At 65.4% G+C, this 96,912-nt stretch carries 90 protein-coding genes, 1 tRNA gene and 1 pseudogene; 54 read left to right on the forward strand and 38 right to left on the reverse strand.

From position 1 onward, the window contains the following. The 5 genes from F464_RS31175 to F464_RS0124265 form a co-directional block, all read left to right on the forward strand. Positions 1 to 320: hypothetical protein (locus tag F464_RS31175; protein ID WP_198292337.1), on the forward strand; the 320-nt coding region annotated here is incomplete at its 5' end. After that, positions 321 to 1,142, forward strand: coding sequence for an aspartate/glutamate racemase family protein (locus F464_RS0124255; protein ID WP_018992452.1), 822 nt, complete (start codon positions 321 to 323; stop codon positions 1,140 to 1,142). Between the two features lie 136 nt (positions 1,143 to 1,278). Then, complete coding sequence (locus F464_RS31180; RefSeq protein WP_198292338.1) at positions 1,279 to 1,974, forward strand: hypothetical protein; 696 nt, start codon at positions 1,279 to 1,281, stop codon at positions 1,972 to 1,974. A gap of 123 nt (positions 1,975 to 2,097) precedes the next feature. After that, positions 2,098 to 2,454: a gamma-glutamylcyclotransferase family protein gene (locus tag F464_RS0124260; protein ID WP_018992453.1), complete on the forward strand. Its 357-nt coding sequence runs from the start codon at positions 2,098 to 2,100 to the stop codon at positions 2,452 to 2,454. A gap of 152 nt (positions 2,455 to 2,606) precedes the next feature. Further along, a complete protein-coding gene (locus tag F464_RS0124265; protein ID WP_018992454.1) occupies positions 2,607 to 3,035 on the forward strand; it encodes a MarR family winged helix-turn-helix transcriptional regulator in 429 nt (142 codons plus the stop codon). Positions 3,036 to 3,051: 16 nt separating this feature from the next. On the opposite strand, the gene F464_RS0124270 is transcribed toward F464_RS0124265, so the two are convergent. From F464_RS0124270 to F464_RS0124285, 4 genes are all read right to left on the reverse strand, one after another. Further along, positions 3,052 to 4,419, reverse strand: a complete 1,368-nt coding sequence (locus tag F464_RS0124270) for a sigma-54-dependent transcriptional regulator (RefSeq protein ID WP_018992455.1) — start codon at positions 4,417 to 4,419, stop codon at positions 3,052 to 3,054. Next, the gene (locus F464_RS0124275; RefSeq protein ID WP_018992456.1) at positions 4,416 to 6,569 is read right to left on the reverse strand and encodes a PAS domain S-box protein; all 2,154 of its coding nucleotides are present in this window, start codon (positions 6,567 to 6,569) and stop codon (positions 4,416 to 4,418) included. The genes F464_RS0124270 and F464_RS0124275 overlap by 4 nt, the downstream gene beginning before the upstream one ends. 112 nt (positions 6,570 to 6,681) lie before the next feature. Continuing rightward, positions 6,682 to 8,073 (reverse strand): MFS transporter, encoded by a 1,392-nt coding sequence (locus F464_RS0124280; RefSeq protein ID WP_018992457.1) that lies wholly within the window; start codon positions 8,071 to 8,073, stop codon positions 6,682 to 6,684. A gap of 112 nt (positions 8,074 to 8,185) precedes the next feature. Next, positions 8,186 to 9,676 carry an AMP-binding protein gene (locus F464_RS0124285; RefSeq protein ID WP_018992458.1) on the reverse strand — a complete coding sequence of 497 codons (1,491 nt, stop codon included), beginning with the start codon at positions 9,674 to 9,676 and terminating at the stop codon, positions 8,186 to 8,188. Between the two features lie 398 nt (positions 9,677 to 10,074). Between F464_RS0124285 and F464_RS0124290 the strand changes: the two genes are divergently transcribed. After that, the gene (locus F464_RS0124290; protein ID WP_018992459.1) at positions 10,075 to 12,399 is read left to right on the forward strand and encodes an aldehyde ferredoxin oxidoreductase C-terminal domain-containing protein; all 2,325 of its coding nucleotides are present in this window, start codon (positions 10,075 to 10,077) and stop codon (positions 12,397 to 12,399) included. A gap of 115 nt (positions 12,400 to 12,514) precedes the next feature. Here the strand turns inward: F464_RS0124290 and adeC are convergent, their stop codons facing one another. Genes adeC through F464_RS0124305 form a run of 3 tightly spaced genes read right to left on the reverse strand, consistent with a single transcriptional unit; the run spans position 12,515 to position 18,299 of the window. Continuing rightward, entirely contained in the window at positions 12,515 to 13,909 is a 1,395-nt protein-coding gene (gene adeC, locus F464_RS0124295) for an AdeC/AdeK/OprM family multidrug efflux complex outer membrane factor (protein ID WP_018992460.1), read from the reverse strand. Then, positions 13,909 to 17,076, reverse strand: a complete 3,168-nt coding sequence (locus F464_RS0124300; protein ID WP_018992461.1) for an efflux RND transporter permease subunit — start codon at positions 17,074 to 17,076, stop codon at positions 13,909 to 13,911. Before F464_RS0124300 ends, adeC begins: the two co-directional genes overlap by 1 nt. A gap of 11 nt (positions 17,077 to 17,087) precedes the next feature. Beyond that, positions 17,088 to 18,299 (reverse strand): efflux RND transporter periplasmic adaptor subunit, encoded by a 1,212-nt coding sequence (locus F464_RS0124305; protein ID WP_018992462.1) that lies wholly within the window; start codon positions 18,297 to 18,299, stop codon positions 17,088 to 17,090. Between the two features lie 123 nt (positions 18,300 to 18,422). Between F464_RS0124305 and F464_RS0124310 the strand changes: the two genes are divergently transcribed. From F464_RS0124310 to F464_RS0124325, 4 genes are all read left to right on the forward strand, one after another. Then, entirely contained in the window at positions 18,423 to 19,070 is a 648-nt protein-coding gene (locus F464_RS0124310) for a TetR/AcrR family transcriptional regulator (protein WP_018992463.1), read from the forward strand. A gap of 206 nt (positions 19,071 to 19,276) precedes the next feature. After that, on the forward strand, positions 19,277 to 19,993 hold the full coding sequence (locus tag F464_RS29480) for an RNA polymerase sigma factor (protein ID WP_018992464.1): 717 nt from the start codon (positions 19,277 to 19,279) through the stop codon (positions 19,991 to 19,993). Between the two features lie 11 nt (positions 19,994 to 20,004). Continuing rightward, positions 20,005 to 20,595 (forward strand): ferritin-like domain-containing protein, encoded by a 591-nt coding sequence (locus F464_RS0124320; RefSeq protein WP_018992465.1) that lies wholly within the window; start codon positions 20,005 to 20,007, stop codon positions 20,593 to 20,595. Beyond that, the gene (locus F464_RS0124325) at positions 20,592 to 20,987 is read left to right on the forward strand and encodes a c-type cytochrome (protein ID WP_018992466.1); all 396 of its coding nucleotides are present in this window, start codon (positions 20,592 to 20,594) and stop codon (positions 20,985 to 20,987) included. Before F464_RS0124320 ends, F464_RS0124325 begins: the two co-directional genes overlap by 4 nt. Positions 20,988 to 21,123: 136 nt before the next feature. Here the strand turns inward: F464_RS0124325 and def are convergent, their stop codons facing one another. Continuing rightward, the gene (gene def, locus F464_RS0124330; RefSeq protein ID WP_026296288.1) at positions 21,124 to 21,663 is read right to left on the reverse strand and encodes a peptide deformylase; all 540 of its coding nucleotides are present in this window, start codon (positions 21,661 to 21,663) and stop codon (positions 21,124 to 21,126) included. Positions 21,664 to 21,943: 280 nt separating this feature from the next. Here def and F464_RS31185 point away from each other — a divergent pair, with 280 nt between their 5' ends. Continuing rightward, complete coding sequence (locus F464_RS31185) at positions 21,944 to 22,111, forward strand: hypothetical protein (RefSeq protein WP_018992468.1); 168 nt, start codon at positions 21,944 to 21,946, stop codon at positions 22,109 to 22,111. Positions 22,112 to 22,188: 77 nt separating this feature from the next. Then, positions 22,189 to 22,842 carry a DNA oxidative demethylase AlkB gene (gene alkB, locus F464_RS0124340; RefSeq protein ID WP_026296289.1) on the forward strand — a complete coding sequence of 218 codons (654 nt, stop codon included), beginning with the start codon at positions 22,189 to 22,191 and terminating at the stop codon, positions 22,840 to 22,842. Between the two features lie 85 nt (positions 22,843 to 22,927). Here alkB and F464_RS0124345 read toward each other — a convergent pair. The 6 genes from F464_RS0124345 to tig all read right to left on the reverse strand — a co-directional run bounded on the left by F464_RS0124345 (position 22,928) and on the right by tig (position 29,279). Beyond that, positions 22,928 to 23,003 (reverse strand) — tRNA-Val (locus tag F464_RS0124345). 38 nt (positions 23,004 to 23,041) lie between these two features. Next, positions 23,042 to 23,314 carry an HU family DNA-binding protein gene (locus F464_RS0124350; RefSeq protein WP_018992470.1) on the reverse strand — a complete coding sequence of 91 codons (273 nt, stop codon included), beginning with the start codon at positions 23,312 to 23,314 and terminating at the stop codon, positions 23,042 to 23,044. Positions 23,315 to 23,515: 201 nt separating this feature from the next. Then, entirely contained in the window at positions 23,516 to 25,936 is a 2,421-nt protein-coding gene (gene lon, locus F464_RS0124355) for an endopeptidase La (RefSeq protein ID WP_026296290.1), read from the reverse strand. Positions 25,937 to 26,027: 91 nt separating this feature from the next. Further along, positions 26,028 to 27,296, reverse strand: coding sequence for an ATP-dependent Clp protease ATP-binding subunit ClpX (gene clpX / locus F464_RS0124360; RefSeq protein WP_018992472.1), 1,269 nt, complete (start codon positions 27,294 to 27,296; stop codon positions 26,028 to 26,030). Between the two features lie 17 nt (positions 27,297 to 27,313). Beyond that, positions 27,314 to 27,952, reverse strand: coding sequence for an ATP-dependent Clp endopeptidase proteolytic subunit ClpP (gene clpP / locus F464_RS0124365; protein WP_026296291.1), 639 nt, complete (start codon positions 27,950 to 27,952; stop codon positions 27,314 to 27,316). A 19-nt stretch (positions 27,953 to 27,971) separates the two neighbouring features. After that, positions 27,972 to 29,279 (reverse strand): trigger factor, encoded by a 1,308-nt coding sequence (tig, locus tag F464_RS0124370; RefSeq protein WP_018992474.1) that lies wholly within the window; start codon positions 29,277 to 29,279, stop codon positions 27,972 to 27,974. Positions 29,280 to 29,550: 271 nt separating this feature from the next. On the opposite strand from tig, the gene F464_RS0124375 reads away from it, so the two are divergent. The 4 genes from F464_RS0124375 to F464_RS0124390 all read left to right on the forward strand — a co-directional run bounded on the left by F464_RS0124375 (position 29,551) and on the right by F464_RS0124390 (position 36,064). Continuing rightward, positions 29,551 to 31,473, forward strand: coding sequence for a PrkA family serine protein kinase (locus tag F464_RS0124375; protein WP_018992475.1), 1,923 nt, complete (start codon positions 29,551 to 29,553; stop codon positions 31,471 to 31,473). A gap of 60 nt (positions 31,474 to 31,533) precedes the next feature. Further along, positions 31,534 to 32,802, forward strand: coding sequence for a YeaH/YhbH family protein (locus tag F464_RS0124380; protein ID WP_018992476.1), 1,269 nt, complete (start codon positions 31,534 to 31,536; stop codon positions 32,800 to 32,802). After that, on the forward strand, positions 32,799 to 34,337 hold the full coding sequence (locus tag F464_RS0124385) for a SpoVR family protein (protein WP_018992477.1): 1,539 nt from the start codon (positions 32,799 to 32,801) through the stop codon (positions 34,335 to 34,337). The genes F464_RS0124380 and F464_RS0124385 overlap by 4 nt, the downstream gene beginning before the upstream one ends. Positions 34,338 to 34,558: 221 nt before the next feature. Next, entirely contained in the window at positions 34,559 to 36,064 is a 1,506-nt protein-coding gene (locus F464_RS0124390) for a bifunctional ADP-dependent NAD(P)H-hydrate dehydratase/NAD(P)H-hydrate epimerase (RefSeq protein ID WP_018992478.1), read from the forward strand. A gap of 151 nt (positions 36,065 to 36,215) precedes the next feature. Here F464_RS0124390 and F464_RS0124395 read toward each other — a convergent pair whose 3' ends face one another. Further along, positions 36,216 to 37,139 (reverse strand): DMT family transporter, encoded by a 924-nt coding sequence (locus tag F464_RS0124395; protein ID WP_051092356.1) that lies wholly within the window; start codon positions 37,137 to 37,139, stop codon positions 36,216 to 36,218. 101 nt (positions 37,140 to 37,240) lie between these two features. Here F464_RS0124395 and nadC point away from each other — a divergent pair, with 101 nt between their 5' ends. Continuing rightward, positions 37,241 to 38,089 carry a carboxylating nicotinate-nucleotide diphosphorylase gene (nadC, locus tag F464_RS0124400; protein ID WP_018992480.1) on the forward strand — a complete coding sequence of 283 codons (849 nt, stop codon included), beginning with the start codon at positions 37,241 to 37,243 and terminating at the stop codon, positions 38,087 to 38,089. Positions 38,090 to 38,145: 56 nt separating this feature from the next. Here the strand turns inward: nadC and thrC are convergent, their stop codons facing one another. From thrC to F464_RS0124415, 3 genes are all read right to left on the reverse strand, one after another. Further along, the gene (gene thrC / locus F464_RS0124405) at positions 38,146 to 39,591 is read right to left on the reverse strand and encodes a threonine synthase (protein WP_018992481.1); all 1,446 of its coding nucleotides are present in this window, start codon (positions 39,589 to 39,591) and stop codon (positions 38,146 to 38,148) included. Between the two features lie 129 nt (positions 39,592 to 39,720). After that, a complete protein-coding gene (locus F464_RS0124410) occupies positions 39,721 to 41,031 on the reverse strand; it encodes a homoserine dehydrogenase (protein ID WP_018992482.1) in 1,311 nt (436 codons plus the stop codon). 45 nt (positions 41,032 to 41,076) lie between these two features. Further along, a complete protein-coding gene (locus tag F464_RS0124415) occupies positions 41,077 to 42,375 on the reverse strand; it encodes a pyridoxal phosphate-dependent aminotransferase (RefSeq protein WP_018992483.1) in 1,299 nt (432 codons plus the stop codon). Positions 42,376 to 42,540: 165 nt separating this feature from the next. On the opposite strand from F464_RS0124415, the gene F464_RS0124420 reads away from it, so the two are divergent. The 7 genes from F464_RS0124420 to F464_RS31190 all read left to right on the forward strand — a co-directional run bounded on the left by F464_RS0124420 (position 42,541) and on the right by F464_RS31190 (position 48,397). Further along, on the forward strand, positions 42,541 to 42,918 hold the full coding sequence (locus tag F464_RS0124420) for an Mth938-like domain-containing protein (protein WP_018992484.1): 378 nt from the start codon (positions 42,541 to 42,543) through the stop codon (positions 42,916 to 42,918). 113 nt (positions 42,919 to 43,031) lie between these two features. Continuing rightward, on the forward strand, positions 43,032 to 43,496 hold the full coding sequence (locus tag F464_RS0124425; RefSeq protein WP_018992485.1) for a peroxiredoxin: 465 nt from the start codon (positions 43,032 to 43,034) through the stop codon (positions 43,494 to 43,496). Positions 43,497 to 43,533: 37 nt separating this feature from the next. After that, on the forward strand, positions 43,534 to 44,940 hold the full coding sequence (locus tag F464_RS0124430; protein ID WP_018992486.1) for a PhoH family protein: 1,407 nt from the start codon (positions 43,534 to 43,536) through the stop codon (positions 44,938 to 44,940). 132 nt (positions 44,941 to 45,072) lie between these two features. Further along, positions 45,073 to 46,971: a DUF294 nucleotidyltransferase-like domain-containing protein gene (locus tag F464_RS0124435; RefSeq protein WP_018992487.1), complete on the forward strand. Its 1,899-nt coding sequence runs from the start codon at positions 45,073 to 45,075 to the stop codon at positions 46,969 to 46,971. Then, the gene (locus tag F464_RS0124440; protein ID WP_018992488.1) at positions 46,968 to 47,612 is read left to right on the forward strand and encodes a 3'-5' exonuclease; all 645 of its coding nucleotides are present in this window, start codon (positions 46,968 to 46,970) and stop codon (positions 47,610 to 47,612) included. The genes F464_RS0124435 and F464_RS0124440 overlap by 4 nt, the downstream gene beginning before the upstream one ends. Then, the gene (locus F464_RS0124445) at positions 47,609 to 48,184 is read left to right on the forward strand and encodes a C40 family peptidase (RefSeq protein ID WP_232429026.1); all 576 of its coding nucleotides are present in this window, start codon (positions 47,609 to 47,611) and stop codon (positions 48,182 to 48,184) included. Before F464_RS0124440 ends, F464_RS0124445 begins: the two co-directional genes overlap by 4 nt. Positions 48,185 to 48,250: 66 nt before the next feature. Further along, positions 48,251 to 48,397: a hypothetical protein gene (locus F464_RS31190; protein ID WP_018992490.1), complete on the forward strand. Its 147-nt coding sequence runs from the start codon at positions 48,251 to 48,253 to the stop codon at positions 48,395 to 48,397. A gap of 41 nt (positions 48,398 to 48,438) precedes the next feature. Here F464_RS31190 and F464_RS0124455 read toward each other — a convergent pair whose 3' ends face one another. The 3 genes from F464_RS0124455 to F464_RS0124465 form a co-directional block, all read right to left on the reverse strand. Then, positions 48,439 to 49,074 carry a Crp/Fnr family transcriptional regulator gene (locus tag F464_RS0124455; RefSeq protein WP_018992491.1) on the reverse strand — a complete coding sequence of 212 codons (636 nt, stop codon included), beginning with the start codon at positions 49,072 to 49,074 and terminating at the stop codon, positions 48,439 to 48,441. A 286-nt stretch (positions 49,075 to 49,360) separates the two neighbouring features. Further along, complete coding sequence (locus tag F464_RS0124460) at positions 49,361 to 50,104, reverse strand: Crp/Fnr family transcriptional regulator (RefSeq protein ID WP_018992492.1); 744 nt, start codon at positions 50,102 to 50,104, stop codon at positions 49,361 to 49,363. Positions 50,105 to 50,242: 138 nt separating this feature from the next. Further along, complete coding sequence (locus F464_RS0124465) at positions 50,243 to 52,459, reverse strand: DUF6600 domain-containing protein (protein ID WP_018992493.1); 2,217 nt, start codon at positions 52,457 to 52,459, stop codon at positions 50,243 to 50,245. Between the two features lie 330 nt (positions 52,460 to 52,789). On the opposite strand from F464_RS0124465, the gene F464_RS0124470 reads away from it, so the two are divergent. The 8 genes from F464_RS0124470 (at position 52,790) to F464_RS30640 (ending at position 57,890) form a co-directional block, all read left to right on the forward strand. Next, positions 52,790 to 53,926: an ABC transporter permease gene (locus F464_RS0124470; protein ID WP_018992494.1), complete on the forward strand. Its 1,137-nt coding sequence runs from the start codon at positions 52,790 to 52,792 to the stop codon at positions 53,924 to 53,926. Between the two features lies 1 nt (position 53,927). After that, positions 53,928 to 54,782, forward strand: a complete 855-nt coding sequence (locus F464_RS29485; RefSeq protein WP_018992495.1) for an ABC transporter ATP-binding protein — start codon at positions 53,928 to 53,930, stop codon at positions 54,780 to 54,782. Further along, positions 54,767 to 55,726 (forward strand): MlaD family protein, encoded by a 960-nt coding sequence (locus tag F464_RS0124480; protein WP_018992496.1) that lies wholly within the window; start codon positions 54,767 to 54,769, stop codon positions 55,724 to 55,726. The genes F464_RS29485 and F464_RS0124480 overlap by 16 nt, the downstream gene beginning before the upstream one ends. Continuing rightward, positions 55,726 to 56,424, forward strand: coding sequence for an ABC-type transport auxiliary lipoprotein family protein (locus F464_RS29490; protein ID WP_232429027.1), 699 nt, complete (start codon positions 55,726 to 55,728; stop codon positions 56,422 to 56,424). Before F464_RS0124480 ends, F464_RS29490 begins: the two co-directional genes overlap by 1 nt. A gap of 255 nt (positions 56,425 to 56,679) precedes the next feature. Then, a complete protein-coding gene (locus tag F464_RS0124495) occupies positions 56,680 to 56,904 on the forward strand; it encodes a hypothetical protein (protein ID WP_018992498.1) in 225 nt (74 codons plus the stop codon). Between the two features lie 47 nt (positions 56,905 to 56,951). Continuing rightward, entirely contained in the window at positions 56,952 to 57,080 is a 129-nt protein-coding gene (locus F464_RS30630; RefSeq protein WP_232429028.1) for a DUF3096 domain-containing protein, read from the forward strand. A 363-nt stretch (positions 57,081 to 57,443) separates the two neighbouring features. After that, complete coding sequence (locus F464_RS30635; protein ID WP_018992500.1) at positions 57,444 to 57,602, forward strand: DUF3309 family protein; 159 nt, start codon at positions 57,444 to 57,446, stop codon at positions 57,600 to 57,602. Positions 57,603 to 57,725: 123 nt separating this feature from the next. Further along, on the forward strand, positions 57,726 to 57,890 hold the full coding sequence (locus F464_RS30640) for a DUF1328 domain-containing protein (RefSeq protein WP_018992501.1): 165 nt from the start codon (positions 57,726 to 57,728) through the stop codon (positions 57,888 to 57,890). A 58-nt stretch (positions 57,891 to 57,948) separates the two neighbouring features. Here F464_RS30640 and F464_RS0124515 read toward each other — a convergent pair whose 3' ends face one another. Beyond that, positions 57,949 to 59,367, reverse strand: coding sequence for a dihydrolipoyl dehydrogenase (locus F464_RS0124515; RefSeq protein ID WP_018992502.1), 1,419 nt, complete (start codon positions 59,365 to 59,367; stop codon positions 57,949 to 57,951). Between the two features lie 247 nt (positions 59,368 to 59,614). On the opposite strand from F464_RS0124515, the gene cls reads away from it, so the two are divergent. Continuing rightward, entirely contained in the window at positions 59,615 to 61,162 is a 1,548-nt protein-coding gene (cls, locus tag F464_RS0124520) for a cardiolipin synthase (protein WP_232429029.1), read from the forward strand. 223 nt (positions 61,163 to 61,385) lie between these two features. Here the strand turns inward: cls and F464_RS0124525 are convergent, their stop codons facing one another. Continuing rightward, positions 61,386 to 63,983, reverse strand: coding sequence for a bifunctional aconitate hydratase 2/2-methylisocitrate dehydratase (locus F464_RS0124525; RefSeq protein WP_018992504.1), 2,598 nt, complete (start codon positions 63,981 to 63,983; stop codon positions 61,386 to 61,388). Positions 63,984 to 64,318: 335 nt separating this feature from the next. On the opposite strand from F464_RS0124525, the gene acnA reads away from it, so the two are divergent. The 4 genes from acnA (at position 64,319) to F464_RS0124545 (ending at position 69,671) form a co-directional block, all read left to right on the forward strand. Next, positions 64,319 to 67,036, forward strand: coding sequence for an aconitate hydratase AcnA (gene acnA, locus F464_RS0124530; protein ID WP_018992505.1), 2,718 nt, complete (start codon positions 64,319 to 64,321; stop codon positions 67,034 to 67,036). A 17-nt stretch (positions 67,037 to 67,053) separates the two neighbouring features. Then, complete coding sequence (locus F464_RS0124535) at positions 67,054 to 67,443, forward strand: YchJ family protein (protein WP_026296294.1); 390 nt, start codon at positions 67,054 to 67,056, stop codon at positions 67,441 to 67,443. 108 nt (positions 67,444 to 67,551) lie between these two features. Then, the gene (locus F464_RS0124540) at positions 67,552 to 67,935 is read left to right on the forward strand and encodes a DUF6394 family protein (RefSeq protein ID WP_018992507.1); all 384 of its coding nucleotides are present in this window, start codon (positions 67,552 to 67,554) and stop codon (positions 67,933 to 67,935) included. Between the two features lie 14 nt (positions 67,936 to 67,949). After that, positions 67,950 to 69,671 carry a potassium channel protein gene (locus F464_RS0124545; RefSeq protein ID WP_018992508.1) on the forward strand — a complete coding sequence of 574 codons (1,722 nt, stop codon included), beginning with the start codon at positions 67,950 to 67,952 and terminating at the stop codon, positions 69,669 to 69,671. Positions 69,672 to 69,704: 33 nt separating this feature from the next. On the opposite strand, the gene F464_RS0124550 is transcribed toward F464_RS0124545, so the two are convergent. Continuing rightward, entirely contained in the window at positions 69,705 to 69,923 is a 219-nt protein-coding gene (locus tag F464_RS0124550; RefSeq protein WP_018992509.1) for an RNA-binding S4 domain-containing protein, read from the reverse strand. A 106-nt stretch (positions 69,924 to 70,029) separates the two neighbouring features. On the opposite strand from F464_RS0124550, the gene F464_RS0124555 reads away from it, so the two are divergent. Continuing rightward, a complete protein-coding gene (locus tag F464_RS0124555) occupies positions 70,030 to 70,893 on the forward strand; it encodes an ATP adenylyltransferase family protein (protein ID WP_018992510.1) in 864 nt (287 codons plus the stop codon). Here F464_RS0124555 and F464_RS0124560 read toward each other — a convergent pair whose 3' ends face one another. The 5 genes from F464_RS0124560 to F464_RS0124580 all read right to left on the reverse strand — a co-directional run bounded on the left by F464_RS0124560 (position 70,894) and on the right by F464_RS0124580 (position 74,158). Continuing rightward, positions 70,894 to 71,256 carry a YkgJ family cysteine cluster protein gene (locus F464_RS0124560; protein ID WP_018992511.1) on the reverse strand — a complete coding sequence of 121 codons (363 nt, stop codon included), beginning with the start codon at positions 71,254 to 71,256 and terminating at the stop codon, positions 70,894 to 70,896. Positions 71,257 to 71,347: 91 nt separating this feature from the next. Next, positions 71,348 to 71,677, reverse strand: a complete 330-nt coding sequence (locus F464_RS0124565; RefSeq protein WP_026296295.1) for a YkgJ family cysteine cluster protein — start codon at positions 71,675 to 71,677, stop codon at positions 71,348 to 71,350. A 28-nt stretch (positions 71,678 to 71,705) separates the two neighbouring features. Next, complete coding sequence (locus F464_RS0124570) at positions 71,706 to 72,431, reverse strand: UPF0149 family protein (RefSeq protein ID WP_018992513.1); 726 nt, start codon at positions 72,429 to 72,431, stop codon at positions 71,706 to 71,708. Between the two features lie 21 nt (positions 72,432 to 72,452). After that, positions 72,453 to 73,157, reverse strand: coding sequence for a tRNA (guanine(46)-N(7))-methyltransferase TrmB (trmB, locus tag F464_RS0124575; protein ID WP_018992514.1), 705 nt, complete (start codon positions 73,155 to 73,157; stop codon positions 72,453 to 72,455). A 14-nt stretch (positions 73,158 to 73,171) separates the two neighbouring features. Then, complete coding sequence (locus F464_RS0124580) at positions 73,172 to 74,158, reverse strand: tRNA dihydrouridine synthase (protein WP_018992515.1); 987 nt, start codon at positions 74,156 to 74,158, stop codon at positions 73,172 to 73,174. 206 nt (positions 74,159 to 74,364) lie between these two features. Between F464_RS0124580 and rpmE the strand changes: the two genes are divergently transcribed. Together rpmE and F464_RS0124590 are read left to right on the forward strand one after the other, a co-directional pair. After that, positions 74,365 to 74,583, forward strand: coding sequence for a 50S ribosomal protein L31 (rpmE, locus tag F464_RS0124585; protein ID WP_018992516.1), 219 nt, complete (start codon positions 74,365 to 74,367; stop codon positions 74,581 to 74,583). Between the two features lie 143 nt (positions 74,584 to 74,726). Continuing rightward, positions 74,727 to 76,364 carry an ArnT family glycosyltransferase gene (locus tag F464_RS0124590; protein ID WP_018992517.1) on the forward strand — a complete coding sequence of 546 codons (1,638 nt, stop codon included), beginning with the start codon at positions 74,727 to 74,729 and terminating at the stop codon, positions 76,362 to 76,364. 60 nt (positions 76,365 to 76,424) lie between these two features. On the opposite strand, the gene orn is transcribed toward F464_RS0124590, so the two are convergent. Beyond that, a complete protein-coding gene (gene orn / locus F464_RS0124595; protein WP_018992518.1) occupies positions 76,425 to 76,976 on the reverse strand; it encodes an oligoribonuclease in 552 nt (183 codons plus the stop codon). Positions 76,977 to 77,062: 86 nt separating this feature from the next. Between orn and F464_RS0124600 the strand changes: the two genes are divergently transcribed. After that, a complete protein-coding gene (locus F464_RS0124600) occupies positions 77,063 to 78,319 on the forward strand; it encodes a M48 family metallopeptidase (protein ID WP_018992519.1) in 1,257 nt (418 codons plus the stop codon). Positions 78,320 to 78,332: 13 nt separating this feature from the next. Further along, on the forward strand, positions 78,333 to 79,265 hold the full coding sequence (gene rsgA / locus F464_RS0124605) for a ribosome small subunit-dependent GTPase A (protein WP_018992520.1): 933 nt from the start codon (positions 78,333 to 78,335) through the stop codon (positions 79,263 to 79,265). A 70-nt stretch (positions 79,266 to 79,335) separates the two neighbouring features. Here rsgA and F464_RS0124610 read toward each other — a convergent pair whose 3' ends face one another. Together F464_RS0124610 and F464_RS0124615 are read right to left on the reverse strand one after the other, a co-directional pair. Continuing rightward, entirely contained in the window at positions 79,336 to 80,517 is a 1,182-nt protein-coding gene (locus F464_RS0124610) for an acetyl-CoA C-acyltransferase family protein (RefSeq protein WP_018992521.1), read from the reverse strand. Between the two features lie 19 nt (positions 80,518 to 80,536). Then, complete coding sequence (locus F464_RS0124615) at positions 80,537 to 81,463, reverse strand: CobD/CbiB family protein (RefSeq protein ID WP_018992522.1); 927 nt, start codon at positions 81,461 to 81,463, stop codon at positions 80,537 to 80,539. Between the two features lie 261 nt (positions 81,464 to 81,724). Here F464_RS0124615 and F464_RS0124620 point away from each other — a divergent pair, with 261 nt between their 5' ends. From F464_RS0124620 to leuE, 6 genes are all read left to right on the forward strand, one after another. Then, positions 81,725 to 82,510 (forward strand): DODA-type extradiol aromatic ring-opening family dioxygenase, encoded by a 786-nt coding sequence (locus tag F464_RS0124620; RefSeq protein ID WP_018992523.1) that lies wholly within the window; start codon positions 81,725 to 81,727, stop codon positions 82,508 to 82,510. Between the two features lie 129 nt (positions 82,511 to 82,639). After that, on the forward strand, positions 82,640 to 83,215 hold the full coding sequence (locus F464_RS0124625) for a Tll0287-like domain-containing protein (RefSeq protein WP_018992524.1): 576 nt from the start codon (positions 82,640 to 82,642) through the stop codon (positions 83,213 to 83,215). 49 nt (positions 83,216 to 83,264) lie between these two features. Then, the gene (trxC, locus tag F464_RS0124630; RefSeq protein WP_157354148.1) at positions 83,265 to 83,705 is read left to right on the forward strand and encodes a thioredoxin TrxC; all 441 of its coding nucleotides are present in this window, start codon (positions 83,265 to 83,267) and stop codon (positions 83,703 to 83,705) included. A 69-nt stretch (positions 83,706 to 83,774) separates the two neighbouring features. After that, complete coding sequence (gene dtd / locus F464_RS0124635; protein ID WP_018992526.1) at positions 83,775 to 84,224, forward strand: D-aminoacyl-tRNA deacylase; 450 nt, start codon at positions 83,775 to 83,777, stop codon at positions 84,222 to 84,224. An 83-nt stretch (positions 84,225 to 84,307) separates the two neighbouring features. Further along, positions 84,308 to 84,622: an MliC family protein gene (locus F464_RS29500; RefSeq protein WP_018992527.1), complete on the forward strand. Its 315-nt coding sequence runs from the start codon at positions 84,308 to 84,310 to the stop codon at positions 84,620 to 84,622. 54 nt (positions 84,623 to 84,676) lie between these two features. Beyond that, positions 84,677 to 85,330 carry a leucine efflux protein LeuE gene (gene leuE / locus F464_RS0124645; protein ID WP_018992528.1) on the forward strand — a complete coding sequence of 218 codons (654 nt, stop codon included), beginning with the start codon at positions 84,677 to 84,679 and terminating at the stop codon, positions 85,328 to 85,330. Positions 85,331 to 85,395: 65 nt separating this feature from the next. Here the strand turns inward: leuE and F464_RS0124650 are convergent, their stop codons facing one another. The 3 genes from F464_RS0124650 to F464_RS0124660 form a co-directional block, all read right to left on the reverse strand. Beyond that, positions 85,396 to 86,886 (reverse strand): NYN domain-containing protein, encoded by a 1,491-nt coding sequence (locus tag F464_RS0124650; protein WP_018992529.1) that lies wholly within the window; start codon positions 86,884 to 86,886, stop codon positions 85,396 to 85,398. 84 nt (positions 86,887 to 86,970) lie between these two features. Then, the gene (locus F464_RS0124655; protein WP_018992530.1) at positions 86,971 to 87,201 is read right to left on the reverse strand and encodes a hypothetical protein; all 231 of its coding nucleotides are present in this window, start codon (positions 87,199 to 87,201) and stop codon (positions 86,971 to 86,973) included. Between the two features lie 10 nt (positions 87,202 to 87,211). Continuing rightward, on the reverse strand, positions 87,212 to 88,180 hold the full coding sequence (locus F464_RS0124660) for a 2-hydroxyacid dehydrogenase (RefSeq protein WP_026296296.1): 969 nt from the start codon (positions 88,178 to 88,180) through the stop codon (positions 87,212 to 87,214). A 285-nt stretch (positions 88,181 to 88,465) separates the two neighbouring features. On the opposite strand from F464_RS0124660, the gene F464_RS0124665 reads away from it, so the two are divergent. From F464_RS0124665 to F464_RS31935, 5 genes and pseudogenes are all read left to right on the forward strand, one after another. Continuing rightward, positions 88,466 to 89,290 carry a hypothetical protein gene (locus tag F464_RS0124665; RefSeq protein WP_018992532.1) on the forward strand — a complete coding sequence of 275 codons (825 nt, stop codon included), beginning with the start codon at positions 88,466 to 88,468 and terminating at the stop codon, positions 89,288 to 89,290. Positions 89,291 to 89,451: 161 nt separating this feature from the next. Next, the gene (locus F464_RS0124670) at positions 89,452 to 89,730 is read left to right on the forward strand and encodes a hypothetical protein (RefSeq protein ID WP_018992533.1); all 279 of its coding nucleotides are present in this window, start codon (positions 89,452 to 89,454) and stop codon (positions 89,728 to 89,730) included. A gap of 48 nt (positions 89,731 to 89,778) precedes the next feature. Further along, entirely contained in the window at positions 89,779 to 90,474 is a 696-nt protein-coding gene (locus F464_RS31745) for a HAMP domain-containing protein (RefSeq protein WP_018992534.1), read from the forward strand. A gap of 23 nt (positions 90,475 to 90,497) precedes the next feature. Then, a pseudogene (locus F464_RS31930) lies at positions 90,498 to 90,656 on the forward strand (diguanylate cyclase); the annotation flags it as partial. An 88-nt stretch (positions 90,657 to 90,744) separates the two neighbouring features. Beyond that, positions 90,745 to 90,948: a diguanylate cyclase gene (locus F464_RS31935; RefSeq protein WP_018992536.1), complete on the forward strand. Its 204-nt coding sequence runs from the start codon at positions 90,745 to 90,747 to the stop codon at positions 90,946 to 90,948. 485 nt (positions 90,949 to 91,433) lie between these two features. Here the strand turns inward: F464_RS31935 and F464_RS0124690 are convergent, their stop codons facing one another. After that, the gene (locus F464_RS0124690) at positions 91,434 to 92,345 is read right to left on the reverse strand and encodes a LysR substrate-binding domain-containing protein (protein WP_018992537.1); all 912 of its coding nucleotides are present in this window, start codon (positions 92,343 to 92,345) and stop codon (positions 91,434 to 91,436) included. Between the two features lie 162 nt (positions 92,346 to 92,507). Between F464_RS0124690 and aspA the strand changes: the two genes are divergently transcribed. Next, on the forward strand, positions 92,508 to 93,926 hold the full coding sequence (gene aspA / locus F464_RS0124695; RefSeq protein WP_018992538.1) for an aspartate ammonia-lyase: 1,419 nt from the start codon (positions 92,508 to 92,510) through the stop codon (positions 93,924 to 93,926). A 1,022-nt stretch (positions 93,927 to 94,948) separates the two neighbouring features. On the opposite strand, the gene F464_RS0124700 is transcribed toward aspA, so the two are convergent. Next, entirely contained in the window at positions 94,949 to 95,995 is a 1,047-nt protein-coding gene (locus F464_RS0124700) for a U32 family peptidase (protein ID WP_018992539.1), read from the reverse strand. Between the two features lies 1 nt (position 95,996). Continuing rightward, on the reverse strand, positions 95,997 to 96,851 hold the full coding sequence (locus tag F464_RS29510) for a hypothetical protein (RefSeq protein WP_084600594.1): 855 nt from the start codon (positions 96,849 to 96,851) through the stop codon (positions 95,997 to 95,999). Between the last annotated feature and the right edge of the window lie 61 nt (positions 96,852 to 96,912).

Here is a 96,912-nt window from a genome sequence, read left to right on the forward strand (position 1 = left end):
CGCGCGATCTCTGCCTGCGAACAGCCGCTGCGCATCAAGGCCGTCATGCTGTATCGTTCCTCTTGGGTGAGCTGGTGATACTTATGCATCGTTGCATCCTTTTTCTTGGCGGGAATTGGATGCAAGGAGTATCTCAGCTCTCCCTCCTATTTCGGGCGGCGTTGCGCTTACTTTGTGAATCCGCGATCGTCAACAAGTTCTACATCAAAGACCTGATTGGTGACGGATTCAAAGAAAAGTCTGTCAAGATCGGTACCGTGGAGCAGATTTCAATGTCTATTGGTTTTCCTGTGCCAATGCTTGAGACCGCTGCAGCCTAAATGTCAGTCAAATGGACGGTCAAAAAGCAGACGCCTTTTGACGGTCCGCCTACTTTCACTCCGGACCTCCAGAAACACATCCAGCATAATTATGAGACAGATCAAAAAGCGATTGAGGGATTCGTGAAAAAAATCGGAATCATTGGCGGTCTTGGCCCTGAGGCGACCGTTGACTACTACAAGCGCATTGTCGAGTTCTTCCACAAACACAACCAAAGCCTCTCCACGCCAGAAATCATCATCTACAGCGTCGATATTGCCCATCTATTCAAGCTCGTCACTGAACAGCGCTGGGATAGATTGGCTCAGTGGCTGGCAGAGAAGGTTTCCGCCCTCAAGAACGCAGGCGCGGACTTCGCCGTTATCTCCGCCAACACTCCGCACGTCGTATTCGATCAAATTCAGGCGCAGTCGCCGCTGCCGCTAATCAGTATCGTCGAAGCCGCGCTCGAATCTGCAAGGGCTGCTGGCCTAAAAAGACTGGGACTCCTCGGCACCAAATTTACAATGCAATCTAATTTCTTCGGCGATCGGTTTGCCAAGGACGGTATAACCGTTGTTGTACCGAACGATTGCGAGCAGCAATACATTCACGAAAAGCTCGTGAGTGAGATTGAACTAGGCATCTTCACTGAAGCAACTCGACGTCAGCTTTTGTCCATCATTACGAATATGCGGAATCGTGAGAAAGTTGATGCGGTGATCCTTGGATGCACCGAGTTACCGCTGATTCTTAACGAAGGCGCCTCGGAAGTCCCATTCCTCAATACAACTGCGCTTCATGTTGCTGCTATCTGTCAGCAGTGCATGCCCGCCGTCTGACAATCCATTCCAGCGGACAAAAAGCTGCGTTTTTTCCGTCGACTGAGCTTTTACGTTATGCATCGCACCAGTATCGGTCGCAGCAAGCGAATTGCGCTGATAATGGGCGCCTTGTTCCTGACTCTCGGAACATTCATTGGGCGCGGTGGGAATTTTGAGCGCTTACTGGGGGGATACGGAAATTGAAAGAAATGGCCTTTGCGCGGTGGGCCACGTCACGAAGAAAGAGCTGTTTCTCGTGGCGAATGGTGACAGCGACTACATCGTCGAATATTGGTTGGTCTTGCCACGCGGCGAAAGAGTCGAGGTGAGTCGTGGCGTCAGCAAGCGCCTCTGGAAATGCGTCGAAAAGGGCGGAACATTTGCGGTTCTTTACTCTGCCGCCAACCCGAATCGCAATTTCTCAGTTGCGGGTGGCGTCACTTCAGTGGGGCTCACCACATACTTTCTGTCCTTGCTGCCGCGTTTGCAATCTTCGGCGACCTGCTCGTTCGCGGCGCTTTTCACATGCGGAGCACGGATGCATAGGATGGCACCGCGAACGCTCGTCGTTCTAATGCCAATACTGCTGAATCCAGCGCTCGCTGCTGAGGACGTACCGAAGGACGTCGCGGAATTTTTGAAACGGGGCGATCTCTGCGAGCACTTCCGGCAAGAACCTTGGCCGGAGGGCAGATCAGAAGAAGAAACAGAAAGAAGAGCGTTTATCGTCAAACAGATTGAGGAGTTCTGCACAGGGTTGCCAGAGGCCGCTTTCAACCTTCAGGAAAGATACCGTGGCAATCCGTCTGTACTTAAAGAACTGAACGAGGCAAAGAAATGGGCAGAATGAATCTACCTAACCACAGCCCAACTGCGCTGCGCTCCGACCGTCGGAGGAAATGGCTGCTTATCTTGAAGCCTGCCTGGAAGAAGCGGATCATTTCCCGGTTCTGCGCTTCATAGGGATCCGCCCATGCCACTTCTGTTCTCCTACGGCACCCTGCAACAGGAAAACGTCCAGCTTGCAACCTTCGGACGGCTTCTTTCCGGCACCCCTGACGCTCTCGTTGGCTACGAGCAGTCCATGGTGGCAATCGACGACCCGGAGGTAGTGCGTACCAGCGGAAAGACGCATCATCCCATCGTCCGGTACACGGGCACCGCCGATGCACGAGTTTCAGGCACCGTGTTTGAGATCACGGACCAGGAGCTGGAGCAGGCTGATGCCTATGAGGTTTCGGCCTACGAGAGGGTTGCCGCGCCACTGGCATCCGGCGGCACTGCTTGGGTCTACGTCGATGCCAGTTGTGGGCGGGCGCGTCGTCGTTGAGGTGGATGTTTGTGTTCGGCTTCGGCTTGCCGACCTTCCACGCGCTTCCTCGCGACGCGGCCTGATCCTGCGCTCCGTGCAAGGAGGCGGCGCTTCACGAGCCGACATGTCGGTTTATAATCAGCAGTACTTATTATCACGACTACCTTCTCGTGGCCCTCAGCGAAATCAGCTTCACCCTCCTGCTTGCCGATGCCGCCCGACAGATGCGGCACTCGTTTGTCGCGACGCTTCACGACAGCCCGCTGACGCTCGCGCGGGCGCGGGTGCTGATCCACCTGGAGCGTAACGAGGGCATTCGGCAGGTGGCCCTGGCGGAACTGCTGGAGATCCAGCCGATGACCTTGGTGCGGATGATCGACCAACTCACAAGCGAGGGCCTGGTCGAGCGGCGGCCCGATCCGGCCGACCGGCGCGCGCACCGGCTGTACCTGACCGAATCGGCGCGGCCGCAACTCGAGATCATCGCGGAGGTGGGCGTCGCGGTGCGGGAAAAGGCGTTGGCGGGCATGACCGAAGCGGAGCGGGCGCAGACGATCGCGCTGCTCGAGCGCATCTGCCGCAACCTCGCGACGGAGTGAGCGAGCTCCCCTTCCGCTAACTCACGGCAGCAGTCGAGCGCAGCACACGATAGACGGTGGAGCGCGAGACGCCGAGTGCCTGTGCGGCGGCGCTGACATTGCCGCCAAGCTGCTCCAGCACCCAGGTCACGTAGTCGCGCTCGACCTGTTCCAGGGGCACGATTCCGGTGAAGGCACGCTCGGGCGACGGTTGCGGGGCGGGATTTTCGAGCGGCAGGCGCAGCATTGCGCACACGCTGTCTTCGTCGATGCTGTGGCGATCGCCGAACGCGACGAGGCGTTCGATGGCGTTGCGCAGTTCGCGCACGTTGCCGGGCCAGCGGTAGGCGCACAGGCGCGCGAGCGCGGCCGGCGTGAGCTGGGGCGGCGCGGCGGTGCGTGCGCTGCGGCGTATGAGGTGGTCCACCAGCAGCGGGATGTCCTCGACGCGCTCGCGCAGCGGCGGCACCGGGATATGCACGACGTTGAGGCGGTACAGCAGGTCGTGGCGGAATTTGCCTTCGGCGACGAGCGCGTCGAGGTCGCGGTGCGTGGCGGCAACGACGCGCGCCTCGGTGCGACGCAGCGCGGTGGCGCCGAGCTGGCGGAATTCGCCGGAGTCGAGCACGCGCAGCAGCTTGGCCTGGCAGGCGGCGGGGAGTTCGCCGATTTCGTCGAGAAACAGCGTGCCGGCGCTGGCAACCTGGAAGAGCCCTTCCTTGTCCGCCGTCGCGCCGGAAAAAGCGCCGCGCTTGTGGCCGAAGAGCTCGCTTTCGACGAGGTCGTCGTCGAGCAGGCCGCAGTTGAGCGGCACGTAGGCTTCGGCGGCGCGCGGGCTCCAGCGGTGCAGCAGGCTGGCGACGATCTCCTTGCCGGCCCCGCTCTCGCCGGTGACGAGGACGGGCAGGTCGAGCGGCGCGGCCTTGCGCACGAGCTCCAGCGTGCGCTGCCACGCGGCGCTGCGGCCGATGACGGCGGTGTCGTCGGAACCGCGCAGCAGGGCGACCTCGGCGCTGAGGGCGGCGCAGCGGCGCGCGAGCATGCGCTTTTCCAGCGCGCGTTCGACGACGATGTCGAGTTCGGTGAGCTTGTACGGCTTGGAGAGGTAGTCGAAGGCGCCCAGTTTCATCGCCGAGATGGCGCTGTCGACGTTGCCGTGGCCGGTGAGGATCACGACTTCGACCTGGGGGTCGAGCTGTTTGAGGCGCTTGAGGACCTCGATGCCGTCGATGCCGGGCATCTTGATATCCACCAGCGCGAGATCGACGCCGCCGTGCTGCGCACATTCGAGCGCCGCCTCGCCGTCCGCCGCCTCGCTCAGCCGGTAGCCGGCGCGGCCGAGGCGGCTGGTGAGGAGCTGGCGGTACAGCGCTTCGTCATCGACGATGAGGATGTGCCCTTTCATTGCAGTCTTGCCTCGATGCCCCCGTCGGCGCCCACCTCGTCGACGGGAAGATGGATGCGGAACCACGCGCCGCCTTCGGGACGGTTGCCGCATTCGATGCGCCCGCCCAGTTCGGACATGATCCCGTAGCAGATCGACAGCCCCAGCCCCGTACCGCGCCCGGGGGCCTTGGTGGTGAAGAAGGGATCGAACACGTGGTCTATGACGCCCGACGCCAGCCCCGGGCCTTCGTCGAGCACGTCGAGCTCCACTGTGGCCCCCGACGGGCGCAGCGTGACCAGGATCCGGCCGCGGCCGTCCATCGCGTCACGGGCGTTCTTCACGAGGTTGCGCAGGACCTGGTCCAACAGAGTGGGATTGGTCGCGACCGTCGGCAGCGGCCCTTCCGCGCGCAACTCGACGTCGAGGCCGCGAGTCAGCCCGAGCTCGCGATACGAATCCAGGCGCTCGCGCACGAGCATCGCGACATCGACGACTTCCAGCGGAACGGCCTGCTTGCGCGAGAACAGCAGCAGGTTGTCGGTGATGGCCTTGCAGCGCTGCGCCTGTTCCTGGATGGTGGTGAGCCCCTGGCGCAGGATGTCGAAGTCCGGGTTCGACTGCGCTCCCGGAATCGATTCCATCAGCGCCTGCAATTCCTCGGCAAAGCCGGAGACGAGGCCGAGCGGGTTGTTGATCTCGTGCGCGATGCCCGACGCGAACTGCCCGAGCGCACTGAGGCGGTTGGCCTGCGCGAGCTGGCGTTCCATCTCGCGGCGTGCCGTGATGTCCCGCGCGACGCCGATCACGCCTTCGGGCCGCCCGCCGGTCGACAGCACCGCCGAGCTGACCTCCAGCAGGCGGTTCGATGCGCCGCCCGGCGCGAGCATGATCTCGAAAGGCGGTGCCCCCTCCCCCGCCAGACGCCGGCGGAAATCGCGCTCCACGCGCAAGGCCGAGGAATGCAGCATCAGCTCGGCGCAACTGCGGCCGATGGCGCGATCCGCGGGCACGCCCAGCAGTTCGGCCATGCGTGCGTTGACGAAGCTGAAGCGCCCGTGGAGATCGAGGACATACACGGCGTCGTTGATGATGTCCTGGATCTGCTGCTCGCGGTTTTCCAGGCGCGCGGCGTACTCGGTGAGCTTGCGCTCGCGCTCCTGCTGCGCGGTGATGTCGATGGCGAGTCCGCTGTAGCCGACGATCTTGTCGTCCTTGAACACCGGCTCGACCTGCAGCCGCATCGGCACGGGCTGCCCTGCAGCATCGCGCATCACGACGTCGAGCCGCGTGGCTGCCCGCGCGCTGGCGATGCTCTTGAGGAAGTTCGACGCCGCCACGCGGTATTCGGGCTGGACGAGGTCGCGCAGGCGCATGTTCGGCAGCTGTTCCGGCGTGATGCCCAGCCGCGTCCGCCCTGCCTTGTTGAGCTGCAGCATGCGGCCCGAGACGTGCAGCGCGAACACCATCTCGGGCAGGTCCTCGATGAGGTTGCGGTAACGCTGCTCGGACGCTTCCAGCTCGCGCGTGCGCTCGTACACCTTGCCTTCGAGGACGTTGATGCGGTCCTTGATGTTGAGGGGCTGGAAGTACTTGCGCAGACCTTCGAATTCCGGCGCACAGTCCGCGGCATTCATCAGCGTCCACGAGCAGTGCGCGTCGCCGCGCCCCTCGCATTCGTGCTCGACGCAGATCATGTCGGTCTGGAACACGTAGGACGCGAAGCCCGACGCGTAGCCGGCAAGCGTCCAGCACACTGCCTCGCCGGACTGTCCGAAGAGCCGCAGGTGCTGCTCGGCCTCGTAGGAATTGCGCCAGTTGCCGCTCATGCGGTAATGCCCGCGCTCGCGGTCGACCTCGACGCTGCGCGTCTCGACCTCCGCGATGCCCGAGAACATATGCACGCGCGGCCCGCCGCGGACGAACTCCTCCAGCGTGTCGGGATGCATGAACCCCGGCAGCAGGCCCGCGTCCTCGAAGCCGCAGCTGAAACCGTAGCGAGTGAGAATTACCTTCGCGATGTCTGCGCCGAGCGTCTCGACCAGTTCCTTGCGCAGCGCACCCATCGCGTCGGTGTGCAGCAGGATCGCGCGCCGACCGCTGAACTGTATCGCCCCGCTGTCGGGCGCGAACTCCACCAGGGAGTAGAAATCCAGCTGATCGGCGCGCATCTTGTCCCGGTCCTGACGACTCAGGTTCCGATCATATCCCGATTATCCGGTCCCGCACCGCCGCATGGGGCGGAAGCCGGACCGGAACCATTCGCGATACCGCAGGGCACGCTCAGTGGGCGCCCTGCACCTGCTCCTTGAGATACAACGCATCGCCTGCCGGTGCCTCGCCCTGCTCCGGGGCGGTTTCCGGGTGGAAGAACTGCTTGACGACCAGGGCAGTCATGGCGAGCAGGCCGGGAATCGCGACGACCATGAACACCTCGCTGAACCCGAGTTTGCGGCGCGCGAGTTCGGCCACCAGGAAGGAGCCGGCAATGCCGCCGAAACGGCCGATACCGAGCATCCACGCAACACCAGTGGCACGCCCCTGCGTCGGATAGAACGTGGCAGCGAGCGCCGGCATCGACACCTGCGCGGCGTTCATCATGGTGCCGGCGAGGAACACCACGACCACCAGCGCCCCGACGTTGCCCACCGTCTGCCCGATCGCAAACACCGACACTGCGGTGAGCGCATAGGCGATGGCGACGATGCGATTGCCGTTGAAGCGGTCCATCAGCCAGCCGACGAACACCGCCGCGCAACCGCCGAGGGGGAACAGGGCGGAGATCAATGTGGCCGTCTTGGGATCGAGGCCGGCATCCTTGAACAGGATGGGCATCCAGTTGATCAGCGCGTAGAAGATCACCAGGCCCATGAAATAGGCAAGCCACAGCATCACCGAGCCGACGATGCGGGAGCGTGACAGCACCACGCCCAGGCCGCTCTTTCCATCGGCAACGGCAACGGTCTCGGTAAGGCGGAAGGATGAGGCATGCGCTGCAGCGGCGGAGATGCGCCCGAGCACGGCACGGATACGCTCCGTCGGCAGCCCCTTCGCCACCAGGTAACGCACCGATTCCGGCAACCAGACCAGCATCACCGCAACCAGCACGATGGGAGCGATGCCGCCAAGCACCAGCACGCTACGCCAGCCGAAGTGCGGGATCATCCACGCCGCCAGGAAGCCGCCAAACGCAGCACCAAGGGGAAAACCGGAGAACATCGCCGTGGTGATCAGGGCCCGACGCTTTGACGGAGAGTATTCGCTGATGAGCGTGACCGCGTTGGGCATCGCCGCACCCAGGCCGATTCCCGTCAGGAAGCGCAGGACCGTGAGAACCTGCAGATCCGATGCAAATGCCGACACCAGGCTCGCGGCTGCGAACACCAGCACCGCCACGTTCAGCACCAGCCTGCGTCCCAGGCGGTCCGCCAGCGGGCCCGACAACAGCGCCCCGCCCGCAAGCCCGAACAGTGCCGCGCTCAGCACCGGCGCCAGGTCCGGTTTGGTGACACCCCATTCCTGAATGAGCGAGGGCGCGATGTACCCGATCGCCGCAGTGTCGAAACCGTCCAGCAGCACGATCAGGAAGCACAGGACGAAGATGAGCCACTGGAAGGCGGAAAAGGGCTCGTGGTCTATGAAGGACTGGACGTCGACGGCGTTATTGGTGGACACGGTTGTCTCCTCGGTGGCCGGATGGTTTAGCGGCTGCGGGGTGGCCTTCCCTCGACAGCCTCTCTTTGCTTCAGGTGGGTCAGCCCCGGATGGGGCCGCCCGATCCGGTTCGTCAGGCGGCAGCAGCAGCGTGGCGCTCATGCAACGCGCGCAGCCGTCCCCGCTGCAGCTTCCCCGTTGGGGTCAGCGGCAGGGCATCCAGCCAATGCACCCAGCGCGGGCGTCGATGGCCGGGCAATGCGGCGATACCTTCCTCCAGTCGCTGGCGTGCCTCGGCCCAGCGCCCCGGCGCCGCCACGACGAGCACCGCCAGCGCCGTCAGGCCGTCGGCCGAATCGACGCCGACCGCGGCAATCTGCTGCAGCGCTTCGCCGCAATGTGCCGACAGCGCCTGCTCGACCCACAGGGTACTCACCCATTGGCCCGCGATCTTGAGCATGTCGTCATTGCGGCCCGCGTATTCCAGCGCGCCGTCGGGGTGGCGCAGGAACATGTCGCCGGGCGAGAACCAGCCGCTGTCGAAATCGACCTGTGCATCGGGCCGCTTCCAGTAGCCGACCGCGACCGTCGTGTGGCGCACCCAGATCCGCTGCGGCAGATCCGCATCGACGTCCGGATTGAAGCGCACCTCGGTCAGCGGCGTCGGGCGCATCAGGCCCGAGTCGTCGTCGCTGTAGAGCATCAGGCACAGCGTCTCGGAGGTGCCGTAGCCGCTGATCAGCCCGCATCCGGTCTGCTCGCGCCAACCCTGGCGTATCGCGAGCGGCAGCGCCTCGCCGGCCGACACGAAGTGGCGGATGCCGCGATCCGCCAGCCGCGCCGCCACACCCGTCTGCAGCATCTTGTTGTACAGCGTAGGCACGCTGAAAAGCAGCGTCGGGCGATGTTTCGCGACCCTCTCCTCGACGCGCTCGGCCGTCGGCCATTCGCGGTCCAGGATCACCGTCGCCCCCGCGCGCAGCCCCGCGAACAGGCTGTTGCCGAGCGCGTAGGCGAAGAACAGCTTGGACGTTGCGTACAGGCGGTCCGCGGACGTCAGCCCGGCGAGATTACAGGCGAAGGAATGGGCATTCACGACCACGCGCTGCACGTGGATCACCCCCTTGGGCGTGCCCGTCGTGCCGGAGGTGCCGATCCACAGGGCCGGCGCTTCGGCATCGAGTTGCATGGGTTCGATCCCTTCCGCACAGGTGAGCGCCTGCGTCCAGTCGCGGTCCGCAACGCCGCTGCCGACCACCGCGGGAGCACCGGGGAGCGTCGCGACCAGCCCCTGCAGTTCCACGGACTGCGCCGGCTCGCACCACACGAAGCGTGCCTCGCATTCCTTCAGGATGGGTGTCAGCTCCGCCATGGACAGCCGCGGATTGACGCCGATAACCACGCCGCCAGCCCAGATCGCGCCGAGGTAGGCCTCGGCCCAGTCGTCGCTGTCGGGCGCGAACACGACCACGCGCTCGCCCACAGCCAGTCCCAGGGCTTGCCACGCCCCCGCCGCGCGCCGCACGCGCTCCCGCAGCTCGGCGTAGCTCACGCGCCGTTCATCGCATTCGATGGCAATCGCGGCATCCGCGCCCGCCGACAGCAGGATTTCAGCAGCATTCATTCGCACTTCTCCACGTTGAGGAGGGTTTCCCGACAGGGACCCGTGTAGTCGTCCGGTGAAACTCGAGTTGCGCCGAAGAGTGACCGAATTTTTGCGCACGATAGGCTCGTGCGAGGACCGGAACAATACACGACGGCCATTTTCTGCATCGATTTTGATGGATATCAAATTATCTTGCAGTGCACGAAACAACCCCGGCAGACGACTTCTCCACGTCGCCGGCACCGCATCGCGCGCAGCACCTGACAGCGGCTGCGAATCCGCTGGTACAGCCGCGCGTTTTCGCTCCGACGATCGCGCGCACCGCCACCCGGCAAAAAACCCCGCGCCTTTTTGTTTGACTTCAAACTGTTTTATCGCCACACTACATCCAGCCAACAGGAAAACAGGAGACGACGATGGGGATCAGGGACAAGGTCGAACAACTGTGTGCGCGCATGCACGACACCCCGCAATACGAGACCCAGGGTGCCGTGCTGTTCGTCGACCTCGAGAAGCGCGAAACGCAGCGCAAGTACCTGCCGGTCGACGTGCTGCGCACCTACCTCGGCGGGCGCGGCGCGAATATGTATCTGCTGTACAACCTGCTGCAGGACGGACGCGAAGCCCTCGACCCCGAAGTCCCCCTGATCTTCGGCGCCGGCACCCTCACCGGCGACATGCCCGCCGCCACCCGCGGCAACTTCACCAGCCGCTCGCCCGAGAGCGACGCGATCCTCGACACCAACGGCGGCGATTACTTCCCGTCCTTCGTCAAGCGCCACGGCTACGACCACATCGTGCTGTACGGCCTGGCTGCGCAATGGACGCTGCTGCGCATCGCACATGAAGAAGTGCAGTTCATCGACGCGACACCCTACGTCGGCCTCGACAACCTCGACCTTCCCGGCGCGATCGAACGCGACTTCGAATGCACCGAGCGCAAGGACATGGCCCTCGCCCGCATCACCACTGCCGGGGAGAACCTCGCGCTGTGCAGCGGCATCATGGGCGGCATCAAGGCGATCTGGGCGCGCGGCGGCGGCGGCGCGAAGATGGGTTCGCTGCACCTGAAGGCCATCATGGTGCACGGCAAGCCGGATGAAGCCCCGAAGGTCGCCGAGCTCAAGGCGCACAACAAGGTGATCGGCAAGAAGATCACCTCGACCTCGGTGATCAAGAACGCCCTCAAGCAGGTCGGCACGCCCTTCCTGTACAAGCCCTCGCGCGTGCTGGGCGCGCTGGGCACGATGAACAACCAGAAAACCGCGTGGCACGAGACGCTCGACGCCGACAACTTCGACCCCTACCGCCCCGGCATGGACGGCTGCTTCAAGTGCCCGGTGCATTGCCGCAACCTCAACGACATGACCCCCGAGGGCAAGGGCGGCTGGGGCTCGGCCGCGCTCAAGGGCCTGAAGGGCAACGCCAGCTACGACAAGGCGCAGGCCGACGTCGAGCACGGCAAGGAGCGCACCTACAACGGCATCCGCGGCGACGGCAAGTTCGACCAGTACGACAAGGGCGACGGCCCCGAGTACGTCACCGTCGGCAAGTTCGGCCCGATGATCGGCCTGAAGGAGCCGGAGCACATCCTGCGCCTGAACAACATCCTCAACGACCTCGGCCTCGACTCGGCCTCGACCGGCAGCGCGATCTCCTGGGCAATGGAGCTGTGGCAGCGCGGCATCATCGACGCGAGCCACACCGGCGGGCTCGACCTGTCGTGGGGCAACTACGACACGGTCGAGAAGCTCCTCTTCATGACCGCGAAACGCGAAGGCTTCGGCGACACCATTGCCGACTCCGCACGCGCCGTCGAGCGCGGCAAGTATCCGGCCGAAGCCCTGAACTACCGCATGGCGGTGAAGGGCCTGTTCCAGTCCGACCCGCACGACGCCCGCATCCTCAAGGCCTTCGCGCTGGGCCTGTCAGTCGCCACGCGCGGCATGGACCACCTGCGCAACCGCGTCACGCTGGAGATCAACGCCCGCATCAACGACGACGCCGCGTTCAAGACAGAACTCTACGGCGGCTCCGTCGCGCCCGAGCCGAACCGCTACGAAGGCAAGGAGTTCGCCGTGCGCCGCTGCGAGAACACCTTCGCGGTCGGCGACTCGGTAGGCATGTGCCGCTTCAACACCAAACTGTTCAACTCACCGACGACCCCGGACTGCGGCGACTTCGCGACCCAGCTTTCGACGGCGACTGCGCTCGAGTTCAGCGGCGAACAACTGAACGAGATCGGCCGCAACATCACCGGACTGGAGCGGATGATCAACTTCCGCCTCGGCCTGCGCGGCAAGGACGACACACTGCCGAAGCGCTGGTTCGACGAGGAGATCGAGGTCGGCCCCTTCAAGGGCGAGAAAGTCGACCGCAAGGAGTTCGAAGCGATGAAGGCGCGCTTCTACGAAGTCACCGGCCTCAACGCGGAAGGCGTGCCCAAGGCCGACTGGCACGAGCAACTCGCCGGCGCCACCACCGGCTTCGCGGTGCGCGTGGAACTGCCGCACCCGCTGCCCGGTGCGCCGGAAAAGGCGATCGTGATCGACGAACCCGTCGCGAACGTCATCGCACTGCGCGACGCACTCGCCCGCCGCCTGCCCGAAGCCCGCGAAGCGCTCAACGACCACTCGTGGAACGTCGCGGTCAACGGCCACATGGTCCTCGCAGGCGAGCGCGATACCGCCCTGCACCACGGCGATCGCGTGGCCTTCGTACCGATCATCGCCGGAGGCTGAGCGCGGGAACACGGACGGGGAATCCTTTCACCATCCGCGCAGGACGAAATGAAAACGGCGGACGATCCTCTCGTCCGCCGTTTGTCGTTTGCACGGCTATTTCCGCGCACCCTTCCTACTGCCAGCCCCCGCCCAGCGCCTTGTAAAGCGCGATGCGGTTGGCAGCATCCGACTGGCGCACCGCGATGAGGTCCAGCTCGGCCGCGTACAGGCTGCGCTGCGCATCCAGCAGGCCGAAGTAGCTGTCGATGCCCGCCTTGTAGCGCGCTTCCGAAAGCTTGAAGCTCGCCTCGGTCGCCTCGACCAGCTTGCGCCGCGCATCCAGTTGCTCGGCCAGCGTCGCACGGTCGGCGAGCGCGTCGGCCACTTCGCGGAACGCCGACTGGATCGCCTTCTCGTACTGCGCCACCGCGATCTCCCGCTGCACCTTGGTCGCCTCAAGGTTCGCCGTGAGCCGTCCCGCCTCGAAGATCGGCAGCGAAATCTGCGGCACGAAACTCCAGGTCCCCGATCCCGCCTCGAACAGCCCGTCGAGCGTGCTGCTCGCCGTACCCGCCGCAGCAGTCAACGTGATGCGCGGGAAGAAGGCCGCGCGCGCCGCGCCGATGCTGGCGTTCGCCGCACGCAGCTGGCGCTCGGTCTGCAGGATGTCCGGACGGCGCGTCAGCACCTCCGACGGCACCCCCGCCGGCAGCTCGGCCACCGACGTGATCGACTCTGCGAAGCCCTGCGGCAGCAGCCCGGCCGGGATCTCCGCCCCGACGACCAGCGCCAGCGCATTCCTGTCCTGCGCGACGAGCGATGTGTAGCGTGCCGCATCGGCGCGCGCCCCTTCGAGCAGCGTCTGCGCCTGGCGCAGGTCCAGCGCCGAGGTCGCCCCCACGTCGAAGCTGCGCTTCGTCAGCTCGTAGGACTTCTGGCGCGTCGCCAGCGTGTTGTTCGCCAGCGTCTGCCGCTCACGATCCGCCGCGAGCCGCAACCAGGCATTGGCAACTTCCGCGACGAGGCTGATCTGAGCGCTGCGTCGGGCCTCCTCGGTGCCCAGGTACTGCTCCAGCGCCTGCTCGTTCAGGCTGCGGATGCGGCCGAAGAAATCGAGTTCGTAGGCCGAGAAACCCACCGTCGCGCTGTATTGCCGCGTCGTGCCCGCTTCGCCGGTCCGGCTCAGATCGGCCGGCACCCGCTGCGCGGTCTGACCGCCGTTCGCCGAGATCGACGGGAACAGGTCCGCGCGCTGGATGCCGTATTGCGCCCGCGCACGCTCGATGTTGAGTGCGGAGATGCGCAGGTCGCGATTGTTCGCGAGCGCCAGCTCGACGAGTTCGCGCAGGCGCGCGTCGGCGAAATAATCACGCCATGCCGGCGCCCCGCTTGCGCTTGCAGCGCTCGCGGGCGCATCCGGGAACACCGCCGGAACCGGCGTGGCGGGGCGCTCGTAGGCGGGGATCAGCGAGCAGGCGCCCGCCAGCGTGGCGGCCATCGCGACGACCAGGGTACGCAATTCAGTCATCACTTTGCCTCCTGCACGGCCGGCGCATCGGACGCGGACACCTCGTCCTGAACCTTGCTCTTGAAAATGCGCTTGATCGCGACGTAGAACAACGGAATGAAGAAGATGCCCAGCACGGTCGCCGCGATCGTGCCGCCGAGCACGCCGGTACCGATCGCGTTCTGGCTGCCCGCGCCCGCCCCGGTCGCCTTGGCGAGCGGCAGCACGCCCAGGCCGAACGCCAGCGAGGTCATCAGGATCGGCCGCAGCCGCATGCGCACGGCCTCCAGCGTCGCCGCGATCAGCTCCTTGCCCTCCTTCTCCATCTGCGCCTTCGCGAACTCCACGATCAGGATCGCATTCTTCGCCGACAGGCCGATGGTCGCCAGCAGGCCGACCTGGAAATACACGTCGTTCGACAGCCCGCGTCCGCTCGCCGCCAGGACCGCGCCCAGCACGCCGAGCGGAACCACCAGCATCACCGCGAACGGCACCGACCAGCTCTCGTACAGCGCAGCAAGGCACAGGAACACCACCAGCAGCGACAACGCATAGAGGGCCGGCGCCTGCGCCCCGGAGCGGCGCTCCTCGTAGGACGTGCCGGTCCATTCGTAGCCAATCCCCGCCGGCAGCTTGGCCATGATCTCCTCGACCGCAGCCATCGCATCACCCGAGGACAGGCCGGGTGCCGCCTGACCAAGTATTTCGATCGACGGCTGGCCGTTGTAACGCTCGAGCCGCGGCGAGCCATACACCCAGTTCGCCGTCGTGAAGGCCGACAGCGGCACCATCGCGCCCTGCTTGTTGCGCACGTACCACTTGCCGAGATCTTCCGGCGTCATCCGCGCGGGCGCATCGGCCTGCACGTACACACGCTTGATGCGGCCCCGGTCGATGAAATCGTTCACATACACGCCACCCCACGCGGTGTTCAGCGTGTCATTGACGTCCGCGATCGATACTCCCAGCGCCCCCGCCTTCGCGTGGTCGATGTCGAGCTGATACTCCGCGACGTCGTCCTGGCCGTTGGGGCGCACGGCAACCAGCCGCTTGTCCTGCGCCGCAAGCCCCAGGAACTGGTTGCGGGCGCCGACCAGCACATCATGGCCGAGGCCCGCACGGTCCTGCAGCATCAGGTTGAAGCCGTTCGAGGTGCCCAGCTCCAGCACCGCCGGCGGAACGAAGGCGAATACCATCGCCTCCCGGATCTGAGAGAACGCACCCATCGCCCGCCCGGCCACCGACTTCACGTCGCGCCCAGGCTCACGCCGCTCGCCCCAGTCGCGCATGCCGACGAAGCCCAGACCCATGTTCTGGCCGCTGCCCCCGAAGCTGAAGCCGGCCGCGGTGAAGATGGTGCGCACGCTGTCCTTCTCGGTCTCGAGGAAGTGCTTCTCGACCTTCTTCAGCACTTCGACCGTGCGCTCCTGCGTCGCGCCGGCCGGCAGCGTGACCTGCGTGAACATCACGCCCTGATCCTCCTCCGGCAGGAAGGAAGTCGGCATGCGGGCGAACATCAGGCCCAGCACCACGATGATCGCGACGTAGATCGCCAGATAGCGGAAGCCGCGATGCAGGATGCGTCCGACCGCCGATTCATAGCGGTGCGTATTGCGTGCGAACATCACGTTGAACCAGTGGAAGAAGCGTCCGAAGATGCCGCCCTCCCCGTGCTCATGGCCCTTTTCCACCGGCTTGAGCATCGTCGCGCACAGCGCCGGCGTGAACACGATCGCCACCAGCACCGACAAGCCCATCGCCGCCGCGATCGTGATCGAGAACTGGCGATAGATCACGCCCGTCGACCCGCCGAAGAACGCCATCGGGATGAACACCGCAGACAGCACGAGGCCGATGCCGACCAGCGCCCCGGTGATCTGCCCCATCGACTTCTTCGTCGCCTCCTTGGGCGACAGTCCCTCCTCGCTCATCACGCGCTCGACGTTCTCGACGACCACGATCGCATCATCCACGAGCAGGCCGATCGCCAGGACCAGGCCGAACATCGTCAGCGTGTTGATCGAGAAACCCGCCGCCGCCATCACGCCGAATGTCCCGAGCAGCACCACCGGCACCGCGATCGTCGGAATGATCGTCGCACGGAAGTTCTGCAGGAACAGATACATCACGAGGAACACCAGCGCGATCGCCTCGATCAGCGTCTGCACCACGCCCTGGATCGAAATCTTCACGAACGGCGTGGTGTCGTATGGCACCACGACCTCGATGCCCGCCGGGAAGTACGGCTTCATCTGTTCGATCTTCGCCCGCACCGCGGCCGCGGTCTCGAGCGCGTTCGAGCCCGCCGCCAGCTTCACGCCGATGCCCGCCGCCGGCTTGCCGTTGAAGCGGCCGACGATGCCGTAGTTCTCCGCACCGATCTCGATGCGCGCGACGTCCTTGAGGCGCACCTCGCCGCCCTGCGCCGAGCTGCGCAGCAGGATCCTCTCGAACTGCGAGACCGACTCCAGGCGGTTCTGCGCGGTGATCGTCGCCGTGTAGCCCTGCCCCGACACCGCAGGCACACCGCCGAGCTGGCCGGCCGAAACCTGCGCGTTCTGCGTGCGGATCGCCGCCTGAACGTCACCCGGCGTCAAGTGGTAATTGTTGAGCTTGGCCGGATCCAGCCACACGCGCATCGCGTACTGCGCACCGAACACCTGCACCTCGCCGACACCGGTCACGCGCGACAGCGGATCCTGCACGCTCGAGACCAGAAAGTCCGACAGGTCGGCCCGGTCCATGCTGTTGTCCGAGGACACAAAACCCATGACCATCAGGAAGTTGCGCGTCGACTTGGCAACCTGTACCCCCTGCTGCTGCACCGCCTGCGGCACCAGCGGCAACGCGAGCTGCAGCTTGTTCTGCACCTGCACCTGAGCGATGTCGGGGTTCGTGCCCGCATCGAAGGTCAGCGTGATGGTCGCGCGGCCGAAGGAGTCCGACGACGAACTCATGTACAGCAGTCCGTCGAGGCCGGTCATCTTCTGCTCGATGACCTGGGTGACGGAGTCCTGCACCGTCTTTGCCGAAGCGCCGGGATAGGTCGCGTTGATGACCACGGTCGGCGGTGCGATCGACGGATACTGCGCCACCGGCAGGCGCAGGATCGACAGCGCGCCGAAGAGCATGATCACGATCGCGATGACCCACGCGAAGATGGGTCGGTCGATGAAGAAACGTGCCATCGTCCGCTACCTCACTTGGCCGCAGCGGCTGCGGGCGCCGCTGCAGGCGCGGGTGCGGACGAGCCCGCCGCACCGGCTTCCTGGGCCTGCACGGCCGCGCCCGGACGCACCTTCTGCAAGCCCTCGACGATCACGCGCTCGCCTGCAGCCAGACCCTGCGTCACCACCCAGGCGTCCCCCTGCGATTGCCCCGTCGTGACGATGCGCGCCTCGACCTTGCTCTCCCCATTGACAACCATCACCGTCGCGTTGCCGCGCGCATCACGGCTCAAGGCCGCATGCGGCACGAGGATCGCGTCGCTGTTCACCCCCTGGGCGAGGCGCGCACGCACATACATGCCCGGCAGGAGCTCGCCCTTCGGATTCGGGAACACCGCGCGCAAGGTCACGCTGCCGGTGCCCTGATCGACGGTGATTTCCGAAAATTCCAGCTTGCCCTCGCTGCCATACAGCGAGCCGTCCTCCAGCACCAGCTTGACCGGAACCGCATCGCCGCCGACTCGCTTCAACCGACCGTCGGCAAGTTCGCGCCGCAATTTCAGCAGTTCCGCACTCGATTGCGTGACATCAACATAAATCGGATCGAGCTTCTGCACCGTCGCCAAGGCCGCAGCCTGATTGGCCGTCACCAGCGCGCCCGGCGTCACGGTCGAACGACCGATGCGTCCGCTGATCGGCGAATTCACGCGGGTGAATTCGACGTCGATCTTCGCCTTGTCGACCGCTGCCTTCGCACTCGCCACTTCGGCCTGCGCCTGCTTGAGTTCGGCCGCCGCATCGTCATTGGCCTGCTTGCTGACCGCCTCGATGCCGACCAGCTGCGCATAGCGCTCCGCCTTCAAGCGCGCCGCGTGCACGTTCGCCTCGGCGCGGGCGAAGCTCGCCTTGGCGCTGTCGTACGCGGCCTGATAAGTCGCCGGATCGATCTGGTACAGGACCTGCCCGGCCTTCACCTCGCTACCTTCCGTGAACAGGCGCTGCTTGACGATACCCCCGACCTGCGGCCGCAACTCGGCGATCAGGTAGGGTGCCGTCCGACCCGGCAACTCGGACGTCAGCGGAACCGCTTCGGTGCGTACCGAAACCACCGTCACGGCGGGCGCTCCCTGCCCCGCAGCGGGGCCTGCCGGCTGCGACTTGCCGCCGCTGCAGGCGGCCACTAGGAATGCGCCAACGACCATTGTGATCAGTACGTTGAAGCGCAGGCTGGGGTTTCTATGCATGTTTCGCCTCGAAATCATCGCGGACTGCCGGTCGCGGTCCGCAGAACGGAATTCATTGTGCCAGAATTAGAATGGACATTCTAGATCGAACGCTCATTCCATGTTAGCCTAGACCGCAGATCAATGTTGCCGCAAACGCATTACGACTACGAGAATCGCCAGATGTGCCCCGAACCCGTCGAACATTCACGCGCCGAAGTGCGCCGCGCCCAGATTCTTGCCGCCGCCGTCGACTGCTTCCGTCAACACGGATTCCATGGCGCGAGCATTTCGCAGATCTCGAAGGCGGCCGGCATGAGCCCCGGGCACATCTATCACTACTTCGAAAACAAGGAAGCGATCATCTCGGCCATCGTTGCGAGCGACCTGGAACGTTTTCTCGTCCTTACGGCGGAAATCAGGTCTGCGTGCAATGTGCGCGAAGCGATGCTCGCCCGCGTGGCCGAAGGCATCGACCAGTGTCTGGACCCGCTGACTGCGGGCCTGAAGCTGGAAATCGTCGCCGAAGCCTCGCGCAACCCCCACGTCGCCGAAATCGTGCGCACGGCGGACCAGGTCTGCCGTGAAAGCCTCATGCTGACGATGCGCGACATGCGCCATGCAGCCGGCCACGACGACGACGACACCACGCTCGCCGCAATGGTCGAGGTGTTCGTGGCGATGTTCGAGGGCCTGCAGATCCGGACGATCCGCAATCAGGACATCGACCGCAGCATCGTGATTCCCCTATTCCAGAACGCCCTGCGCAACCTGCTGGACCACACGCCCTGACCCGGCCGTTCTTCGCCCCCACCGCCCGCGGGTCGCCCCTCACCGACCCGCACGGCAACCCGTCCCGCCGCACCCCTCCCTTGTTCACGCGTGCCGGTCACCGCGAGGATGCTGCCGTGCATCGTTTCTGATGAAGCCGGGCGCGCGCGCCGGACTGTAACCTTTGCGCGGCGCGCTCCCTCTAATTGGCAAAACGGGAGCACTCCATGACAACCGTCGCACGCACCGGAACCACCGCCGAATCGGATAACGCACTGATCGAAGGCATCCTCGCAGGCGATGCCCTCGCCTTCGAGCGCTTGATGCGCCAGCACAATCGCCGCCTGTTCCGCGTCGCGCGCAGCATCCTGCGCGACGACGCCGAAGCCGAGGACGCCGTGCAGGACGGATACATCGAAGCGCACCGCGCCCTGCATGGCTTCCGCGGCGAATCCCGCCTCTCCACCTGGCTCACGCGCATCGTCGTGAACCAGGCCCTCGCGCACCGGCGCGCACGCCGGCCGTCCGGCGATGGCGGTACCGACCTCGACACCCTGCCCGACCTCGGCAACGACGAGATCGTGCAAACGCCCGAAACGCAGGCCATGCGGGCAGAACTGCGCCGCGTCATCGAATCGTCGATCGACCACCTGCCCGACGCCCATCGCACGGTATTCATGCTGCGCGCCGTCGAAGGACTCAGCGTCGACGAAACGGCCGCAGTGCTCGGCATCTCCGCAGGCAACGCCAAGGTCCGCTTCCTGCGTGCCCGGGCACAACTGCGGGAAGCGCTCGGCCAACACCTCGGCACGCTGCTCGAGGACGTATTCAGCTTCGACGGGGAGCGCTGCGACCGCATCGTTGCACGCGTATGTACACGTCTCGGTCTGACGCCCACCGTCTCCCCCACCCTCCCCGTTCGCGGGGAGGCATCAACCGACTGAAGGAGATCGCCATGATTGCCCGGATAAACCCTTTTGCCGCCCTCGAGGACATCGGCCGGCGGCGTTTCATCCTCGGATCTGGCGCACTGCTCTCGGCCAGCGCCGTCGCCCTGCTCGCCGGGCGTCCTGCCCTCGCGGCGGAATATGGCAAGAAAAAGGGCGCCGACACCCAGTCGGACGTCCGCATCCTTAACACCGCGCTGGGCGCGGAACTCGAAGCCATCGCCGCCTATGGCGTGGGCGCCGGAAGCGGCCTGCTGCAGAAACCGGCCCTGGATCTCGCGTTGCAGTTCCAGGGCCAGCACAAGGAACACGCCGACGTCCTCGCCAAGACGGTCCGCAAGCTTGGCGGCACCCCGACCGAGGCGAAGGCCCGCTATGAATTCCCGACCGACCAACTGAAGACGCAGGCGGACGTACTCGGCTTCGCCGCAGGGCTGGAAAAAGGCGCAGTCAGCGCCTATCTCGGAGCAGTGCCGCTGTTCCGCGAACGCGAACTCGCCAAGGCGGCCGCGAGCATTCTTGGCGACGAAGCGATGCACTGGGCGATTTTGCGCCAGGCTCTCGGCGAAAACCCCGTTCCAGCGGCCTTTGTCGCATGAGGTGCGGACTTGCGGTCGCGTTGCTCGCGGCGCAGTGCAGCATCGCCGCCGCCAGCACCAGCGTTCCCGGCGACCCGGCGCGCGGCGCGGCCATCTACGACCGCTGCACCGCCTGCCACGCCCTCGCATACAACCGCACCGGCCCCAAGCATTGCGGTCTGTTCGGGCGCCGCGCCGGCAGCGTGCCGGGCTTCGACTACTCACCCGCGATGGCACAGGCGAAGTTCACGTGGAACGCAGAGACGCTCGACCGATTCCTCAAAAATCCCGGCAGGACCGTGCCCGGCACGACGATGGGTTACGCCGGCATCGCCGACCCACGCGAACGGGCCGACCTGATCGCCTGGCTCCGGCAGGCCACGACAGAATCGCCCGACTGCCGGCGCCATTAAGGCGGCAATCAAGTACCACCGTTCGCCCTGAGCTTGTCGAAGGGAGGGATTCCGGCAAGGCGCCGACAGGCTCAAGCCCGAACGGTATCTAGTCGCCAGGTTAATAACCAACCGCGGACGGGTACGCTCGTGCGCCTCACTCTGCGCCCGGATCGTCCGCCGAATCCGGGAACAGCACGTCGGTAAAGCCGAATCTGCTCAGGTCGCGCATGCGCATCGGGTACAGCACGCCAGCCAGATGATCGCATTCGTGCTGCACGACTCGCGCATGGAACCCCTCCACGCTGCGGTCGACCCGACTGCCATCCGGTGCGTGCCCCTCGTAGCGGACACGCCGGTACCGCGGCACTACCCCGCGCAACCCCGGCACCGACAGACAACCTTCCCAGCCCTCCTCCTCGTCCTCGCCCAGCGGTGTGATCACCGGATTCACGAGGATCGTGCGCGGTACGGCGGGCGCATCCGGATAACGCTCGCTGTGCTCGAACCCGAAGATCACCACCTGCAAGCTCACTCCGATCTGCGGGGCCGCCAGTCCGACACCGCCGGCGGCAGCCATCGTGTCGAACATGTCATCGATCAGGGCGCCGAGCTCGCGGGTACCGAACGCGCGCACTGGTTCGGCCGCTTGCAGCAGGCGCGGATCGCCCATGCGAAGGATGTGTCTGACTGCCATGGATTGCGCGCTCCCGAACGGTTTCGATATGACCGACCCGCCAAAGCCGGCCGAGCGGCCGGCGGTCCGCCGCGCGCAATGGTACGACGCACTATATTCACGTCAAGGCCGACACGCGGGCGGCCGGAACCCGAGCCCACAGGCCGCCGTCGAACACCCTGCCGGATCGCGCCGAATTAAACCGTTTTCCCCACGCTTATCGACGCAGCGCAGGCCGCGGCAGCACGATAACCTGCACTCATGTCCGAACCGATTGGTGCGAACGGGCGAGGAGCAGAAAATGGAAATCGAATATCTCGAGTACGACTGCGAAGTGATCGACCTCAACGACGATACGACGTGCAACCGCGATCCACAAACCGAAGAGGCCGCCGAGGCCGTGTTCGCAGGCTGGTTCACCGATTTGCGCAACTGCGACGCCCCCGGCACGAACATGGGCGCGAACTGAAAACTTTGGGCAGCGACTAGCGCCGGAACCCCTCCCGGACGCCAGCCCCTCCCTCAAACTCGGCGCGGATCGGCAGCATGACGCTTGATCTCTTCCAAGACTGCGACCTACCCTCGCCTGGCCGCGAAGAATTGGCACCTGGCGCGATCCTCCTGCGCGGCTTCGCCCGCCGGCGCGCAGAAGGGCTCGTTGCCGCGATCGAGGAAATCACCGCCCGCACCCCATTCCGCCACATGCAGACCCCGGGGGGCCAGCACATGTCCGCTGCCATGACCAACTGCGGCCCGTTCGGCTGGATCTCCGACCGCCGGGGCTATCGCTACGAGCCGTCTGATCCGGACACTGGCGCCCCCTGGCCGCCCATGCCCGGAATCTTCCTCGACCTCGCTGCCGACGCCGCAGCCGACGCCGGTTTTCCCGGCTTCCTTCCCGACGCCTGCCTCATCAACCGCTACGAACCCGGCACCCGCATGTCCCTGCACCAGGACCGCGACGAGCAGGATCTCACCGCGCCCATCGTCTCGGTATCGCTCGGCCTGCCGGCAATTTTCCTCTTTGGCGGCCAGAAGCGCAGCGACCCCAGCGACCGAATCGCGCTCGTGCATGGCGACGTGGTCGTATGGGGCGGACCGTCGAGACTGCGCTTTCACGGCATCCTTCCCATCCGGGAAGGCACCCACGCCCTGCTCGGCCGCCAGCGCATCAATCTGACCTTCCGCAAGGCCGCCTGACCGCATCGCCAGACAGAAAAAAACCCGCAGAGCCTTAAGCTGTGCGGGTTTCTGGTACTGCTTGCCACGTGGTGGCAGGTGTTCCTGGTGGGTGCTGACGGGGTCGAACCGCCGACATTCGCCTTGTAAGGGCGACGCTCTACCAACTGAGCTAAGCACCCGTACCGGACGGGTGCTTAGCCCGTTCCAGCAAAGTCGCTTAGTTTACTGCATCTTTCAGAGCCTTGCCAGCCCTGAACTTGGGAACCTTCGCTGCCTTGATCTTGATGTTCTTGCCCGTACGCGGGTTGCGGCCCGTGCGTGCGGCACGCTCGCCAACATGGAAGGTACCGAATCCGACGAGGGTCACGGAGTCGCCCGTCTGAAGCGCGCCCTTGACCGCCGCAATCGCGGCATCGAGCGCCTTGCCTGCGGCCGCCTTCGACAATTCTGCTCCCGAGGCGATTTGGTCGATCAGTTCGGATTTGTTCACTTAAGTCCCCTTCTGGATATGAGAGCGATAACCCGAAATGCGCAAACCCTCAGCTGGTGCCGCATTCAGGGCGATTCCAAATGCGTTGCGAGAAGCACGGACTTTATATCGCGCGGTATTCCAGGGTGTCAATACGCGCTGCAGCGTTTTACATCACTGCAGCGCGTATCGACGCGGGACCCGGGGGCTCTTTCCCCCGGCTCAATGCGCGCGGACGGTCTTGCCCGTTGCGCTGCCTTCAGCGGATTCCGCCGGCGGAGTTTCCTCCACCACGGCATCCGGCAGAGGCTCGGGCGTGCGCTCGAGCGCGTGTTCGAGCACCTGATCGATCCAGCGCACCGGGATCAGCTCGAGCGTATTCTTGATGTTCTCGGGGATTTCCGCGAGATCCTTGACGTTCTCTTCCGGAATCAGCGCCACGCGGATTCCGCCGCGCACCGCTGCCAGCAGCTTCTCCTTGAGACCGCCGATCGGCAGCACCTCGCCGCGGAGCGTGATTTCCCCGGTCATCGCGACGTCGCAACGCACCGGAATGCCCGAGAGCACCGACACCAGTGCGCAACAGATCGCAATACCCGCCGACGGACCATCCTTGGGAATTGCGCCTTCCGGCAGATGGATGTGGATGTCGCTCTTCTGATAGAAGTCTTCCTGAATGCCCAGCGAGCGCGAACGCTTGCGTACCACGGACAGCGCCGCCTGGATGGACTCCTGCATCACCTCGCCGAGCTTGCCGGTCGTCATGACCTTGCCCTTGCCGGGCAGCGCAACCGCCTCTACCGTCAGGAGCTCGCCGCCCACCTCGGTCCATGCCAGACCTGTCACCTGGCCGATCTGGTTTTCCTTCTCCGCCATACCGAAGGAGTACCTGCGCACGCCCAGGTACTTGTCGAGATTTTTCGCATTGACGACGACCTTGCTGGTGCGCTTCTTCAGCACCAGCGCCTTCACCACCTTGCGGCAGATCTTCGAGATCTCGCGCTCCATGCTGCGCACGCCCGCCTCGCGGGTGTAGTAGCGGCACACGTCGCGCAACGCTTCCTCGGTCACGGACAGCTCGTCGCGCTTCAACCCGTTGTTCTTCATCTGCTTCGGCAGCAGATAGCGCAGCGCGATATTGACCTTCTCGTCCTCGGTGTAGCCGGACAGGCGGATCACCTCCATCCGGTCGAGCAGCGCCGCGGGGATGTTGAGGGTGTTCGCCGTCGCCACGAACATCACGTCCGACAGGTCGAAATCGACCTCGATATAGTGGTCCTGGAACGTATGGTTCTGCTCCGGGTCGAGCACTTCGAGCAGCGCCGAACTCGGATCCCCGCGGAAATCCATGCCGAGCTTGTCGACCTCGTCGAGCAGGAACAGCGGGTTCTTCACCCCGACCTTGTTCATGTTCTGCAGAATCTTGCCCGGCATCGAACCGATGTAAGTGCGGCGGTGGCCACGGATCTCGGCCTCGTCACGCACGCCACCCAGCGCCATGCGGATGAACTTGCGGTTCGTCGACTTCGCAATCGACTGGCCGAGCGAGGTCTTGCCGACCCCCGGAGGGCCGACGAGGCACAGGATTGGCGCCTTGACCTTGTCGACCCGCTGCTGGACCGCGAGGTATTCGAGGATGCGTTCCTTCACGCGCTCGAGGCCGTAGTGGTCCTTGTCGAGGATCTTCTCAGCCTCGGCGAGGTCCCTGCTCACACGCGACTTCTTCTTCCACGGCAAACCGACCAGCGTGTCGATGTAATTGCGCACGACGGTCGCTTCGGCCGACATCGGCGACATCAGGCGCAGCTTCTTGAACTCCGCCTGAGCCTTCGCGAGTGCCTCCTTGGGCATGCCCGCGGCCTTGATCTTCTTGTCCATCTCCTCGAGGTCGGCGCCTTCCTCGCCTTCCCCGAGTTCCTTCTGGATCGCCTTGACCTGCTCGTTCAGGTAGTACTCGCGCTGGCTCTTCTCCATCTGGCGCTTGACGCGGCCACGGATGCGCTTTTCGACCTGCAGGATGTCGAGTTCGGTCTCTAACTGCGACAGCAGGCGTTCCAGACGATCGCCGGTATCGGCCATCTCCAGCACCTCCTGCTTCTGCTCGAGCTTGAGCGGCAGGTGGGCGGCAATGGTATCCGCAAGCCGACCGGCATCGTCGATCCCGGACAGCGACGCAAGGATCTCCGGCGGGATCTTCTTGTTCAGCTTAACGTACTGGTCGAACTGGGCGATGATCGCACGGCGCATCGCTTCGAGTTCGTTGTTGTCGGTCTCGGGAACAGGCACCGGCGTGACCTTGGCCACAAACACGGTGCGCAGATCCTCGACCGAATCGACACGCGCCCGCTGCACGCCCTCGACGAGCACCTTGATGGTGCCGTCGGGCAGCTTGAGCATCTGCAGGATGTTGGCAATGCAACCGATCTCGTAGAGGTCCTCGGCCGAAGGCTCGTCCTTCGCGGCGGATTTCTGCGCCACCAGGAGGATGCCCTTGCCCGCCTCCATGGCGTTCTCGAGGGCCTTGATCGACTTCGGGCGACCCACGAATAGCGGAATCACCATGTGCGGGAACACGACCACGTCGCGCAGCGGCAACAGCGGCAGTTCCATTTGCTCGTGGGGGAGGTCAAGCGGGCCTGACATGATTGTTTTTACCTCGAAAGGACTGGTCAGGCCCACATGGGGGCCCGACCATGAAATATCAAGCGGCGCCTAGAACCGAATTTTTCCGGGTTCAGTTGGAACCCGACACCTTTGGCTGATCCGCGTAGATCAGCAGTGGCTGGGCGCCCTCTTCGATCGTACCCTCGTCCACGACCACTTTTTCCACGGCCTTCAACGTGGGCAGGTCGTACATGATGTCGAGCAACGCCGCCTCGAGGATGGAACGCAGGCCACGCGCGCCGGTCTTGCGGCGGATGGCCTTGCGCGCGACTGCGTGCAGCGCGGCCGGACGGATCTCGAGTTCGACGCCTTCCATCGCGAACAGCTTCTGGTACTGCTTCATCAGTGCGTTCTTGGGCTCGACGAGAATCTGGATCAGGGCCGCTTCGTCGAGTTCCTGCAAGGTGGCGACCACCGGCAGACGGCCGACGAATTCCGGGATCAGGCCGAACTTGACGAGATCCTCCGGTTCGACCTGACGGAAGGACTCGGTGAGGGCGCGGCCCTCGCGACTCTTGATCTCGGCGCCGAAACCGATGCCGATCTTCTCGGTACGGTTGCGGATCACCTTCTCCAGGCCGTCGAACGCACCGCCGCAAATGAAGAGGATGTTCGTGGTATCGACCTGGATGAAATCCTGGTTGGGGTGCTTGCGGCCACCCTGCGGCGGAATCGACGCCACAGTGCCTTCGATCAGCTTCAGCAGTGCCTGCTGCACGCCCTCACCGGACACGTCGCGCGTGATCGACGGGTTGTCGGACTTGCGCGAAATCTTGTCGATCTCGTCGATGTAGACGATCCCGTGCTGCGCCTTGTCGACATCGTAGTCGCACTTCTGCAGCAGCTTCTGGATGATGTTCTCGACGTCCTCGCCGACGTAACCGGCTTCGGTGAGGGTCGTCGCGTCGGCCATCACGAACGGGACGTTGAGCAGGCGCGCGAGCGTCTGCGCGAGCAGCGTCTTGCCGGAGCCGGTGGGCCCGATCAGCAGGATGTTGCTCTTCGACAGCTCGACGTCTTCCTTGCGCCCCGAAATGTGGCGCAGGCGCTTGTAATGGTTGTATACCGCGACCGCCAGGTTGCGCTTGGCCTGCTGCTGGCCGATCACGTACTGGTTGAGGATCTCGCAGATCTCGGCCGGCGTGGGCAGGCTGCTGCTGCCGCCTTCCGTCTCTGTCGACTGCGCGATCTCGTCACGGATGATGTCGTTGCACAGCTCGATGCATTCGTCGCAGATAAAGACCGACGGCCCCGCAATGAGTTTACGAACCTCATGCTGGCTCTTTCCGCAAAACGAGCAGTACAGCAGCTTTTCGCCGCCCGCCTTTTTTTCCGTCATGGTCTTCCTCTCGTATGTCAGGCTTCGGAGCGGGTCGTCAGGACCTTGTCGACGATGCCATATTCCACCGCATCCTTGGCCGACATGAAGTTGTCGCGATCCGTGTCCTTCTCGATCCGCTCGATGGCCTGCCCGGTGTGCTTCGCGAGCATTTCGTTGAGGCGTGCCCGGATGTTGAGGATCTCGCGGGCATGGATCTCGATGTCGGACGCCTGGCCCTGGAAACCGCCCAGCGGCTGGTGAATCATGACGCGCGAGTTGGGCAGACAGAAACGCTTGCCCTTCGCGCCGGCGGCCAGCAGGAAGGAACCCATGCTCGCGGCCTGCCCGATGCACAGCGTGCTGACGTCGGGCTTGATGAACTGCATCGTATCGTAGATCGCCATCCCCGCCGACACCGACCCCCCGGGGGAGTTGATGTAGAAGAAGATGTCCTTGTCCGGATTCTCGGACTCGAGGAAAAGCAACTGCGCCACGATCAGGTTGGCGGTGACGTCGTTCACCGGACCGACCAGAAACACCACGCGCTCCTTCAGGAGGCGCGAATAGATGTCGTAGGCGCGCTCGCCCCGACCGCTCTGTTCAACGACCATCGGGACCAGGCCAAGGCCTACCGGATCCCAGCTGCTGCCCGAATGTGGCGCCATGTTGCTCATTCCTTGGACCTTTGCGGCATCAGGCCGCGTTGTTACCCATCAGTTCGTCGAACGACACCGCGTTTTCGGTGGACTGGGTCTGCGAGCTGACCCACTCGACCACGTTGTCCTCGATCACGACGGCCTCGGCTTGCGCGAGACGCTCCGGCTGCGCGTAATACCAGCGTACCAGCTCCGACGGATCTTCGTAGCTCTGGGCCATCTCCTCGACCAGTGCGCGAACCTGCTCCGGTTTGGCGTAGAGTTCCTTCGCCTTCACGAGTTCGGCCATGATCAGGCCAAGTTTGACACGGCGCACGGCCTGATCGGCGAACCAGGCGGCTTCGACCGGAATGTCCTTGGTCTTCATGCCGCGCATCTCGAGGTCGCGCCGGGCGTTTTCGGCCAGCTGGCGGCTCTCGGCATCGATCAGCGCCTTCGGCACTTCGATCGGATTGGCCGACAGCAGCGCGTCCATGACCTGTTCCTTGATCTTGGCCTGGATGCGGCGCTTCACCTCGCGCTCGAGGTTGGCGCGGACTTCGTCGCGCAGCTTGGCGACGTCGCCGTCGGCAACACCCAACGCACGGGCGAGATCCGCATCGACCGCCGGCAGGACGGCTGCTTCGACGCGCTTCACGGTCACTTCGAACTGGACCGTCTGGCCGGCGAGGTTACTGGCGTGGTAATCCTCGGGGAAGGTCATGTCGAAAGTCTTGCTTTCGCCCGCGGCGAGGCCGGTCACGGCCGTCTCGAAATCCTTGAGCATCGAGCCGGCGCCGATCACGAACGGGAAATCCTGCGCCTGGCCGCCGTCGAACAGTTCTCCGTCCTTGCGGCCGGCGAAATCGATCACGACACGGTCGCCGTCGGCAGCAGCGCGCTCGGCGGTCTCGAAGCGGGTGCGCTGCTTGCGCAGAACTTCGATGGTCTTGTCGACCTCTTCATCGCCGACCGCCAGCACCGGGCGCTCGACCTTGCTCTGCGACAGGTCGCCCAGCTCGATCTGCGGGTAGACTTCGAACACGGCGCTGAACGACAGCGTGCCTTCGGCCGCGGCTTCCTTCGGCTCGATGCGGGGATAACCGGCAACGCGCAGGTTCTGTTCGCGTACGGAGTCACCGAACGCCTTTTCGACCGCGGCACCGATCGCTTCGGAGCGCGCCTGCGATTCGTAGGTCTGGGCGACGATCTTGAGCGGCACCTTGCCAGGCCGGAAACCCGGCATCTTCACGGTACGCGCCATGCGCTTGAGGCGAGCGTCGACTTCCTTGTCGATCTCGGCCATGGACACGGACATGTCGATGCGGCGCTCCAGCGCGCCCAGCGTTTCCTGGTTGGTCTGCATTACGTAACGATTCCTGACAAGTCAAAGTTTGCTCACGAGGCACCCGCCGGGTTTCGGGGGCACCCACCCGACTACGACGGGCGAACGGAGCGCGTAAAAAGTAGGTTTTCGATTCTAGCACAGCAGGAGCCCCTTCCTTCCAGAGTCCTTCCGGCGGCAGAATGAAGCCTGAGGACTTGCGCATGGAATGAGAAAAACCGCGGAACTTGGGCCGGTGCGCACCCTCTGACGGGTGTCGGTCAACGGCTCGCCCCAGACAGGAGGAATCCAGATGACGATCTTCAATGCCTATCAGGCCCGCTTCGAGGCTGCTCGCGAAGAGGAGATGTCCATTCAGGAGTACCTGGAGCTGTGCCGGTCGGACCCTTCGGCCTACGCAACGGCTGCGGAGCGTATGCTGATGGCGATCGGCGAGCCCGAACTGGTCGATACCCGCGTCGACCCCCGCCGGTCGCGGATCTTCTCGAACAAGGTGCTCAAGATCTATCCGGCCTTCCGTGATTTCTACGGCATGGAAGAGGTCATCGAGCACATCGTTTCGTACTTCCGCCATGCGGCGCAGGGCCTCGAGGAGAAGAAACAGATCCTGTACCTCCTCGGACCGGTCGGCGGCGGCAAGTCCTCTCTCGCCGAGAAGCTGAAATCGCTGATCGAGAAGGTACCCTTCTACGCGATCAAGGGCTCGCCAGTGCACGAGTCGCCGCTTGGCCTGTTCGACCTGAACGAGGACGGTCGCCTGCTCGAGGACGACTTCGGCATCCCGCGCCGCTACCTCAACACGATCATGAGCCCGTGGGCCGTCAAGCGTCTGCATGAATTCAACGGCGACATCACGCGCTTCCGCGTCGTCAAGCTGCGACCATCGGTACTGAAGCAGACCGCCGTCGCCAAGACCGAGCCGGGCGACGAGAACAACCAGGACATCTCGTCGCTGGTGGGCAAGATCGACATCCGCAAGCTCGAGCAGTATTCGCAGGACGATCCCGACGCTTACAGCTATTCGGGCGGCCTGTGCCTCGCGAACCGCGGCCTGCTGGAATTCGTCGAGATGTTCAAGGCGCCGATCAAGGTGCTGCACCCCCTGCTGACGGCGACACAGGAAGGCAACTACAAGGGCACCGAAGGCTTCGGCGCGATCCCGTTCGACGGCATCGTGATGGCGCACTCGAACGAATCGGAGTGGGTCGCGTTCAAGAACAACCGCAACAACGAGGCCTTCCTCGACCGGATCTACACGGTGAAGGTGCCGTACTGCCTGCGCGTGTCCGACGAGGTGCACATCTACGAGAAGCTGCTGTTCGAGAGTTCGCTGGCAGCGGCGCCGTGCGCGCCGGACACGCTGCGCATGATGGCGCAGTTCGCCGTGCTCTCGCGCCTGAAGGAGCCGGAGAACTCGAGTATCTACTCGAAGATGCGCATCTATGACGGCGAGAACCTCAAGGACACCGACCCGAAGGCGAAGAGCTTCCAGGAGTATCGCGACTACGCAGGCGTCGACGAGGGCATGACCGGCCTGTCGACGCGCTTCGCGTTCAAGGCACTGTCCAAGGTGTTCAACTTCGACCACCGCGAGGTGGCGGCGAACCCGGTGCACCTGATGTATGTGCTCGAGCAGCAGATCGAGCAGGAACAGTACGCCCAGGAGGTCGAGGCGCGCTACATGGGTTACATCAAGGAGTTCCTGGCGCCCCGCTACGCCGAATTCATCGGCAAGGAGATCCAGACGGCCTACCTGGAAAGCTACTCGGAGTACGGCCAGAACATCTTCGACCGCTACGTGACCTACGCCGACTTCTGGATCCAGGACCAGGAGTTCCGCGATCCGAACACGGGCGAGATCCTCGACCGCTCGGCCCTGAACGACGAACTGGAGAAGATCGAGAAACCCGCCGGCATCAGCAACCCGAAGGACTTCCGCAACGAGGTGGTGAACTTCGTGCTGCGCGCAAGGGCGAAGCACGACGGCAAGAACCCGAGCTGGACGAGCTACGAGAAACTGCGCGGCGTGATCGAGAAGAAGATGTTCTCGAACACCGAGGAGCTGCTGCCGGTGATCAGCTTCAATGCGAAGGCGAGCGCCGACGACCAGAAGAAGCACCAGGACTTCGTCGATCGCATGATCGAGAAGGGTTACACCGAGAAGCAGGTGCGACTGCTGTGCGAATGGTATCTGCGGGTCCGCAAGTCGTCGTGACCGACGCGCCGTCCGGACAAGGCGTCCGGACGGTGTTCCGCATCCCTGCCGGAGACTCACATGACCCGCATCATCGATCGGCGCTTCGACAGCAAGAAGAAGAGTGCGGTCAATCGCCAGCGCTTCATGCGCCGCTTCAAGCAGCAGATACGTCGCGCAGTGAACGACGCGATCCAGGATCGTTCCATTCGCGATCTGGACAACGGCGAGCAGATCACGATCCCCTCCAAGGATCTGAGCGAGCCGCAGTTCCAGCATGGCAAGGGCGGCATTTGGGAACAGGTTTTTTCGGGCAACGACCAGTTCGCCAGCGGCGACCTGATCAACCGCCCCCCTTCCGGCGGGGGCGGAGGACGAGGCCAGGGCAAGGCGAGCAACGAGGGTGAGGGCGAAGACGATTTCGTGTTCCACCTGTCGCGCGAGGAATTTCTCGACATTTTCTTCGACGACCTTGCCCTGCCCAACCTGGTCCGCACCCAGCTCGCGCGCATCTCGGACTACAAGACCCAGCGCGCCGGCTTCACGTCGGACGGCTCGCCGATGAACATCAACATCGTGCGCTCGATGCGCGGGGCCCTGGGGCGCCGGCTGGCGCTCGGCTCGCCGTTTTCCGCGCGGCTGCGCGAACTGCAGAAGGAACTGGACAGGGTCATCGAGGAGTCGGGCGAGGACTGCGAAGAAGCGCTGAACCTCAAGGACGAGATCGGGCGCCTGCGCGCGAAGATCGAGGCGATCCCCTTCATCGACAGCTTCGACCTGCGCTACAACAACCGCATCCGCGTGCCGAAGCCGACGACGCAGGCGGTGATGTTCTGCGTGATGGACGTCTCCGGCTCGATGGACGAGGAGAAGAAGGCCACAGCGAAGCGCTTCTTCATGCTCCTGTATCTCTTCCTCACACGCACCTACGAACAGATCGAAGTCGTCTTCATCCGTCACCACACGGTGGCGAAGGAAGTGGACGAGGAGGAGTTCTTCCATTCGCGCGAGTCCGGCGGGACGGTGGTTTCGAGCGCGCTGAAGCTGATGCACGAGGTGATCGCCGAACGCTACGCGCACGGCACCTGGAACATCTACGGCGCGCAGGCCTCGGACGGCGACAACTGGGACAACGATTCGCCGATCTGTCGCGAGCTGCTGGGTTCGCAGATCCTGCCGTGGTGCCAGTACTTCGCGTACATCGAGATCACACCGGGCGAACCGCAGAACCTGTGGCGGGAGTATGAGAAGCTGTCGGGCGAGCACAAGAACTTCGCCCTGCAGCGCATCGAGGAACCGGCAGACATCTATCCGGTGTTTCGCGAACTCTTCAAGAAGAATTTCGTATGAAGCGCGCCACCTCAAAGAAGGTCAAGCAACTGCCGGCGACGTCCGAGTGGACGTTCGAGGCCATCGACGCCTACCACGCCGAAATCGCGCGCGTGGCAGCGAATTTCGACCTGGACACCTATCCGTCGCAGATCGAGCTGATCACCTCGGAACAGATGATGGATGCGTACGCGTCGGTCGGCATGCCGGTGAATTACCACCACTGGTCCTTCGGCAAGCACTTCCTCTCGACGGAGAAGAGTTACCGACGCGGCCAGATGGGCCTGGCCTACGAGATCGTCATCAACTCGAACCCCTGCATCGCGTACCTGATGGAGGAGAACACGCTGACGATGCAGGCGCTGGTGATCGCGCATGCCGCATACGGGCACAACAGCTTCTTCAAGGGCAACTACCTCTTCCGCACCTGGACCAATGCCGACGCGATTGTCGATTACCTGATCTTCGCGCGGAACTACATCGCTCAATGCGAAGAGCGGCACGGCGAGGAAGAGGTGGAGCTGCTGCTCGACTCCTGCCATGCACTGATGAACCTGGGTGTGGACCGCTACAAGCGTCCGCCCAAGCTGTCGCTTGCGAAGGAGAAGCTGCGCCAGGCCGAGCGCACGGAGTACCTGCAGAGCCAGGTCAATGAGCTGTGGCGGACGCTGCCGATCCACGATGCCAAGCGGGGTAAGGTCGCGGCCCCGCGCTTTCCGCCCGAGCCCGAGGAAAACCTGCTGTACTTCGTCGAAAAGCATGCACCGCTGCTGGAACCCTGGCAGCGCGAAGTCGTGCGCATCGTGCGCAAGATCGCGCAGTACTTCTTCCCGCAGCGCCAGACGCAGGTCATGAACGAGGGCTGGGCGTGCTTCTGGCACTACACGCTGATCAACAAGCTGTACGACGAAGGCCTGCTCGCGGACAGCTTCATGCTGGAGTTCCTGCAGTCGCACACCAACGTCGTGCACCAGCCGTCCTACAACGAGCGCTGGTACAACGGCATCAACCCGTATGCGCTGGGCTTCGCGATGTGGCAGGACATCAAGCGCATCTGCGAGGATCCGACCGAGGAAGACCGGGCGTGGTTTCCCGACATCGCCGGCAGCAACTGGCGCGACACCTTCGACTTCGCGATGAAGAATTTCAAGGACGAGAGCTTCATTGCGCAATACCTGTCGCCGAAGATCATGCGCGACTTCCGCATGTTCGCGATCCTCGACGACGAACACGAAGCGAAGCTGAGGGTCTCGGCGATCCACGACGAGATGGGGTACCGGCGTGTGCGCGAAATCTTGTCCGACCAGTACAACCTCGGCAGCCGCGAACCGAACATCCAGGTCTGGAACGTGGATCTGCGCGGCGACCGCTCGCTGACGCTGCGTCACCAGCAGTACCGCAAGCGACCGCTGGGCGGCAGCATCGACGAGGTGATGAAGCACATGGCGCGGCTGTGGGGCTTCACGGTGCGGCTCGAAACCCAGCACGAGGACGGGACGGTCGAACTGGTACAGGAGACGCGCCTCGAAAAGCGCCGCGGCCAGGCCGAGAACTAGGCGCCCCGCGCGAATGGCCTTCGCAGGCACGACGCCACGAAACGCCTGCCCGTCGGATCGACGCACCGGCGTTCGTCTTTCGGGGCGCCGGCAGACTCGATCCGCATCGGCATGCAGGCGCCTCGCATGACGCAAGTCTGCCCGGTACCGCAGATCGCATATTGCCGTCATAAATCCGACTGGGGCTAGAATCGGGTATTTCCCTTCCCGTCGGAGGCTCCATGTTCCTGCCGCCCAAACCGATCTACCCGGTAGACGGCATCCGTACCATCGAAGCGCTGGTCGCACCGCACGCGCAACCTAGCCTGATGGAGCGTGCCGGCCGCGTCGCCGCAGAGGAAGCCGTACGTCTGACGCAGGACCGCGCGGGGCATGTACTGATCGCCTGCGGCCCCGGGAACAACGGCGGGGACGGCTTCGTGATGGCGCGCCGCCTGCTGCAGGCGGGACGCCACGTTACCGTCGCCTTTGCCGACGACGCGGCGAAACTGCCGCGCGAGGCCGCGGCCGCCTTTGCGGCATGGCGCGCAGCCGGTGGCGAAACCGTCTCAGATTTCCCTGCAGCGCCCGCAAACGGCTGGGCTCTGGTGGTCGACGCCTTGTTCGGCATCGGATTGCGCAGCCCCGTAAGCGGGCGGCATGCGCAGTGGATCGAGACGCTCAACGCACAGCATGCACCGCGGCTGGCAATCGACATCCCGAGCGGACTCGACGCCGACACCGGACGAGTGCTGGGCACGGTCTTCCACGCGACCACGACGCTGACCTTCCTGGCACTCAAGCCCGGACTCCTCACTCACGACGGGCCCGATATCGCCGGCGTCGTCAACGTGCACCGGCTCGACATCGATCCGCCGGATTACCTGCCGCCCAAGGGCCTGCAGATTCAGCCCGGGATCCTCAAGCCTCTCCTCAAGCAACGCCTGCAGAACACCCACAAGGGCTGCTACGGCGACGTCGGAATCATCGGCGGAGCAAGAGGCATGACCGGGGCGGCCCTCCTCGCGGGGCGTGCGGCGCTGAAACTGGGCTGCGGCCGGGTACTCACCGGCCTGGTCGATGACGCGGCGCCGGCGGTCGACTTCACACAGCCCGAACTGATGCTGCAGCGTCCGGACGACGTGATCGAACATGCGACCGTTCTCGCGCTGGGCCCCGGGCTGGGCCATGGCGAGGCCGCCGCTGCGCTGCTCGAACGGGCGATCCGGCGGCCACGTCCCATCGTGCTCGACGCCGACGCCCTGAACATCGTCGCCGCCTCGGAAAGCCTGCGCGCTCTCGTCGCCGCACGCGAGGCGCCCACCGTAATGACGCCACACCCCGGCGAAGCAGGACGCCTGTTGCGCTCGGACACGGCCGGCGTCCAGAGCGATCGTGTCGCGAGCGCCCTCGAACTCGCACGGGCCTTCAACGCGGCGGTGGTCCTGAAGGGCAGCGGGAGCGTGATCGCGACGCCGGACGGCCGCTGGCTGATCAACAGCACCGGCCACCCCGGCATGGCAAGCGCGGGCATGGGCGACGTGCTGACCGGACTGATCGCGAGCCTGATCGCACAAGGGTGGTCGGCCGAATCCGGCCTCATCGCGGCGGTACATCTGCACGGCGCGGCAGCCGACCGGCTCGCGCGCGAAGGCATCGGCCCGGTAGGCCTGACGGCGAGCGAGGTCGCGGAGGCTTCGCGCGGCATCTTCAATGCGTGGACGATCCAGGCGACCAAGGGGCACTGAATGCCGTAACCGGCGCGAGCGGTGACTTTCCCGACAAGCGCCGGTTCTCCGCCCGTCATCGCCAGGCGCGAGGCCGAGGTACCGGCCGAAGCGCTGTGCCAGATCTTCCGCACCGCGAGCAAGCGCTACGACGCCCCGTTCGTGCGGCTATTCATCGGGACCCAGAGGGTCTGTCCGCCGGGCAACTTCGTATCGCGGTCGAACGGCCGCGAGGCAGGCGGATCGCTCCGGTCGCGAGTCCTGTCCCGGCGAGGATTACCGTGCAGCCCGCGAGCATGTTGAAGGTGACTGCCTCGTCGAGCAGCATCGCCCCCCACAGCATGCCGAAGACCGGAATCAGGAAGGTGACCGCGATCGCGCGCGCGGGGCCGATATGTGCGATCAGGCGGAAGTACATGACGTACGCGACGCCGGTACAGGCAAACGCGAGCAGGAGAACGGCGATCCAGGCGTCTCGTGCAGGCATCGCTTGCGGCCACAGCCAGACGGCGAAGGGCGCGAGCACGAGCGCGGCGTAGAACTGGCTGCCGGTCGCGATCGCCATCGGATCCACGCCAGAGAGGTAGCGCTTGGTGAAATTCGCCGCGATGCCGTAGTTGAGCGTCGCCGCAAGACAGGCGGCCACCGCCCAGCCCGAGCCCCCGGCATGGAACGAAGCCTTGCCCCACACGAGGACCACGACACCCAGCAGGCCGACCAGCAGGCCGACGGTTGCCCCGGCCGTGAGGCGGTCCTTGAGCCACACCCACGCGACCAGAGCGGCAAACAGTGGCGACGTGGCGTTCACGACAGATGCGAAACCGGCCGTGACTGACAGCGCGGCCCAGGCGTACAGCACGAAAGGCAGGGCGGAGTTCGTCACCCCGACAAAGAACAGCGGCCCGGCCTTGCGCCACAGGAGGGCGAGCTTGCCGCGCCACGCCAGCACGGGCAACAGCAACAGGGCTGCGAGGCCGACCCGAAGTTCGATCAGCGCCGCGGGGCCGAATTGCGGAGCGGCAACGCGCATGAAGAGAAACGAGCCGCCCCAAAGCGCGGCAAGGATCAGCAGTTCGGATAGGTCACGCGCTCTCACTTCCACTCCCGACTACAATGCTCCGCCTTCGAGGCACGATTGCCCCGGCCTGCGGCGGAACCGCTAAAATTTGAGTTTCATCATACCGAGCCGCGATCGCCATGAACCTGTCACAACAACTGCGCATCGAAATTCAGCGCAACATCGCCGCATCGCTCGCCGAAGACGTCGGCACCGGCGACCTGACCGCACGCCTGATCGCTGCCGACACGGACGCCCGCGGCCGGGTGATCACGCGCGAGGAGGCGGTCGTGTGCGGCACGGCCTGGTTCGACGCCGCCTTCGCGGCGCTCAGCTCCGCTGCCACGATCATCTGGCACGTGCGCGACGGTGATCGCGTCGAGGCAGGCCAGGCGCTGTGCGACGTCGTCGCCAACGCACGGGTACTGCTCACGGCAGAACGCACCGCGCTCAACTTCCTGCAACTGCTGTCGGGCACCGCCACCGTCACCCGCCGCTTCGTCGACGCGGTCGCGGGCACCGGCGCGAAGATCGTCGATACGCGCAAGACGCTGCCCGGGCTGCGCCTGGCGCAGAAATACGCCGTCGCAGTGGGCGGCGGCACCAACCATCGCGTCGGCCTCTACGACGGCATCCTCATCAAGGAAAACCACATCATCGCGGCAGGAAGCGTCGCCCGCGTGATGGAGGAAGCGAAGAAGATCGCCCCCTCGAACGTGTTCATCGAAATCGAGGTAGAGAACCTCGAACAGCTCGAGGAAGCGCTGGCCGCCGGCGCGAAGATGGTCCTGCTCGACAACATGGACCTCGCGACGATGCGTGAGGCGGTACGCATTACCGCTGGCCGCGCCGAACTCGAAGCATCGGGTGGTGTGATCCTGGAGAAGGTGCGCGCCATCGCCGAAACCGGCGTCGACCGCATCTCCATCGGCAGCCTGACCAAGGACGTCCGCGCCCTCGATCTGTCGCTGCGCCACATCGAGGAGTGATGCACCGGCGCGGGTACCGGCCATCCGGCCGGCCTACCCGCGCCTTCCGCCGGTGCTTATGCTTCGAGATGCCCGACAATGAATCGCTTGATCACGTCGACGTCGGGAGCCATCACCTCGACCCGCTGCGGCAGCGCTTCGATACCTGCGAGTTCCGGGGGACGTTCGGGATCGCGGCCGAGGGCCTCGCGGATCGTTTCTGCGAATTTCACGGGCAGCGCGGTTTCGAGCACCAGCAGGGGCACGCCGGCCGGCACCGAGTCGGCACAGTCCCAGGCCACCTTGATCCCGTCCGCGGTGTGCGTGTCGATCATCGTTCCATAGGTCTCGAACACCTGCTTGATGGTTACGAGACGTTCGGCATGGGTGCTGCGACCGGAGACGAAGGCGTAATTCAGGATGTCGGCGAACTCGCCGCTGGCGGCGAGATCGAACGCCCCGCCGGCATCAACCGCCTTCCACAGCTCGGCGACGCGCTGCGGATTGCGGCCGACGAGGTCGAAGATGAAGCGCTCGAAATTCGACGCCTTGGAGATGTCCATCGACGGGCTCGAGGTGACGTGCGTTTCCGCGGCCTTGCGCGGACGGTACACGCCGGTCTGGAAGAACTCGTCGAGGACGTCGTTCTCGTTCGTCGCCAGGATCAGCCGCGAGACCGGCAGGCCCATCTGGCGCGCGATGTGTCCGGCGCAGATGTTGCCGAAGTTGCCTGAAGGCACGCAGAACGCGACCTGCTCGTCGTTCGACTGTGTCGCCGCGAAATAGCCCTTGAAGTAATACACGATCTGGGCCGCAACGCGCGCCCAGTTGATCGAATTGACCGCACCGATCTTGTATTTCGCCTTGAATGCGGCGTCGTTCGAAACGGCCTTCACGATGTCCTGGGCGTCATCGAACATGCCGGTGACGGCGATGTTGTAGATGTTGGCGTCCTGCAGCGAATACATCTGCGCGCGCTGGAAGGCGCTCATCTTGCCGTGCGGCGACAGCATGAACACGGTCACGCCGTGCTTGCCGCGCATCGCGTACTCGGCCGCCGAGCCGGTGTCGCCGGATGTCGCACCGAGGATGTTGATCGTCTCGCCGCGCTTGTCGAGCACGTACTCGAACAGGTTGCCGAGAAGCTGCATCGCCATGTCCTTGAACGCCAGCGTCGGGCCGTTCGACAGCTCGAGCAGGCCGAAGCGGCCCGGCTCCAGCCAGTGCACGGGCGTGATGTCGGCCGCGTTGTCGCCGGGACGGACGAAGCGATAGACATCGGCGGTATAGGTCTTGTCGCAGATCGCCTTCAGGTCGGCGGCAGGGATGTCGGTGATGTACTTCGACAGGATCGCGAAGGCGAGTTCGGCGTAGGACAGGCCGCGCCACGTGTCGAGTTCGGCGCGCGTGATCTGCGGGTAGCTCTCGGGCAGGTACAGGCCACCGTCGGGCGCGAGGCCGCCAAGCAGGATGTCGCAGAACTCGGGACGGGCGGCGTGGCCGCGGGTGGACAGGTACTTCACGGGCAGATCCTTGGATTGGTGTGTTCGTCAAAGGACGAAGGCACGGCGACGCGGAGGTTTCCGCATGCGACCGTGCCTGCCGTCGCGCCCGCGCCCCGGAAAGTCGACGCGCGGGTCCGCACGGGGCAATTACTGCAGATTTTCCATGCGCAGGCGCGTGATCGGACCCTGCACGACGGGAAGGGCTTCGATCTTCGCGATCGCAGCGTTGGCGTTCTTCTCGACCGTTTCGTGCGTCAGCATGATGATGTCGGTCTGGGAGGCGCCCTCGGGGGCTTCCTTCTGGATCATCGCCTCGATCGAGATGCCACTGTCGGCGAGGATGCGGGTGATGTCCGCGAGCACGCCCGGCCTGTCCTCGACGCGCATGCGCAGGTAGTAGGAGGTGATGACTTCGTCGATCGCCAGCACCTTCAGATCGCGCACCTGGTCGGGCTGGAACGCGAGGTGCGGCACGCGGTGCTCGGGGTCGGCGGTGTGCAGGCGGGTCACGTCGACGAGGTCGGCGATCACCGCGCTGGCGGTCGGCTCGGCGCCGGCGCCCTTGCCGTAATAGAGGGTCGCACCGACGGCATCGCCGTACACGACGACGGCATTCATCGCCCCCTCGACGTTGGCGATCAGGCGCTTGGCGGGGATCAGGGTCGGATGCACGCGCAGTTCGATGCCCTCCGGGCGCATGCGCGAGATGCCCAGCAGCTTGATGCGGTAGCCGAGCTGTTCGGCATAGGTTATATCGACGCTGTCGAGCGCAGTGATGCCCTCGACGTGGGCGGCGGAGAACTGCATGGGCACGCCGAACGCGATCGCGCTCATGATCGTGGCCTTGTGCGCGGCGTCGATGCCTTCGATGTCGAAGGTCGGATCGGCTTCGGCGTAACCGAGTGCCTGCGCTTCCTTGAGGACTTCGGCAAAGGGCAGCCCCTTGTCGCGCATCTCCGACAGGATGAAGTTGGTCGTGCCGTTGATGATGCCCGCGAGCCACTGGATGCGGTTGGCCGACAGGCCTTCGCGCAGCGCCTTGATGATGGGGATGCCCCCCGCGACGGCGGCCTCGAAGGCCACCATGACGCCCTTGCGCTGGGCGGCGGCGAAGATCTCGTTGCCATGCACGGCGAGCAGGGCCTTGTTGGCGGTGACGACGTGTTTGCCGTTCTCGATCGCCTTGAGCACCAGCTCCTTCGCGACGCCGTAGCCGCCGATCAGTTCGACGACGATGTCGATCTCGGGATCGGTGACGACGGAGAAGGCGTCGTCGGTCAGGCGCGGGCCGCTGCCGGCGATCTTGCGCGCGAGCTCCAGGTTCTTGTCGGCCACTGCGGTAATGCGGATCGGGCGACCGGCGCGACGGGTGATTTCCTCCTCGTTGCGTTTCAGAACGGTGAAGGTACCGCCACCGACGGTACCGATGCCCAGCAGGCCAACATTGATCGCTTTCATAAGAACTCGTTGAGTTTTGTATTCAGATGGGTGAAACGGGGTGCTTCAGGTGCCGTGCCGCTTGCGATAGCTTTCGAGGAAGCGCGCGACGCGCCCGATGGCGTCGCGCAGGTCGTCTTCGTGCGGCAGGAACACGAGGCGGAAGTGATCCGGGTGCGGCCAGTTGAAGCCCGTACCCTGCACCAGCAGCACGCGCTCCTGCTCGAGCAGCTCGGTGATGAAGGCCTGGTCGTCCTCGATCGGATACATCTTGGGATCGAGCTTCGGGAACATGTACAGCGTCGCCTTCGGCTTGACGCAGCTGACGCCGGGGATCGCGGAGATCAGCTCGTAGGCGAGGTCACGCTGGCGGCGCATGCGCCCGCCCTCGGAGACGAGATCGTCGATGCTCTGGTAGCCGCCCAGCGCAGTCTGGATCGCATACTGCCCCGGCACGTTCGCGCACAGGCGCATCGAGGCGAGCATGTTGAGGCCTTCGATGTAGTCCTGCGCGTGGCGCTTGTCGCCGCACACGACCATCCAGCCGGCGCGGTAACCGCAGGAGCGGTAGTTTTTCGACAGGCCGTTGAAGATGAGGGTCAGCACGTCCTCGGACAGGGCTGCCATCGACGTGTGGGTGACGCCGTCGTAGAGGACCTTGTCGTAGACCTCGTCGGCGTACACGATCAGGCCGAATTCGCGCGCGAGGTCGATGATGCCGCTCAGGATCTCGTCGGGGTACACGGCGCCCGTCGGGTTGTTCGGGTTGATGACGACGATGGCGCGCGTGTTCGGGGTGATCCGCGCGCGCATGTCCGCGAGGTCGGGCAGCCAGCCGTTTGCCTCGTCGCACAGGTAATGCACGGGACGGCCGCCGGACAGGCTCACGGCCGCGGTCCACAGCGGGTAGTCCGGCGCGGGGACGAGCACTTCGTCGCCGACATTGAGCAGCGCATTCATCGCCATCACGATCAGCTCGGACACGCCGTTGCCGATGTAGATGTCTTCGATCGTCACACCCTTGATCTGCTTCTGCTGGGTGTAGTGCATGACGGCCTTGCGCGCCGCGAAGATACCCTTGGAATCCGAATAGCCGGCTGAATTCGGCAGGTTGCGGATCATGTCCATCTGGATCTCTTCGGGGGCATCGAAGCCGAACGAGGCGAGGTTGCCGATGTTCAGCTTGATGATCTTGTGCCCCTCGTCTTCCATCTGCTTGGCACGCGTGAGGACCGGGCCGCGGATGTCGTAGCAGACATTGGCGAGCTTGGCAGACTTGCGGACCTGCGGGAGCCGCGGGGCTTCGGGCTGCCCCTTCGTTTGTTCGGGCGGGACAGCAACCCGCAGTTTCGGCTCGACGCTCATCGCACTCCGTCCTTTCTTTCGCATGTTCCACTCTGCGCCGGACTCCCGGCGCGCCGTTGGCCCCGGGCCGCACGGGCATGCAGCTGCCGGTGGGCCGGAAAACCAAAAGAATGTATCTTATCCAAGCCTGTATCCCCCGGCAATTTTGCCGACCGAGCGAAACCCATGAAGCTGAATCTCGAACAGAACGCCGATCTCAACGTCGTAACCGGCTACGGCACGGACCATCTGATGATCAACAAGGAGCGGCACGACGGCAACACGCTGGTCACTGCCGGCCGCATCGTCGCCGATTGGGCGCCGGGCGGCTTCGCGGGCCTGAGCGCCGACGATTTCGCCGCGGTATGCGAACTGAGGCCCGAAGTGGTGCTCATCGGCACCGGCAGCCGCCAGCGCTTCCCGACGCCGCAGGTGCTGCGCCCACTGATCGAGGCGCGCATCGGCTTCGAGATCATGGACTTGCCCGCAGCCTGCCGCACCTACAACATCCTTGTCACCGAGGGACGCTCGGTCGTGGCGGCGCTGCTCTTCGACCCCGTCTGAGGACAGGGGCGCAGCCGGAACACCGCCGGCAGCGCCATCCGCATCACGCAGCCGTTGTCATTCACCCGGCTCGTCCGCTACGCTGACTGCGACAACCGACAACGGAGAGCCCCATGAACACGACAAACCCGGCTTCCGCGGCCGACTTCACCCTCCCCGCGACCGGCGGCGCGAGTGTCACCGTCTCGGCACTGCGCGGGCGCAAGCTCGTCCTGTACTTCTATCCGAAGGACAGCACCCCCGGCTGCACGAACGAGACCGCCGACTTCCGCGACCGCCATGCGGAATTCCAGGCCGCCGGCTGCGAGGTGTATGGCATTTCGCGCGACAGCATGAAGTCGCACGAGAACTTCAAGGCCAAGCTCGGCCTGCCCTTCGAGCTGCTCTCCGACACCGAAGAGACGGCGTGCAACGCCTTCGGCGTCATCAAGATGAAAAACATGTATGGGAAACAGGTACGCGGCATCGAGCGCAGTACCTTCGTCATCGATGCCGAAGGTGCCATCCGGCGCGAATGGCGCGGCGTGAAGGTGGCCGGCCACGCGCAGGAAGTGCTGGATTTCGTGAAGAGCCTGTAACCCCGTTCAACCCGACGCCACGAGCATCACCCACTCCATGACCAAACGCGCGCCCAGCAGCCGGAACACCAAGCTCTTCGTCCTCGACACCAACGTGCTGATGCACGACCCGACCAGCCTGTTCCGCTTCGAGGAGCACGATGTGTTCGTGCCGATCATGACGCTGGAGGAGCTGGACAACAACAAGAAGGGCATGTCCGAAGTCGCCCGCAATGCGCGGCAGGCGAGCCGCACGATGGACGAGATCGTGAGTTCGTGCGCAGCCGACATCGCCGACGGCATCGACCTCAAGACCCCGTCGCGGGAACTGGCGACGGGCAAGCTCTTCCTGCAGACCGAAGCGATCAACATGGCCCTGCCGGCGGCCCTGCCGACCGCGAAGGGCGACAACCAGATCCTCGCCGTCGTGATGCATCTGGCCGAGCGCTTCCCCAAGCGCTCGGTGATCCTGGTATCCAAGGACATCAACATGCGCATCAAGGCCCGCGCGCTGGGCCTCGACGCGCAGGACTACTTCAACGACAAGGTGCTGGAGGATACCGATCTCCTCTATACCGGCTGGAGCGAACTACCGACCGATTTCTGGGACACCCACGGCAAGGGGATGGAATCCTGGAAAGAGGAAGGAAGGACCTACTACCGCATCAAGGGTCCGCTCGTGACCAGCATGATGGTCAATGAGTTCGTCTTCCAGGACGGCGAATCGCCGCTGCAGGCCTGGGTGAAGGCACGGGACGGGCGCACCGTCCTGATCGAGACGCTGATCGATTACGCCCACAACAAGAACAACGTGTGGGGCATCACGGCGCGCAACCGCGAACAGAACTTCGCCCTCAACCTGCTGATGAATCCGGAGATCGACTTCGTCACGCTGCTCGGCCAGGCCGGTACCGGCAAGACGCTGCTCACGCTCGCCGCAGCCCTGACGCAGGTACTCGAAGCCAAGCGTTACTCGGAGATCATCATGACCCGGGTGACCGTGCCGGTCGGCGAGGACATCGGCTTCCTGCCGGGCACCGAGGAAGAGAAGATGGCGCCGTGGATGGGCGCGCTCGAGGACAACCTCGACGTGCTCAACGGCACGGCGGGCGAAGGCGGCGACTGGGGCCGCGCGGCGACGCGCGACCTGATCCGCTCGCGCATCAAGATCAAGAGCCTGAACTTCATGCGCGGACGCACCTTCATCAACAAGTTCCTGATCATCGACGAGGCGCAGAACCTGACGCCCAAACAGATGAAAACGCTGATCACGCGCGCCGGCCCCGGCACCAAGGTCGTGTGCCTCGGGAACATCGCGCAGATCGACACGCCCTACCTCACCGAAGGCAGCTCGGGCCTGACCTTCGTCGTCGACCGCTTCAAGGACTGGCCGCACTCCGGCCACATCACGCTGCAACGCGGCGAGCGCTCGCGCCTGGCCGACCACGCCGCCGAAGTACTCTGACGCCCGCCGGGGCAGCGGCGCCCGCCCTGCCCCGGAAATCCCCCTGAGACGTAACGGGAATTTGCCCTGGATCATCCCGGCTTGCCGGGATGCGCCCTATAATGCGCAGGTTTTTTGCCTGCGAAAGCCCCCATGCCCGCTGCCGCCTCGGAAATGCTGGTCGGAGCCAGTTCGGACTTCCTCACGCGCTTCTCGCCGTTCAACCGGATGGAGCCGGAGGCGCTCGCATTCCTGGCCGAACGCGCGACCCTGGCATTCCACGCGCGCGGCAGCGAGATCCTGACGCCGGAGATGGGGCAGCCGACGCACTTCCACATCGTCCAGCGCGGCAAGGTGCAGGCCCGCCAGCTCGGCCCCGCGAGCGTCACCGACTACGCCGCGATGACACTCGGGCCGGGCGAATGCTTCCCCATCGGCGCGATCGCGGCGCAGCGGCCCTCGACCAACGCCTACGTGGCCGTGGAAGACAGCTTCGTATTCCAGCTGCCGGCGGAAGACTTCCTCAGGCTCATGCAGATGAGCCCCGTCTTCCAGGTCTTCTGCACGCAGTACATCGCCAGCCTGCTCAACCAGTCGCGCCAGCAGCTGCAAAGCACCTTCGCGCAGCGCGCAGCGGAGCAGCAGACGATGACGACGCCGCTCGGACAGTTGGTGAAGAAAGCGCCGATCTTCGTCACGCCCGACAGCTCGATCCGCGCCGCGCTCGAGAAGATGTCCGAGATGCGCATCGGCTGCATGGTGATCACCGACGCCGACCGGAAGCCGCTCGGGATCCTCACTCAGAGCGACCTGCTGCCCCGCGTCGTGCTGCCGGGCATCGACCTGCAGCGTCCGATCGGCGACGTCATGACCGCAACGCCACACGTGATGTCGGCCTCCGACTCGGCCTACGACGCCGCCCTCGAAATGGCGACGCACGGCGTGCGCCATCTGCTGGTGGTCGATTCGGAGGGCCGTCTGAAGGGCGTGGTGTCCGAGCGCGACCTGTTCGCGCTGCAGCGCATCGGCTTGCGCCAGATCCGCTCCAGCATCGAGGGCGCGGACGACCTGGAAGCCCTGCAACGTGCAAGCCGCGACATCCGTCAGCTGGCGCTCAATCTCATCGCCCAGGGTATCGGAGCGGAACAGCTGACGCAGTTCATCTCGGCGCTCAACGACGCCCTGACCTGCCGCATCATCGATCTCGCGCGCGCGAAGCACGACCTGTACGGCATCGACTACGCATGGCTGGCCTTCGGCTCGGAAGGCCGCCACGAGCAGACGCTGTCCTCCGACCAGGATAACGGCATCATCTACGTCTGCCCGGAAGGTGCAGACCCATCCGCCCTGAAGAGCCGCCTGCTGGCCTGCGCCAAAAAGGTGAACGAAGACCTCGCCGCCTGCGGCTTTCCGCTGTGCAAGGGCAACATCATGGCGAGCAATCCCGAGCTGTGCCTCACGCTCGATGAGTGGAAGGGACGCTTCGGCGACTGGATCCGCGAGCCCGACCCGCAGGCCCTGCTCAACGCGACGATCTTCTTCGACTACCGCGTGCTGTGCGGCAACGAGCGCCTGGGCGACCAGCTGCGGGCGTGGCTGAATCGCACGGCCAAGGCCTACTCCAATTTCCTGCGCCTGATGGCGTCGAACGCGCTGCAGGTCGCGCCGCCGCTCGGACGCATCCGCGACTTCGTCGTCGAGGACGACGGCACGATTGACCTGAAGAAGTCGGGGGCGCGCCTGTTCGTCGACGTCGCCCGCATCCTCGCCTTGCGCGCCGACGTCGCATCGAGCAGCACCGTGCAGCGCCTGCGCCAGGCGGGCACGCGGATGGGCATGCCGGCCGAGGAGATCGCCGCCCTGATCGACGGCTTCCACTTCATCCAGCTGCTGCGCTTGCGCTCGCAGCACCTCGACACCGAACACGACGCACCGGGCGACAACCGCATCGACCCCGACACGCTCAACGAACTCGATCGGCGCATCCTCAAGGAAGCGTTCCGGCAGGCCCGCAAGCTGCAGCTGCGGCTGAAGCTCGACTACCAGCTATGAAATGGCTCACCCGCCTGCTTGGCAACCGCACGGACACGGCCTCGCTCGACGCCGCGCTGCGCGACGCGATCGCGAGTTGGGAGGCGCTTGCCGCCCCCGAGCTGGGCAGCACGCATTTCGAGACGCGCTACGTTGTCGTCAACACCGAGGCAACCGGGCTCGATCTCGACAAGGACCGCCTGCTCGCGGTCGCGGCGATCGCCATCGACCGTGAGCACCTGTCGCCGCAGGACAGCTACTACGCGCCGCTGGAGCCCGATGCGGCGACGGCGCTGACGAACCTGCTCACTTTCGCCGGCAAAGGCCCGGTCGTGGTCTTCAATGCGTCGTTCAACCGCAGCCTGCTCGAACGCGCGCTCGACGAACGGCTCGGCCTTACACCCGACTGGACCTGGCTGGACCTGCACTGGCTCCTGCCTGCCCTCTACGACGAACACATCGACGGACCGGCCCGCCTTGCCGACTGGATGAAAGCCTTCGGCATCGAGACATTCCAGCGCCACCACGCGCTGGGCGACGCCTGGGCAATCGCACAGCTGATGCTGGCCGCACAGGCGCGCGCACGCGCGCTCGGTCTCAACACCCCACGCAGCCTGGCGGATCTCGAACACAGCCGCCGGCAATTGAGGCGCCACGGATGAATCGGATTTCCCCCGCACGACCCATGCATCACCGCCTGACGACCCGTCTCATCGCACTTCTCGCCACGGCAGCCCTGCTGTTCGCCCCGCCTGCGGGCGCCGTAGACACACCGGCTCCGGCCGACCAGACCGCCGAGGCGGCCTCGTCCTTCGGTCGCTACGGCACTGCGGCACAGGAGCTCATCAACCAGGGCATGGACTACCTCGGGATCCGCTATCGTTTCGGCGGCAACTCGCCCGAGACCGGCCTCGACTGCAGCGGGCTAGTCCAGAACGTGTTCCGCAACGCCCTGGGGCTCGACCTGCCCCGCACGGCACGCGACATGGCCAAGGTCGGCGACAAGGTCGGCAAGCAGGATCTCAAGCCGGGCGACCTCGTGTTCTTCAATACGATGCGCAAGGCCTTCTCGCACGTGGGCATCTACGTCGGCGACGGCCGCTTCCTGCACGCCCCGGCCAGCGGCGGCGAAGTGCGCATCGACGAGATGAGCCAGAGCTACTGGGCCAAGCGCTTCAACGGCGCACGCCGCATGGTTCCGGAAGGCGATCTGCACCTGCCGCAGGCGAACTGAACGACGCCTCCGCTGCAACGCGGGTTCTCGTCTAGGCTTCAGTGAAGTCCCGACGAGGTGTCCCACATGTTGATTGCCCAGCTGTCCGACCCGCACGTGGTCGCTCCCGGCACCCTCCTTTACGGTGGATTTCTGCTGCATCGCTGGCAGGACGGCGATCTCGTCACCCATGTAGTGCCGGCCGACGAGAGTCCCGCAACCCCTTACGACTGAGTCGCCATCAATGCCCCGCGGCCGTGGGGATCGCGCTCCATTCAGCCCGGGTTGATGATTCTCGCGTAGGCCGCCTTGTCGGCGGCATAGCACCCGCAGGAGGCAGTTTCCAGCCCCTTGCGGTCGACGATTGTCACGTTCCCGCGGCTATAGCTGATCAGTTTCCGATGTTGCAAGGCGGTGGCCGCCTTTGTCACGCCGACGCGGCGCACACCGAGCATGTAGGCAAGGAATTCATGCGTGACGTGAAAACTGTCGGCGTGCACCCGGTCCTGCGCCATGAGCAGCCAGCGGGCCAGACGCGCTTCGACGACATGGAAGCGGGTGCAGACAGCATTTTGCGCCAGCTGCCCCATCAGCACATATAGATAGCGCTTGAGCCCCCGGCGCAGAGCCGGACATCGTTCAAGCATGCTGCAGAAGGAAGCGGCGTCCATGCGCAGTGCCTGACCGCTGTGCTGCACCTGGGCATGCAGCAGCGCCACGTCCACCCCCAGCACAAGCCAACTGCCGAGCATCCCCTCGTTGCCGACCAGACTCACTTCGAGGCTCGCGCGGCGGTCGATCGGATTGGTGGTCAGGGCGATGAAACCCTCCGTCGGAAAGTAAACATGGCGAATGCGTTTGCCGGATTCGGCCAGGATCTCGGCAAATTCGAGTTCGACCAGCTCGCACATGCCCAGAAATCCTCTGGCTTCGTCCGGCGGCAACTCCGCGAGAAGACGATTGGTCGTAAGGAATGCCCCAGGGGATACCACCGACACTCTCCAGACGTTGGGGGCGGCGCGGGCGATGCTCGGAGAAGTGACGACCGGGTCGGTTTCCCGGCGCCAACCGGCTGAAAACCCACGTTATTCGATGAGCCAGTGGCAGCTTGGGGGAAAATCCGGCGATTGTCTGGACGGTAACGCACACAAGACGCCCGTGCCGCCGGGCGTGCAAACCCTGCATCGCGCGCCCCGGTCAGTCCGGCTGCGGCTCGCCGCCCTCCGGCAGCAGGCGCCGAAACTCGTCCCTGACCACGGCGTAGCATTCACAGGAACGCGCCTCCAGTCCCACGCGGTCGAGTACGGTGATATGACCACGCCTGTACTCGATCAGTCCGGCCTTCTGCAAGTTGCCGGCCGCCTCCGTGACGCCTTCGCGGCGCACGCCGAGCATGTTGGCAATCAGTTCCTGGGTCATCAGCAGCTCCTGCACCGGCAGGCGATCCAGGCTCAACAACAGCCAGCGGCAGAGTTGCTGATCCAGCGTGTGATGGCGGTTGCACACCGCCGTCTGCGCCATTTGCGTCAACAGCGCCTGCGTGTAGCGCAGCAACAGGTCATGCACTGCACCGGAGCGTCGCCCCCCGACACGATCGAATTCTTCCTTCAGGCGATCGCCCGCCAACCGGTAGGCGTACCCCGCACTTTGCACGACAGCCCGGCTGGGCGTGGTTTCGCCGCCCATGAACAATGAGACGCCGATGATCCCTTCGTTACCGACCACGGCGATCTCCGCCGCGGCGCCATTCTCCATGACACACATCAGGGACACGATCGAGTCGGTCGGGAAATAGACGTGATGCATCTGGATCCCGGGCTCGTAAAGCACGTCTCCGAGCGACAGCGAAACCAGTTCCAGCTGCGGAACGAGGCGCGTGTATTCGTCGTCCGGGAGGGCTGCGAGAAGGCGATTCTGGCGTGGATCTTGAGAGTCGGACATACCCGGTCCTCCACTCGTCGAATAACCGTCCTCAGTATAGGCCCTGGCTTCCGATATGTGCGGCAGCGAACACACACCCAAGGACACGGCGCAGAACGTCCGCGCGCCGTTTGCGCCGCGCGTCCCTGCCCTCGGTGTTCAACGGCGGTTGTCTTCCTGCTGCTCTTCACTGTCCTTGTTCTTGTTGCGTCCCCTGCCCTGAGCAGGCTTGGGTTCCTCGTCGCGCGGCTCGCGCGACTGCACGTCCGGGGTCTGCGGGGTCGCACGTTGCGGTGCGACCTCGGGCTGTGGCGCACCTCGGGCCGGAGACGGCGCTATTGCCGGTTCGCGCTGCGGTCGCTCTCGACGCGGCTCCCGCTCCTCGCGCTGCTCGGACTTTCGTCGTGGTTCGGGCACTTGTGCGGCCGGCTCGGTGGGCGTCGCCGGGACAGCGGGCTCGACCGGCCTCGTTCGCGTCGCGGGGTTTGGCGGCACGGCGGGTGTCACACGCGGCGCAGCGGGTTCGGGCTCGACGGGGCGTGGGGCAGCGGTTCGTCCGCGCTGTTCATCGTTTCCACGCTCGTCCACCCTTCCCCGCTGCCCATCGTCGCCGCGCCTTTCCGGTCTGCCCCGTATATCGCGCGGTTGCGCTTCCGGTGCGGCTGGCGTCGCCTGCTGCGGCGCAAGCGGAGGCTGCGCTGCACGCCCGGACGGTTCCTGCTGCGGTGCCGCGGGCTGTCCGCGCTCCTCGCCCCTCCCCCGCTGTTCGGACTGTCCGCGTGCATCGCCGGCCTTGGCTCCGAATCCCGCCTGCGGCGGTTGCACCGTCGGCGGCGCTTCCTGCTTCGGCGCGACCACCTTGACGGCGGGTGCCGGCACGGTCGCTGCGCGTTTGAGCTCCATGCGCTCGGCCTCGTCGAGCGGTTTGCCCTGCCGGGCATTCAGTTGCTGCTGTTGTGCCGCGAATCCGATCGGTGCAGGCGGAGGCGCGGTGCGCGCGACGACGCCGCGTTCGAACGCGCGCGGCGGCGGTTTCCCGCCCTGGCTGGCTGCGCCGCGGATGCTCTTTTCGGTCGGGGCGATGGGCGCGGCCAGTGCAAGCGGTGCACTTCCGACCACTTCGCGGGATACCCGCACCGCACTCCTCGATACCGGCTGCGATTGCACGAACGCCGTCGTCGGTACGGCGACGACGGCACCCTCGACGGTCCGATTGGCGTGGACCACGGTGGTCACGTTCGTATTGTTGTAATAGTTGTTGATCACCGTGGTGTTGATGACGGTGTTGCTGCGGTTGATGTTCTCGAAATAGTTGCGGCTGACCTGGTAGACCGGTCGATACACTTCGCGTGGCGCCAGCGGGAACCATGCGACACCGCCGACGGGGCCGCTCGAGATCGTAAGCTGGAAGTTGCCACCGCCCACGAACACCACCAGTGCCGGGGCGTAGTACGCCCGGCTGCGCACGGGACCTGGGACCCACGCCCACGTTCCACCGAGATACGCCCAGCGGCCGTAATGGGATACGGCAAAGCCCCAGGGGGCGTCATCCACCCAGGTCCAGCCCCAGGGGTCGATCCATGCCCAATGACCGTCGCGATAGGGGACCCAGCCAACGGCCACGCGGGTCGGGTACCAGACGCTGCCGTAGGTCGGGTCGTCGCGCCAGTCGCCGTACTCATCGAGTTCCTGATAGCCGACCACGTCCTCCGACACGTAGCGGACGGAGCGCGAGTCATCGTAGCGGCGATCGCGACTGCTCGCCCAGCGATCGAAGTCGTCCGGGCGCGGCACGTCGACATACTCGTATTCGCGCAGGCCGGTGCCGGTAAAGCGATACGGTTGTCGCGGATCGATGACGTAGGCCGCGTCCTCACCGTACACCTCGCCCTGGCCCTGGCGCACGAAGATCGTCGTCGCATCGTTGTCGGCATCCACCTCGATTCGGTACGCACCGGGTTTCCGCAGGGTAAAGGCAAGATTCGGCGTATCCACCTCGAAGATCTCGCCGGGCGCGAGACGACGCACGCGCACGTTCAATGTGCCTTGCGTCAGCTGCAGCTGAGTCGTGCGGTCGTCGAGATTCAGAATGGAGGCGCCGGTACCGGCCTTCATGCGGACCAGGGCTCCGCCGGTCTGCAACTCGGCTCGCGCACCGGCGTCGACCCACAGGCGGTCCCCGGTGGTCAGGGGCCGATTGACCGAGGCCTCGAACCAGTCGTTGTCGCCCGCGGGGGACAAGCTCACCGCGCCGGCGATGTATGCAAGCCGCGCGATGCGCGACGGCGGGTCCGCACCAGCCCAGCCGCTGAAGAGCAAGATTGCGATGCCGGCCAGCAGTACGAGTATGCGGAGACGAAGAGATGGCGTATTCATGAGGAGTCCTTCCGCGGGAACGCGCCTTCAGGCACGGACTAAACCGCGTCGACGTCAACGTCGCTGTTCGGGGAAGATGAGAAGACCATACGACGCACTGCACAGACGGTCTGTTCGTTAGCGCACCAAGCCTGCTCACCGGTCCGACGAGGTCCGCAATTTCGGGCGCAACGCCGTCGATGGCCCTGCGGCCTCACTGCGACCAACACCACAGCATGTGCAGTGAGTAACCGATGGCGTTCCCCTCGCCGCACGGCATATGTGCGTTGGCGAACAAACACGGAAAATCGTTTCCTCTATGCTCGAACACATCCAGTCTCGAGTTCCGCCATGGGCCGCACACCGGCGGCACCCGCCGCCATCACCCAATCATCGCCGCAGGAGTATGTGCTTTCGGGCGCCTGGACCGCGCAGGGGATCGGCGCCGTCACGCCGCAGCTCGACGCGCTGACCACACCCGCCGGCCAGGAATTGGTCGTCGACGGCGCACGCATCGAGGCTCTGGATACCGCAGGCGCCTGGGTCCTGCAGAAATTCCTGCACCGGCTGGAAGACGACGCCAAGGGCGTGCGATTGCGCGCCTTGCGCCCCGAATTCGGCCGATTGCTCGAAGCGATCCGGCAACAGATGGCGGATCAGGAGCGCACCTTGGCGGTGCCTGCGATCGCATCCACAACGCCGCTCGAACGTTTGGGCCGGCACTTCGAAGCCCCCCTACAGCAGGGCTTCGCGCTGCTCAGCTTCGTCGGGGAATGCGCGCTCGCGCTTGGGGGATGCATCGCACAACCGACGCGACTCCGGTGGCGGCCGATTCTGTACAACATTCGCAGCGCCGGCTTCGACGCCTTGCCCATCGTCGGGATGCTGTCCTTCCTCCTCGGCGTCGTCGTCGCCTATCAGGGCGCCGGCCAGCTCAGGCAGTACGGCGCCAACATCTTCGTGGCCGACCTCGTCGGCCTCTCCATCCTGCGCGAATTCGCCCCCCTGATCACCGCCATCATCGTCGCCGGGCGTTCGGGTTCGGCTTACGCGGCCCAGATCGGCACGATGTCGGTCACCGAGGAGATCGACGCCATGCGCACGCTCGGCATTGCACCGCTGGATCTGCTGGTGCTGCCCAAGCTTCTCGCGCTGCTGATCGTGCTGCCTCTGCTGACCGTGTTCGCCGACGCACTCGGCGTGTTCGGCGGCATGATCATGGCGCGCACGCAACTGGGCGTGGGCTTCGGCGATTTTCTCGACCGTTTCGTCAAAGCGATCAGCGTCACGGCCTACCTGCTCGGCGTCGGCAAGGCGCCGGTGTTCGCCGCCATCATCGCCGTGGTCGGTTGCTTCCAGGGCTTTCGCACCCGTGGCGGCGCCGACAGCGTCGGCCGCCAGACCACGCGTGCCGTGGTGCAGTCGATCTTCCTCGTGATCGTTGCCGATGCCCTGTTCTCGGTCGCCTTCAGTGCGCTGGACCTCTGACATGCCCGGCCCGACGCCTTCCAACGAAGCAGTCATCGAGATCAGCAAGCTGTCTACGAGCTTCGGCGACCACCTCGTGCATTCCGGAATCGACCTGGAAGTGTACCGCGGTGAGATATTCGCTTTGATCGGCGGCAGCGGCTCCGGCAAATCGACGCTGTTGCGTGAAATGATCCTACTGCATCGGCCGGATGCAGGCTCCATCCGCATCCTCGGCGTCGATCTGCAGACGCTCGGCCATGGCGACGCCGACGACGAAACCCTCGCGCTGCGCCGCCGTTGGGGGGTCATGTTCCAGCATGGCGGATTGTTCGGATCGCTGACGGTACGGGAGAACATCGGTTTGCCGCTGCGCGAGCACACCGGGCTGGACGACGCGCTGATCGATGAAATCGCGGCCTCGAAGCTTGCCACGGCCGGGCTCGAACCTCAGGTCGGGGTGCAGTATCCGTCCGAACTCAGCGGCGGCATGATGAAGCGGGCCTCGCTCGCACGCGCGCTGGCGCTCGACCCGGAGCTGGTTTTCCTCGACGAACCGACTGCAGGACTCGACCCCGAGAGCGCCGGGGAAGTCGACCAGCTCGTACGCCGGCTGCGCGACCTGTTCGGCCTGACCATCGTGATGATCACGCACGACCTCGACCTGCTATGGCAACTCGCCGACCGCGTCGCTGTCCTCGCCGACGGCAAGGTGCAAGGCATTGGTTCGATGCCCGAGCTCGCGCAAATGGACAACCCCGCGATCCGCAAATTTTTCGACGGCCCGCGCGGGAGAGCGGCCCAGGAACAGGGTCGACTGCCGCACGACGCGCACAGCGGCAGGGAAATCGGAAAATCGTCATGGAAAACAAAGTAAATTATGCGGTTGTCGGCGCCTTCGTCCTCGTTCTGGGTGCCGTCCTTATCGCTGGAGCACTGTGGCTCGCTTCGGGCGGTGCGTTCCAGAAGAAATACGATCTCTATCTGGCGATCGAGGACGAATCGGTTGCCGGCCTGAATTTGAATGCGCCGGTCAAATACAACGGCGTCGATGTCGGCAAGGTAAGGCAGATCCGACTCGACCCGGCCAACCCGGAACGGGTGAACCTGCTCTTCGCCATCGAGCGCGGCACACCGATCAAGGAGGACACGGTCGCCGTCCTCAAGACGCAGGGTCTGACCGGTATCGCCTACGTGGAACTCGGCGGCGGCACACAGGATGCGCCTTTGCTGCGCGCCACCGCAGGCAGCCCCTATCCGGTGATCCGGACCAAGCCCTCGCTCGCCGCACGACTGGAAAACGTGCTCACGAGCGTACTGGCAAAACTGGACAGCACCTCGGCCAGCATCAACGCCATTCTCAGTGAAGAAAATCGGGCGGCGTTCAACAGTGCGCTGACCGATATCGCCACCGTCGCGCGCACGATCGCCGCGCGCAAGGATGCACTCGATGCGGGCATCACCCAGGCCGCCAGTACGTTCGAGAACACCTCGCGTGCCGCCGCGCAGGCCGGCCCGGTGATCGACCGAATCGGGCGCAGCGCTGCGGCGATCGAGAAGATGGGCAACGAGGTCTCCCGTACGAGTGCCAGCGCCGGCAAGACCGTCGACGCGGTCAGCGCCGATGTGAAGCGCTTCTCGGAAGGGACGCTGCCCGAACTGGAACGCCTGCTCGGCGAACTGAGTGTGCTGGCCACCTCGCTGCGGCGCCTCAGCGAACAGACCGAACGCAACCCCGCAGCGCTCCTGTTCGGGCGCAAGCCGGTGCCGGAAGGACCGGGAGAGTCGGCAACCGGACCACTGACGGAACAACGGCGATGATGAATCCATCCCTCGCACGGGTTGCCCTGCTGTCCGCCGCCGGCTTGTTGCTGGTGTTCGGTGCAGGCTGCAGCGCACTGCGCCAGACGGCGGCCCCGCCGCCGGGCTTCTATTCGCTGGACGACGCACGGACAAAGACCGGGCCGTCAACGCATTCTCCGACGGGCGCATCGATCGACTCGCCCACGTTGATCATCAACCCGCCGCACGCGGTATCCGGTTATGACAGCCAGCGCATCATCTACGTGCGCGAAGCCCACAAACTGGAATACTTCGCGCACAGTGAATGGGTCGACACGCCGGCGCGCATGTTGGCGCCGCTCATCGTCGCCGCGGTCGAGCTTAGCGGAGCATTCCGCGCGGTCGTGCTGGCGCCGAGCGCGGCAACGGGTGAGTTGCGCCTCGATACCGAGATCACCCGCTTGCATCACGATTTCTCCGGCCGGCCGAGTCGAGTCCGTTTCACGCTGCGCGCCATGCTCGTGGATAACAGGACGCGCCGGATCGTGGCTTCGCACGAGTTCGATGAAACCGTTGCGGCCCCGAGCGAGACCCCCTACGGCGGAGTCGTAGCGGCCAATCGCGCAGTGCAGACCGTGCTCGAGCAACTCGCCTCGTTTTGTGCCGAAGCGTTGGCGAACCGGCTCTCGACCGGATCCGAAGTCCCGAAACTCCCCGAAAGCATTCCCACGCGCTGAGACTGCAACGGCTCGGCGAACGCCGGCCGCGCAGCCCGGAAACGGAGTTTACGCGCCACGGCAAGCACGACGATTGCACGGCGCACACGCAGGGCCGATTGCTGTGCAACGTTTTCGGGATGGGGACGACCGGCGCTCATCGGGACGAGCGCTCTGTGCGGAACCGTACAGAGCCAAGCGCGCTTTCCGCGTAATAGTTATCCGGCGGACGGAAACATTCTCATCAACGGGCGCAAGTCAAAGGATCGACGCACGATGAAAGCCCTGCTCTTTACCGGAGTCGCACTGATTGTGATGGGTGCAGCCGTTCTGGGCTACGACCATTACAGCTACACGACGACCGAAAACATTCTCCAGATCGGACCGATCACGGCGACCGCCGAGCGGACACATACGGTTTCGATTCCGCCGCCGGTCGGCTGGTCCCTCATCGTCGGCGGCGCGTGCGTGATCGCTTTCGCCGTAGTGTCGAAAAAATGAACGCAAGAAAAGGAACCGATATGACTATCCACTTAGGCCTCGCTCCCATGGTGGCGCTGATCGCCGGGATTCTGATTCTTGTCGCACCCCGACTGTTGAACTATATCGTCGCGATCTATTTGATTCTCATCGGCCTGATCGGGCTCTTTGGTGCTGGCGCTCTCAATCTGCGCTGAGCCCCGCAGCGGGTCGGTGCCTACCGAGACGCGTCAACTTTTCCCGCGCCACAATTCAGGCCTCATGCATATGCATTGGCACCACCCGGCATGGGATGCTCGACAGATCCACTCATGCCTTCTGTGCGCTGCCGTACAGACGAATGCAGCTCGGTGAGTACCATTGCGGGCAAGCACCCGGCGATGACGGTCGGTATCGGACACCGTATCCGAGCAGTCCGGCAATGGATCGCCGTCGCGAAGGTGCAACAGGGAAGACGGTTGCGAGGCCGGTGCAGGCGCCCTGGACAGGGCAACATCGGCACGCTTCGAGCGTGCCTCCTGAATGTTGCGCCGCTCAGCCGCACTGTCGGGAGTCATGCAATGTCAATCGGAACAATCCTGCTGATCATTCTGATCCTGATGCTGATTGGAGCAATCCCGACCTGGCCGCACAGCCAGGGATGGGGATACGGCCCCAGCGGCGGTCTCGGCGTGGTGGTGCTGATCCTGCTTATCCTGTTGTTGATGGGCAGGATATAGAGCCCTTCGCACTCCCGACCCGCAGAAGAACTGGAAGGCGGTTCCGGCAGCACGTCGGGCCGGCCTTCGATACTGCCCCCGCACGTCTGCCGATGCGACTTCACATAATGGGAAGGCACAAAAATGCTGCATTACACCGTAGTCTTTCTGGTGATCGCACTGATCGCAGGTCTGCTCGGATTTACCGGCATTGCCGCGGGCGCCGTGGAGATCGCCAGGATCCTGTTCTTCATCTTTGTTGTCCTTTTTGTCGTGTCGCTGGTGATGGGCTTCAGAGGCCGAAAATGACTGCGCTGCCTCCGGGCGCCCACCCGGCACTGGATGAACCCCGGCCATGTGTTCACTTTCACACCCAAGTGCGCAGATTGGCGTCGAGGTCGCGCAGTGCGGTCCGCACTCCCTCTTCAATAACGGGGTGATAGAACGGCATCTCCAGCATCTGCGCGACCGTCATCCCGTTCTGCAAGGCCCACGCCAGCAGATGTGCAAGGTGCTCGGCAGCAGGGGCCACCATTTCCGCCCCGACGAAGCGGGCAGTGGCCAGATCACCGTACACCTTCAACAATCCCTTGTTCCGGAGCAGGATGCGCGCACGCCCCTGGTCCTCGAAACTCACCTCGCCGGTCGCGAAAGTCCCGGGCTTCATCGCGCGAAGGCCACCTCCCACGACTCCTATCTGGGGATCGGTAAACACCACGTTGATGCCCGCCCGCCGCAGTCCAGGCATCACCGGCATGCCCCGCGCGAGGTGCGCGGCATTGACACCGGCAATTCGCCCCTCGTCGGCCGCCTCATGCAGGAGCGGGATGTAGTTGCCCGCATCTCCCGCAATGAAAATCGGGCTTGCCCCATTCACGCTCACCGTCCGGGTGGTCGATGGATCAAACGACGGCACGCTCTTGTCATCGAGCGTGAGCGTGGTCCGGTCGAGACCGATGTCCGCCACATTGGGCACGCGGCCGGTCGCAGCGAGCACGTAATCGAAATACTCGACCACTTCGGAACCGTCCTTCCCCGCGCGTCGAATGGCGACGCGGTCGCCATAACGGCGTACGTCGGCAATGCGCGCATCGGGCGCCAGGGTGAATTCTTCGTTGAAGGTCTCGCAGGCGCAGGCCCTGATCTCGGGATCGCTGATGGGGCCGACACGACCGCCACGCCCGAGCACGGCCACACGAACCCCCAAACGGTGCAGTGCCTGGCCCAGTTCCAGCCCAACGATCCCGGGACCGATCACGGCCACGGCTTTGGGCAGATCGTCCCAGTCGAACACCTCGTCGCTCGTGATCAGGCAATCTCCCAGGGACTTGTACGAATCCGGGCAGACGGCGTGCGAGCCGGTTGCGATGACAATACTCTTGCACGTGACCCGCGTATGTTCATCGACCTCCAGGGTATGGTCGTCGACGAAACAAGCGTGCCCGCCGATGCGCTCCGCCTCTGGAATGTCCTCCACGTCGCGCAGCACGAATCCGACAAAACGGTCGCGTTCGCGTCGCACACGCGCCATCACCGCATGACCATCGATGCGGACGCGGCCATCGACATGGACGCCGAACTCTGAGGCGCGCCCGACCGCATGGGCAGCCTCGGCGGCGGCAATGAGGAGTTTGCTCGGCATGCATCCGACGCGCGCACAAGTGGTACCGTATTCGCCGCCTTCGATGAGCACGGCACTCGCACCCGCTTTCCTTGCTGCATGGAATGCGGCAAGTCCTGCCGTACCGGCGCCGACCACTGCAACGTCAATCTCGACGGTATTCATCTCTCTGTCTCCTTTCACCGTGGCCCCTTGCCGCACAATCCCGGCGACGGTCGCAGCAATCCCCTCCGGATCGCTCGCATGGCTGCGGCGCTTTGCCGCCAGCGACGAGACTAGGACAGCTCGACGATTCACTCTGTGCGCAAGCACACATAGGGCGAAGCTGGTGTCGAAGCCGCTCACGACCGCGTTCGCGAGCGGCGGGGCCGCCGATGGGCAATCGCGGCCGGGACCAGCCGGGGCTAGCCCCATGTTCGACGGCACATGGAACACGGCATGGAACCGGCCTAGACTTGCCTTCAAGGAGTGTGGCGCCCACAGCACACCGGTTCGCCGGATGTTGCGCACAGCGACGCATGCCAAGCCTTGCAGTAGAGTAAACATGACCCTTCGCCAAGCACCGCTCACCCCTCGCCGGCTTGCATGGCGCAAGTTCCGGATGGCCGGCCTGTTCGGCCTGTTCGTCCTGGCCGGCTGTGGAAACCTGCCGACCATCGTGCCCGACATGTCGCGGCGCGGCCCAGCGCCGCAATTGCAGGGCGCACACGGCCCACTTTCGGCGGAGCAGAGCAAGGCGGTTCTCGACCGCCTCGCCAGTGGCGGACGCGAAACCGACATTTTCGAGCGTCACCTGGCCCTCGAAGAGGCCATCGCCGGCAGCCCCCTGACCACGGGCAATCGCGTACGGCTTCTGCAGGACGGCCCCGCCACCTACAGCGCGATGCTCGCGGCCATCCGGGACGCCCGCAACCACATCAACATGGAAACCTACATCCTCGACGACGACGAGATCGGCCAGCGCTTCGCACAGGCATTGATCGACAAGCAGCAGCAAGGCGTCCAGGTCAATCTCATTCGCGACAGCGCGGGCACCATCGGCACGCCGGCCGACTTCTTTCAGCGCCTGACCGGCAGCGGCGTCCACGTCCTGGAATTCAATCCACTCAACCCCCTGGTGACGCGCAAGGAATGGGAACTGAATCAGCGCGACCACCGCAAGCTGCTGATCGTCGACGGACACACCGCATTCCTCGGGGGCATCAACATCAGCAGCGTGTACTCGAGCGGCTCAGGCAAACAGCGTACGCGTCCCGGCCCGGACGGGAACGTCGGGTGGCGCGATACGCACCTGCAAGTGCAGGGACCGGTGGTCGCGGAATTACAGAAACTGTTCCTCTCGACGTGGGAAGCGCAAAAGGGTGCTCCACTGAAGGAAAGAAACTACTTCCCGCGCCTCGACAACGCCGGCCCGCACGTAGTGCGGGCGATCGGCAGTTCTCCCGACGAACCCTTCAGCCTGATCTACGCCACGCTGCTCTCGGCAATCGGCAGTGCCGAGAGCAGCGTACTCCTGACCAACGCCTATTTCGTGCCCGACCCCCAGTTGCTGGCAGCGCTCAAGGCCGCGGCCCGCCGGGGCGTCGACGTGACACTGATCCTGCCCGGACAGACCGACTCCTGGCTAGTCCTCCATGCCGGACGCGGTTATTACGATCAACTGCTGAGCGCGGGGGTGAAGATCCATGAACGGCGCGGCGCGATCCTGCATTCCAAGACGGCGCTCATCGACGGCGTGTGGGCCACGATCGGCTCGACCAACCTCGACTGGCGCAGCTTCCTGCACAATCACGAACTGAATGCAGTGGTGCTGGGCGCGGAGTTCGGCCGCCAGGTTCACGCGATGTTCAAGAAGGATCTTGCGGAGTCCGACGCGATCACGCTCGAACAGTGGCGCAGCCGCCCGCTCCATCTGCGCCTCCAGGAATTGTTTGCGCGGGCATGGGAGTACTGGTTATGAGCGGGCAAGGCCGATCTCGCCGACCGTGACGACCAGATGTCGGACAGTGCAGACAGCGCAACGAACCGGGTGGCGAAGGACGGCTGGGCATGCCCCTGACCTTGCCGACAATCGCGCCCTCAGGCGCTACCGGCCAGGCGGTTCAGCGGTCCAAAAGAACAAAAACCCGCACCAGTAACGGTGCGGGTTTCCGGGGTACTACCTGACGCTTACGGCTTGGACATCAAACCGTAACTTGTTCAGCAACTTCAGCGAACTCCTTGATCTGGTCGAAGTTCATGTAGCGATAGACTTCGGCGGCCTTCGCATTGACGGCCTGCACCTGCTCCATGTACTCGCCGACCGACGGGATCTTGCCCATCAGCGCGCACACGGCCGCGAGTTCCGCGGAACCGAGGTAAACGCGGGTGTCGATGCCAAGACGGTTCGGGAAGTTACGCGTCGAGGTCGACATCGCGGTCGAGCCCTTGCGGATCTGCGCCTGGTTGCCCATGCACAGCGAGCAGCCGGGCATCTCCATGCGGGCGCCCGACTTGCCGAGCACCGAATAGTAGCCTTCCTCGTTCAGGATCATCGCGTCCATCTTGGTCGGCGGGGCGATCCACAGGCGGGTCGGGATGTCCGACTTGCCTTCGAGGACCTTGCCGGCGGCGCGGAAGTGGCCGATGTTGGTCATGCACGAGCCGATGAAGACTTCGTCGATCTTCTCGCCGGCGACTTCGGACAGCAGCTTCACGTCGTCCGGGTCGTTCGGGCAGGCGACGATCGGCTCCTTCACGTCGGCCAGATCGATCTCGATCACGGCGGCGTACTGGGCGTCGGCGTCGGCCTTCAGCAGTTCCGGCTTGGCGATCCAGGCTTCCATGGCCTTGATGCGGCGGCCCAGGGTGCGCTTGTCGTCGTAGCCGTTGGCGATCATCCACTTCATGAGCGTGATGTTCGAGCGCATGTACTCGATGATCGGTTCCTTGTTCAGCTGGATCGCGCAGGCGGCAGCGGAACGCTCGGCAGCGGCGTCGGACAGCTCGAAAGCCTGTTCGACCTTCAGGTCCGGCAGACCTTCGATCTCGAGGACGCGGCCGGAGAAGACGTTCTTCTTGCCCTTCTTCTCGACGGTCAGCAGGCCCTGCTTGATCGCGTAGTAGGGGATCGCGTTGACCAGGTCACGCAGCGTGACGCCGTTCTGCAGCTTGCCCTTGAAGCGCACCAGCACCGATTCCGGCATGTCGAGCGGCATGACGCCGGTCGCCGCGGCGAAGGCCACGAGGCCCGAGCCGGCCGGGAAGGAGATGCCGATGGGGAAGCGGGTGTGCGAGTCGCCGCCGGTGCCGACGGTGTCGGGCAGCAGCAGGCGGTTCAGCCACGAGTGGATCACGCCGTCGCCCGGACGCAGCGCAACACCGCCGCGGGTCGAGATGAAGGACGGCAGCTCGCGGTGCATGCGCACGTCGACCAGCTTCGGGTAGGCGGCGGTGTGGCAGAAGGACTGCATCACCATGTCGGCCGAGAAACCGAGGCAGGCCAGATCCTTGAGCTCGTCGCGGGTCATCGGGCCGGTGGTGTCCTGCGAGCCGACGGTGGTCATCTTCGGTTCGCAGTAGGTGCCCGGCAGGATGCCCTTGCCTTCGGGCAGGCCGCAGGCGCGACCGACCATCTTCTGCGCGAGCGAGTAGCCCTTGCCCGGATCGTTCGGCTGCGCCGGCAGGCGGAACAGCGTGGATACGGGCAGACCCAGCGCCTCACGCGCCTTGGTCGTCAGGCCGCGGCCGACGATCAGCGGGATGCGGCCACCGGCGCGCACTTCGTCGAGGATGACCGGGGTCTTCAGTTGCGATTCGGCGATCACGGCACCGTTCTTGAGCGCGGTGACCTTGGCGGTGGCGGAGTCGATCTTCAGTTCGATCTCGTCGCCCATGTCCATCTGGTTGACGTCGAGTTCGATCGGCAGCGCGCCGGCGTCTTCCATCGTGTTGAAGAAGATCGGGGCGATCTTGGAGCCCAGGCACACGCCGCCGAAGCGCTTGTTCGGGACGAAGGGGATGTCCTCGCCGGTGAACCACAGCACCGAGTTGGTGGCGGACTTGCGCGAGGAGCCGGTGCCGACCACGTCGCCGACGTAGGCGATCAGGTTGCCCTTCTTCGCCAGCCCTTCGAGCTGCTTGAGGGGGCCGCGGGCGCCCGGCTCGTCGGCCTCGATGCCCGGGCGCGGGTTCTTCAGCATCGCCAGCGCGTGCAGCGGAATGTCGGGGCGCGACCAGGCGTCCGGAGCGGGCGACAGGTCGTCGGTGTTGGTTTCGCCGGTGACCTTGAACACGGTCAGCTTCTGCGAGGCGGGCACTTCCGGACGCGAGGTGAACCACTCGGCGTCGGCCCAGCTCTGCATAACGGACTTGGCGTTCGCATTACCGGCCTTCGCGAGTTCGGCGACGTCGTGGAAATAATCGAAGACCAGCAGGGTCTTCTTCAGGCCTTCGGCGGCCACGGTGCCGACTTCGGCGTCGGCCAGCAGGTCGATCAGCGGCTTGACGTTGTAGCCGCCCAGCATCGTGCCCAGCAGTTCGGTGGCCTTGGCGCGCGACACCAGCGCACAGCTTTCCTCGCCCTTCGCGAGCTTCGCCAGGAAGGCGGCCTTGACCTTGGCTGCGTCGTCCACGCCGGCGGGAACGCGATAGGTCACCAATTCGACGAGGAAGGCTTCCTCGCCCTTCGGCGGGTTCTTCAGCAGGGCAACCAGATCCTCGGTCTGCTGCTTCGACAGCGGCAGCGGCGGGATGCCGAGGGCGGCACGCTCGGCGACGTGGGCACGGTAGGCTTCAAGCACGGCGGATTCCTTCCTTATTCGTGACGTTGGCTGGGCGTCGGGGCAGCGGACCCGGACGACGCTGCGAGATTATATGTCTTTTATAAGACTTGAGGTGCAATGCAACAACGATCGCTCGTGAGCGCGCGAATTCTACTCCTCCACAAGGACTTGCGTACCCCCGCCGGCGGGATCCCGACGATCGCGCGGCCCTGGTCCGTCGCCTGATTCGGGTAACGCGACACGGGAACGCATCGCAAACGCATCGTTCCAACAGGACACGAACATCGGATCGCGAAATACCCCGGATCACCATCGAACGTCTCGCTCACGAACCGCAAGGAAGGAGATCGACCATGCCCCAAGCCGCTTTCGACACGCTCAGGACCTTTTCCACTGCCTCCGGGGCGCGCGGCCTCTTCCATTCGCTGCCGGCGCTCGAAGCGGCGCGAGCCGGCAAGGTGTCACGCCTGCCAGTGTCGCTGCGCATCGTGCTGGAGGCCGTGCTGCGCCACTGCGACGGCCGGAAGGTCACCGAGGAGCACGTGCGGCAGCTCGCGAACTGGGGTGCGGATGCGGAGCGCACGGACGAGATTCCCTTCGTCGTCGCGCGCGTGGTCCTGCAGGATTTCACCGGCGTGCCGCTGCTGTGCGACCTCGCAGCGATGCGCAACGTGGCGGCCGAAACGGGGCGAAACCCCAAGCTGATCGAGCCGCTCGTGCCCGTGGACCTCGTCGTCGACCACTCGGTGCAGGTCGACCACTACGGCACCCCGCAGGCGCTGCGCCAGAACATGGAGCTCGAATTCCACCGCAACCGCGAGCGCTACCAGTTCATGAAATGGGGCATGCAGGCCTTCGACACCTTCAAGGTCGTGCCGCCGGGCATCGGCATCGTGCATCAGGTGAACCTGGAATACCTGTTCCGCGGAGTGCGCGGGCATGACACCTCCGAAGGGCGGCTGTATTACCCGGACACGCTGGTCGGCACCGATTCGCACACCACGATGATCAACGGCGTCGGCGTCGTCGGCTGGGGTGTGGGCGGCATCGAGGCGGAAGCCGGCATGCTCGGCCAGCCCGTGTATTTCCTGACGCCGGATGTCGTCGGCGTGGAGCTGACGGGCTGCCTCAGGGAAGGGGTAACCGCGACCGACCTGGTGCTCACCGTCACCGAAATGCTGCGCAGGCAGAAGGTCGTCGGCAAGTTCGTCGAGTTCTTCGGCGAGGGCACGGCGAGCCTGTCCGTCACCGACCGCGCGACGATCGCCAACATGGCGCCCGAATATGGCGCAACGATGGGCTTCTTCCCCGTCGACGAGAAGACCGTCGCCTACATGCGCGGCACCGGACGCACGGACGCCGAATGCGAGCTGTTCGAGGCTTACTTCCGCGCGCAAGGGTTGTTCGGCGTCCCGCGCGCAGGCGAGATCGACTATTCGACGACGCTGCGCCTGGATCTCGCGTCCATCGTTCCCTCGCTGGCCGGCCCGAAGCGGCCGCAGGACCGCATCGCACTGAAGGACATGGAGGACGTGTTCGACCGCCTGTTCTCGCTGCCCGCGAGCGACAACGGCTTCGGCCAGCCTGAAGCCGCGCTCGGCACGCGCTTTCCGACCGCGCTGCCGGGCGTGACGCTGGGCAACGGCGACGTGCTGATCGCGGCGATCACCTCATGCACCAACACCAGCAACCCGGCGGTGCTGATCGCCGCGGGCCTGCTGGCGAAGAAGGCGGTCGAGAAAGGGCTTTCCGTGCAACCGCACGTCAAGACCTCGCTCGCCCCGGGCTCGCGCGTGGTGACCGATTACCTGGGCCGCGCGGGCTTGCTCGAGCCGCTCGCGCAGCTGGGCTTCGCCCTGGCGGGCTACGGCTGCACGACCTGCATCGGCAACGCGGGGGATCTGGCGCCCGAACTCAATGATGCGATCAACGAGAACAACGTGATCGCGGCGGCGGTGCTGTCTGGCAACCGCAACTTCGAGGCGCGCATCCATCCCAACCTGCGCGCTAATTTCCTCGCCTCGCCGCCGCTGGTCGTGGCATTCGCGATCGCCGGGCGCGTCAATGTCGATCTCACCGAGAACCCGCTGGGCACCGGAAGCGACGGGCGCCCCGTGTATCTGCGCGACATCTGGCCGAGCTCCGAGGAGATCGCCGCGGTGCTGCCGTTCGCGATGGATCCGGCGACCTTTACGCGACTGTATGCCGACTTCACGAAGGATCACGACCTGTGGAACGAGATCCCGGCGACCACGGGACAGGTGTACGAATGGCCGGAATCGACCTACATCGCCCGACCGCCCTTCTTCGACGGTTTCTCCGCGCAGCCGGGGGCAGTCGGGGACATCGTCGGCGCGCGGATGCTCCTGCTGCTGGGTGACTCGGTGACGACCGACCACATCTCGCCCGCGGGTTCCTTCAAGGACAGCACGCCGGCCGGCAAGTGGCTGCTGTCGCGCGGCGTCGCAAAACCGGACTTCAACTCCTACGGTTCGCGGCGCGGACACCACGACGTGATGGTGCGCGGTACCTTCGCCAACGTGCGCGTGAAGAACATGATGCTGCCGCCGCGCGACGACGGCTCGCGCGTCGAAGGCGGCTACACGCTGCTGGACGGCAGGCAGACCACGGTGTTCGAGGCCGCGACCGGCTACCTGGCACGCGGCGTCCCGACCGTCGTGTTCGCCGGCGAGGAGTACGGCACCGGCTCGAGCCGCGACTGGGCCGCCAAGGGCACGCAACTGCTCGGCGTGAAGGCCGTGATCGCGAAGAGCTTCGAGCGCATCCACCGCTCCAATCTCGTCGGCATGGGGGTCATGCCCTTGCAGTTCAAGGGCGAGGATTCGTGGGAGAATCTGGGCCTGAGGGGCGACGAGACCTTCGACATCCGGGGCATAGATGCGACACTGCGGCCGCGCCAGGACCTGACGCTGACGATCCGCCGCAGCGACGGAAGCATGCGGGACGTGGCGGTGACCTGCCGCATCGACACGCCGATCGAAGTCGATTACTACCGCCACGGCGGCATCCTGCCCTACGTGCTGCGGGAGATTCTCGGTCGCCCGGACTGACACCGGACATTCTTGCCATGCTCGCCATCCCCTGCCCCTGCCAATCCGGAAAACCCTTCGCCGAGTGCTGCGCACCGGTGATCGCCGGTGAAGTGCCGGCGGAATCGGCCGAGGCGCTGATGCGCAGCCGCTACACGGCGTTCACGCAGTCCAACGAGACCTACCTGCTCGACAGCTGGCACCAATCGACGCGCCCCACCACGCTGGATCTCGCCGGCGGAGAGCCGGCACCGAAATGGATCGGCCTGCAGGTGCGCCAGCACTTGCAGACCGGGGATAACACGGCCATCGTCGAGTTCGTCGCGCGCTACCGCGTGGGCGGGCGAGCCCATCGCCTGCACGAAACCAGCCGTTTCGTGCGCGAGGAGCACCGCTGGTATTACGTGGACGGCGAAATCCATGAATAAAGCCATACCCGCGAGGAATCACCGCCGCCTATAATCGAACCGCAATATGACCTTCACGTGAGCGGACGCCCGTCCGGGGCGCTTCCGCCGCCTTGTCGCGAGGCCGGCATGAACCTCGAAAAAGTCATCTTCGGTTTCTTCATCGTCCTCGCGGCGACCCTCAACTTCGGCTTCTTCGTCGGCGATCTCGACGATCCCGTGCTTCATGAGATCAACGAGCTGTTCGTCGCGATCGTCGTCAACCTCATCGCGACGGTGCTCAAGCTCGGCGACCGCACCCAGATCGGCGCGATCCACCTCGCGACCAGCCTGGTCGCGGACCTGCAGCTGATCGCCGCGGCGATGGTGTGGGGCTATGCCGAGCACATCGCCGGCACGGGCATGACGCCGGTGATGGTCGCACGCGTCGTATCCCTGGCGGGCGGCGCCCTGTTCGCAAACGTCGTTTCGGTGATCATCCTGATCGCCGAAACGATCATGCAGCGCCGTTAGCGGGGTCTGCCGCGATGATGCCGCTGCTGCGCCATCAGAGCGTCTTCTTCCTGATCATGCGGCGCCTGCGCGCGCCGTTCATTGTGCTGATCGTCATCATCGCGACCTCGGTGTTCGGCCTCACGCTGGCGCCCGGAGTGGATGCCGACGGCAAACCCGCGCACATCAGCTTCTTCCACGCGCTGTACTTCATCAGCTACACCGCGACGACGATCGGCTTCGGCGAGATCCCCTACCCCTTCTCCGACCAGCAGCGGCTTTGGGTCCTCGTCTGCATCTACCTGTCCGTGATCGGCTGGGCCTACACGATAGGCACCGTGTTCGCCCTGCTCGCCGACCGCAACCTGCAGCAGGCGATACGCACGCAGAGCTTCATGCGCGCGGTGCGCAACCTGCGCGAGCCCTTCTATCTCGTGTGCGGATTCGGCGAAACCGGGCGGCTGATCTGTGACGCGCTCGACCGCCTCGGCTTCCGCGCCGTGGTCGTGGAGCTGGACGAAGCCAGGGTCGGCGAGATCGAACTGCACGGCTACCGTGCCGACGTCCCCGCTCTGTCCGCGGACGCACGCAACCCCGAGACGCTCACCTTTGCGGGCCTCACGCACCGCAGCTGCATCGGGGTGATGGCATTGACCAACGATGACAGCGCAAACCTCGCGATCGCGATCGCCGCGCGCCTGCTCGCGCCCGGCATTCCCGCCCTGTGCCGCGCCGAATCGTCCGATACGGCCGCCAACATGGCCTCCTTCGGCACGCGCCACATCATCAATCCGTTCGAGAAATTCGCCGAATACCTCGCCCTGGCCCTGCACGCACCGGCAGCGTGGCACCTGCTGACATGGCTCACGGGCGTGCCCGGCACCGCGATGGAACGCCAACGCGACCCGCCCCGCGGCGAATGGGTCCTGTGCGGACACGGCCGCTTCGGGCGCATGCTCGCTCAAGTCCTCGAACGCGAAGGCGTCCCGCTCACGATCATCGACCGCAACGCGGCTCCACCAGCATCGTCGGCGCGCTGGGTGCAGGGAGAGGGGACCGGCGCACACGCGCTCGAAGCGGCCGGCGTACGCCGTGCGGCGGGCATCGTCGCGGCCACCGCCAACGACGTCGACAACCTGTCGGCGGTGGTGACGGCGCGGGAACTCAATCCGGCGCTGTTCGTGATCCTGCGCCAGAACCACTTCGCGAACAATTCGCTGTTCGAGGCCTTCAACTACGACGTGAACGTCGTTCCCAGCCGCATCATCGCGCACGAATGCCTCGCAATCCTCACGACGCCGCTGCTGGTGCCCTTCCTCGATGACATGAAGCGGCACGACGAAGACTGGTGCGGCCGGCTGCTCAAGCGCCTGACCGGACAGTTCGGCTGGGATATCCCGGCAGTATGGAGCGAGCGCATCGACCTCAGCCGGGCCCCTGCGCTGTACCGCAAGCTGATGAAGGGTGCGACGGTCGAACTGCAGTCGCTGCTGAAATCACCATCGAACCGCGACGACGCCCTCGCGTGCGAGATCCTCCTGCTGCGGCGGGACGACGACCATCTGCTGACCCCCGCGGGCGACACGCAACTGCGACCAGGCGACGAGCTGTTGCTGGTGGGCACGGGGGAAGCCCGGAGGGAGTTCGGCCTGCTGATCTCGAACGACCATGCGCTGGTCTATGTCCTCACGGGCACCGACCTTCCCGGCGGCTGGATCTGGGAGCGGCTCTCACGTCCCCGACACGAGCCGAGCTGAACTTGGCACCGCCGGTCCGCGTCGTCGCGGGAATCACTCGGACGGGACCAGCACCACCGTTTCGCTGCCGAAACACACCGTCGCGCCCGGCCGCAATTTCGCGCGCTTGCGCGATTCCACCTTGCCATCGACCGTGACCCGCCCCGCCTCGACGGCCGCATGGGCCTCGCCGCCGGAGCCGGTTAGCCCGGCCGCCTTCAGCAGTTGATCGAGCTGGATATATTCGCCGCGCACGGCAAACGAAACCGTCATGCATTCCTCCCGCGCAGCCGCTAGCTGCGCAATTCAAATTGATCGACGCGAAGCCGTCAGCCTACACTGCCGGCTAACCGTTTGCCGTCCTATTGCCGCCACGACCATGTCCGACGACCTGCTGCAGCGGATCGACCGCACGCTCAGTCGCGCAGCCGACTCCGGCGCGCTCCTGCCCATCCGCACCGAACGGACCCCGATCCAGGACTCCGGCATCGGCTTCACCGTGCGCTGGGTATCCACGCTCGCCCACAAGGACGCCGCGCGTGTCGAGGCCGCGGTGAAACGCGACCCGGACTTCAATCCCTTTCTCCCGCCCGACCCGGAACTGACCGTCGGCCCACTCGGCGACCTGCACCTGGGCGTGCTCAACAAGTTTCCCGTCATCGACCGTCACCTGCTGATCGTCACGCGCGAGTTCGAGGCGCAGACGACGCCGTTGACGCGGGCCGACTTCATCGCGCTCGCGACCGTGATGTCGTCGCTCGACGGACTCGGCTTCTACAACGGCGGCAGCGAAGCGGGCGCCAGCCAGCGCCACAAGCACCTGCAGTGGATTCCCGACGCCGAGGAGACGGCCCGCCTGGGCCTGTTCACCGATCAGCTGCCCGCGGACCTGCCCCCCTTCGCACACGCGACGCACGAGGCGCTGCCCTGGCGTCACACTTTCGTGCGCCTGCCCGCATGCGACGACGCCATGTCGCTTGGCGAGGCCATGCACCAGGCGTTCCGCAACGGCTGCGAAGCGCTCGGCATCGACCCCGCGTCGGACCCCATGCCGCCCTACAATTTCCTCGTGTCGCGCGACTGGATGACGGTGATTCCGCGCATCCGCGAGCGCCACGAGAACATCTCGGTCAATGCGCTGGGTTTTGCCGGCTCGCTGTTCGTGCGGCGCCCCGAAGAGATCGAGACCGTGCGGGCAATCGGCCCGCTCAGACTGCTCGCGGCCGTCGCACGCCCGCGCTGATCAGCCGGCCAGCCCCGCTGAGGCACGCGGCTGCAGCGGCGCCAGCCCGATGTGCGCGCGCAGCTCGTTGCATTTCGGATTCGGCGAGCCGTCCGCCTCATGCGACGGAAACTCGCGGCAGGTCGTCGGACGCCGGTCGTAGATCTTGCACGACACGCGCCCGCCGGGCCGCCCCTCCAGCGCCACGCAACGGCGCGGCACCTCGTTCGTCCCGTTCATGCAGCGCAGGTGAAGATTGAGCTTTTCCGTCAGTTCCACGGGCACGCAACCGCCCGGCGCGTCATCCGCCTCGCCCCAGTAAAACGACACGCGGAACTGCACGCAGCACATGCCGCAGTCGAGACAGGGGTTCGGATCGCTCATCGCAAGTCGGCAGTCAGGACAGATTTCCGCGCGATTCTACCCAAGGCATTCAGGCAGCTGAAGGTAAGGGGACGGACGGGCCGCCGCTCCCTCACAGGGGCGGCAATCCGTGGCGCCGCCGCGCGCGGTCGCACGCATCCTCGCAGATACCGAGCGCCGCATAGGGCGCGAAGTCACGGCAGGGTGACGGCCGCCCGGCATAGATCGAGCAACCGACGCGGGTGCCGATCTCGCCCGCGAGCGCGACGCAGCGCGGCAGCGCCTCGTCGGTGCCGCGCATGCGCACAAGCTCGCCGGTCACCGGAACGGTCATCGCGTCGGGCACTCCGCCCGGGGTCGCACTGGCCAGTTCGGAACGATGGAAATCGACGCGGAAAGCGGCACAACAGGCTCCACAACGGGTGCAGTGGTCGTCGCTCACGCAGTACCCCGCATCCGTGCGAAACGCCTCACTCGATCGCTCCGCAGCACTTCTTGTACTTCTTGCCGCTGCCGCAGGGGCAGGGATCGTTGCGGCCGACCGCAGCCGGCGTGTGCATCGCGGGCTGCTCCACGGACAGTAGCGCTGGCGCCGCCATTCCGAGCGTACGCCATTGCCCGAGCACCGTCTCGATGCAGTTCACCGCCTGCTCGAGCCACGCCAGGCGGGTATCCTCGTCCGCCAGTTCGGCGTCGTCCGAGGCCCAGGGCGCCATCAGGTCGTCGAGCGCATTGCGCACGGTCTCCGCGGCTTCGCCGGGCAGTCCCGCGTCCCAATCCTCGGGCCACAGTTCGAGGCCCTGCGCAAAGCCCTCGACCCACTCCTCGCCGATCGCGATCGTGTCGCCCTCGCTCGCCGCGTAGCAGAACGGCTCCCATCCTTCCGGTTCTCCCAGGGTGGTCGCGAGCTCGTTGTAATAGCGCCGCACCAGCCGGATCGCACGCTGCATCTGGCTGCCCGACCCGAAGGAGATCTCGTCCCCGTGCGCCGACCACACCGGCGGCAGCCACTCCTCCGGCCCGATCGGCACGGGCGAGGCGAGGACGGCGGCGAGGTAGCCGTCGAGCATCTCGAGGTCCATGCAGTCCTCGGGCACGACGTCCGAAGTCAGCAGCTCTTCGAGCGCCTCGAATTCCTCGTCGTCGAGCAGGTGGGGGTTATCGATATCGGGGCTTGCAGCGGTTTCGTTCGTCATCATTTGTCTCCGGAATGCTTTTCAGCGTGCGCTATCCTCATGCCGCGCGCAAGCCTGCGCGTCGAGATCGCAAACCAGCCGGAACAGCGTCTGGCCGGAATCGCGGTACTTGCGCTCGAACGGCGTCAGCGGCGCGGGCGCCTCGAAGGCCTCCCAGGCGACTTCGCGGCCGATCACCAACCCGAGCGCACACGCGAATTCCTCGATATAGACGTCCCAGTTCGTGCGGCACTCGAGCACACCGCCGAGCCGCGGAATGAAAGGGAAGACCGGATGGGCGTGCCAGCGGCGCGCAAGGTGGCCGATCTTGGGCCAAGGGTTCGGATAAAGGATGTAGTGACGGGCAAGGTGCAGGCCGGATTCGCTCAACAAGCGCCAGTAATCGACCAGATCGGCGCGCACGAACACCATGTTCTTCGGCAGCAGCGCATCCGGATAGGGCTTGCGGCGCTTGAGGCGATCCTCGGACTGGTCGACGCCGATCACCCAATGATCGGGAAAGGCGCGGGCAAGCTGGATCGTGCTGTGGCCGACGCCGCAACCGGCGTCGAGGATCAGCGGTGCGCTGCGGTCCCAGCCGGCAAGGCTGGCCTCGAACGCGGCACGGTTGTAGTCCAGGCAGGGTTTGCGGAAGGGTTCGGCGAGGTGGCGCTGCACGCGCCGCACCAACTGCTCATGCACGCCCGTCTGGGCGCTCTCGGGGATGCGCGAGTTCGCGTAACTCATCGGATTCGTCCGGTTCAGGCTGCCAGCGGCAGCGTTGCGGCGGCAATGCCGTGGCGCACGAGGGCGGCATCGATCTCGGTAGGCCGGCGCACCGCACGTACGTCGCGGAACAGGTGTTCGGCCTGCGGGTAATTGCGGCGCAGCAGGTTCAGCCACTGCTTGAGGCGGCCCGGCGAATGCGGCGCCCGCAGCCTTTCGTGGGCCCGTCGCCAGTAGAGGGCGAGCAGCGGCTGCAATTCTGCCCACTCCGCGTCGCGGTCGATGGCGCAATCGCCTGCACCACCATGCGCACGCAAGCGTCGCGCGAGGAAGGGATCGGCAACCGCCCCGCGCCCCAGCATCACGTCGGCAACCCCGCTCTCGGCGCGGCAGCGCCGCCAGTCCGCCTCGGACCACACTTCGCCGTTGGCGGCCACGGGAATATCCACCGCCTCCGCGATGCGCGCGACCCACACCCAGTGCGCGGGCGGACGGTAACCGTCGAGTTTGGTACGCGCATGCACGACCAAGCCCTCCACGCCCCCGGCGGCGAGCGCCTGGGCGCACTCGACCGCCTTCGAGGTATCGGCGACGCCCAGCCGCATCTTCGCCGTAAACGGCGTTCCCGCCGGCACCGCAGCTCGCACGGCCGCCGCGATGCGATACAGGAGTTCGGGCTCGTCGAGCAGTACCGCTCCGCCGCGATGGCGGTTCACCGTCGGGGCCGGACAGCCGAAATTGAGGTCGACGCCCGGAGGCGCGAGTTCGACCAGATTCGCCGCATTGTCCGCAAGGCAGGAGGGGTCCGAGCCCAGCAGTTGCAGGCGTACCGGCACGGCGGCCGCGGTCCGCCCGCCTGACAGCAGCTCGGGGCTGACGCGCCGGTAGCAGCGGTGTGGCAGGAGCGTGCCGGACACGCGCACGAATTCGCTCACGGCCCAGTCGTAGGGACAGGCGCGGGTGAGCACGTCGCGCAAATCGGCGTCGAGCAGACCTTCCATCGGCGCGAGCAGCAGACGCACACCAACTCCCTGAAAAAAGGGCGGTATTGTAAGCCCATCGGCGATCCGGGCGAACATGGCGACGACGCCCGCCCGCCGCCGGCACCGGCGTCCCCGCCCGGGCACTTTTCCTCGCTTGCCTTATGGCGACCAATCGAGGATAATTCCCGGTTTCCACCAGTTGTCAGGGCGGCCACATTCACCGCCCGCTTGTTCAAGGAATCGCCATGAAAGCGGATATCCACCCGAATTACAACGCCGTTCAGGTCACCTGCTCCTGCGGCAACTCCTTTGAAACCCGCTCGACGATGGCCAAGCCCGTGCTGCACGTCGAAGTGTGTTCCGCCTGCCACCCGTTCTACACCGGCAAGCAGAAGATCGTCGACACCGCCGGTCGCGTCGAGCGTTTCCGCCAGAAATACGGCAGCGTTCAGCGTCTTGGCTGAACCCCGGTTTCCGGTCACGACGAAAAAGGCAGCCTCGGCTGCCTTTTTTGTTCCCCGAAACACGGCACAGCTTCCCGCTCCGGCTAGAATTCCGCACCCGACGTTCGGACGCCTCCGCATAATGACGGATGGCGCAACATGACATGACTGGAGAATCCTTCCGGATCTCGACCATCCGACGGCATCTGTACGGTGCGACCGGCCTTGCGCTACTCATCGCCCTGTACCTGCTCACCGGACTGACCGGCCACGATCCCTGGCGCGGCGACGACGCACGCCACTTCGGCCCGATCCTGGAAATGCTGCAGGGAAACCACCTGCTGTTCCCCGCGATCGCCGGCCAGCCCGAAACGGATTTCCCGCCGCTCTACTACTGGACCGGCGCCGCGTTCGCGCGCCTGCTCGCCCCGTTCCTGCCCCTGCACGACGGTGCCCGGCTGGCGACGACGCTGTTCACCGCCCTGGCGATCTTCTGGATCGCACGCGCGGCATCCCGCCTTTACGGCCGTGAGACCCGCACCCCCGCGGCGCTGCTGACCCTCGGTACGCTGGGCCTGGTGCTGCACGCGCATGAAACGCAGCCGATGATCGCGCTGATTGCGATGCAGGCACTCACTCTGGCGGGTCTCTCGCACATGCCGACCCGCCCGGCGCTCGGCGGCGTCCAGGCCGGCCTCGGCGCCGCCCTCGCCTTCCTCGCCGGCGGCCTGCCGGGGATCATGCTCACGCTGCCGCTCTTCCTCGTCGTCATCGCCTGCAGCCCCGAATGCCGCAACCCGCGTGCGAGCAGCGGACTGATCATCGGCCTGAGCCTCGCGATCGGCGCGTCGGCACTATGGCCGCTGGTGCTGCATTACCAGTCCCCCGACCTGCTCGCGCTGTGGTGGCGCACCGAATGGCACGACCTGTGGGCCGAAGCGATGAGCGGCAACGACTTCACGCGACTCGTCGAAGTCCTCGGCTGGTTCGCCTGGCCGCTGTGGCCGATCGCCCTGTGGTCGCTGTGGCGTACGCGCCGGCACCTACTGCACACGTCCTCCCTGCTGCCGATCGCGGCCCTCGTGCTCGCACTTGCCTGGATCATCCTGCACGGCAGCGTGAACCCGGTCTCGATGCTGCCTGTCGTGCCGCCGCTCGCGCTACTCGCGGCCTCCGGCACACCGACCCTACGGCGCGGTGCGGCGAACGCATTCGACTGGTTCGGGATCATGACCTTCGGCGTCTTCGCGCTGCTCGTGTGGACCGCCTGGACGGCGCAGGTCTTCCTGTGGCCGCCCGGCCTCGCGCGTCACCTCGTGCGCCTCGCGCCCGATTTCGCGCTGCGTGCGCCGGAGATATCGGCCCTCACCGGCATCGTCATCTCCGCGGCGTGGGTAGGGCTGGCATGGTGGCTGCCGCGCTCGCCGAACCGCGCGCCGGCAAACTGGGCGCTCGGGATGACAATGCTGTGGTGCCTTACGATCGCGCTGCTCAAGCCCTGGTTCGACCATGACCGCAGCTATCGTCCTGCCGCCATGTCACTGAAGATCGCACTGGCCGGCGAACGCGAGGACTGCGTCGCGATGTTGGGCCTGTCCACCAGCCAGCGCACCTCCTTCCACTACTTCGCCGGGATTCGCCCCGAGAAGGTCGTCAACAACGAGACGCAGTGCGGATTCCTGTTGGTCGTCGACGATCGCGGCAGCACCCAGAAGCTCGAGCGGGAATGGCAGCAGATCTGGGAATTCCGCCGCGGCGGGGGACGACAGCTGGAAATCTTCCGCCTGTACCGGCGCGACTGAGCCCGGGCCGCACCCGCGATGCCGTGCGCCGGCACCGGAGGCGCGGATGCGGGAAGCGGCTCAGCCTTCGAGGCGCAGAAAGTTGTCGCGATAGTGCCGCAATTCGCCGATCGATTCGTAGATGTCCGACAACGCCTCGTGCTTGCCCTTCTTGGCAACGCCCTTGTAGACCTCCGGACGCCACCGGCGCGCGAGCTCCTTCAGCGTCGATACGTCGAGATTGCGGTAGTGGAACCACGCCTCGAGCTGCGGCATGTAGCGCGCCATGAAGCGGCGATCCTGACACACCGAGTTGCCGCACATCGGCGAGGTGCGCGCCGGCACATACTGCTGCAGGAAGGCGAGCATCTGCGCCTCGGCATCCGCCTCGCCGATCGTCGACGCCTTGACGCGGTCGGTCAGGCCGGACTTGCCGTGCGTGTCGCGGTTCCACTGATCCATCCGGTCGAGCACGCCGTCGGGCTGATGGACGGCAATCACCGGCGCTTCCGCAACGGTGTTGAGCTGCGAATCGGTAATCACGACCGCGATCTCGATGATGCGATCGGTATCGGGCTCGAGGCCGGTCATCTCCATGTCCAGCCAGATGAGGTGATTCTGATCCTGTGCCATAATCGTCCGCCCCGCTTGAGCAAAGGCGCGATTGTGGCATAGATGCCGCGCCGCCCGCCCACTCGTCTGCCACCCCACTCGCCCGCATGTCCCCGGAAACCTTCTCGTCCCTGTTCCTCGCCGCCGCCGCACTGACCCTGTTCGCCAGGCTCGTGCTCATGAAGCGCCAGATCGGGCACGTGCGCGCGCACCGGGAAGCCGTGCCGCCCCCGTTTGCCGAATCGATCAGCCTCGAATCGCATCGCAAGGCGGCGGACTACACCGTCGCGCGGATGCAGCTCGGCACCATCGATGCCGCAATCGGCACCGCCTACGTGCTTGCCCTCACGCTCGGCGGCGGCCTGCAGGCCATCCACGACCTGCTCGCCGGAACCTTCGCGACCGGATCGCTCGCACACGGTGTCGCCCTGCTCGCAGCGCTCGGCATCGCCGGCTGGGCCATCGAGCTCCCGTTCGCGCTCTACCGCACTTTCGGCATCGAAAAGCGCTTCGGCTTCAACCGCATGACCCCCGGCCTGTACCTGGCCGACCTCGCCCGCGAGGCGATGCTTGCCGCGCTGATCGGCCTTCCCGTCCTCGCCGCAGTGCTGTGGCTGATGGGCGCCATGGGCGAGCGCTGGTGGCTGTGGGTGTGGCTCTTCTGGCTCGCGTTCAACCTGCTGGCGCTCTTCATCTGGCCGACCTTCATCGCGCCATTGTTCAATAAATTCACGCCGCTCGCCGACGAAGCCTTGAAGGCACGCGTGGAGGCCCTGCTGGCGCGCTGCGGCTTTCGCTCCCGCGGCCTTTTCGTGATGGACGGCTCGCGCCGCTCGGCGCACGGCAATGCCTACTTCACCGGCTTCGGCGCCGCCAAGCGCATCGTCTTCTTCGACACCCTGTTGGAAAAGCTCCGGCCCGAGGAAGTCGAGGCGGTGCTGGCGCACGAACTCGGCCATTTCCACCACCGCCACATCTGGAAGCGCCTCTCGGTCATCTCCGCGGCGAGCCTCGGCCTGTTGTGGCTGCTCGGCTGGCTGATGGGGCAGGCGTGGTTCTTCGCCGGATTGGGCGTCTCCCCCGCGTCGGCCGGCACCGCCGTCGCACTGGCCCTGTACGCATTGGCCCTGCCGTGTTTCACCTTCCCGGCCGCCCCGCTGATGAGCTACTGGTCGCGGGTGCATGAATTCGAGGCCGACGCTTACGCCGCGCGGCAGACGCGTGCCGCCGATCTTGCACAGGCACTCGTCAAGCTCTACCGGGACAACGCCTCGACACTCACGCCCGATCCGCTGTACTCGAGCTTCTTCGACTCCCACCCGCCGGCCGCGCTGCGTGTGGCACGCCTGCGCTCCGCCAGCTGAGACCAGACATTTCGTGAGCAAGCCCCACCAGAACCGCGGCACGACACATGAAGGCGTGATCATCGCCGCCTTCGGCCGCCATTACGAGGTCATCGTCGCGGGACAGGCCGGGCAGGATGAAAGCCGGCTAAAGTGCTACCCGCGGGGCAAGAAAAGCACCTTCGCGTGCGGAGACGAAGTCGAGATCGAAGCCAGCGGCAGCGACCAGGGCGTCATCACGGCGCTCAAGCCGCGCCGGAACCTGCTGTGGCGTTCGGACGCTTTCCGCGAAAAGCTCATCGCCGCAAACCTCAGCCAGGTCGTGCTGGTGACGGCGACCGAGCCCGGGTTCTCGGACCTGCTGATCTCGCGCTGCATCGCTGCGGCCGAAAGCCAGCACCTCAAGACCCTGATCGTTCTCAACAAGGCCGACCTCGCCGGCCCCCTGCCCGCGGCCCGCCGCATGCTGGCCCCCTTCGAACGGCTCGGCTACGAGGTCGTCGAAATGAGCGCACGCGCCGGCGCCGACAGCCTGCGACCGTATCTCGCCGGCCAACGCAGCATCTTCGTCGGCCAGTCGGGGATGGGCAAATCGACGCTCACCAACGCCCTGATTCCGGAAGCCCGCGCAGCGACACGCGAGATCTCCGAAGCGCTCAACAGCGGCAAGCACACCACCACCTTCGCCCGGCTCTATCCGCTCGACGGCGGTTGGCTGATAGACAGCCCGGGACTACAGGCCTTCGGCCTCGCCCACCTCACGCCCGACGAACTCGCCGCGAGCTTCGTCGAATTCCACGACCACCTCGGCAAGTGCCGCTTCCGCGATTGCCAGCACGAGGCGGAACCGGGCTGCGCCTTGCATTCGGCGGTCGACTCCGGCGCAATCGATGCGCGCCGCTTCGGCCACTTCCTCCAGATCCGCGACGAGATCCGCCAGGCGAAGCGGCAGTCGCAGGGCTGGTAGGCCCAGCCCCGGGCAGGATCGAAAAAAAACCCGCCGAAGCGGGTTTTTTCATGCCGGGATACCGGATCGATCAGATGCGTTCCCAGATCGTCGTGATGCCCTGGCCGCCGCCGATGCACATCGTCGCCATGCCATAGCGGCCGTTGACGCGGATCAGCTCGTGCAGCAGCTTGGTGATGATCACGCCGCCAGTCGCGCCGACAGGGTGACCCAGCGCGATCGCACCGCCGTTCGGGTTGGTCTTCTTCGGATCGAGTTCAAGCCCCTTGTTCACCGCGATCGACTGCGCCGCGAAGGCTTCGTTCGATTCGACCACGTCGATCTTGTCCAGCGACAGGCCGGCGCGCTGCAGCGCGAGCTTCGACGCCGGGATCGGGCCTTCGCCCATGAGATCGTTCGGCACGCCTGCGATCGCGTAAGCGACCAGACGCGCGATGGGCTTGTGACCACCGGCAGCCGCCTTGGCAGCGTCAGCCAGCACGAGGAAGGCCGCAGCGTCATTGATACCCGAAGCGTTGCCTGCGGTGACGGAACCGTCCTTCTTGAAGGCGGGCTTCATCTTGCCCAGCGCTTCCATGGTGGTCATGCGCGGATGCTCGTCGGTATCGAACACGACCGGGCCCTTGCGGGTTTCGAAGGTGATCGGAACGATCTGGCTCTTGAAGCGGCCGTCGGCGATCGCAGCGGCAGCGCGGTTCTGCGACTCGAGCGCGAAGGCGTCCTGTTCCTCGCGGCTGATGCTCCACTTGGAGGTCAGGTTCTCGGCGGTGATACCCATATGGCCGACGCCGAACGGGTCGGTCAGCACCGCGACCATCGCGTCGATGGCCTTGGCGTCGCCCATGCGGGCGCCGTTGCGCAGTGCCGGCAGCAGGTAGGCGCCGCGCGACATCACTTCGACGCCGCCGCCGATGGCGAAGTCCGCATCACCCAGCATGATCGCCTGGGCCGAGTTGACGATGGCCTGCTGCGCCGAGCCGCACAGGCGATTGACCGCGAAGGCCACCGAATCCATCGACATGCCACCCTGGATCGTCGCGACACGCGCGACGTAGGGATAGCGCGACTCCGTCGGGATGCAGTTGCCGACGGTGGCAAAGGTCACCTGCTTCGGGTCCACTCCGGCACGGGCGATCGCTTCCTTGACGACCACACCGCCCAGTTCGGCCGGCTCCATATCCTTCAGCGAGCCGCCGAAACCACCCACCGCCGAACGGACTGCGCTCAAAACCACAACTTCACGATTCGCCATCAGTGCTCCCTCCTGGATGTTAGGCACCAACCCAGCCGGCAATCACCAGCAGGGCCAGCATCAGCAAACAGAGCACCAGTGCGCGCCAGATCAGGCCCACTGTGCTCTGCATGTAGTCGGCGTCGGCCTCTTCCCCGACGCCCATTTCCGGTCGTTCGACAATCTCGCCGGATTCATGGACTGGCATGCCGAGGCGCACACCGAGCGCACCCGCACCTGCCGCGATGAGTATACCGGACGCCCTGTCAGCCCAGAGCATCGCCTGCGTGCGCCAGCAGAAAACTGCGTCCTCGAAATCGCCCACGATCGAGAACGACGCTGCGGTCAGGCGCGCGGGCAGCCAGTCGATCAGTTCGAAAGCCTTGCGGGCGAAGCGCCCGAACTGCCCGAACTCGGCATCGTTGCGCCCGCCCCACTCCTCCCCGAGGAAGCGCGCAAGACGGTACAGAAGGGCGCCGCTGGGTCCCGGCAGGACGATGAACCAGAAGATCACGCCGAACACGTTGCGGTGGGCGGCGACGAGCCCCTCCTCGATCGCCAGCCGCGCGACCTCGCAGGAGCTCGCGCCGACATACTGGCCGCCGCGCCATTCGCCCAGCAGCGAGCGCGCACGATCAAGTTCGCCCATGCGCAGTGCGAGATGGATGTCCGTGAAGAAATGGCTTTCCTGGCGGAAACCCATCGTCAGATAGAGCACCGCGATGTTGAAGACCACCGCCAGCAGCGGATGGACGAGCCACAACAGGAAGAAGGCAAGAGCGCCGCCCGCGGCCACCGAGACGACGGGCAGCAGCCACGCAACCACGCCATTGCGAGCCTGGCCGTCGTTGAAGCGTTCGACGAGGATGCCCGACAGGCGATGAAGCGGATCCAGAACGATTTGCCGCACCGGCAACGGCCGTACCTGCTCGAGCAGCAGCGCAACAATCAGCGAAAGAAGCGTCATTCGTAGTGCGATTGAGGAAAGGGGTCCGGGCCCGTGATATCTGGCCACGATACCATAAAAGCGCGGCACGATTGTGCAATGCGGAAAGTGTGCCCGCGAAATCGGAACGACGCTCTGGACAACAGCGCAGGCACGATTGTTGCGGTTTTCCGAACAGTGCATGCCACCGGTGCCGGTTTATCGTCCCGGAGGAGCTCCCTAGACTGCTGTAAACGGGGCAAGCCAGGAACGGCCGCCCTCCCGACACGCAATGGAGCCCACATGAACACGATGCCCACCCTCTTCGTTTCCCACGGAGCGCCCACCTTCGCGCTGGAGCCGGGAGAAGCAGGACGCGAACTTGCAGCTCTTGCGCAGACAATTCCCACACCCCGCGCAATCCTCATCGCCTCGCCCCACTGGATGAGTCCGGCCCTGGGCCTGACGGCGAGCGCACGGCCGGAAACGATCCACGATTTCGGTGGTTTCCCCGCGCCCCTGTACGACTTGCGCTACCCGGCGCCCGGCGATCCGGCGCTCGCCGCCCGCGCGGTCGGCCTTCTCGCCGCCGCGGGCGTGGATGCGCAGCCGGACCCGCGTCGCGGGCTGGATCATGGCGCCTGGGTGCCGCTGCTGCACATGTACCCCGATGCCGCCGTGCCGGTCGTGCAGATCTCGATGCCGGGACGCCGCCCTGCGAGCTGGTTCCACGCCATCGGCCGGGCGCTTTCCCCGCTGCGCGACGAAGGCATCCTCATCGTCGGATCGGGCAGCCTGACGCACAACCTGTACGAGTTCACGGGCACTGCGGCCGGGACGACGGCTTACGTCGGCGCCTTCGCACAATGGATCGCCGATACGCTGGCCGCCGGCGACGTCGACGCCCTGCTCGACTACCGGCGGCTCGCGCCGCACGCCGAGCGCGCCCACCCGACGGACGAACACCTGATGCCGCTGATGTTTGCCCACGGTGCCGCCGGTACGGACGCACAGGCACGGCGCCTCGCGGCTGCCGACGTGCGCTACGGCATGCTGGCGATGGACGCCTACGTCTTTGGCGAGGCCTGACTCCGCCGCGCGGCCAGGGCAGCCGGCGGCCGAGCGCGCAAAAGTGCGCAGAGCCGTCGACCAGACCGATGCACGCAAGCATCTTCCGCGTTAATATAAGCATTTGCTTTTATTTACGAGGAGAGGGTGATGACGATCGCACGCCTGGCCCTGGCTGCCGCAATTGCGGGTGCAGCCCTGCCGGCTTTAGCACAGGAATTTGCCCTGATGACCGAAGCACGCGCAGCGGCGACAAGCCTGCCGCCGCGGCTCGTCACCGCGCTCAACGAGGAGATTGCCAAGAGCGGCCCCGAGGGCGCGATTCCCGTGTGTCGCGACATGGCGCCGAAGATGGCCAAGGAAATCGTCGCGAGCACCGGCTGGCAGTTGAAGCGCGTGACGCTGAAGGCGCGCAATCCCCAGCGCGCGACCCCGGACGCATGGGAGCGGGCGACGCTGGAGGAATTCGATCGCCGCGCGGCGGCAGGCGAGAACCCGGCGAGACTTGAAAAGGGCGAGATGGTCGAACAGGCCGACGGCACGCGCGCGTTCCGCTACGCGAAGGCCCTGCCGACGCAGCCGCTGTGCCTGAACTGTCACGGCCCCGAGGACAAGCTCACGGCAGCGGTGAAGGCGCGCCTGGCCGAACATTATCCGCAGGACCGTGCGACGGGCTACAGTGAAGGCCAGGTCCGCGGGGCCATTGTCGCGACGAAACCGCTGTAAGCACATGTTATGGATCCGGCGGACGCCCCCGCCGGCAATGGAGTTGATGATGCCGGTCGATACCCTGACCCTGCCCTGTCCGCACTGCGATGCGCTGAACCGGGTTCCGGCGGCGCGCATGGACGACGAGCCGAACTGCGGCAAGTGCCACGCACCGCTGTTCGCGCACAAGCCGCTGACGCTCACGGCGACGAATTTCGCGCTCCATGTCGAGCGCAGCGACCTGCCGCTGCTGGTGGATTTCTGGGCGCCGTGGTGCGGCCCCTGCCGCATGATGGCCCCGGCCTTCGAGGAAGCCGCACGCACGCTCGAACCGCAGATGCGCCTCGCCAAGGTGAATACCGAGGAAGAGCAGGAGCTTGCGGCGCGTTTCGCGATCCGCAGCATCCCGACGATGATCCTGTTCCGCAACGGACAGGAAGTGGCGCGGCAGTCGGGCGCGATGAATGCAGGCGCGATCGCGCACTGGGCGCGCAGCCATGAGCTCTGACCGCGCGGCGGGGCAATCGGGGTTGCGCGGCGGGCGCCGGAGCCCGCGACACGCCGGGGAGTGGATCTGATGTTGGCAGTGGTGCAGCGCGTTTCGGAAGCGCGCGTGGTGGTGGACGGCAGGATTACCGGCGCGATCGGCGATGGCCTGCTGGTGCTGGTGTGCGCCGAGCGCGGCGATCGTCGCGCGGAAGCGGACAAGCTGCTGGGCAAGATCCTGAAGCTGAGGATCTTTTCCGACGAGGCCGGCAAGATGAACCGCTCCGTGCAGGACGTGCAGGGCGGACTGCTGATCGTCAGCCAGTTCACGCTCGCGGCCGACACCACGGGCGGGAACCGGCCGAGCTTCACGAACGCTGCGGCGCCGGACGAAGGGCGCGCGCTGTACGAGCATTTCGTCGCCGAGGCGCGCAAGGCTCACGAGCAGGTCGGAACCGGCGAGTTCGCGGCGGAGATGCAGGTGCACCTCGTCAATGACGGACCGGTCACCATCCCGATGCGCATCGCCCCGGCAAGCTGAAGGTTTCTCCCGCACGCCCGGCCTTATAAACCGGAAACGCAGCCCCTTACGTTCTCACCGTGTCATACCAACAGGAAGCACTCATGACCGCCCGCCCGATTGCCCTCCCCGCACTCCTCACCGCCGCACTGCTCGCGGGCTGTGCGCAGACGCCGCCCTCGGCGCGCCCCGTCGCGTACGCCTGCGATGCGGGCAAGGGCTTTTCGGTGGCCTACCAGCCATCGGGCGACGCGACGATCGACATTGCCGGCATGCGCTTCGGACTGATGAAGGAGGCCGCCGATGGCGGCAGCGAACGCTACGGATGCGGGGCGCTGACGCTGTGGCGCACGGGCAACACGGCACGCGTGGATATGCAGGGCGCCGGCATGTACGAAAACTGTCGCGCGCACGAATGAACATGGCCATTGGAACGCGTTAATATTGAAAATCCACCGGCGGAGACCTGGATCATGTTCTACGGCATCACCGACCTGACGACCTTCGTTCTCGGCACGATCTTCATCGTGCTGCTACCGGGGCCGAACTCGCTGTATGTGATGTCGGTCGCCTCCCGTCTGGGCGTTGCGGCGGGCTATCGCGGCGCCTGCGGCATCTTCCTTGGCGACACCGTGCTGATGGTGCTCTCCGCGACGGGTGTCGCGTCCCTGTTGCAGACGACGCCCGCGCTGTTCCTGGTACTCAAGTACGCCGGCGCAGCCTATCTCGCGTGGGTGGGGCTCGCGCTGCTGCGATCGGCAATCGCCGGCTGGCGTGACAAGGCGGCGGGCACGGCGGCACCGGTGCAGGAGCCCGCCGATGCGACGCGGCCCTTCCGCACCGCCCTGGTGATCAGCCTGATGAACCCGAAGGCGATCCTGTTCTTCGTGTCCTTTTTCATCCAGTTCGTCGATCCCGGCTATGCCTACCCGGTGCTGTCGTTCGCGATCCTGGGCACGATCGTGCAAGTGTGCAGCGCGATCTACCTGTCGGCCCTGATCTTCGGCGGTGCGCACCTCGCGGCGCAATTCCGCCGCCGTCGGCGCCTGTCCGCGGCAGCGACCGGCGGGGTCGGCGGGCTGTTCATCGGCTTCGGCGCAAAACTGGCGAACGCGACCCTGGGGTGATTTCCCTCGCGGCGTAGCGCGAGAGGCCGGCTCGCCCGCTGTGGCGGCCGGCCACCTTGCGTGGTTTATCCGTTCTGCGGCGCTTCGGTCTTGCGCGGACGGCGGCTACGCGGTGCGCTCTTGCGGGCGGCGGGCTTGGCCTGTGCCTCTTCCGCGCCGGGAACCGTCGCAGGCGCAGCCGCAGGCTCGGGAACCGGGGCCGCCGGAACGGGCGCTGCGGCATCCGCGTTGGCCGGTCCGGACTTGGCGGGTTCAGCCTGCGCGGATTCGGCCTTCGCTGTCGAAGTCTTGCCGCGGCGCGGCCGACGCGCCCCCGCCTTGACGGGCTCCGCCGGCGGCACGGCAGCCTGCTCCCCTGCGGCCTCGGCCGCTGTAGCGGCGGGAGCCGGCTGTGCGGCCTTCACCCGCCTGGACGCTCTGGTTTCACGCTGGGGCTGAGGCTGGAGATCGGGCTGGCGTTGGGCGGGCTCGGCTTCGGCTGCCTTCGGCGCTTCGGTCCTGCCCCCTTCCGTCCTGCCGCCTTCCGCCACGGCTTCTGCCTTCTTCGCCGCAGACTTGCGTCCGCCCCGCTTGCGGCGGGATTCGTGCCGGCCGGACGGCTCTTCGCCCGCCGGACGTTCCGCCACCGTCGCGGACGCCGCTTCGCCATGCGCAGCTTCGCCCGCGGCCGGCACGGCCTCGACCGCAGCACCGTGCTCCGCAGCTGCCTCGCCGACCGATTCGGCCGCTGCCGCCCGGTTGCTGCGGTAGACATAGGCGCCCGATTTCTCGTCGCGGCCGAACTCGAGCAGACCGCGCGCCTGGGCTTCCTCGAGCAGGTTGCCGAAGGCGCGGAAGCCGTAGTACGACTCGTTGAAGTCGGGCTTGCGGCGCTTGATGGCCTCCTTGAGCATCGATGCCCAGATGCGCACGCCGCTGTCGCCGCGCTCGGCCACCAGCGCGTCGAAGGTCTCGACGGCGATGTTGATGGCCTTGAGCTTGCGCGCCTCGACCTCGTCCTTGCGGTGCTTTTCCTCCTCGGGCGTGCGCTTGGTCGAGGGCTGGGCTTCGCGCGTTTCGCGCTTGGCCACGCGCTGGCTCTCGCGCACGAGGTCGTCGTAGAAGATGAACTCGTCGCAGTTGGCGATCAGCAGGTCCGAGGTGGATTGCTTCACGCCGACGCCGATGACCTGCTTGGCGTTCTCGCGCAGTTTGGACACCAGCGGGGAGAAGTCGGAGTCGCCGCTGATGATGACGAAGGTGTCGACGTGGGATTTCGTGTAGCACAGGTCGAGCGCATCGACGACGAGGCGGATGTCGGCGGAGTTCTTGCCCGACTGGCGCACGTGCGGAATCTCGATCAGCTCGAAGTTGGCCTCGTGCATCACGGCCTTGAAGCCCTTGTAGCGCTCCCAGTCGCAATAGGCCTTCTTCACGACGATGCTGCCCTTGAGCAGCAGGCGTTCGAGCACCGGCTTGATGTCGAATTTCTCGTATTTCGCGTCGCGCACGCCGAGCGCGACGTTTTCGAAATCGCAGAACACCGCCATGCTGACGTTGTCATGGGCTGAAGCCATAAGGTTCTCCGGTGGGGTATCGGGTGCGGTCGCGGGGACTGCACAAGGCGCACATGATAGCCATTCCTGCAGCGGGGATGCGCGTCACATGCCGCGGCCCGCGCTGCCTTTGCCGCCATCCTCGCACACCAGCCGCCATGCGAACCACATCCCGAGCATCGCGTTCGCGAGGGCAAGGCCGGCGACCAGGGCAAGCCCGAGGGGGTTGAGCGGATAGCTGCGCAGGATCCACGCGAACGCCGACGACAGGATGTTGAGCGCGATCATCACCCAGAACGCCGGATTGCGCGGCTGGAACAGGCGCGAGAGCTTCATGGCCGCCTCTTCATACCACGCGATCGGGCGGCGTGCGGCCGGCGAAGAAGGCATCGACGTTGTCGAGCACGCGCATGCCCATGCCGACGCGCGTTTCGCGCGTGGCGCTGCCGAGGTGCGGCAAGAGGACGACGTTTTCGAGTGCGAGCAAGCCCTCGCTGACCTTCGGCTCGGCTTCGAACACGTCCAGCCCCGCGCCGGCGATGGTGCGGTTGCGCAGCGCGTCGACCAATGCGGCCTCGTCGACGACTTCGCCGCGCGCGGTGTTGATCAGGAAGGCGTCGGGTCCCATCAGGGCGAGGCGTTCGCGGTTGATCAGGTGGCGCGTCGCGGCGCCGCCCGGGCAATGCAGGGACACGAAATCGGCGTCGGCCAGCACCTCCTCGACCGAGTCGCACTGCCGTGCGTCGAGCCCGGCGAGCGTTTCCGCCGCCACACGGCTGCGGTTGAAGAACACGATCTTCATGCCGAAGCCGTGCTGCGCTCGCATCGCGACGGCACGCGCGATGCGGCCCATGCCGATGAGGCCGAGCGTCTTGCCGCTCATCCGCGTGCCGATCATGTGCGTCGGGCGCCAGCCGGTCCAGCTGCCGCTGCGCACTTCGCGTTCGCCCTCACCCGCACGCCGGGCAACCATCAGCATCAGCGTGATCGCGAGGTCGGCGGTACAGTCGGTGAGGACGTCGGGGGTGTTCGTGACCGTAATCCCCCGGGCCCTGGCGGCATCGATATCGATGTGGCTGTAGCCGACGCCATAGTTGGCAATGAGCTTCGCGCTCGGTGCCGTGCCGAGCACGTCGGCGTCGATGCGGTCGGACACGGTGGCGAGCAGCGCGTCGCACGAGGCCAGCGCCGTGCGCATCTCGTCGCGCGTAAAAGGGTGATCGTCGGCGTTGAGGCGGACGTCGAAGCGCTCGGCGAGCATGCGTTCGACTTCGGCGGGCCACCGGCGGGTGACGATGAGTCGGGGTCGGGTCATGTTCTTCATCCTGCTTGTTATTCGCGGTGATTTCGGTCCGGCTGCGGGCGCATAACGCAGATTGTGCGGACAACGGCGGCGACGGATGCGATTGCAGTACGCGCGCCACCGCCGCGGACGCACCCCGAACAATACCCGCAGGTCGCACCGGAGGGGATCGGGCGCAACCCCAACGAGACGATCTATCGCCTTTGGCGGCGTGCGCGCGGGAAACCTTGGCTCCGTGCGTGCACTCCAAGGGATGCGATCGACCACGGATCGCGGCAGCGCGCGGGAGTCCGCCACGTGAGCATCCTGCCCCTGAGTTCGACGCTCGGCCTCTTCGGCACGAGCGCCCTTCGTCCCGTTTCGACGAATTTCGCCGCGACGGCGGCCAGCTTGTCGCTGTTCTCCGGGTCCTCGACGATCGTCGATCTGTCGAGTTTCGGTCAGCTCCTGTCCGCCGTCGCGAACTTCGAGAACCGCCTCGCGGTGCTGCGCCCCGGATCGTCGGACAGCGGAATCGGGCGGAATTTCGGCACGGACTTCGGCAGTCTCGCGGCCGAGGCGCAATTCTTCGTCGACAGCTTCAACAGCCTGCAAGGCAGCCTCGGCGAACTGAATCTCCTGTTCGGCACGGTCCCCGCCTCTTCGCCTGCCGCGCAGCTGTCGGCGGGCTTGCAGACCCGCACCGACGAAAGTTTCGACAATGGCGATTCGGCCCTCACGCAGTTGTCAGACCTCGGCATCGAACTGCAGCGATCGTTGCTGCCCGGTGCCGGCGGCCGCCTGAGCATCGACATGGAGGCGCTGCGCACGGCCTTCGAGGCGGACCCCGAAGGCAGCTTCTCCCTGCTTGCGCGCGCGGCCGACGCATTCGCCACGACGGCGAGGGAATTTACCGCATCGAGCGACGGCGTGAGCTCGCTGCTCGCGGCGCAGCTCCAGTTCTCGTCCCTGCAGCTGACGCTCGGCCTGTTCGACGGCGGCAGCGATTCCTCGCAAAGCGGACTCCAGAACCTCACCGACCTCCTCACCCTGGCTTCGCTCGGCAATGGCGGACCGGACTCGCAGGCGCGCATCGTGGCCGCGCTCAACGAATTCTCGCTCGTTTCCTCGCTGCTGGGCTGAACTGAACACCCCCTGCCACTCCCGGCGTTCTGGCGAAATCCGGGGTTTTCGGGCTATCCACAATGTCATAGACTAAGCGAATTGTTTCAATTGATTTCAAGAGCCGACCTTTGACCGACCGAGCGACGATCACGACCCCCGCCGCCCCCTCTCACGGGCCCTTGTTCCTCCGACCCATCCGTACGCGTATCCGCCACAAGATCACACTGGCGGTGATCCTCGCGATCACCGTAGCGATGGGGATCAACGAGACTCTTCACAGCTGGTTGCAGGAACGCAGCGCACTGCAGGAACGCGAGCGTTCCCTGACGGTGCTGACCAACAGCATCGCGCAGGGCATCGAGGCGATCATGCTGACGGGCTCGACGGAAGCCGCCGTGTCGTTCACGAACCATTTCAAGGATGTGCCCTACATCCGCGATTTCCGCATCGTCCGCTAAGACGGCAAGGAAGCGTTCGGCGACAACCGGACCATCGACCAGGTCAACATGACGCTGGAGAAGGAGCGGTATGAGCGCCGGGCGCAGGAGACCGGCACGCGGCTGCTCCCCGAAAACGACGCTCGGCTCCTGCAGGCCCTGGAGACAAACGATATCGTCTCGTACTACGACGAGTCGGCCAGCGGCGAGCGTCTCCTGACTTTCCTCGCGCCGATCAAGACCTCGCAGGACTGCCGCGAGTGCCACTCGTCGAAGAAGACGCGCGGAGTCATCCAGCTGAGCACCTCGCTTTCGGCGATCGACGAGAGCCTGGCTACCTCGCGCAAGAATTCGCTGCTCGTCCTGATCGCGACGATCATCGTCACGGCCCTGATTGCGGGCCAGCTCCTGCGTCGCTGGGCCAGGGGGCCGCTGGAGCACCTGACCGGTGCGATGCGGAACATCTCGCAGGGGGATCTCGAACAGAGCGTAAAGGTCGTCGGACAAGACGAATTCGGCGAAATGGCGCGCATCTTCAACGTGATGAGCACCGAGATCCGCATGACTCACGCCGGCCTGCGGCGCGAGCAGGACAAGCTCACGACGATCATCCTCGGCGCGGAGGAAGGAATCATCGTCACCGACGGCGCTGGAAAGGTCGTTCTTGTGAATCCTGCTGCGGAACGGCCGCGCTGCCGCGCGACGTCACGGAGGAGAAGCGGCTGGAGGAGGAACTGCGCCGCCTGTCGACGACCGACGCCCTGACCAGCCTGTACAACCGGCGCCATATGGAATACGTGCTGACGACCGAGCACAGCCGCTCAGCCCGGACGAAGGCGCCGTTCGCGGTACTGATGCTCGATATCGACCATTTCAAGAAATTCAACGACACCTACGGCCACGAGCAGGGCGACCGCGTGCTGCAGGCCGTCGCCAAAACCTTCCGCGACAGCCTGCGCAAATACGACACGGCATGTCGCTACGGCGGAGAGGAATTCATCGGCATCCCTGCCGCAGACCAACCCCGACGGCGGCATGGCCGTAGCCGAGCGCCTGCGCAGCGAGGTCGAGAACCTCGTGGTCGATGGCCTGAAGGTCACGATCAGCATCGGCGTGTCCGCCTACCCGGAGACGGGAATCGAATCGGTCGACCAGTTAATCCACGAGGCCGACACGGCGCTCTACCGTTCGAAGGAGAACGGACGCAACTGCGTCACACGCGCCGACTGCAGCGTCTGACGGAGGGCGTCGCGCCGCGAGCCATGTCGGCCTGCGCGCCCCCGGTGACACGGCAACGCAACATGCTTTACGCATTGCGTTATTATCGTAATTTATTGTTTTTTATACATTATTTAACAGCATTATAAGAGTATAAAAATATTTATGGGCGGAAGATGTTGCGTTGCACAAACTCTTCCAATAGAGTTTGAACCGTCTCCTCCACCCTCCTCCTTTGGTGTGGATTTAGCCCGAGCCCGCAACCGAGCTCGGGCTTTTTTCTTTTACGCCAACCCTTGGCGATCTCACGGCAACGACGCATTGCCTCACGGCTCGATAGGTGAATCTGATCGCCCGATAAAAACATTTTCAGCGCGAACTTATTGCGCCGCAACATACGGAGGCGTATGCTTTGATCTGTCTCCTCCACCCTCCTCCTTTGGTGTGGATTTAAGCCCGAGCCTCAACCGCTCGGGCTTTTTCTTTTTCTGCACCCGCTAGCGTCCTCAGGCGCCTCGCGGCGGTGCGTTCAGCAGCGCCCAGATCTTGTCCACCATCGGGTTGCTGTTGTCCGCAGCACGATGCAGGCGGACCTCCAGCGGGCAGGTCCACTGCGCGGGGCCGGCTTCCACCAGGCGCCCTTCAGCGAGTTCGCGGCCCACGCAGCTCTCGGGCAGCCAGCCCAGCCCATGCCCTTCGAGCACCATCGCCTTCAGCGCCTCCGACATGTGGGTGTCGAACGAGCGGTCGAAATGGCAGCGCTCGTTCGCGCCGAGCAGGATCATCTCGACCACATGCCCGAGGTAGGTGCCCGACGAGTAGGCGAGGAAGGGCACGACCGCCTCGGCCCGCCCCGGCAGCCTGTAGCGCGGCCGGCCGTCGGCGCGCGGCGCCGACAGGGGCAGCATGCGGTCGGTGGCGAGCGCGATGTAGGGAAAACGCACCGGGTCGAGCAGCATCGGCAGCTGCGGGTGGTGATAGGCGATGAGGAGATCGGTGGCGCCCTCGATCAACGCGCTGGCCCCTTCGGGCACGTTCACCGCGCCGACGCGCGCGACGACGTTGCCCAGCGCTTCCTTGAGCTGCCCCAGCCAGCGCGGGAAGAAGGTGAGCGACAGCGTGTGCGCGACCGAGAAGCGCACGGTGTCGACGTTGCCGGGGGACTGCCCGCGCAGCACGGTGCGCATGTCGTAGGTGCGCCGCAGGATGTCGGCCGCGAAACCGCGGAAGATCCGGCCCGCGGCAGTCAGATGCACGCCCTGCGCGCGGCGGTCGATCAGTTCGACACCGAGCCAGTCCTCCAGCGCCTGGATGTGGCGGCTGAAGGTCGGCTGGGAGACGTTGCGGCGTTCGGCGGCGCGCGAGAACGCGCGTGCGTCGGTCAACGTCAGGAAGTCCTCGATCCACTTGATCTGCATGTTCCACGCTCCTGCGGTGTCGGCCGCGCGGTATGCGGCGAGCCGCGCCCGTGCGCCCCTATTCGGGTTCCTTGGGGATGTTATGCGTTTTTTGCATGATGCGGCACGCAATCCCAGGACGACCCGTAGCATCCATGCGTCGCACCACACACCGGAGGAAACATGACGCAGACGACAGAACGCATCGAACACGATCTCCTGGGGGATCGTTCCCTGCCCGCCGATTCCTATCATGGCGTCCACACGCTGCGCGCGGTCGAGAATTTCCCGATCACCGGCACGCCGATTTCGATCTACCCCGACCTCGTGCGCGCACTCGCCGCGATCAAGCAGGCAGCCGCGCTGGCCAACAGCGAACTCGGTCTGCTCGACCACGAACGCGCCGACGTGATCGTACGCGCCTGCGAGGAGATCCGCGCCGGGGCGCTGCACGAGCACTTCATCGTGGACGTGATCCAGGGCGGGGCGGGGACCTCGACCAACATGAACGCGAACGAGGTGATCGCGAACCGTGCGCTGGAACTGTTGGGCCACCGCAAGGGCGACTACGACCGCCTGCACCCGAACGAGCACGTGAACATGAGCCAGAGCACCAACGACGTCTATCCGACGGCGCTGAAGCTCGCGGGCTACGAGGGCATCCTGAGCCTGATCGAGGCGATGGAAGTGCTACGCGCCGCGTTTGACGAGAAGGCGGTCGAGTTCGCCGACGTGCTGAAGATGGGACGTACCCAGTTGCAGGACGCGGTGCCGATGACGGTGGGCCAGGAGTTCTCGACCTACGTCGTGATGCTGGGCGAGGACATCGAGCGCCTGAAGGAGGCGGTGCTGCTGATCTGCGAGATCAACCTCGGCGCGACGGCGATCGGCACCGGCATCAACGCCCATCCCGACTACGCCGCGCTGGTGCGCCGGCATCTGGCCGAGATCACCGGCATCCCGGTGCTGACGGCGCCGAACCTGGTCGAGGCGACGCAGGACTGCGGCAGCTTCGTGCAGCTGTCGGGCGTGCTGAAGCGCGTCGCGGTGAAGCTCTCCAAGGTATGCAACGACCTGCGCCTGCTGTCCTCGGGGCCGCGCGCGGGCTTCGGCGAGATCAACCTGCCGGCACGCCAGGCGGGCTCGTCGATCATGCCGGGCAAGGTGAACCCGGTGATTCCGGAGGTCGTGAATCAAATCGCCTACGAGGTGATCGGCAACGACATGACGATCTCCTTCGCCGCGGAAGCCGGTCAGCTGCAGCTGAACGCCTTCGAGCCGATCATCGCCCACAGCCTGTTCAAGAGCGTCACCCACCTGCGCGCGGGCTGCCTGACGCTGGCCGAGCGCTGCGTCAGGGGCATCACGGTGAATCGCGAGTTCCTGCGTCAGAGCGTCGAGAACTCGATCGGCCTCGTGACCGCGCTGAACCCCTACATCGGCTACGCCAACGCCACCGGGATCGCGCAGGAAGCGCTGGTCGGCGGGCATAGCGTGTATGAGCTGGTACTCGAGAAGGGCCTGCTCACCCGCGAGCAGCTCGACGAGATCCTGAAGCCGGAGGTGCTCACGCAACCGCGCGCGCTGGTCGGGCTGGCCTGATCCAACGACGAAATCCATAGGCCCCGCGCGTCGCCGGATCGGCGCGCGGCCACGGCGATCACGCCCGATTCTGTCGGGATATTCGCAAGGGATTGCGTGAGCCTGCGTGCCTGAAACGGGCACTGCCGGTGGCAAGGGTTGATGCTGCGTCGCAGCATTCCAGTCTTGTATAAGACATGGTTGAAATTTCGCGCCACTGCTGAACTATACGAAGATCTGATCGCCGCATATAAAAATTTGAAGTGCATTATTATTGCGTCGCACAAGCCGATTCGATAATATTTAAACCGTCTCCTCCACCCTCCTCCTTTGGTGTGGATTTAAGCCCGGGCCGCAGTTGCTCGGGCTTTTTCTTTTCCGGCGTCAGGCTTTCGGCAACCCGTGCCGGAACACCAGCGCCAACCTCCCCCAGGAACATCGCGCGCCAAACTCGGCGGCTCCCGCGTGCATCGATTGCGCGGATCGCCCAAGGGTTGCGCTGCCGGTTCTGCGCCGCCGATCCTGAACATTCGGGCACCTAATCCAGCGATAAAAAAATTTGTCGTACAACTTTATTGCAATGCACAAGCGCGGCCATTAAGATTTGAACCGTCTCCTCCACCCTCCTCCTTTGGTGTGGATTTAGCCCGGACCGTCAAACGTCCGGGCTTTTTTCTTTTTACGCTGCGCCGCTTGTGCCAACAGCCCTGCGCAGCGAATCCCGGGCTAGTCAGGTGCGCACGGTCGCGCCATTCGGTCGGTCGAGCCGGCAGCCGGATCGGCGCGCTGCGGTCCGTGCCGCAGGCAGGGCGTGCAATGTGGCCCGTGGGGCGCGATCGACGCGATGCCGGTCATTTGTCCCGTAAATCACCGCATGAGAACATCTCAAGAACATTTGTTGCACTGCGCAACTATTTCGTTTAATATTTCAACTGTCTCCTCCACTCCTCTCCTCCTTTGGTGTGGATTCAAGCCCGAGCCCTCTCCAGAGCTCGGGCTTTTTTTTGTTCGGTGCGCGTCTTCGGCCATCTGCCAGCGCAGCCTCAGGCGGCCGTCAGTACCTTTCCTTCCGTGTCGCCGGCCACTTCCCGGCTCCGCACCTCGGGGTAGTAGCACATGTAACCGCTGGCGCAGTGGCTCGGCGCGTCGCGCAGGCCCACGGCGAATTTGCGCACCTCGTCGGCCGGCTCGCCCGCTTCGATGCGCTCCAGCACACGGGCGACGAGTTCTACGCTCTTGATCTTGCGTTCGCTCGCGCCTTCGCGTCCGGCGATCTTCACCGAATGCAGGCCCGCCGCATGCATCGCCGGCATCGCGCAGAGGCCGCAGGGCCCCCAGGGATAGCCGTTGGGGGCGACCGAGAAGCCGTTGCCGAAGCGGTACCAGAGCCAGCGCTTGTAATCGAGGTCGTTCTGTTCGAGGCGGCGCAGCGCGCGCTCCTGCGGCTGACCGCCGCCGGTGGCCTGATACTCGAACTGATAGTTGTCGATGCAGATCGGGCCGCCCTTGTTCATCGGCAGATGGACCGTGTGGCAGGCGCCTTCCTCGAAGACGCAGCCGTCGTTGAGCACGAAGGCTTCGACGTCGAGGTCGGGCAGTGCCTGCGTAATCGCGCCGATCTCGGCGACGGTGACGTCGCGCGGCAGGATGATGCGCTTCGCGCCGAGTGCGGCGAAGAAGCGCGCGGACTCGACGTTGCGGCAGGTCGCGACCGAACTCACGTGGATGTCGAGGTCGGACACGTTGGCGGCGAGCGAGGCGATCAGCGAGATGTCGGCGACGATCACGGCCTTGCCGCCGATGCTCTTGAAACGCGCGCCGATTTCGGTGAGCGCGTCGAGGTGCTGTTCGCCGTATTGCTGGGCGTTGAGGACGAGGAAGACTTCCGCGTCGAGCGCGCTCGCCTTGTCGACGACGCGCTCCAGGTCGGCGTAGCCGTTGAGGTTGCCGAACACGCGGCGATTGACGCCGGAGGTGTTGAAGCGCTGGATCCAGTCCGGCGGGACGACGCCGCAATAGAGCTCGCGGGCGCCGGCGCGCACGAGCGGTTCGACCTCGGCGGGGGTGCTGATGGGGGCGGTAATCTTCATGTCAGGCTCCCGAGAGGACGATGCGGCTGACCCAGCCCTTGTTGACGGCCTCGGCGACCGCCGCGGCCATGCCCTGCGCGTGGCGGTAATACATGGTGTTGCCGCGCTGCGAGGTGGGGAGTTCGTGGGTGCCGGGGCGCGCGCCGACTTCGTTGAAACCGAGGCATTCGCGGCGGCACTTGTGGCCGGGCGAGAACTTCTCCGGGGTGTCGAGCGACAGCGAGCCGAGCTTGCAGATGCGGCCTTTCGCGATGTAGCCGTAGGGCGCGCGCACACCGACGGGGAAGTCGATGCCGGCGTACATGTCGGCGGCGCCGAAGGGCGGGAAGTCGAGTTCGAGGCGGCCGATGCCCAGCCCGTCGAGGATGTCGCGGAAGGGGCCGGCGCGCAGGCCGTTGGGGTACATGCGCGCCCAGGTCGCGGACGGCAGGCGCGGGTCCTTCAGCATCTTGCCGAGGAGGCGCCCGGCGACGGGGCGCAGGTCCGGGAACTCGCGCTGCACGAGGCGCGCGACGCCCCAGTCGTTGATGGTGACTTCGGATCCGGCGGGCAGGCGCGCGAGCGCGGCGCGCAGCGGGTCGAACAGGCCGTCGCAGGCGATCGGCGTGACGAGGCCGAAGGTGAGACCCCAGCGCTCGCACAGCGCGACGGCGCGGTCGATGGCCTCGACGCCCGGCAACAGGTGTTCGCAGAACTCGCTGCCGAGGAAGAAGTGGGTCGGCTCGGCGTCGTCGGGCAGGTGCACGCTTGCACGCGCGTCGCCGAGCTGGTCGAGGTAATCGTCGCGCGTGAGGCGTTCGTGCCGTGCGAAGGACGCGAGCTCGCGTTCGTCGACGAGGGCGAAGCCCAGTTCGATCGGTCGGGTGCCGCCGTCGGGGTAGGGGTAGGGGTTGGGGTTGGGGTTGGGGTTGGGGTTG

Source organism: Aromatoleum toluclasticum ATCC 700605 (genome assembly GCF_000378245.1).
GTDB lineage: Bacteria > Pseudomonadota > Gammaproteobacteria > Burkholderiales > Rhodocyclaceae > Aromatoleum > Aromatoleum toluclasticum.

Coding starts and splice junctions, on each gene's coding strand:
- F464_RS0124255 (WP_018992452.1), top strand. CDS start 321: ATGTCAGTCAAATGGACGGTCAAAAAGCAGACGCCTTTTGACGGTCCG.
- F464_RS0124260 (WP_018992453.1), top strand. CDS start 2,098: ATGCCACTTCTGTTCTCCTACGGCACCCTGCAACAGGAAAACGTCCAG.
- F464_RS0124270 (WP_018992455.1), bottom strand. CDS start 4,419: ATGAAAGGGCACATCCTCATCGTCGATGACGAAGCGCTGTACCGCCAG.
- F464_RS0124275 (WP_018992456.1), bottom strand. CDS start 6,569: ATGCGCGCCGATCAGCTGGATTTCTACTCCCTGGTGGAGTTCGCGCCC.
- F464_RS0124285 (WP_018992458.1), bottom strand. CDS start 9,676: ATGAATGCTGCTGAAATCCTGCTGTCGGCGGGCGCGGATGCCGCGATT.
- F464_RS0124290 (WP_018992459.1), top strand. CDS start 10,075: ATGGGGATCAGGGACAAGGTCGAACAACTGTGTGCGCGCATGCACGAC.
- adeC (WP_018992460.1), bottom strand. CDS start 13,909: ATGACTGAATTGCGTACCCTGGTCGTCGCGATGGCCGCCACGCTGGCG.
- F464_RS0124300 (WP_018992461.1), bottom strand. CDS start 17,076: ATGGCACGTTTCTTCATCGACCGACCCATCTTCGCGTGGGTCATCGCG.
- F464_RS0124305 (WP_018992462.1), bottom strand. CDS start 18,299: ATGCATAGAAACCCCAGCCTGCGCTTCAACGTACTGATCACAATGGTC.
- F464_RS0124310 (WP_018992463.1), top strand. CDS start 18,423: ATGTTGCCGCAAACGCATTACGACTACGAGAATCGCCAGATGTGCCCC.
- F464_RS29480 (WP_018992464.1), top strand. CDS start 19,277: ATGACAACCGTCGCACGCACCGGAACCACCGCCGAATCGGATAACGCA.
- F464_RS0124320 (WP_018992465.1), top strand. CDS start 20,005: ATGATTGCCCGGATAAACCCTTTTGCCGCCCTCGAGGACATCGGCCGG.
- F464_RS0124325 (WP_018992466.1), top strand. CDS start 20,592: ATGAGGTGCGGACTTGCGGTCGCGTTGCTCGCGGCGCAGTGCAGCATC.
- def (WP_026296288.1), bottom strand. CDS start 21,663: ATGGCAGTCAGACACATCCTTCGCATGGGCGATCCGCGCCTGCTGCAA.
- F464_RS31185 (WP_018992468.1), top strand. CDS start 21,944: ATGGAAATCGAATATCTCGAGTACGACTGCGAAGTGATCGACCTCAAC.
- alkB (WP_026296289.1), top strand. CDS start 22,189: ATGACGCTTGATCTCTTCCAAGACTGCGACCTACCCTCGCCTGGCCGC.
- lon (WP_026296290.1), bottom strand. CDS start 25,936: ATGTCAGGCCCGCTTGACCTCCCCCACGAGCAAATGGAACTGCCGCTG.
- clpX (WP_018992472.1), bottom strand. CDS start 27,296: ATGACGGAAAAAAAGGCGGGCGGCGAAAAGCTGCTGTACTGCTCGTTT.
- clpP (WP_026296291.1), bottom strand. CDS start 27,952: ATGAGCAACATGGCGCCACATTCGGGCAGCAGCTGGGATCCGGTAGGC.
- tig (WP_018992474.1), bottom strand. CDS start 29,279: ATGCAGACCAACCAGGAAACGCTGGGCGCGCTGGAGCGCCGCATCGAC.
- F464_RS0124375 (WP_018992475.1), top strand. CDS start 29,551: ATGACGATCTTCAATGCCTATCAGGCCCGCTTCGAGGCTGCTCGCGAA.
- F464_RS0124380 (WP_018992476.1), top strand. CDS start 31,534: ATGACCCGCATCATCGATCGGCGCTTCGACAGCAAGAAGAAGAGTGCG.
- F464_RS0124385 (WP_018992477.1), top strand. CDS start 32,799: ATGAAGCGCGCCACCTCAAAGAAGGTCAAGCAACTGCCGGCGACGTCC.
- F464_RS0124390 (WP_018992478.1), top strand. CDS start 34,559: ATGTTCCTGCCGCCCAAACCGATCTACCCGGTAGACGGCATCCGTACC.
- nadC (WP_018992480.1), top strand. CDS start 37,241: ATGAACCTGTCACAACAACTGCGCATCGAAATTCAGCGCAACATCGCC.
- F464_RS0124410 (WP_018992482.1), bottom strand. CDS start 41,031: ATGAAAGCGATCAATGTTGGCCTGCTGGGCATCGGTACCGTCGGTGGC.
- F464_RS0124415 (WP_018992483.1), bottom strand. CDS start 42,375: ATGAGCGTCGAGCCGAAACTGCGGGTTGCTGTCCCGCCCGAACAAACG.
- F464_RS0124420 (WP_018992484.1), top strand. CDS start 42,541: ATGAAGCTGAATCTCGAACAGAACGCCGATCTCAACGTCGTAACCGGC.
- F464_RS0124425 (WP_018992485.1), top strand. CDS start 43,032: ATGAACACGACAAACCCGGCTTCCGCGGCCGACTTCACCCTCCCCGCG.
- F464_RS0124430 (WP_018992486.1), top strand. CDS start 43,534: ATGACCAAACGCGCGCCCAGCAGCCGGAACACCAAGCTCTTCGTCCTC.
- F464_RS0124435 (WP_018992487.1), top strand. CDS start 45,073: ATGCCCGCTGCCGCCTCGGAAATGCTGGTCGGAGCCAGTTCGGACTTC.
- F464_RS0124440 (WP_018992488.1), top strand. CDS start 46,968: ATGAAATGGCTCACCCGCCTGCTTGGCAACCGCACGGACACGGCCTCG.
- F464_RS0124445 (WP_232429026.1), top strand. CDS start 47,609: ATGAATCGGATTTCCCCCGCACGACCCATGCATCACCGCCTGACGACC.
- F464_RS31190 (WP_018992490.1), top strand. CDS start 48,251: ATGTTGATTGCCCAGCTGTCCGACCCGCACGTGGTCGCTCCCGGCACC.
- F464_RS0124455 (WP_018992491.1), bottom strand. CDS start 49,074: ATGTGCGAGCTGGTCGAACTCGAATTTGCCGAGATCCTGGCCGAATCC.
- F464_RS0124460 (WP_018992492.1), bottom strand. CDS start 50,104: ATGTCCGACTCTCAAGATCCACGCCAGAATCGCCTTCTCGCAGCCCTC.
- F464_RS0124465 (WP_018992493.1), bottom strand. CDS start 52,459: ATGAATACGCCATCTCTTCGTCTCCGCATACTCGTACTGCTGGCCGGC.
- F464_RS0124470 (WP_018992494.1), top strand. CDS start 52,790: ATGGGCCGCACACCGGCGGCACCCGCCGCCATCACCCAATCATCGCCG.
- F464_RS29485 (WP_018992495.1), top strand. CDS start 53,928: ATGCCCGGCCCGACGCCTTCCAACGAAGCAGTCATCGAGATCAGCAAG.
- F464_RS0124480 (WP_018992496.1), top strand. CDS start 54,767: ATGGAAAACAAAGTAAATTATGCGGTTGTCGGCGCCTTCGTCCTCGTT.
- F464_RS29490 (WP_232429027.1), top strand. CDS start 55,726: ATGAATCCATCCCTCGCACGGGTTGCCCTGCTGTCCGCCGCCGGCTTG.
- F464_RS0124495 (WP_018992498.1), top strand. CDS start 56,680: ATGAAAGCCCTGCTCTTTACCGGAGTCGCACTGATTGTGATGGGTGCA.
- F464_RS30630 (WP_232429028.1), top strand. CDS start 56,952: ATGGTGGCGCTGATCGCCGGGATTCTGATTCTTGTCGCACCCCGACTG.
- F464_RS30635 (WP_018992500.1), top strand. CDS start 57,444: ATGTCAATCGGAACAATCCTGCTGATCATTCTGATCCTGATGCTGATT.
- F464_RS30640 (WP_018992501.1), top strand. CDS start 57,726: ATGCTGCATTACACCGTAGTCTTTCTGGTGATCGCACTGATCGCAGGT.
- F464_RS0124515 (WP_018992502.1), bottom strand. CDS start 59,367: ATGAATACCGTCGAGATTGACGTTGCAGTGGTCGGCGCCGGTACGGCA.
- cls (WP_232429029.1), top strand. CDS start 59,615: ATGTTCGACGGCACATGGAACACGGCATGGAACCGGCCTAGACTTGCC.
- acnA (WP_018992505.1), top strand. CDS start 64,319: ATGCCCCAAGCCGCTTTCGACACGCTCAGGACCTTTTCCACTGCCTCC.
- F464_RS0124535 (WP_026296294.1), top strand. CDS start 67,054: ATGCTCGCCATCCCCTGCCCCTGCCAATCCGGAAAACCCTTCGCCGAG.
- F464_RS0124540 (WP_018992507.1), top strand. CDS start 67,552: ATGAACCTCGAAAAAGTCATCTTCGGTTTCTTCATCGTCCTCGCGGCG.
- F464_RS0124545 (WP_018992508.1), top strand. CDS start 67,950: ATGATGCCGCTGCTGCGCCATCAGAGCGTCTTCTTCCTGATCATGCGG.
- F464_RS0124550 (WP_018992509.1), bottom strand. CDS start 69,923: ATGACGGTTTCGTTTGCCGTGCGCGGCGAATATATCCAGCTCGATCAA.
- F464_RS0124555 (WP_018992510.1), top strand. CDS start 70,030: ATGTCCGACGACCTGCTGCAGCGGATCGACCGCACGCTCAGTCGCGCA.
- F464_RS0124560 (WP_018992511.1), bottom strand. CDS start 71,256: ATGAGCGATCCGAACCCCTGTCTCGACTGCGGCATGTGCTGCGTGCAG.
- F464_RS0124570 (WP_018992513.1), bottom strand. CDS start 72,431: ATGACGAACGAAACCGCTGCAAGCCCCGATATCGATAACCCCCACCTG.
- trmB (WP_018992514.1), bottom strand. CDS start 73,157: ATGAGTTACGCGAACTCGCGCATCCCCGAGAGCGCCCAGACGGGCGTG.
- rpmE (WP_018992516.1), top strand. CDS start 74,365: ATGAAAGCGGATATCCACCCGAATTACAACGCCGTTCAGGTCACCTGC.
- F464_RS0124590 (WP_018992517.1), top strand. CDS start 74,727: ATGACTGGAGAATCCTTCCGGATCTCGACCATCCGACGGCATCTGTAC.
- orn (WP_018992518.1), bottom strand. CDS start 76,976: ATGGCACAGGATCAGAATCACCTCATCTGGCTGGACATGGAGATGACC.
- F464_RS0124600 (WP_018992519.1), top strand. CDS start 77,063: ATGTCCCCGGAAACCTTCTCGTCCCTGTTCCTCGCCGCCGCCGCACTG.
- F464_RS0124610 (WP_018992521.1), bottom strand. CDS start 80,517: ATGGCGAATCGTGAAGTTGTGGTTTTGAGCGCAGTCCGTTCGGCGGTG.
- F464_RS0124615 (WP_018992522.1), bottom strand. CDS start 81,463: ATGACGCTTCTTTCGCTGATTGTTGCGCTGCTGCTCGAGCAGGTACGG.
- F464_RS0124620 (WP_018992523.1), top strand. CDS start 81,725: ATGAACACGATGCCCACCCTCTTCGTTTCCCACGGAGCGCCCACCTTC.
- F464_RS0124625 (WP_018992524.1), top strand. CDS start 82,640: ATGACGATCGCACGCCTGGCCCTGGCTGCCGCAATTGCGGGTGCAGCC.
- trxC (WP_157354148.1), top strand. CDS start 83,265: ATGCCGGTCGATACCCTGACCCTGCCCTGTCCGCACTGCGATGCGCTG.
- dtd (WP_018992526.1), top strand. CDS start 83,775: ATGTTGGCAGTGGTGCAGCGCGTTTCGGAAGCGCGCGTGGTGGTGGAC.
- F464_RS29500 (WP_018992527.1), top strand. CDS start 84,308: ATGACCGCCCGCCCGATTGCCCTCCCCGCACTCCTCACCGCCGCACTG.
- leuE (WP_018992528.1), top strand. CDS start 84,677: ATGTTCTACGGCATCACCGACCTGACGACCTTCGTTCTCGGCACGATC.
- F464_RS0124650 (WP_018992529.1), bottom strand. CDS start 86,886: ATGGCTTCAGCCCATGACAACGTCAGCATGGCGGTGTTCTGCGATTTC.
- F464_RS0124655 (WP_018992530.1), bottom strand. CDS start 87,201: ATGAAGCTCTCGCGCCTGTTCCAGCCGCGCAATCCGGCGTTCTGGGTG.
- F464_RS0124660 (WP_026296296.1), bottom strand. CDS start 88,180: ATGACCCGACCCCGACTCATCGTCACCCGCCGGTGGCCCGCCGAAGTC.
- F464_RS31745 (WP_018992534.1), top strand. CDS start 89,779: ATGACGCTGGAGAAGGAGCGGTATGAGCGCCGGGCGCAGGAGACCGGC.
- F464_RS31935 (WP_018992536.1), top strand. CDS start 90,745: ATGGCCGTAGCCGAGCGCCTGCGCAGCGAGGTCGAGAACCTCGTGGTC.
- F464_RS0124690 (WP_018992537.1), bottom strand. CDS start 92,345: ATGCAGATCAAGTGGATCGAGGACTTCCTGACGTTGACCGACGCACGC.
- aspA (WP_018992538.1), top strand. CDS start 92,508: ATGACGCAGACGACAGAACGCATCGAACACGATCTCCTGGGGGATCGT.
- F464_RS0124700 (WP_018992539.1), bottom strand. CDS start 95,995: ATGAAGATTACCGCCCCCATCAGCACCCCCGCCGAGGTCGAACCGCTC.